The sequence below is a fragment of the Streptomyces sp. NPDC001728 genome, from assembly GCF_040297565.1.
GTDB lineage: Bacteria > Actinomycetota > Actinomycetes > Streptomycetales > Streptomycetaceae > Streptomyces.
Genome location: NZ_JBEOZK010000027.1, coordinates 1 through 99,399, shown reverse-complemented (window position 1 = coordinate 99,399; position 99,399 = coordinate 1). Strand labels below are relative to the sequence as shown.

The 99,399-nt window shown below is 72.2% G+C and carries 94 protein-coding genes, 1 tRNA gene, 4 pseudogenes and 1 riboswitch; of the genes and pseudogenes, 44 read left to right on the top strand and 55 right to left on the bottom strand.

What is annotated here, in order from left to right; genetic code table 11:
* Window positions 1–238: 238 nt before the first annotated feature.
* On the top strand, window positions 239–1,564 hold the full coding sequence (locus ABT154_RS30650; protein ID WP_351861147.1) for a UDP-glucose dehydrogenase family protein: 1,326 nt from the start codon (window positions 239–241) through the stop codon (window positions 1,562–1,564).
* 126 nt (window positions 1,565–1,690) lie between these two features.
* On the opposite strand, the gene ABT154_RS30645 is transcribed toward ABT154_RS30650, so the two are convergent.
* The 3 genes from ABT154_RS30645 to ABT154_RS30635 are packed head-to-tail and all read right to left on the bottom strand — an operon-like array spanning window position 1,691 to window position 4,595.
* The gene (locus tag ABT154_RS30645) at window positions 1,691–2,902 is read right to left on the bottom strand and encodes a dipeptidase (protein ID WP_351861145.1); all 1,212 of its coding nucleotides are present in this window, start codon (window positions 2,900–2,902) and stop codon (window positions 1,691–1,693) included.
* Window positions 2,899–3,396, bottom strand: a complete 498-nt coding sequence (gene purE / locus ABT154_RS30640) for a 5-(carboxyamino)imidazole ribonucleotide mutase (RefSeq protein WP_351861157.1) — start codon at window positions 3,394–3,396, stop codon at window positions 2,899–2,901. Before purE ends, ABT154_RS30645 begins: the two co-directional genes overlap by 4 nt.
* A gap of 59 nt (window positions 3,397–3,455) precedes the next feature.
* Entirely contained in the window at window positions 3,456–4,595 is a 1,140-nt protein-coding gene (locus ABT154_RS30635; RefSeq protein ID WP_351861143.1) for a 5-(carboxyamino)imidazole ribonucleotide synthase, read from the bottom strand.
* 187 nt (window positions 4,596–4,782) lie between these two features.
* Here ABT154_RS30635 and ABT154_RS30630 point away from each other — a divergent pair, with 187 nt between their 5' ends.
* Both ABT154_RS30630 and ABT154_RS30625 read left to right on the top strand, forming a co-directional pair.
* Entirely contained in the window at window positions 4,783–5,298 is a 516-nt protein-coding gene (locus ABT154_RS30630; RefSeq protein ID WP_351861141.1) for a GtrA family protein, read from the top strand.
* Window positions 5,299–5,392: 94 nt separating this feature from the next.
* On the top strand, window positions 5,393–5,938 hold the full coding sequence (locus ABT154_RS30625) for a hypothetical protein (protein ID WP_351861140.1): 546 nt from the start codon (window positions 5,393–5,395) through the stop codon (window positions 5,936–5,938).
* 32 nt (window positions 5,939–5,970) lie between these two features.
* On the opposite strand, the gene ABT154_RS30620 is transcribed toward ABT154_RS30625, so the two are convergent.
* Window positions 5,971–7,242, bottom strand: coding sequence for a sensor histidine kinase (locus ABT154_RS30620; RefSeq protein ID WP_351861138.1), 1,272 nt, complete (start codon window positions 7,240–7,242; stop codon window positions 5,971–5,973).
* A gap of 79 nt (window positions 7,243–7,321) precedes the next feature.
* Window positions 7,322–7,999 (bottom strand): response regulator transcription factor, encoded by a 678-nt coding sequence (locus tag ABT154_RS30615; RefSeq protein WP_132916780.1) that lies wholly within the window; start codon window positions 7,997–7,999, stop codon window positions 7,322–7,324.
* A 439-nt stretch (window positions 8,000–8,438) separates the two neighbouring features.
* On the opposite strand from ABT154_RS30615, the gene ABT154_RS30610 reads away from it, so the two are divergent.
* Complete coding sequence (locus tag ABT154_RS30610; RefSeq protein ID WP_351861136.1) at window positions 8,439–9,959, top strand: peptide MFS transporter; 1,521 nt, start codon at window positions 8,439–8,441, stop codon at window positions 9,957–9,959.
* A gap of 87 nt (window positions 9,960–10,046) precedes the next feature.
* On the opposite strand, the gene ABT154_RS30605 is transcribed toward ABT154_RS30610, so the two are convergent.
* The 6 genes from ABT154_RS30605 to ABT154_RS30580 form a co-directional block, all read right to left on the bottom strand.
* The gene (locus ABT154_RS30605; RefSeq protein ID WP_351861134.1) at window positions 10,047–11,495 is read right to left on the bottom strand and encodes a hypothetical protein; all 1,449 of its coding nucleotides are present in this window, start codon (window positions 11,493–11,495) and stop codon (window positions 10,047–10,049) included.
* A gap of 14 nt (window positions 11,496–11,509) precedes the next feature.
* The gene (locus ABT154_RS30600; protein ID WP_351861132.1) at window positions 11,510–12,583 is read right to left on the bottom strand and encodes a hypothetical protein; all 1,074 of its coding nucleotides are present in this window, start codon (window positions 12,581–12,583) and stop codon (window positions 11,510–11,512) included.
* A complete protein-coding gene (locus ABT154_RS30595) occupies window positions 12,580–13,374 on the bottom strand; it encodes a COG1470 family protein (RefSeq protein WP_351861130.1) in 795 nt (264 codons plus the stop codon). Before ABT154_RS30595 ends, ABT154_RS30600 begins: the two co-directional genes overlap by 4 nt.
* 26 nt (window positions 13,375–13,400) lie before the next feature.
* Window positions 13,401–14,111: a peptidase gene (locus ABT154_RS30590; protein WP_351861128.1), complete on the bottom strand. Its 711-nt coding sequence runs from the start codon at window positions 14,109–14,111 to the stop codon at window positions 13,401–13,403.
* 220 nt (window positions 14,112–14,331) lie between these two features.
* Window positions 14,332–14,751 carry an ATP-binding protein gene (locus tag ABT154_RS30585; RefSeq protein WP_056553975.1) on the bottom strand — a complete coding sequence of 140 codons (420 nt, stop codon included), beginning with the start codon at window positions 14,749–14,751 and terminating at the stop codon, window positions 14,332–14,334.
* A 112-nt stretch (window positions 14,752–14,863) separates the two neighbouring features.
* Window positions 14,864–15,232: an STAS domain-containing protein gene (locus tag ABT154_RS30580; protein ID WP_351861126.1), complete on the bottom strand. Its 369-nt coding sequence runs from the start codon at window positions 15,230–15,232 to the stop codon at window positions 14,864–14,866.
* 222 nt (window positions 15,233–15,454) lie between these two features.
* Between ABT154_RS30580 and ABT154_RS30575 the strand changes: the two genes are divergently transcribed.
* The 3 genes from ABT154_RS30575 (at window position 15,455) to ABT154_RS30565 (ending at window position 19,911) form a co-directional block, all read left to right on the top strand.
* Window positions 15,455–16,366 carry an RNA polymerase sigma factor SigF gene (locus tag ABT154_RS30575; RefSeq protein WP_317875961.1) on the top strand — a complete coding sequence of 304 codons (912 nt, stop codon included), beginning with the start codon at window positions 15,455–15,457 and terminating at the stop codon, window positions 16,364–16,366.
* A 207-nt stretch (window positions 16,367–16,573) separates the two neighbouring features.
* Entirely contained in the window at window positions 16,574–17,773 is a 1,200-nt protein-coding gene (locus ABT154_RS30570; protein ID WP_351861124.1) for a DegT/DnrJ/EryC1/StrS family aminotransferase, read from the top strand.
* Window positions 17,770–19,911, top strand: coding sequence for a lipopolysaccharide biosynthesis protein (locus ABT154_RS30565; protein WP_351861122.1), 2,142 nt, complete (start codon window positions 17,770–17,772; stop codon window positions 19,909–19,911). Before ABT154_RS30570 ends, ABT154_RS30565 begins: the two co-directional genes overlap by 4 nt.
* A gap of 58 nt (window positions 19,912–19,969) precedes the next feature.
* On the opposite strand, the gene ABT154_RS30560 is transcribed toward ABT154_RS30565, so the two are convergent.
* The 5 genes from ABT154_RS30560 to ABT154_RS30540 form a co-directional block, all read right to left on the bottom strand.
* Window positions 19,970–20,428, bottom strand: coding sequence for a hypothetical protein (locus ABT154_RS30560; RefSeq protein WP_351861120.1), 459 nt, complete (start codon window positions 20,426–20,428; stop codon window positions 19,970–19,972).
* A 44-nt stretch (window positions 20,429–20,472) separates the two neighbouring features.
* Window positions 20,473–22,479: a hypothetical protein gene (locus tag ABT154_RS30555; RefSeq protein WP_351861119.1), complete on the bottom strand. Its 2,007-nt coding sequence runs from the start codon at window positions 22,477–22,479 to the stop codon at window positions 20,473–20,475.
* A 94-nt stretch (window positions 22,480–22,573) separates the two neighbouring features.
* On the bottom strand, window positions 22,574–23,401 hold the full coding sequence (locus ABT154_RS30550) for a polysaccharide deacetylase family protein (protein ID WP_351861117.1): 828 nt from the start codon (window positions 23,399–23,401) through the stop codon (window positions 22,574–22,576).
* The gene (locus ABT154_RS30545; RefSeq protein ID WP_351861116.1) at window positions 23,398–24,813 is read right to left on the bottom strand and encodes a glycosyltransferase family 2 protein; all 1,416 of its coding nucleotides are present in this window, start codon (window positions 24,811–24,813) and stop codon (window positions 23,398–23,400) included. The genes ABT154_RS30550 and ABT154_RS30545 overlap by 4 nt, the downstream gene beginning before the upstream one ends.
* 96 nt (window positions 24,814–24,909) lie before the next feature.
* Window positions 24,910–26,001 (bottom strand): GNAT family N-acetyltransferase, encoded by a 1,092-nt coding sequence (locus ABT154_RS30540; protein ID WP_351861114.1) that lies wholly within the window; start codon window positions 25,999–26,001, stop codon window positions 24,910–24,912.
* Between the two features lie 564 nt (window positions 26,002–26,565).
* Here ABT154_RS30540 and ABT154_RS30535 point away from each other — a divergent pair.
* From ABT154_RS30535 to ABT154_RS30520, 4 genes are all read left to right on the top strand, one after another.
* Window positions 26,566–26,922, top strand: coding sequence for a hypothetical protein (locus ABT154_RS30535; protein WP_351861112.1), 357 nt, complete (start codon window positions 26,566–26,568; stop codon window positions 26,920–26,922).
* A 142-nt stretch (window positions 26,923–27,064) separates the two neighbouring features.
* A complete protein-coding gene (locus ABT154_RS30530) occupies window positions 27,065–27,790 on the top strand; it encodes a dienelactone hydrolase family protein (RefSeq protein ID WP_351861110.1) in 726 nt (241 codons plus the stop codon).
* A 67-nt stretch (window positions 27,791–27,857) separates the two neighbouring features.
* Window positions 27,858–28,376: a hypothetical protein gene (locus tag ABT154_RS30525; RefSeq protein ID WP_351861108.1), complete on the top strand. Its 519-nt coding sequence runs from the start codon at window positions 27,858–27,860 to the stop codon at window positions 28,374–28,376.
* Window positions 28,373–28,723: a VOC family protein gene (locus ABT154_RS30520; protein WP_351861106.1), complete on the top strand. Its 351-nt coding sequence runs from the start codon at window positions 28,373–28,375 to the stop codon at window positions 28,721–28,723. The genes ABT154_RS30525 and ABT154_RS30520 overlap by 4 nt, the downstream gene beginning before the upstream one ends.
* A 13-nt stretch (window positions 28,724–28,736) precedes the next feature.
* Here the strand turns inward: ABT154_RS30520 and ABT154_RS30515 are convergent, their stop codons facing one another.
* The 5 genes from ABT154_RS30515 to hutU all read right to left on the bottom strand — a co-directional run bounded on the left by ABT154_RS30515 (window position 28,737) and on the right by hutU (window position 35,141).
* Window positions 28,737–29,375, bottom strand: a complete 639-nt coding sequence (locus ABT154_RS30515; RefSeq protein ID WP_351861104.1) for a LysE family translocator — start codon at window positions 29,373–29,375, stop codon at window positions 28,737–28,739.
* A gap of 263 nt (window positions 29,376–29,638) precedes the next feature.
* On the bottom strand, window positions 29,639–30,808 hold the full coding sequence (gene hutI, locus ABT154_RS30510; protein WP_351861102.1) for an imidazolonepropionase: 1,170 nt from the start codon (window positions 30,806–30,808) through the stop codon (window positions 29,639–29,641).
* Between the two features lie 105 nt (window positions 30,809–30,913).
* Complete coding sequence (locus ABT154_RS30505; RefSeq protein ID WP_351861100.1) at window positions 30,914–32,254, bottom strand: formimidoylglutamate deiminase; 1,341 nt, start codon at window positions 32,252–32,254, stop codon at window positions 30,914–30,916.
* Entirely contained in the window at window positions 32,245–33,447 is a 1,203-nt protein-coding gene (locus ABT154_RS30500) for an allantoate amidohydrolase (protein WP_351861155.1), read from the bottom strand. The genes ABT154_RS30505 and ABT154_RS30500 overlap by 10 nt, the downstream gene beginning before the upstream one ends.
* Window positions 33,448–33,464: 17 nt before the next feature.
* Window positions 33,465–35,141 carry a urocanate hydratase gene (gene hutU, locus ABT154_RS30495; protein ID WP_351861098.1) on the bottom strand — a complete coding sequence of 559 codons (1,677 nt, stop codon included), beginning with the start codon at window positions 35,139–35,141 and terminating at the stop codon, window positions 33,465–33,467.
* A 104-nt stretch (window positions 35,142–35,245) separates the two neighbouring features.
* Here hutU and ABT154_RS30490 point away from each other — a divergent pair, with 104 nt between their 5' ends.
* The 6 genes from ABT154_RS30490 to ABT154_RS30465 all read left to right on the top strand — a co-directional run bounded on the left by ABT154_RS30490 (window position 35,246) and on the right by ABT154_RS30465 (window position 39,340).
* Window positions 35,246–36,571, top strand: coding sequence for a type III PLP-dependent enzyme domain-containing protein (locus ABT154_RS30490; protein ID WP_351861095.1), 1,326 nt, complete (start codon window positions 35,246–35,248; stop codon window positions 36,569–36,571).
* Between the two features lie 103 nt (window positions 36,572–36,674).
* Window positions 36,675–37,151 (top strand): SRPBCC family protein, encoded by a 477-nt coding sequence (locus ABT154_RS30485; RefSeq protein ID WP_351861093.1) that lies wholly within the window; start codon window positions 36,675–36,677, stop codon window positions 37,149–37,151.
* A gap of 188 nt (window positions 37,152–37,339) precedes the next feature.
* The gene (locus ABT154_RS30480; protein ID WP_056554030.1) at window positions 37,340–37,732 is read left to right on the top strand and encodes a roadblock/LC7 domain-containing protein; all 393 of its coding nucleotides are present in this window, start codon (window positions 37,340–37,342) and stop codon (window positions 37,730–37,732) included.
* A complete protein-coding gene (locus tag ABT154_RS30475; RefSeq protein WP_351861091.1) occupies window positions 37,729–38,496 on the top strand; it encodes a transcriptional regulator in 768 nt (255 codons plus the stop codon). The genes ABT154_RS30480 and ABT154_RS30475 overlap by 4 nt, the downstream gene beginning before the upstream one ends.
* A complete protein-coding gene (locus ABT154_RS30470; RefSeq protein ID WP_351861089.1) occupies window positions 38,496–38,930 on the top strand; it encodes a roadblock/LC7 domain-containing protein in 435 nt (144 codons plus the stop codon). Before ABT154_RS30475 ends, ABT154_RS30470 begins: the two co-directional genes overlap by 1 nt.
* 38 nt (window positions 38,931–38,968) lie before the next feature.
* A complete protein-coding gene (locus tag ABT154_RS30465) occupies window positions 38,969–39,340 on the top strand; it encodes a hypothetical protein (protein ID WP_351861088.1) in 372 nt (123 codons plus the stop codon).
* Between the two features lie 13 nt (window positions 39,341–39,353).
* Here the strand turns inward: ABT154_RS30465 and ABT154_RS30460 are convergent, their stop codons facing one another.
* Window positions 39,354–40,199, bottom strand: coding sequence for a MurR/RpiR family transcriptional regulator (locus ABT154_RS30460; protein ID WP_351861086.1), 846 nt, complete (start codon window positions 40,197–40,199; stop codon window positions 39,354–39,356).
* A gap of 377 nt (window positions 40,200–40,576) precedes the next feature.
* Window positions 40,577–41,965 carry a cystathionine beta-synthase gene (locus tag ABT154_RS30455; RefSeq protein ID WP_351861085.1) on the bottom strand — a complete coding sequence of 463 codons (1,389 nt, stop codon included), beginning with the start codon at window positions 41,963–41,965 and terminating at the stop codon, window positions 40,577–40,579.
* 103 nt (window positions 41,966–42,068) lie between these two features.
* On the opposite strand from ABT154_RS30455, the gene ABT154_RS30450 reads away from it, so the two are divergent.
* The 3 genes from ABT154_RS30450 to ABT154_RS30440 all read left to right on the top strand — a co-directional run bounded on the left by ABT154_RS30450 (window position 42,069) and on the right by ABT154_RS30440 (window position 45,582).
* Entirely contained in the window at window positions 42,069–43,070 is a 1,002-nt protein-coding gene (locus tag ABT154_RS30450; RefSeq protein WP_502969620.1) for an SGNH/GDSL hydrolase family protein, read from the top strand.
* A 112-nt stretch (window positions 43,071–43,182) separates the two neighbouring features.
* A complete protein-coding gene (locus tag ABT154_RS30445) occupies window positions 43,183–44,403 on the top strand; it encodes an acetyl-CoA C-acetyltransferase (RefSeq protein ID WP_351861083.1) in 1,221 nt (406 codons plus the stop codon).
* Between the two features lie 354 nt (window positions 44,404–44,757).
* Complete coding sequence (locus tag ABT154_RS30440) at window positions 44,758–45,582, top strand: hypothetical protein (protein WP_502969623.1); 825 nt, start codon at window positions 44,758–44,760, stop codon at window positions 45,580–45,582.
* A gap of 63 nt (window positions 45,583–45,645) precedes the next feature.
* Here ABT154_RS30440 and ABT154_RS30435 read toward each other — a convergent pair whose 3' ends face one another.
* Window positions 45,646–45,975: a hypothetical protein gene (locus ABT154_RS30435; protein WP_351861079.1), complete on the bottom strand. Its 330-nt coding sequence runs from the start codon at window positions 45,973–45,975 to the stop codon at window positions 45,646–45,648.
* Between the two features lie 110 nt (window positions 45,976–46,085).
* Between ABT154_RS30435 and ABT154_RS30430 the strand changes: the two are divergent.
* Window positions 46,086–46,181 (top strand): annotated as a pseudogene (locus ABT154_RS30430) (DUF4287 domain-containing protein); the annotation flags it as partial.
* A gap of 119 nt (window positions 46,182–46,300) precedes the next feature.
* On the opposite strand, the gene ABT154_RS30425 reads toward ABT154_RS30430, so the two are convergent.
* Entirely contained in the window at window positions 46,301–47,203 is a 903-nt protein-coding gene (locus ABT154_RS30425) for a Bax inhibitor-1/YccA family protein (protein ID WP_351861077.1), read from the bottom strand.
* A 196-nt stretch (window positions 47,204–47,399) separates the two neighbouring features.
* Between ABT154_RS30425 and ABT154_RS30420 the strand changes: the two genes are divergently transcribed.
* Window positions 47,400–48,014: a hypothetical protein gene (locus ABT154_RS30420; protein WP_351861075.1), complete on the top strand. Its 615-nt coding sequence runs from the start codon at window positions 47,400–47,402 to the stop codon at window positions 48,012–48,014.
* A gap of 8 nt (window positions 48,015–48,022) precedes the next feature.
* On the opposite strand, the gene ABT154_RS30415 is transcribed toward ABT154_RS30420, so the two are convergent.
* Window positions 48,023–48,107, bottom strand: a tRNA-Leu gene (locus ABT154_RS30415).
* Window positions 48,108–48,492: 385 nt separating this feature from the next.
* On the opposite strand from ABT154_RS30415, the gene ABT154_RS30410 reads away from it, so the two are divergent.
* Both ABT154_RS30410 and ABT154_RS30405 read left to right on the top strand, forming a co-directional pair.
* Window positions 48,493–49,263 (top strand): ABC transporter ATP-binding protein, encoded by a 771-nt coding sequence (locus ABT154_RS30410; protein ID WP_351861074.1) that lies wholly within the window; start codon window positions 48,493–48,495, stop codon window positions 49,261–49,263.
* A gap of 86 nt (window positions 49,264–49,349) precedes the next feature.
* Complete coding sequence (locus ABT154_RS30405; protein ID WP_351861072.1) at window positions 49,350–51,881, top strand: ABC transporter permease; 2,532 nt, start codon at window positions 49,350–49,352, stop codon at window positions 51,879–51,881.
* A 71-nt stretch (window positions 51,882–51,952) separates the two neighbouring features.
* Here ABT154_RS30405 and ABT154_RS30400 read toward each other — a convergent pair whose 3' ends face one another.
* The 9 genes from ABT154_RS30400 to ABT154_RS30360 form a co-directional block, all read right to left on the bottom strand.
* Window positions 51,953–53,263: a class I SAM-dependent methyltransferase gene (locus ABT154_RS30400; RefSeq protein ID WP_351861070.1), complete on the bottom strand. Its 1,311-nt coding sequence runs from the start codon at window positions 53,261–53,263 to the stop codon at window positions 51,953–51,955.
* A gap of 197 nt (window positions 53,264–53,460) precedes the next feature.
* Entirely contained in the window at window positions 53,461–54,840 is a 1,380-nt protein-coding gene (locus ABT154_RS30395) for an NAD(P)/FAD-dependent oxidoreductase (protein WP_351861068.1), read from the bottom strand.
* A 369-nt stretch (window positions 54,841–55,209) separates the two neighbouring features.
* Window positions 55,210–56,124, bottom strand: coding sequence for a Ppx/GppA phosphatase family protein (locus tag ABT154_RS30390; RefSeq protein ID WP_351861066.1), 915 nt, complete (start codon window positions 56,122–56,124; stop codon window positions 55,210–55,212).
* Window positions 56,121–56,660 (bottom strand): DUF501 domain-containing protein, encoded by a 540-nt coding sequence (locus ABT154_RS30385; RefSeq protein ID WP_317873923.1) that lies wholly within the window; start codon window positions 56,658–56,660, stop codon window positions 56,121–56,123. Before ABT154_RS30385 ends, ABT154_RS30390 begins: the two co-directional genes overlap by 4 nt.
* A 29-nt stretch (window positions 56,661–56,689) precedes the next feature.
* Window positions 56,690–57,160 (bottom strand): FtsB family cell division protein, encoded by a 471-nt coding sequence (locus tag ABT154_RS30380; RefSeq protein WP_317873922.1) that lies wholly within the window; start codon window positions 57,158–57,160, stop codon window positions 56,690–56,692.
* Window positions 57,161–57,243: 83 nt separating this feature from the next.
* Window positions 57,244–58,530, bottom strand: coding sequence for a phosphopyruvate hydratase (gene eno, locus ABT154_RS30375; RefSeq protein WP_351861064.1), 1,287 nt, complete (start codon window positions 58,528–58,530; stop codon window positions 57,244–57,246).
* 311 nt (window positions 58,531–58,841) lie between these two features.
* A complete protein-coding gene (locus ABT154_RS30370; RefSeq protein ID WP_351861063.1) occupies window positions 58,842–59,576 on the bottom strand; it encodes a transglycosylase family protein in 735 nt (244 codons plus the stop codon).
* A gap of 3 nt (window positions 59,577–59,579) precedes the next feature.
* Window positions 59,580–59,753: riboswitch (cyclic di-AMP (ydaO/yuaA leader) on the bottom strand.
* A gap of 258 nt (window positions 59,754–60,011) precedes the next feature.
* A complete protein-coding gene (locus ABT154_RS30365) occupies window positions 60,012–61,079 on the bottom strand; it encodes a LysM peptidoglycan-binding domain-containing protein (RefSeq protein WP_351861062.1) in 1,068 nt (355 codons plus the stop codon).
* Window positions 61,080–61,208: 129 nt separating this feature from the next.
* Window positions 61,209–62,609 (bottom strand): cytochrome P450 family protein, encoded by a 1,401-nt coding sequence (locus tag ABT154_RS30360; protein WP_351861061.1) that lies wholly within the window; start codon window positions 62,607–62,609, stop codon window positions 61,209–61,211.
* Window positions 62,610–62,707: 98 nt separating this feature from the next.
* On the opposite strand from ABT154_RS30360, the gene ABT154_RS30355 reads away from it, so the two are divergent.
* On the top strand, window positions 62,708–63,928 hold the full coding sequence (locus ABT154_RS30355; protein WP_351861060.1) for a globin domain-containing protein: 1,221 nt from the start codon (window positions 62,708–62,710) through the stop codon (window positions 63,926–63,928).
* Here ABT154_RS30355 and ABT154_RS30350 read toward each other — a convergent pair.
* From ABT154_RS30350 to ABT154_RS30340, 3 genes are all read right to left on the bottom strand, one after another.
* A complete protein-coding gene (locus ABT154_RS30350; RefSeq protein ID WP_351861059.1) occupies window positions 63,918–64,883 on the bottom strand; it encodes a nucleoside triphosphate pyrophosphohydrolase in 966 nt (321 codons plus the stop codon). The two genes, ABT154_RS30355 and ABT154_RS30350, sit on opposite strands and share 11 nt — an antisense overlap.
* Window positions 64,884–64,902: 19 nt before the next feature.
* A complete protein-coding gene (locus tag ABT154_RS30345; protein WP_351861058.1) occupies window positions 64,903–65,547 on the bottom strand; it encodes a SurA N-terminal domain-containing protein in 645 nt (214 codons plus the stop codon).
* A gap of 79 nt (window positions 65,548–65,626) precedes the next feature.
* Window positions 65,627–66,622, bottom strand: a complete 996-nt coding sequence (locus tag ABT154_RS30340; protein WP_317878092.1) for a glycosyltransferase family 2 protein — start codon at window positions 66,620–66,622, stop codon at window positions 65,627–65,629.
* A 125-nt stretch (window positions 66,623–66,747) separates the two neighbouring features.
* On the opposite strand from ABT154_RS30340, the gene ABT154_RS30335 reads away from it, so the two are divergent.
* Window positions 66,748–69,183, top strand: a complete 2,436-nt coding sequence (locus ABT154_RS30335; protein ID WP_351861056.1) for a YfhO family protein — start codon at window positions 66,748–66,750, stop codon at window positions 69,181–69,183.
* 33 nt (window positions 69,184–69,216) lie between these two features.
* Here the strand turns inward: ABT154_RS30335 and ABT154_RS30330 are convergent, their stop codons facing one another.
* The gene (locus ABT154_RS30330) at window positions 69,217–69,705 is read right to left on the bottom strand and encodes a GNAT family N-acetyltransferase (RefSeq protein ID WP_351861151.1); all 489 of its coding nucleotides are present in this window, start codon (window positions 69,703–69,705) and stop codon (window positions 69,217–69,219) included.
* 215 nt (window positions 69,706–69,920) lie between these two features.
* The gene (locus ABT154_RS30325) at window positions 69,921–70,928 is read right to left on the bottom strand and encodes an AraC family transcriptional regulator (RefSeq protein WP_351861054.1); all 1,008 of its coding nucleotides are present in this window, start codon (window positions 70,926–70,928) and stop codon (window positions 69,921–69,923) included.
* Window positions 70,929–71,104: 176 nt separating this feature from the next.
* Here ABT154_RS30325 and ABT154_RS30320 point away from each other — a divergent pair, with 176 nt between their 5' ends.
* The 7 genes and pseudogenes from ABT154_RS30320 to ABT154_RS30290 all read left to right on the top strand — a co-directional run bounded on the left by ABT154_RS30320 (window position 71,105) and on the right by ABT154_RS30290 (window position 74,731).
* The gene (locus ABT154_RS30320) at window positions 71,105–71,647 is read left to right on the top strand and encodes a GNAT family N-acetyltransferase (RefSeq protein ID WP_351861052.1); all 543 of its coding nucleotides are present in this window, start codon (window positions 71,105–71,107) and stop codon (window positions 71,645–71,647) included.
* A gap of 4 nt (window positions 71,648–71,651) precedes the next feature.
* Complete coding sequence (locus tag ABT154_RS30315; protein WP_351861050.1) at window positions 71,652–72,269, top strand: GNAT family N-acetyltransferase; 618 nt, start codon at window positions 71,652–71,654, stop codon at window positions 72,267–72,269.
* Window positions 72,270–72,366: 97 nt separating this feature from the next.
* Window positions 72,367–72,705, top strand: a pseudogene (locus ABT154_RS30310) (maleylpyruvate isomerase mycothiol-dependent enzyme family protein); the annotation flags it as partial.
* A 118-nt stretch (window positions 72,706–72,823) separates the two neighbouring features.
* Window positions 72,824–73,141, top strand: coding sequence for a hypothetical protein (locus tag ABT154_RS30305; protein WP_351861048.1), 318 nt, complete (start codon window positions 72,824–72,826; stop codon window positions 73,139–73,141).
* Between the two features lie 89 nt (window positions 73,142–73,230).
* A complete protein-coding gene (locus ABT154_RS30300) occupies window positions 73,231–73,908 on the top strand; it encodes an RNA polymerase sigma factor (RefSeq protein WP_351861046.1) in 678 nt (225 codons plus the stop codon).
* A complete protein-coding gene (locus ABT154_RS30295) occupies window positions 73,905–74,330 on the top strand; it encodes a hypothetical protein (protein ID WP_351861044.1) in 426 nt (141 codons plus the stop codon). Before ABT154_RS30300 ends, ABT154_RS30295 begins: the two co-directional genes overlap by 4 nt.
* On the top strand, window positions 74,327–74,731 hold the full coding sequence (locus ABT154_RS30290) for a hypothetical protein (protein ID WP_351861043.1): 405 nt from the start codon (window positions 74,327–74,329) through the stop codon (window positions 74,729–74,731). Before ABT154_RS30295 ends, ABT154_RS30290 begins: the two co-directional genes overlap by 4 nt.
* 43 nt (window positions 74,732–74,774) lie before the next feature.
* Here ABT154_RS30290 and ABT154_RS30285 read toward each other — a convergent pair whose 3' ends face one another.
* The 5 genes from ABT154_RS30285 to ABT154_RS30265 all read right to left on the bottom strand — a co-directional run bounded on the left by ABT154_RS30285 (window position 74,775) and on the right by ABT154_RS30265 (window position 80,242).
* Window positions 74,775–75,251 (bottom strand): hypothetical protein, encoded by a 477-nt coding sequence (locus ABT154_RS30285; RefSeq protein WP_351861041.1) that lies wholly within the window; start codon window positions 75,249–75,251, stop codon window positions 74,775–74,777.
* 118 nt (window positions 75,252–75,369) lie between these two features.
* Window positions 75,370–75,750, bottom strand: coding sequence for an LppU/SCO3897 family protein (locus ABT154_RS30280; RefSeq protein ID WP_351861039.1), 381 nt, complete (start codon window positions 75,748–75,750; stop codon window positions 75,370–75,372).
* A gap of 121 nt (window positions 75,751–75,871) precedes the next feature.
* Entirely contained in the window at window positions 75,872–77,476 is a 1,605-nt protein-coding gene (locus tag ABT154_RS30275; RefSeq protein ID WP_351861037.1) for a serine/threonine-protein kinase, read from the bottom strand.
* Window positions 77,473–78,132, bottom strand: coding sequence for a hypothetical protein (locus tag ABT154_RS30270; RefSeq protein ID WP_351861035.1), 660 nt, complete (start codon window positions 78,130–78,132; stop codon window positions 77,473–77,475). Before ABT154_RS30270 ends, ABT154_RS30275 begins: the two co-directional genes overlap by 4 nt.
* A 61-nt stretch (window positions 78,133–78,193) precedes the next feature.
* Window positions 78,194–80,242: an N-6 DNA methylase gene (locus ABT154_RS30265; protein ID WP_351861033.1), complete on the bottom strand. Its 2,049-nt coding sequence runs from the start codon at window positions 80,240–80,242 to the stop codon at window positions 78,194–78,196.
* Window positions 80,243–80,414: 172 nt separating this feature from the next.
* Between ABT154_RS30265 and ABT154_RS30260 the strand changes: the two genes are divergently transcribed.
* Window positions 80,415–81,122 carry an Rv1352/Rv1906c domain-containing protein gene (locus ABT154_RS30260; protein WP_351861031.1) on the top strand — a complete coding sequence of 236 codons (708 nt, stop codon included), beginning with the start codon at window positions 80,415–80,417 and terminating at the stop codon, window positions 81,120–81,122.
* Between the two features lie 153 nt (window positions 81,123–81,275).
* On the opposite strand, the gene ABT154_RS30255 is transcribed toward ABT154_RS30260, so the two are convergent.
* The 3 genes and pseudogenes from ABT154_RS30255 to ABT154_RS30245 all read right to left on the bottom strand — a co-directional run.
* Window positions 81,276–82,028 (bottom strand): N-acetyltransferase, encoded by a 753-nt coding sequence (locus ABT154_RS30255; RefSeq protein WP_351861029.1) that lies wholly within the window; start codon window positions 82,026–82,028, stop codon window positions 81,276–81,278.
* Window positions 82,029–82,088: 60 nt separating this feature from the next.
* Complete coding sequence (locus ABT154_RS30250; protein ID WP_351861027.1) at window positions 82,089–82,775, bottom strand: HNH endonuclease family protein; 687 nt, start codon at window positions 82,773–82,775, stop codon at window positions 82,089–82,091.
* Window positions 82,776–82,891: 116 nt separating this feature from the next.
* Window positions 82,892–83,371 (bottom strand): annotated as a pseudogene (locus ABT154_RS30245) (SCO6745 family protein); the annotation flags it as partial.
* Between ABT154_RS30245 and ABT154_RS34020 the strand changes: the two are divergent.
* Entirely contained in the window at window positions 83,306–83,683 is a 378-nt protein-coding gene (locus ABT154_RS34020; protein ID WP_502969619.1) for a hypothetical protein, read from the top strand. The pseudogene ABT154_RS30245 and the gene ABT154_RS34020 overlap by 66 nt on opposite strands.
* 24 nt (window positions 83,684–83,707) lie before the next feature.
* Here the strand turns inward: ABT154_RS34020 and mfd are convergent, their stop codons facing one another.
* Entirely contained in the window at window positions 83,708–87,238 is a 3,531-nt protein-coding gene (mfd, locus tag ABT154_RS30235) for a transcription-repair coupling factor (RefSeq protein ID WP_351861025.1), read from the bottom strand.
* Window positions 87,239–87,512: 274 nt separating this feature from the next.
* Between mfd and ABT154_RS30230 the strand changes: the two genes are divergently transcribed.
* A complete protein-coding gene (locus tag ABT154_RS30230; RefSeq protein ID WP_351861023.1) occupies window positions 87,513–87,758 on the top strand; it encodes a type II toxin-antitoxin system Phd/YefM family antitoxin in 246 nt (81 codons plus the stop codon).
* A gap of 167 nt (window positions 87,759–87,925) precedes the next feature.
* Here the strand turns inward: ABT154_RS30230 and ABT154_RS30225 are convergent, their stop codons facing one another.
* Window positions 87,926–90,496 carry an ABC transporter permease gene (locus ABT154_RS30225; protein ID WP_351861021.1) on the bottom strand — a complete coding sequence of 857 codons (2,571 nt, stop codon included), beginning with the start codon at window positions 90,494–90,496 and terminating at the stop codon, window positions 87,926–87,928.
* Window positions 90,493–91,281: an ABC transporter ATP-binding protein gene (locus tag ABT154_RS30220; RefSeq protein WP_351861019.1), complete on the bottom strand. Its 789-nt coding sequence runs from the start codon at window positions 91,279–91,281 to the stop codon at window positions 90,493–90,495. Before ABT154_RS30220 ends, ABT154_RS30225 begins: the two co-directional genes overlap by 4 nt.
* 201 nt (window positions 91,282–91,482) lie before the next feature.
* On the opposite strand from ABT154_RS30220, the gene ABT154_RS30215 reads away from it, so the two are divergent.
* Both ABT154_RS30215 and ABT154_RS30210 read left to right on the top strand, forming a co-directional pair.
* Window positions 91,483–93,066 carry an MFS transporter gene (locus ABT154_RS30215; protein ID WP_351861017.1) on the top strand — a complete coding sequence of 528 codons (1,584 nt, stop codon included), beginning with the start codon at window positions 91,483–91,485 and terminating at the stop codon, window positions 93,064–93,066.
* A gap of 143 nt (window positions 93,067–93,209) precedes the next feature.
* Window positions 93,210–93,680 carry a DIP1984 family protein gene (locus ABT154_RS30210; protein ID WP_351861149.1) on the top strand — a complete coding sequence of 157 codons (471 nt, stop codon included), beginning with the start codon at window positions 93,210–93,212 and terminating at the stop codon, window positions 93,678–93,680.
* 341 nt (window positions 93,681–94,021) lie between these two features.
* On the opposite strand, the gene ABT154_RS30205 is transcribed toward ABT154_RS30210, so the two are convergent.
* Window positions 94,022–94,210, bottom strand: coding sequence for a DUF397 domain-containing protein (locus ABT154_RS30205; protein ID WP_351861016.1), 189 nt, complete (start codon window positions 94,208–94,210; stop codon window positions 94,022–94,024).
* A pseudogene (locus tag ABT154_RS30200) lies at window positions 94,207–94,494 on the bottom strand (Scr1 family TA system antitoxin-like transcriptional regulator); the annotation flags it as partial. The gene ABT154_RS30205 and the pseudogene ABT154_RS30200, both read right to left, overlap by 4 nt.
* Window positions 94,495–94,672: 178 nt before the next feature.
* On the opposite strand from ABT154_RS30200, the gene ABT154_RS30195 reads away from it, so the two are divergent.
* From ABT154_RS30195 to ABT154_RS30175, 5 genes are all read left to right on the top strand, one after another.
* Window positions 94,673–94,867: a hypothetical protein gene (locus tag ABT154_RS30195; protein ID WP_351861014.1), complete on the top strand. Its 195-nt coding sequence runs from the start codon at window positions 94,673–94,675 to the stop codon at window positions 94,865–94,867.
* Window positions 94,860–95,378 carry a DUF6879 family protein gene (locus tag ABT154_RS30190; RefSeq protein WP_351861012.1) on the top strand — a complete coding sequence of 173 codons (519 nt, stop codon included), beginning with the start codon at window positions 94,860–94,862 and terminating at the stop codon, window positions 95,376–95,378. Before ABT154_RS30195 ends, ABT154_RS30190 begins: the two co-directional genes overlap by 8 nt.
* Window positions 95,375–96,208 (top strand): helix-turn-helix domain-containing protein, encoded by an 834-nt coding sequence (locus ABT154_RS30185; RefSeq protein ID WP_351861010.1) that lies wholly within the window; start codon window positions 95,375–95,377, stop codon window positions 96,206–96,208. The genes ABT154_RS30190 and ABT154_RS30185 overlap by 4 nt, the downstream gene beginning before the upstream one ends.
* A 60-nt stretch (window positions 96,209–96,268) precedes the next feature.
* Window positions 96,269–96,481 (top strand): hypothetical protein, encoded by a 213-nt coding sequence (locus tag ABT154_RS30180; protein WP_351861008.1) that lies wholly within the window; start codon window positions 96,269–96,271, stop codon window positions 96,479–96,481.
* 426 nt (window positions 96,482–96,907) lie between these two features.
* A complete protein-coding gene (locus ABT154_RS30175) occupies window positions 96,908–97,117 on the top strand; it encodes a DUF397 domain-containing protein (RefSeq protein WP_351861006.1) in 210 nt (69 codons plus the stop codon).
* 543 nt (window positions 97,118–97,660) lie between these two features.
* Here ABT154_RS30175 and ABT154_RS30170 read toward each other — a convergent pair.
* Together ABT154_RS30170 and ABT154_RS30165 are read right to left on the bottom strand one after the other, a co-directional pair.
* The gene (locus tag ABT154_RS30170) at window positions 97,661–97,849 is read right to left on the bottom strand and encodes a DUF397 domain-containing protein (protein WP_351861004.1); all 189 of its coding nucleotides are present in this window, start codon (window positions 97,847–97,849) and stop codon (window positions 97,661–97,663) included.
* The gene (locus tag ABT154_RS30165; protein WP_351861002.1) at window positions 97,846–98,700 is read right to left on the bottom strand and encodes a helix-turn-helix domain-containing protein; all 855 of its coding nucleotides are present in this window, start codon (window positions 98,698–98,700) and stop codon (window positions 97,846–97,848) included. Before ABT154_RS30165 ends, ABT154_RS30170 begins: the two co-directional genes overlap by 4 nt.
* A gap of 102 nt (window positions 98,701–98,802) precedes the next feature.
* Between ABT154_RS30165 and ABT154_RS30160 the strand changes: the two genes are divergently transcribed.
* A complete protein-coding gene (locus ABT154_RS30160) occupies window positions 98,803–99,303 on the top strand; it encodes an ATP-binding protein (RefSeq protein WP_351861000.1) in 501 nt (166 codons plus the stop codon).
* Window positions 99,304–99,399: the final 96 nt, after the last annotated feature.

Genomic DNA, 99,399 nt, shown 5'->3' with positions numbered 1-99,399 from the left:
ACCGCCGCCGCGAACGGGACGATCTTCGCCTCCGCCAGCGCACGCACCGACTCCCGGAGCATGTCGTGCTCCTCGGAGGGCCGATACAGGTCGAAATCGGCAGAACCCGCCATGCTCATCCACTCCCACGCTTGCTAACTACCGTTAAGTAACCCAAAGGGTAGGCCGTGTCCGGGCCCCGGGCCAGGGCACGACTATGCTCGGGCAGGCATTCCGCCCGACGTCACTGGAGACCCGCATGGCCCTCAAGATCACCGTGATCGGTACCGGCTACCTCGGCGCCACCCACGCCGCGGCCATGGCGGAACTGGGCTTCGAGGTCCTCGGCCTGGACGTCGTCCCCGAGAAGATCGAGCTGCTCTCCTCCGGCCGGGTCCCGATGTACGAGCCCGGTCTCGAGGAACTCCTCGCGAAGCACGTGGCCGGCATCGAGGGATCGAGCGGCCGGCTGCGCTTCACCACCTCCTGGGAGGAGGTCGGCGCCTTCGGCGACGTGCACTTCGTCTGTGTGAACACCCCGCAGAAGCACGGCGAGTACGCCTGCGACATGAGCTACGTGGACGCCGCCTTCACCTCCCTCGCCGGGGTCGTACGCGAAGGGGCCCTGGTCGTCGGCAAGTCGACCGTGCCCGTCGGCTCGGCCGAACGGCTCGCGGGCGTGCTGCCGGAGGGCGTGGAGCTGGCCTGGAACCCCGAGTTCCTGCGCGAGGGCTTCGCCGTGCAGGACACCCTGCGCCCCGACCGGATCGTCGTCGGCGTGCGCGGCGAGCGGGCCGAGAAGACGCTGCGCGAGGTGTACGCGGTCCCCGTCGGCGCGGGCTCGCCGTTCGTGGTGACCGACTTCCCGACGGCCGAACTGGTGAAGACCGCGGCGAACTCCTTCCTCGCCACGAAGATCTCCTTCATCAACGCGATGGCCGAGGTCTGTGAGGCCGCCGGCGGCGACGTCGCCAAGCTGGCCGAGGCCATCGGCCACGACGACCGGATCGGCGCCAAGTTCCTGCGGGCCGGCATCGGCTTCGGCGGCGGCTGCCTGCCCAAGGACATCCGGGCCTTCATGGCCCGCGCGGGCGAACTGGGCGCCGACCAGGCCCTGACCTTCCTCCGCGAGATCGACTCGATCAACATGCGGCGGCGCGGCCAGATGGTGGAGATGACCCGCGAGGTGCTGGGCGGGAACTCCTTCCTGGGCCGCCGGGTCGCCGTCCTCGGCGCCACCTTCAAGCCGGACTCGGACGACGTCCGCGACTCCCCCGCGCTGAACGTGGCCGGTCAGATACACCTCCAGGGCGGCCAGGTCACCGTCTACGACCCGAAGGGCATGGACAACGCCCGGCGCGTCTTCCCGACGCTGGGGTACGCGGACTCGGCCCTGGAGGCCGTACGCGGGGCGGACGTGGTGCTGCACCTGACCGAGTGGCGCGAGTTCCGTGAGCTCGACCCGGCGGAGCTGGCCGGCGCGGCCTCCTCGCGGGTGATCCTGGACGGCCGCAACGCGCTCGACGCGGAGCGCTGGCGGGCGGCGGGCTGGACGTACCGCGCGATGGGCCGCCCGCGCGCCTGAGGCGTACGCACGAGAAGGAGGGGCGCACCCCGGTCGGGTGCGCCCCTCCTTCTCGTCCTGCTTGCCTCGTCCTGCGGTCAGGCCGCCGCGGCCCCGCGCCGGTCCCGACAGGCCCCGTAGGGGTCGTCAGGCCTGCGGGACGGCCGGGGAGTCCAGGGCGTCGAGCGTCGCGTTCGACGGGGCCGTACGGCTCGTCAGATCGCGTGAGACGGCCTCCGCGTCACGGAGCACGCGGACCGCGTTGGACCAGGTCAGCTTGGCGAGGTCCGCGTGCGACCAGCCGCGGTGCAGCAGTTCGGCGACCAGGTTCGGGTAGCCGGCGACGTCGTCGAGCCCGGCCGGGGTGAAGGCCGTCCCGTCGTAGTCGCCGCCGATGCCGATGTGGTCGATGCCGGCGGCCTCGCGCATGTGGTCGAGGTGGTCGGCGACCGTCGCGGCGGTGGCGATCGGGCGGGGGTTCGCCTCCTCGAAGGCGCGGTGCAGCTTCATCGCCTCGGCTGTGGTGTCGAGGTGGTCGAAGCCGTGCGCCCGGAGGTTGTCGTCCGCCCGCGCGGTCCAGGCGACGGCGGCGGGCAGGATGAACTTGGGCACGAAGGTGGCCATCGCGACGCCGCCGTTGGCGGGCAGCCGCTCCAGGACGTCGTCCGGGATGTTCCTCGGGTGGTCGCAGACCGCCAGGGCGGAGGAGTGCGAGAAGATCACCGGCGCCGCCGTGGCGTCGAGCGCGGCCCGCATGGTGGTGGCGGCGACGTGCGAGAGGTCGACGAGCATGCCGGAGCGGTTCATCTCGCGGACGACCGCGCGGCCGAAGGCGGAGAGCCCGCCGACGCCGGGCTCGTCGGTCGCCGAGTCCGCCCAGTCGTTGTTGTCGTTGTGCGTGAGCGTCATGTAGCGCACGCCGAGGGTGTGCAGCGCGCGCAGGGTGGCGAGGGAGTTGTTGATCGAGTGGCCGCCCTCGGCGCCCTTCAGGGAGGCGATACGGCCCTCCGCGCGGGCCGCCTCCATGTCGTCGGCGGTCAGCGCGGGGGCCAGGTCGGCCGCGTACCGCTCCAGGAGCTGGTCGACGATGTCGATCTGCTCCAGGGTGGCGCTGACCGCGTCGTCGCCGGTCAGCCGGCAGGGCACGTACACCGACCAGAACTGGGCGCCGACGCCACCGGCGCGCAGCCGGGCGAGGTCGGTGTGGAGCACACCGGTCTGGTCCGCGCCGACGTCCAGCTTGTCGAGGTCGTAGCGCACGTGCTCGCGCAGCGCCCACGGCAGGTCGTTGTGACCGTCGACCACGGGGTGGCCCGCGAGCAGGGCGCGGGCCTCCTCCAGCCGCTCCGCGGCGCTCACTTGGCGAATCCGAAGGACTCGGCGCCCTCGACCTTGGCCCGCAGCCGCTTGCCCTTCTCGGTCGCCTGGTCGTTCAGCTCCTGCTGGAACTCACGCATCCGGGCGAGCAGTTCGGGGTCGTGCGCGGCGAGGATCCGGGCGGCCAGCAGACCGGCGTTGCGGGCGCCGCCGACGGAGACCGTGGCGACGGGAACGCCGGCCGGCATCTGCACGATGGAGAGCAGCGAGTCCATGCCGTCGAGGTACTTCAGCGGCACCGGAACCCCGATGACGGGCAGCGGGGTGACGGAGGCGAGCATGCCCGGCAGGTGGGCGGCGCCGCCCGCGCCCGCGATGATCGCCTTGAGGCCGCGGCCCGCCGCCTCCTCGCCGTACGCGATCATCTCGCGCGGCATCCGGTGGGCGGAGACGACGTCGACCTCGTACGGGATCCCGAACTCGTCCAGGGCCTGCGCGGCGGCCTCCATGACGGGCCAGTCGGAGTCGGATCCCATGACGATGCCGATCACGGGGGCGGTGTCGGTGGCGGGGCTCGGGGCGGGGCTCGTGCTGCTCACTCGGTGATCGTTCCTCGCAGATAGCCGGCGGCGTGGCGCGCGCGCTCCAGCACGTCGTCCAGATCGTCGCCGTAGGTGTTGACGTGCCCCACCTTGCGGCCGGGCTTCACGTCCTTGCCATACATGTGGATCTTGAGCTGGGGGTCCCTGGCCATGCAGTGCAGATACGCGGAGTACATGTCCGGGTAGTCGCCGCCCAGGACATTGCACATCACGGTCCACGTCGCGCGCGGGCGCGGATCGCCGAGGGGCAGGTCGAGGACCGCGCGGACGTGGTTGGCGAACTGCGAGGTGACCGCCCCGTCCTGGGTCCAGTGACCGGAGTTGTGCGGGCGCATCGCCAGTTCGTTGACGAGGATGCGGCCGTCCGTGGTCTGGAACAGCTCGACGGCCAGATGACCGACGACGCCCAGCTCCTTGGCGATCCGCAGCGCCAGCTCCTGCGCCTGTCCGGCCAGCGCGTCGTCGAGGTCCGGCGCGGGCGCGATCACCGTGTCGCAGACGCCGTCGACCTGACGGGACTCCACGACCGGGTACGCCACGGCCTGGCCGTGCGGGGACCGGACGATGCTCGCCGCGAGCTCGCGGACGAAGTCGACCTTCTCCTCGGCGAGGACCTGGACGCCCGCGAGGAAGGGGTCCCTGGCGTCCTCGGGCGTACGGACGAACCAGACGCCCTTGCCGTCGTAGCCGCCGCGCACGGTCTTGAGGATGATCGGGAAGCCCCCGACCTCGGCGGCGAAGGCCGCCGCGTCCTCGGGGTCCGCCACGAGACGGTGCCGGGGGCTGGGTGCGCCGATCTCGTCGAGCTTCGCGCGCATCACCCCCTTGTCCTGGGCGTGCACCAGCGCGTCGGGACCCGGGCGGACGGGGATGCCGTCCGCTTCGAGGGCCCGCAGGTGCTCGGTGGGGACGTGCTCGTGATCGAAGGTGATCACGTCGCATCCGCGCGCGAAGTCACGCAGCGTGGCCAGGTCGCGGTAGTCGCCGATGACGACCTCGCTCACCACCTGGGCCGCGGAGTCCTGCGGGGTGTCGCTGAGGAGCTTGAACTTGATGCCGAGGGGGATGCCCGCCTCGTGGGTCATACGCGCGAGCTGACCGCCGCCGACCATGCCTACTACGGGGAACGTCACCCTCTTAGGGTATCCGCACCATCGGGGAACACTCGTCCGGCTGTGTCTTGGCACAAGAAGGGCCCAGGTAGGAAAGGGTTCCTCCGTGGATTCCCAGGTACCCGGGCGGGTGACAGGGGGGCTGGATAGCATGGTTGGGTTGACGTCACCCGGACGTCATCCGGACGGACGGGACAGAGCCATCACCATGAGTGAACCCGGTGCGCTTCGCACGCGACTCGACCGGCTCGCCCGGGAGGTCGCCAAGTTCGGTCTGGTGGGCGGCCTCGGCGTCCTCGTCAACCTCGGCGTCTTCAACCTGGTGCGCCACTACACCGACATCCCGATGGTCCGGGCCAGCCTGATCGCCACCGTGGTCGCGATCGTCTTCAACTACATCGGGTTCCGCTACTTCACGTACCGCGACCGTGAGAAGTCGGGGCGGACCAAGGAACTGTCGCTGTTCCTGCTGTTCAGCGTGGTCGGCATGGTCATCGAGAACGGCGTGCTCTACGCGGCGACGTACGGCTTCGGCTGGGACGGCCCGCTGGCGAGCAACTTCTTCAAGTTCTTCGGCATCGGGATCGGGACCCTCTTCCGCTTCTGGTCCTACCGCACCTGGGTGTTCCGCGCACTGCCGGCGAAGGAAGCGGTGCAGACCGCCGAATCCTTCCTGGAGCAGGCACCGCGGCAGGCGAGCCGACGGCAGCCGAACCGGGTCTGAGGGTTCGGGGCGGGCCCCCTACGGGTCGGATTCCCGGGTCGGGTGGGGGCCGTCCCCGATGGGCCGGGGGGCGGGGGGCTGTGAGGCTTCTCGTATGACCTCCCGACGCTTGGGCGTGAAGAGTCCCGCCCTCATCGCTCCGCTCCTGCTGGTGCTGTACGGACTGCTGCGACTCGTCGACGGACTGGACGGCGAGCACGGTCCCGGGCTCGCCTGGAACCTCGGCCACGCCCTGTTCCTCGTCGGCTTCGTGCTCTTCGGCGTGGTGACGGTCGGACTGCGCCGGCTCGTCCCCGTCACCACCGGGCGCGGGCGACTCCTCGCGAACACGGCCACTGCGGCCGGCCTCTTCGGCGCCGCCTGCTTCCTCTGGGTGATACTCGGCGATCTGTTCGCGGACCTGGACAGGGCGGCGCCCCTGCCCGAACCGCTGGAGTCGGTCGGCCCGCTCGCGTTCCAGCTGGGCCTGCTCACCCTGCTGGTCATGTCGGTGGCCGCCAAGCCGCGACTGCTGCCCGCCTGGAGCCCCCTGCTGGTCCTCGTGGGCTTCGTGCTCTTCGCCGCCGACCTCGACCTGCTGCCGATCGGCGCGCTGCTGCTGATGGCCGGCCTGGCGCCGGTGGCCCGCGGGCGAATATAAGAGACCTCGCCCGCCGCCTCAGGTCCGGGTCGTCACCGTACGGGGCGCTCCCGGGGTGTGCCCGAGACGCTTCGGACCTCCCGGCCCAGGAACAGTGCGAAGACCGGGGGGTGCTGCTGGAGCAGTTCCAGACGGCCGCCGTCCGCCTCCGCGAGGTCCCGGGCGACGGCCAGGCCGATCCCCGTGGAGCTGCGGCCACTGACGGCCCGCTCGAAGATCCGCGCGCCGAGGTCGGCGGGGACACCCGGCCCCTCGTCGGTGACCTCGATCACCGACTGGTTGCCGGTGACCCGGGTGCGCAGGGCGACCGTGCCGCCGCCGTGCATGAGCGAGTTCTCGATGAGGGCGGCCAGGACCTGGGCGACCGCGCCCGGGGTGCCCACCGCGCGCATCCCCTGCTTGCCCGAGTGGACGATGGCCCGTCCGGCGCTGCGGTAGGCCGGCCGCCACTCCTCGATCTGCTGCTTGATGACCTCGTCGAGGTCGAAGGCGACGGCGGAGCCCGTACGGGGGTCCCTGGAGTTGGTCAGCAGCCGCTCGACGACGTCGGTGAGCCGCTCGACCTGGGTGAGCGCGATCGTCGCCTCCTCCTTGACCGTGTCCAGGTCGTCGGCGAGGGCGACCTCCTCCAGGCGCATGGAGAGCGCGGTGAGGGGCGTGCGGAGCTGGTGCGAGGCGTCGGCGGCGAGCCGGCGCTCGGCGGTGAGCATCCGGGCGATGCGCTCGGCGGAGGCGTCGAGGACGTCCGCCACCCGGTCGAGCTCGGGGACCCCGTACCGCTTGTGCCGGGGGCGCGGGTCGCCGGAGCCGAGGCGCTCGGCGGTCTCGGCGAGGTCGGTGAGCGGGGAGGTCAGCCGGTTGGCCTGGCGTACGGCGAGGAGGACGGCGGCGACGACGGCGAGCAGTGCGACCGCGCCGATGATCATGAGTGTGCGGCCGACCTCGGCGGTGACGGCGGAGCGGGACTCCTCGACGACGACGCTCTCGCCGCGCTCGCCCTCGGCGAGGCCCCGGATGACGTCGCCGTCCGGGCGGGTGCCGATCTCGATGGTGTCGCGGCCGGGGATGCGGATCTGGGCGTACCGCTTGGCGCCGCTCTGCTCGGCGAGGATGTCCGGGTTGACCGGCTCGCCGCCGATCAGCCGGCTGTCGACGATGGAGACGATCCGCAGCGCCTCCAGGTCCACGCTCTCCTGGGCGCTGCCGGCGATGGTCCGGGTCTCGACGATGACCAGGGAGACGCCGAAGACGGCGACGACGACGAGCACCACGGCGAGCGTGGAGTTGATGAGACGGCGGCGCACGGTGCTCTCCGGGGGCGGGGGGTGTCGGCTCTTCTCGGAGCCTCGGCTCCGTCTCGACGGGTCGCTTCTTCTCGGAGCGTCAGCTCTTCTCGAAGCGGAAGCCGACGCCTCGGACGGTGGCGATGTAGCGGGGGTTCGCCGCGTCGTCGCCGAGCTTCTTGCGCAGCCAGGAGATGTGCATGTCGAGGGTCTTGGTGGAGGACCACCAGGTGGTGTCCCAGACCTCGCGCATCAGCTGGTCGCGGGTGACGACCCGGCCGGCGTCCCGGACCAGGACCCGGAGGAGGTCGAACTCCTTGGCCGTCAGCTGGAGCTCCTCGTCGCCCATCCAGGCCCGGTGCGACTCGACGTCGATCCGCACCCCGTGGGTCGTGGGGGCGGCGGCGGGCTCGGTGGCACCGCGCCGGAGGAGGGCCCGGACGCGGGCGAGGAGCTCGGCGAGCCGGAAGGGCTTGGTGACGTAGTCGTCGGCGCCCGCGTCGAGCCCGACGACGGTGTCGACCTCGTCGGCGCGCGCGGTGAGCACCAGGATCGGGACCGTGTGCCCCTCGGCGCGCAGTCGTCGGGCGACTTCGAGTCCGTCCATGCCGGGGAGGCCCAGGTCGAGCACGACCAGGTCCACTCCGCCCTGGAGTCCGGCGTCGAGGGCGGTGGGGCCGTCCTCGCGGACCTCGACCTCGTACCCCTCTCTCCGCAGGGCGCGGGCCAGCGGTTCCGAGATGGAGGCGTCGTCCTCGGCGAGCAGTACACGGGTCATGGGGTGATGGTAGTCCGCGCGGGTGCCGGGCCGGGGCTGGATAGGCCCGCCCCGGAGGTCCCCCGGAGGTCCCCTGGAGATCTTGTGGGCATCTTGCGTGTGACCTTCGAATGACCTTGTGCGGTTGCGCTATCGCCTGTGATCCATCTCTCAAGTCCTTCCATATCCGGCAGTGTCATGTCGTATGGTGTATCGACGTCAGTAGCGGTATTCAGGGACCTTTGGCCAGCTTCGCGCGCCGAGGTCCTCTTCTGCGTGAGGTCGGCTCCGCCGATCTCGGAGACGGTGAATGACCTGTGGGCCGGGTTCCGGGACGCGTAGACGCGTCTCCCGGGGCGTGGATCCCGGTGGAGTCCTGTGCGGCTCCACCGGTGCCGGCCTCCCCCACCGGGCGCATCACGCCTCACAAGGCGTGCGTCCCGACAGAGCAAGGATCGACATGGCGTCCAGCCTGACGACGGCTTCGAGCGGAACCTCTGGTTCCGAGAAGACGTTCTTCGGCCACCCCCGTGGTCTGGCCACTCTCTTCATGACCGAGATGTGGGAGCGTTTCTCCTACTACGGCATGAGGGCTCTTCTGGTCCTCTACCTGGTCTCCGGCGGCGCGGACGCCGCGACCGGCACCCAGGGCGGCGGCCTTGCGATGACCGCGGCCACGGCCACGGCCATCTACTCGGTCTACGTGTCGATGGTCTACCTGATGGCCATGCCCGGTGGCTGGTTCGGCGACCGCGTCTGGGGTGCCCGCAAGACGGTCGCCATCGCCGGTTTCGTCATCATGGCCGGTCACGCCTCGCTGGCCCTCCCCGGTCAGGCGATGTTCTTCGTCGGCCTGGCGCTGGTCGCCGCGGGCTCGGGTCTGCTCAAGGCCAACATCTCCACGATGGTCGGCCACCTCTACAACGGCCCGGACGACCCGCGCCGTGACGGTGGCTTCACGCTCTTCTACATCGGCATCAACCTGGGTGCCTTCGTGGCGCCGTTCGTGGTCGGTACCGTCGGCGAGAAGGTCAACTGGCACCTGGGCTTCGCCCTCGCCGCGGTCGGCATGGGACTGGGCCTGATCCAGTTCCTCTTCGGCACGAAGCACCTCAGCCCGAGGAGCAACGTCGTCCCGAACCCGCTCTCCACGGAGGAGCGGAAGAGCGTCCTGGTCAAGGTCGCGCTCGTCGTCGTGCTCGCCGCCGCGTTCTACGGCGTCGTCGTCGCACTCGGCGTGTACACCCTGAACTGGGCGCTCGTCCCGATCACCCTCGCCGGCCTGATCATCCCGGTCGCCGTCCTGGTCCGCATCAAGCGCGACAAGGACCTCGACAAGACCGAGCAGTCGAAGATGACCGGCTACATCTGGTTCTTCGTCGCCGCCGCCGTCTTCTGGATGATCTACGACCAGGGTGGCTCCACGCTGTCCCTGTTCGCCGACGGCAAGACCTCGGACACCGTCTTCGGCTTCGGCTTCCCGGCCACCTGGTACCAGTCGCTCAACCCGCTCTTCGTGATGGCGCTGGCCCCGGTCTTCGCGTGGCTGTGGCTGTGGCTGGCCCGTAAGAACCAGGAGCCGAACACCATCGTGAAGTTCACGATGGGCCTGGTCCTGGTCGGCGCGTCCTTCTTCGTCTTCATCGTCCCGATGAACATGGCGGGCGACGGCACCAAGGTCTCCCCGATGTGGCTCGTCTCGATCTACATGATCCAGACCATCGGTGAGCTGTGCCTCTCCCCCGTCGGCCTCTCCGTCACCACGAAGATGGCGCCACAGAAGTACGCCTCCCAGATGATGGGCGTCTGGTTCCTCGCCGTCACCGCCGGTGACTGCACCACGGGTCTGCTCTCGCTCGCGGGCGTCGATCTGAACGGGACGGGGATCATCGCGATGGAAGCCTCATTGGCTGTCCTCGCGGGCTTCGCGATCTACATGTACCGCAAGAAGGTCCAGGGGCTCATGGGCAGCGTCCACTGACGCACCCGTACCCCGTACGGCCGTGAGGGCCGCCGCACCGATCCGGTGCGGCGGCCCTCCGCCGTTCCCGGCGACGTTCCGCCGTCGTCAGCGCCTCAGCCGCGCCCACGGGGTGAAGGCGAACACCGCGCCGCCGAGCAGGATCACCGTGCCGCCGACGAGGGCGAGGGCGCGCAGGGCGCCGTCGTCCTCGGCGCCGGTCTGGGCGAGGTCCCCGCCGGAGGAGCCGCCGGACGCGCTGCTCGTACCGCCGCCGGAGGCACCGCTGCCGGATCCGCCGGACACGCCGCCGGCCTGCTTGCTGGTGTCCAGTTCGAGGGAGGCCTTCACGGCGCCCTTGAGCTGGCAGGGGATCTGCATCTTCGAGCTGCCGAGCGTGACGTCGATGGTCAGCGGACCGGGGCTCAGCGTGGCCTTGCCGGTCGCGCCGGGCCGGTACGTGCCCTTCATGTCGGCCAGGTTCACCGGGTCGCCGATCTTGAGGGCGGTGGCGTTGGCGGGGCCGGTGACCTTCACCGTGCCGCTGTCCGCACCGCCGATCTTGATCGCCATGGAGGACTTGAGCGCACCCGCGGGCAGCGGGGCGGGGCTGTCCATGACGCCCTTGGCCGTCTTCACGGTGAGGTCGTAGGCGCCGCCCTTCTTCTTGGCGCTGATGGTGACCTTGGACTTGATGTCGGCCGGGCCGGGGGCCTGGCAGGTGAAGCCGACGGAGACCTCCGTGCCGGGGAAGTCGGTCTGCCCGCCACCGCCGCCACTGGAGGATCCGCCGGAGGAGCTGGTGGAACCCCCGGAGGTCGAGCCACCCGAGGTCGAGCCGCCGGAGGTCGTACCGCCCGACGTCGTCGTCGAACCGCCCGACGCCGTACCGCCCGACGTCGTACCGCCGGAGGTCGTACCGCCCGACGTCGTCGTCGAGCCGCCCGACGCCGTACCGCCCGACGTCGTACCGCCGGAGGTCGTACCGCCCGACGTCGTCGTCGAGCCGCCCGAGGTCGTCGAGCCCCCGCCGGCCGTGACCTTGATGGTCGCGGCGGCCTGCACCGCCTCCTTCGGCGTGCACTTCGTGTCCGTGGACAGCGGCTTGGACACGTTGATCGTGTACTTGTCGGGCGTGAGCGTGATCTCGCCCGCCTTGGTCAGCTTCAGCTTCCCCTTCATCTCGGACAGCGGCATCGGGCTGTTCTTGGGGACCGGCGGGTTCGTCCGGGTCCCCTCCATCGCGACGGTTCCGCTCGCCGCGCCGCCCACGGTGAGGACACCGGTCGGCTTGACCGTGTCCTGACCGAGGTCGAGCATGTCGGGGTTCTTCGAAGCGGCCTGGACCGTCTTCCAGACGATCTCGACCTCGTCGCCGACCTTGGCCTCCGCCGGCGCCGTGATGAGCACCTTGGTGGTGCCCTGCACGGGCGGAAGCCCGGAGATGGCCGGCGGGATGCACTCCGTCTTGTACGAGACCTCGGCGGCCTGCGCGGGACCGGCGGAAATCAGGATCCCCGCGCCGCCGAGCATCAGCGCGACTCCGGCCGCGCTCATCCTCCGTTGCGTGTTCACGCATTTCCCTTCGTCGTCGTCGGGCTGCTCTCTGGGGCTGACGGTGCGGAGTCAGGACTGAACCACGGCAGGACCGCGGTGGGTTCTCCGTCCCCCGGGTCCGGTCGTACGGACTCGGGGGTACGTGTGCGGCGGCGGCCCGCGGCCCGGGAGCGGGTCCGGGCGGTCCGGCCGGGGCCGGTGGTGGCGTGGGCGGGGCGGGCGGGGCGGGCGGGCCGGTTGCGGTCCACCACCGCCATCCCGATCCGGAACAGGGCGGCCGGTACGACGACGGCGAGCAGCAGCCAGAAGAGCGTCACACCCCACGGCCGCCCGACGCCCCACGGCTGCTCGACGAGGACCTTCTCCCCGTACTTCACGGACACCTGGTAGTCGCCGTGCGCGCCCGCCGGGAGTTCGACGGGGAGCCGTACGAGGGCCTTCTTGCCGGGGGCGACGGTGCCGCGCCACTGGCGTTCCTCGTACTGCGGGGTGAAGACGCCGTGGCTGGTGCCGACCTGGAAGACGGGATCCTTGACGGGCGCGGAGCCGAGGTTGCCGACGGTGAAGACGATCTCCCGGGACGGCGGCGCCCCGAACCAGACGAGGAGGCCGCTGGAGCCGTCGAGGCGCACGGCGGCGAGGACGGCGAGCCGCCCGTCGCCCGAGGGTTCGGGGAGCGGGGCGGTGGGGTGCCCGGCGACCGTGAACGCCCGGTCGACGGCGTCCTGCCGGCCGGTGACCCCGGCCACGTGCACGACGCACGGGCAGGGCTTGGGCGGTTCGGTGACGGGGAGCTTCGCGCTGAACGCGCCCCTGGCGTCGACCGTGGCGGCCCTGCCCTCGGTGTTGGCGCAGGAGTTGGTGCCGCCGACGACGCCGGTGCCGGGCGAGCCCTGGCCGCAGATCAGGAGCATGAGCAGCGAGCCCGGCTGCCAGCCGCTGCCGCTGACGGTGATCTCGCCGCCCTTGCCGCCCTCCGCCCGGGAGAGCTCGACGACGGGGGTGGGGGGCGCCGCCGCGGGTGCGACGGGCAGCAGCGCGAGGGCAAGGGCCGCGAGGAGGGCGGCTGCCGTACGGATGGTCCTCATGGTGTCGCTCCCGCCGAGGCTCGTGGGGTACGGGACCCGACGCGTCGCCGTACCGCGTATCCGCCGCCGCCCGCCGCGAGGAGCAGGCCGGCCGCGCCGGTGAGCGCCGGGCCCGAGGCGAAGGAGGCCTCGGCACGGGCGGTGGCGGACGCGGCGCCCGGGGCGGCGGCGGTCAGCCGGACGGTGACGGAGTCGAGGGCGGGCGGGTCGGGCCAGGTTTCGGTGCGGGTGGCGCGCTCGCCGGGGCGGAGGGTGAGCGGCAGGGCGCGCTCCGGCCGGTCGAGGACGGTACCGAGGAGGCCGTCGGCGCGGACGGCGAGGCGCGGGGCGAGGACCGTGCTGCCCCGGTTGACCAGGGTGTAGCGGAGGGCGCCGGTGCCGGTGTCGACGCTGACGTCCTCGACGGTGAGCGCGGCGAGGTGGGGGCCGCTGACCCGGATCCGCAGGTCGACGCGGACCTCACGGCCGGCCGCGGAGGCCCGTACCGTGCCCCGGTGTTCACCGGGCGGGAGGTCGGCGGTGACGGTCACGGCGAAGGGCACGTCCGCCCGGGTCCTCGCGGGCACGGTGACGGTCCGGGCGGCGAAGGAGACGGGTGCGCCCCGGCCGCTGAGCCGTACGGTGAGGGGCCGGGCGCCCGGGTTGGTCACCGACAGGGTGTCCTGGAGGACGCTCCCCGCCGGGCCCTCCAGATAGGCGTACGGCCGTCCGGCGGCGGGCGCCGCCGTCCAGGCCTGGGCTCCGGGGGGAGCCGCCGCGACCACGCCGCAGAGGGCGGTCGCGGCGGCCACGAGCCCGGAGCGTGCCGCCGTCCGCATCAACGTGCCGTGCGCCGGCTGAGCCAGAGGACTCCGGCGGCGCCGGTCAGCAGGACGGTGCCGCCGAGGGTGCCGAGGGCCATGGCGGAGTCGAGGGGGCCGGTCTTGGGCAGCTGGCCGCCGGTGTCGCCGGTCGCCGCGTTGTCCCCGGAGTCGGCGGGCGGCGGCGTGTCGGAGCCGCCGGAGACGCCGGTGACGTCGAGTTCCAGCGACGGCTTCGGGCTGTTCTTGGCGGTGCAGACGGCGGCGTCCATGCCGAGGGCGTGCACGGTGAGCGTCCCGGCCGTGAAGGTGACCTTGCCGTTCTTCTTCGGCGTGTACGTGCCGGTCAGGGTGCCGATGCTGATGGGGGTGTCGGGCGGGATGGCGGCCGTGTTCGGCGTTCCCTTGACCTTGACGGTGCCGGAGTCGGCGCCGCCGAGGACGAGTTCGGCGCGCGGGGTCATGACGCCCTTGGGGAGTTCGACGGGGCTGTCGGAGACGCCCTTCTCGAAGGACATGGTGATCGTGTACGCGCTGCCGCTCTTGACGGCCTTGATGTCGACGGGCGAGACGGCGCTCTTGGGCCCGATCTTGGTCTCGCAGGCGTAGCTGACATCGACGACGGCCGCGTGGGCCGCCGGGGCGGCGGCCAGCACGGCCGCGCCCGTCACCGCTGCCGCAGCCGTGAGCGCGGCGGCCGTTCTCCTCCGGTTCGTCACCTTGGACACCCCGAACACCCCTCACCGCAACGGAACCTGACGGTCTTTCAGATTGGGCGTCAAGGTACGCCTGAGGCCATGAGGAGGGAAGGCAGGGGAACGTGCGGAGTTGTGAAAGTCCCCAGGAGACGCCCCGAGGGCGGGGCGGGAGGCGCGCGCGGAGGGTGCCGCTCGCGGGAGAACCCCGGACGGGAGGCGCGCGCGGAGGGTGCCGCTCGCGGGGAAAGTCCTAGGCGGGAGCCGCGAGTTCGGCCCAGACCGTCTTCCCCGGGGCGCCCGGGGTGCGCTCGATGCCCCAGTCGAGGCAGAGGCGCTGCACGATGAACATCCCATGGCCGCCGGGCCGCCCCGACCGGTGCGGGGTGCGGGGCGCGGGCTGTCCGGCGCCCCGGTCGGTGACTTCGAGGCGCAGCACCTTGGGCAGGCGCAGGACGCGCAGCCGCTCGGGGCCCTCGGCGTGCAGACAGGCGTTGGTGACCAGCTCGGAGACGACGAGCAGGACGTCCTCGGCGGCGGCCCTGCGGTCGGCGGTGGCGGCCGGCAGCCAGCCCCACTCGTGGAGCGCGGTCCGCGTGAAGTCGCGGGCGAGCGGCACGGTGCCGCTGGTCTCGCCGAGGGCGAGCGTACGGACGTCGGAAGCTTGGTCCATCAGCGCTTCACCTCACCGATCGACGGGACAGGGACGGAACAGAGGGGCGGACGTGCGGGGCGTCCTGAGCGGACCGGGGAGGGGGCGGGCCCCAGCGCCGGGCGTGCGGGGCTCAGCCGGGAAGGGCCGTGGCGAGTGTCTCGTGCACGGTGAAGACGGCCTCCGCGCCCGTGATGTGGAACACCCGGGCCACCGGGGGTCGCATCGCCACCAGATGGACCCCGCCACCGGCGGCCTCCGCCCGCAGCCGGGCGCCGAGCAGCACGTTGAGTCCGGTGGAGTCGCAGAAGTCCAGACCCGAGCAGTCCAGGACGAGCCGTGCCCGGCCCGCGTCGAGCGCGTCGTCCAGGGGGCCGCGCAGCAGCTCGGCGGTGTGGTGATCGAGCTCACCCGCCGGCGCGAGGACTTCGCTCGCACCCACGGTCCGGACCTCGACCCGCAACCGCGCGGGCGGCGCGCTCCCGATGTGCTGGCGGTCCATGGCCGTGCCTCTTCTCGCTCTCGCGGATGCCGACTGACGTGCCTCGAACCCTACAAGCGGGCCGCCCTCCCGCGCACACAAGGCCCACCACAAACCAGGACAAAGCGAATTGTCGATACTTGCGACCTTCCCCGCCGAGCAGGTAGGGCTAGTAGAGAACACCCGACACGACCGGCCTCGGAGGCGCCGCAAACCGCAGCAGAAGACCCCAGAAGGAGACTCATGTCACCCCGGCTCGACGCCCCGCGTACCCCCGACGCGCCGTCGGCAGCAGTTCCGCTCGGCCGCCTGCCCACCCACTCCCCCGATCATGCGTTCCAACTCCCGGAACAGCTCGTCGATCAGCCCCTCGACCGCATCGGACCGGTCGACGCGCGCGCTCTGTCGAAGCAGCTGTTCGCCCGGCTCGCCGAGCTGGAGGAGGGCACCCACGACCACGCGTACGTCCGCAACACCCTCGTCGAACTCAACCTGGCCCTGGTGAAGTTCGCCGCCGCCCGGTTCGGCACCCGCAGCGAGCCGATGGAGGACATCGTCCAGGTCGGCACCATCGGCCTGATCAAGGCGATCGACCGCTTCGAGCTGACCCGCGGCGTCGAGTTCCCCACCTTCGCGATGCCGACCATCATCGGCGAGATCAAGCGCTTCTTCCGCGACACCTCCTGGTCCGTGCACGTACCCCGCCGGCTCCAGGAGCTCCGGCTCGACCTCGCCAGGGCGGGCGACGCCCTCTCCCAGCGCCTCGACCGGTCCCCGACCGTGGCCGAACTGGCCGAGGAACTCGGCATCTCGCCCGAGGAGGTCGTCGAGGGCATGGCCGCGAGCAACGCGTACACCGCCAGCTCGCTCGACGCCCAGCCCGACGAGGAGGACGGCGGCGGCGGTGAGGCCACGCTCGCCGACCGGCTCGGCTACGAGGACCACGGGCTCACCGGGATCGAGTACATCGCCTCCCTCAAGCCGATGATCGCCTCGCTGCCCGCCCGCGAGCGGCACATCCTCTCCCTCCGCTTCGTCTCGGGCATGACCCAGTCGGAGATCGGCACGGAGCTGGGCATCTCGCAGATGCACGTGTCCCGGCTGCTCGCCCGCACCCTCGCCAGGCTGCGCCGGGGACTCACTCTGGAGGAATGACCTCCATCGCCTCGCCCGAGCCGCCAAAATGGCGGTGGAAAGGGCCCGTTCACGGTCTTCCGACCCGGGACGGGCCCTTCCGCGTGATCGGAGGGCCGTGTCGACGGGCCGTGCCCACGGGCCGGTCGACGGGGCCGGATCGACGGGATCGGTTGACGGGCCGTCCGGACCGGACCGGACCGAGCCCGGGGTTCAGGGGGGAATCACATGGTTTCTGCGTACGCGGAACTGGAAGACCGCATGCGCCGCCGGCTGGGGGGCCGGGAGTGCCTCTACGTGCCGTCCTGCCGCTTCGGCCTCTATCTCGCGCTGCGCCACTGGTGCCGGCCCGGCGGCCGGGTCCTGATGTCCCCGGTCAACGACGACGTCATCCTCTTCGTCGTCCTCGCCGCCGGGCTCCGCCCCGTGCAGGCACCGCTCGACCCGCGCGACGGCTCCGTCGACCCGTCCGCCGTTCCCGGGACGGTCTGGCGGGACCTCTCCGCGGTCCTCACCACCAATCTGTACGGGAACCCCGACCCGGCGCCCGAGCTGCGCGAGCGGTGCGACCGGCTCGGCATCCCGCTGATCGAGGACGCCGCCCACGCCATCGGCTCCACCGCCGGCGGGCGCCCGGTCGGCACGTACGGCGAGGCCTCCGTGTTCAGCCTCTCCAAGCACACCGCCGCCAAGACCGGCGGCTTCCTCACCCTCGCCGACCCGGACCTGCGCGGGGAACTCGCCGCCGCCCGGGACGCGTTGCTGCACCCGACCCGTACCACCGCCGAACTCGCCCACCTGGTACGGCCCTACGCCGAGGCCACCGTGCGCGGGCTGCGCCTGGTCGGGGCGGCCCGCGCGACGCTGCGACGGCTCGGCCTGGAGGAGCGGCCGGAGATCCGGATGCCGCTCCGCGCCGACGCGCTGAAGCAGGCCCTGCCGGCCGCGCCCGCCCTCGACCCCTTCCACTCCTGGGTCCGGGTCGACATGCACGACTACCGGCTCCGGCCGGGCCCCGGCCGCCTGCGCCGCACCGCCCGCAGACTGGCCGGCCTCGACGGCGTGCTCGACGCCCACCGGGCGGGCACGGAGCGCCTCCTCGCCACCGAGTACGGCGGGGGCCACGGAGGAAGCCACGAGGAGGTCCAGCCGCTGTTCCGGGTGCCGCTGCTCGTCGACGACCGGGACGCGGCCGTCGCCGCGCTCGCCCGGCGCCGGATCACCACCGGCTACCTCTACGACCCGCCGCTCGACCACTACGCGGGCGAGGTCTTCACCGAGCCGTCCCCCGCACCGGAACCGGCCGCCTGGTTCGCCCGGCACGCCCTGCCCGTGGACCCGCGCCGCGCCGACGAGTCCCTCGCCGCGCTGCGCGCCGCGGGCATCCGCCCGGCCGGGCCCTCGGCGGCCCCCGGAGGCGCGAGGTGACCGACTCGGTACGGCTGCGGGACGGGGAGCGGGGGGCGGACGCGGATCCGGGCGGCCACGGCCCCGACCGCAGCGGCACGGACGGTCACGGCCCGGGCCCTTCCGACGAGAGCTCCATGTTCCGCAACGCCTACGCCCTCATGCTCTCCACCGGCGTCTCCGCCGCCCTCGGCCTCGGCTTCTGGCTGGTCGCCGCCCGCTACTACTCGGAGGAGGCCGTCGGCCAGGGCTCCGCCGCCATCGCCGCGCAGCGACTCCTCGCCTCCCTCACCGCGACCACGATGATCGGCGCCGTCGTCCGGTACGTGCCCCGCGCCGGCCGCGCCACCGGACCGCTCGTCCTGCGCGTGTACCTGGTCAGCACGGTGGTCGTCGCCGTCGCCTGCGGGGTCTTCCTGCTCACCCTGGACTGGTGGGGGCCCACGTACGCCCCCCTCGGCACCCTCTCCGCCGGCCTGTTCTTCACCGCCTCCTGCGTCGGCTGGGCCCTGCTCACCCTCCAGGACGGCGTCCTCACCGGGCTGAGACGGGCGGTCTGGGTCCCCGTCGGCAACGCCGTCTTCTCGCTCGGCAAGCTCGTCCTGCTCGTCGTCCTCGCCGCCGCCCTGCCGGTGCTCGGCGTCTTCGTGTCCTGGTCGGCGGCGATCGCCCTGTCCGTCGTACCGCTCGCCTGGCTCGTCTTCCGGCGGCTCATCCCCCGGCAGGCGCGCGCCGACCGGGACCGCGAACCGCCCGGCCTGCGCGAGATCGGCCGGTTCATGGCCGGGGACTCCGTCGGCGCGCTCTTCAGCCTCGCGATGATCAACCTGCTGCCGGTGATGGTCGCCGTCCGTTTCGACGCCGCCCACAACGCCTTCTTCTACACGGCCTACACCGTCGGCGGCACGATGGAGTTCATGGCCGTCAACATGGCCTCCTCGCTCACCGCGCACGCCTCCCACAGCCCCGAGTCCCTCGCCGAGGGCGTCAGGGGCGCGCTGCGCCGCATGGCACTCCTCCTCGTCCCGGTCGTCCTGCTCCTCCTCGTCCTCGCGCCGGTGATCCTCGCGCCGTTCGGCCCGGACTACGCCGAGCACGGCACGACCGTGCTCCGGCTGCTGGCCGCCGCCGCGCTCCCCCGGGTCGCGGTCGAGCTGTACATAGGGGTGCTGCGCGTCCAGGGCCGTACGGGCGTGCTCGCCCTCCTCCAGGGCGCCATGTGCGTCCTGGTGCTCGGCAGCGCGGCGCTGCTCCTCGGCCGGGTGGGCATCGCGGGCGCGGGCGTCGCCGTCCTGGCGTCCATGACGCTGATGGCGGCGGTCTCGGCCCCGGGCCTGCGGGCCGCGCTCCAGGGCCGGGCACCCGCACCCCGCGCCCCGGAGGCCGTACGGGCGAAGCCGCGCGCCGAGGACGGCTACGGCACCAACTGGGCGCGGGAGAGCGCCTATCTGCGGGGCGCGCACGACTCGGTGACGCCTGCGTTCGGCATCCCGGTGTTCGTACCCCGGCAGGAGGGGGGCGAGGCGGCGGTGGCGTCCCCGCGCCGGGCGCAGGACGGGGTGCTCGGTTCGGACCGGATGCCCACCGAGCGAGCTCCGGGCCCGGTGCTCTGGCTGTGGACCGTGCTCACACTGGCCGCCGGGCTGTTCTGGTTCCCCCTGGTCCGCTCCGGCGAGCTGAGCGTGGAGCGGCTCTCCGGCACCGGTCTGCTGACCGCGCTGCCGCCGGTCACCCTCGCCGCCGGGCTGCTGCTCGTCGCCCTCCAGGGCGCGGCCGTCGCGCTGCGGGTCTTCCGGCCGGTGTTCGCGGGGACGGTCCTGCTCGCCACCTTCCTGGCACTGCACACCGCGCCGCCGCTGCTCGGTCTGCGCCCGGCCGAGGCGGGCGGGCCCGGCGCCGTACTCCTGGGCGAGGGCCTGGAGCGGGCGGTGGCGCCGGTGGCCCTCCAGGCCTTGAGCCTGCTCCTGGTGGCGCTGCTGCTGCGGGTGGCCGGGGTGGGCTCCCGGGTCACGGCCGGGGTGGTGTGGGTGCTCGTCTGGGCGGGCTGGGCGGGTCAGCAGGCCTTCGCCGCCGCACCGCTGCCGCTCTTCCTGGGCCTGGCCGGGGGCACGATGGCGGTGTGCGCCTTCCGCGGTCTGACGTCGGGCGGTCGCGGCTGAGGCGGTTGACGCGTGGCCCGGCGCCCGGCGAGCCGGCCGCCGTGCCCGGCCCTCGCGGTCACCCGGTCCCGCCACCGGCTCCTCGCGCGCGGAACCGGGACCTACGCGCGTGCGTACGGGAGGACTTGGCGCCCTCGCGTTCGACGGCGCCGCGCGTGGCTGCCGGGAGCGGCACTCCCGGCAGGACGGCGGCGACGCTCGCGAAGAGGGCGAGGACCCCCATGAAGACGATGAGCGAGAAGGACCTGCTGAGGAACAGCGTGGTCGCGACGAGGGTGGCCACGGACAGGCTGACGGGCGCGGCGAGCGCCAGCGCCTCCAGACGGGCGCCGGGGCGCAGTCCGGTCGGCTGCGGGAACAGCAGCGCGAGGCCGGGCCCGAGCGCGACGAACGCGAGGACGGGGATCCAGCGCAGCGGGGAGCCGCCGGGGAGGGCGGTCGCCGCGAGCGCGACCCATCCGGAGGCCGCGAGGGCGGCCCTGCGCTGGACTCGCGGGGTCGGGCGGGGGAGAGCCATGGCGTACCTGCTCCTCGTACGTGGGGTCCGGGGGGGATGGACGTTCAGCCGCCGGTGGTGGGCCGGTAGCGGAGGACGACGCCGTAGGTGTTCTCCTCGACGACCTGGAAGAGCGGGGAGCGCTTGAGCGCCGCCTCGATGCTGTCGAAGCCGCCCTCGGGGAGGTAGCCCTCGCCGATGACGGCCTCGCCCTGGGTGCGGGTGAGGATCACGTACGCCGGGCAGTCCTGCGGGATGCCGCCGGCCAGGTAGCCCGCCGGGTCCTTCAGCATCCGGAGGTTCTCGTCGACCTCCTGCTCGGTGAAGAACCAGCGCACGTACCGGTCGTAGCGGTAGTACGAGTCGGGGAACGCGCCGGTCGCCGCCAGGATGAGGGAGCCCTCGGGCGCCCGGTCGAAGGCGCGGCGGGTGAGCGCGGTCTCGGCGGGCGGCGCGTAGTGCATGCCCTCCTTGCCGTAGTACGAGGGCAGGAAGCCGGCGAGCATGGCGACGAGGGTGACGGGCAGCGCGACGAGCATCGCCCGGCGGGCGGTCACGGCGGCGCGGCTCGCGGCCCCGGCGGCGGGGACGAGCGCGGCGGCGGCGAAGAAGGCGGCGCCGGGGAGCCCGAAGAGGTAGACCCGGAAGATCATCTCTCCGCCGTAGTCGTTGACCGCGAACATCGGCAGGGGCGCGGCGGCGGCGAGCAGCAGCGGCAGGGCGCTGCGGACGAGTCCGCGGCGGAGCAGGACAGCGGCGACGGCGAGCCCGCCGAGGGCCAGGACCATCAGTATGTTGGCGTCGCCGACGAGTTCGGGCCCGGGTCCCGTGGGGTCGCCCGCGAAGCCGGGGCGGGAGTTGCCGAGCAGGTCGCCGGCCTTCTCGCGGAGGGTTCCGAGGGTGGTGAGGAACAGCTCGCGGCCCATCGTGAGGTTCCAGGCGAGCATGACGAGGCCGGTGGTGACGAGCAGCCCGATGTTGCGGTAGCGGCGGGTGAGGCAGAGGGCGAAGAGGGTGGCGCACAGCATGATCGGGGTCAGCTGGTGGCTGGCGTTGATGGTGGCGATCAGCGGCAGCAGGATCACCACGGCGACGGCCCGCTGCCGGGTCGTCGTGGGCGGCGGGACGGCGGAGGCCGCCGGGTCGAGGGTGCCCCGGTCGCGCAGCGTGCCCGCCGAGCCGGGCAGCACGAAGTGCCGGACGACGACGGCGAAGACGGTGAGGTAGAGCAGGTACGAGAAGCCCTGCGGGGACAGGTAGTCCTGGCCGACCCAGTTCGCCAGCTGGAAGATCCACACCCCGGTCCACACGAGCCGCCAGTCGTCGCTGAACGTGCGGTAGATCAGGATGAGGACGGGCACCAGCAGCAGGCCGAGCGCGACCGGCGCCCAGTTGATGAAGGAGGCGGCGGCGTCCACGCCGAAGGCGCGTACGAGGGCCGCGTCGAGGGAGAAGAAGCCGGGCCACTGGTCGTACGCGGACATGCCGCCCGTCAGCTCGGCCCCGGGGTGGATGCCGCCCTCGGCGAGCATCCTGCTGATGATCGCGTCGTGCTTGGACGCCCAGGCGTAGCGGACGGTGTCGTAGAGGATCGCGGGCGGCGCCTTGAGGGCGAACAGCATGGCCGCGCAGTAGGTGGCGGGCCAGAGCGGGGCGGTGCCGGCCCGGCGCAGGGTGAGGACGAAGCCGCCGGTCAGGACGGCGAGAGCGGCGTAGAAGGTCAGCGGGAAGCGGTCCAGGAGGCCGAACTCCGCGATGTGCCGGAAGTCGATCCGGGGCAGCGCCCAGAGCCAGAGCGCGGCGGCGAGGAGCAGAGGGAGGAGGTTGAGGGCACCGGGCGAGCGGAGGACGGAGGCGGCTCGGCCGCGCGTGCGGGGCGGGCGGGGCGGGCGGGCGGACGGCTCCGAGCCTGCCGACTCGGGGGCGGTGGGCTTACGGCGGGTCCGCTCGCGGCCGGTCGCCCCGCCGCTGATGGGCTCGCCGCCTGTGGGCTGCGACGGTACGCCCTTCCCGGTCTCCGGTGCGGGCCCCTGACGCCGCACGGCCTCTTCCCCCACGGCCTCTTCCCCCACGGACTGTCCCCTTCGGCGAAGTACCGGAAGGCACTTCGGTTCTGTTCGGACTTTCAACTCACGGATGGATCACCGGAGTTGCCCTGCTTCTCGCTCAGCCGGCGAACTCGGGCCCCTTGAGCAGGGCGCGGGCCCTGCGGTACATCCGCCAGCCGACCGTGGGCAGCGAGTCCGGGTACGGCGCCGCCTTCGCGCCCCGCCCCTCCATCCACCGCTCGACGTCCGCGACCGTGTGGCTCCGGCGCAGGATGAGCCGGGCGATGCGGTAGATCTCGTCGGTACCGGAACTGAGGGCGTGCCGGACGGCGACCGCCGAGGTGTACCCGGCCGCCGCCGCGGCCCGCCGTACCGCCGGACTGTTGTAGCCGTGCGGATAGGCCAGATGCAGCACCTCGTGCCCGAGGACGTCCTCCAACACCGCCTTCGAGTCCCTGAGTTCACGGCGGAGCGCCCCCGGGGCGAGGGTGTCGAGCTGCGGATGCGTGACCGTGTGGCCGCCGACCTCCATCCCGTACCCCTCAAGGCGCGGCGCCTGCGCGAGCGTCATCATCGGCGCGGGCGGCAGCAGACAGGGCCGGCCGGGGGTGATGGCCCCGGTGGTCAGGTACGCGGTGGCCGGCAGCCCCCGGGAGGCGAGCGCCTCGGCGGTCGGCCCGACGAGGTCGGCGAAGCCGTCGTCGAAGGTGAGGACGACGGGCCGGGGCGGCAGCGGGGCGCCGGTGGCGAAGTGCGCGGCGAGCGCGCCGACGGTGACGGCGGTACGTCCGCCGGCGACGATCGCGTCGAGCTGGGAGGCGAACTCCCTCGGCGTGACGGTGAATTCGGCGATCCAGTCCGGGGGGTCCTCCATCACGGCGTGGTAGAGGAGGACGGGTATCCGGGTGTGGAGGGGAATCCGGGTGCGGCCGGGTGCGTGCGTCATGGGGTCGCCTTCCCGCGCCGGGTCCGTATGCGGGCCTTCGCGTATCCGATCGGGCCGTAGAGCATGCCGCGCCGCTCCAGCCGGGAGAGGGCGGCGGGCCAGGGGTGGTGGTGGGCGCGGTGCTCGCCGGGGACGCTGCCGCTGGCCGCTTCCTCCGTTCCGCCGCGCCGGGCGGTCATCGTCCGCGCGTACGCGAGGCCGCGTGGCAGCCGGGCGAGCAGCGCGGGCAGCAGGCGGGGGCTGCGGACCAGGGTCGCGGTGAGGTACGCGGTGAGCCCGGCCCCGTATCCGTACGCCTGGTTCCGCAGGTCCTGCCAGGTGTCGCGGTGGTGGTGCCAGACGAGGGCGTCGGCGGTGTAGCGGAGCCGGAAGCCGGCGGTGAGGACGGCGACGAAGGCGTACAGGTCGTCGCCGCCCTTCGCCGGGGTCCCGGTGCCGGTCGCCGGATCGAAGCCGCCGGCCCGCCGGAGCGCCTCGGCACGGAAGGCCATGTTGGCTCCGGACCCGAAACCGCCCGCGGTGAACGGGAAGAGCGGTTCGTCGGCGGGCGGCCGGGCGGGGTCGTACAGCCGGGGGGCGAAGCCCTTGGCGAAGCCGCCGTGGGACTCCAGGAGGATCTGGGCGGGGGTCCGCAGCCGGGCGGGCAGGATCAGGCCGGTGACGCAGCCGAGCCCGGGGTCGGCGGCGAAGGGCTCGGCGAGGGCGGTCAGCCAGTGCGGGTCGGCGATGACGTCGTCGTCGGTGAAGGCGACGACGGCGCCCCGGGCGGCGGCGAGACCGGTGTTGTGGGCGACGGCGAGCCCGGGGGTGTCCTCACGGACGTACCGGACGCGGCCGGCGTACTGCCGGGTGACGAGGTCGTGGGTGCCGGAGGTGCGGGGCGCGTTGTCGACGACGATCAGCTCGTGGTCGGGATGGTCCTGGACGAGCAGCGAGTCGAGCGCACGGGCGAGGGAGCGGGGGCGCTCACGGGTGGCGAGGACGACGGAGAGGTGGGGGGCGGGGTCCGTGGGGCCGGGAGCGGTCGCGGCGGGGTGACCGTCCGGGCCCGGGGTGCGGCGCGGAGCGGTCGCCGTGCGTCCGTCCGCACGGGAGACGGTGCGGGGAACGGGCTCCGTGGGGTGGCGGTCCTGGCGGGAGGCGGCGAGGCGTTCGGCGTCGGTGCGGGGTGGTCCGGCGTCCGCGAGGCGCCGCCGGGCGAGGGCGGCGAGTACCTCGGCGGGGTCGTCGCCGGCGGCGTAGGCACCGACGACGGTGGCGACGGGCCGCCCCCGGAGCCGTACGAGCGCGTAGACGTCACCGGGCACGACGGGCGGCCCGCCGGGAGCGGGCCGGAGGGCGGGGCCGCCGCCGTCGGGTGCGTCGAGGTCGAGCTCGGCGACGGAGATCGGCCGGGGGGCGGGGAGGCTCATCGGGGGTCTCTCGACGGACGGACGGCGACGGGGATGGGGATCGGGATGGGGATCGGGATGGGGATGGCGACGGGGACGGCGACCCCCGCCCCGCCGTTAACGGCTGCCCCGCAGCCGGGCGACATGGTTCAGGGTGGCGCGGCCCCGGGCCGCGAGTTCCGGGCGGTTGCGGACGAAGCCGTGGGCCCGGCGGGAGGGCTCGCGTGCCACCCAGTGGAGCGCGGCGCGTACGCCGGGGCGGACGACGGCACCCTCGTACACGGTCAGCTCCCCCGTCTTGAGCGCGTTCTTGTACTCGGCGTCGCCACGCCCGAGGTCCAGCATGCCGATCCCGGCCGCGGCGGCGGCCTCGGCCATCCGCAGATGGAGGACGAGGCCGGGCGAGTACTTGGCGAACTCGGGGTCGTAGGAGGGGAACCAGCAGGACAGGACGGTCGCGGACCGCAGTCCGAAGTGGGCGGCGACGGGCCGCGGGCCCGCGTAGAGCACGGAGAGGACGCCGGAGCAGCCGGGCGTGCGGAGTTCGTGGAGGCGGCGGACGAGGGTGCTGATCCATGCCTTGGCGAAGCGGTCGCGGCGGCCGGTCCTGCGGTACTGGGCGGACTTCCAGTCCATGAGGGTGCGCAGGGCCGCGGGGTCGCGCTCGTCGAAGACGAACCGGACGTCTCCGTCGGCCCGGCGGCCGAGGCGGCGTTCCTTGGCGAGGGTGGTCCGGAGGAACTTGGGGGACTGGACGCGCAGCAGGGCCTCGTACGCGGCGTAGCCCTCGCCGACGTCGATCACGGGCGAGGCGAACTCCTCGACGGCGGCGCCCTCGAAGACGGGCTGGCCGGACTCCAGGTTGTCGAACTCCCAGCCGACGAGGCCGCAGTGGCGGAGCAGGGGCCGGACGGCGGGCCGCAGACCGGCCCGGAGGACGGCGCCCTGGGCGTCGGAGACGCCGAAGCCGATGGCGCGGCCCTGGCCCAGGGGCCCCTTCTCGTAGGGGAAGAAGCCGACGGGTTCGTCGTCCGCCGACCAGACGGCGACGCGGGAACGGGGCCGGACGGTGGCGACGGCCCGGGTGAACTCGGGTTCCATGAAGGGGTTCGCGGGCGCCCCGGAATTGGCGCGCAGCTCGCGCCAGGCGTCGATCTCGCGGGCGCTCAGCTCCTCCGGCCTCACGACCCGCACGCGGACAGCGCTCACCTTGCCGACCCCCCGGTCTCCCCCTGAGTCCTGCCAGGACAGGACGCTACCCGTCCGCAACGCTCCGGGGCAGGGATACTCGGTCATTCCGTGGCCGATCCGTGAAGGAACGGACACGGCGGAGAGCGGTTGACCAAGGGGGCGGAGGCGTGGGCGAGTTGGAGATCGCCGGGCGGGGCAGGACGGCGGACGTGTACGCGCTGGACGGGGCGCGGGTGCTGCGGCGGTACCGGGAGGGCGGGGACGCGACGCGGGAGGCCGAGGTGATGACCCGGCTGGCCCGTTGCGGCTATCCGGTCCCGGAGGTGCTGGGCGCGGAGGGCTCGGACCTGGTGATGGAGCGCCTCGCGGGCCCCTCACTGCTCGACGCGCTGCTGGCCGGCACGTACGCGCCGGAACCGGCGGCCGAACTGATCGCACAACTCCTCACCCGGCTGCACGCGCTGCCGGGCGGTGCGCTGCCCGCGCACGGGCAAAAGCACTGGCCGCAGCAAGGGCCGAAGGTTGCGTTCGAGGCCCCCGGCCGCCGCACCGACATCCGCCCGCAAGGAGAGCGAAGCCCCCGTGACCAGCCGAGACACGCCCACGACGACGCTGTGGCGCCCCACCGGCCCGATCGAGCTGGACCTCGTACGGAAGCTGGCCTGCCGCGCCTGGCCGGCGCGACTGCCGGAGCAGCCGATCTTCTACCCGGTGCTCAACGAGGAGTACGCGGTCAGGATCGCCCGCGACTGGAACGTGAAGCACGACGGCGCGGGCTTCGTGACACGCTTCGAGGTGGAGACGGAGTTCCTGCGCAGGTACCCGGTCCAGCAGGCCGGCGGCCGGACGATCCTCGAACTGTGGGTGCCGGCGGAGGAGTTGGACGAGTTCAACGCGCACATCGTGGGCGAGATCGAGGTCGTCCACGAGTTCCGCTGACCTAGTGGTCGGCTCTGTAGATCCTTCGGGGGTTGTGACGGATCCTGTGAGCCACCGCCACATTTCAGAGGGGCACCCACGCTGTTCTGCCAGCGGTGAACCCCGGCCCGACCGGACTCGACGCTCACTACGGTTCAGTCTCATGACGACGATGACGACGCGTACGGTCCGGTACCCGGCCGACGGTTTGACGATGATCGGGCACCTCGCGCTCCCGGCCGGTGTCGACCGCCGGCCCGCGGTGCTGCTGGGACCGGAGGGGCCGGGGCTCAGCGATGTCGAGCGCCGCCGGGCCGATGCGCTCGCCGAGCTGGGCTATGTAGCGCTGGCCTTCGACCTTCACGGCGGGCGCTACTTGGGTGACCCCGAGGAGATGCTGGCCCGTTGCATGCCGCTGCTCGCTGATCCCGACCGGATGCGAGGCATCGGCCACGCGGCGCTGGACGTGTTGCGCGCCGAACCGCGGACCGACCCCGACCGGATCGCCGCCGTCGGCTACGGCACCGGGGGCGCCATCGGGCTGGAACTCGGGCGCGACGGCGTCGACCTGCGCGTGATCGGGACAGTCAACGCACTGACCACGGGCCGACCGGGCGAGGCGGCGCGCATTCGCTGCCCGGTGTGGGCCGGGGTCGGGTCGGAAGACCCGATCATGGCGCCCGCGCAGCGGGACGCGTTCACCGCTGAGATGCAGGCCGCGGGCGTCGACTGGCGCCTCGTGGTCTATGGCGGCGCCTTGCACGCCTTCCACCACCCGCCGGTCGACCAGCCCGTGGTCCCCGGCGTCGGCCACCACCCACGGCACGCGCAGCGAGCCTGGCGCGATGTCGTCGGCCTGCTCGCCGAGTGCCTGCCCGTGACGGAGTGATCCGGTCAGTCCGAACTCGGGCGCCCGCCCCGAAGGATTTACGGAGCCGACCACTTAGGGTGCCGCCATGGGATCACTGCTGAGGGCCGTCGGCGAGAACGCCGACGCCTCCGACTTCCTCGCCTGGCCGGGCGACTTCGAGCTCGACCGGGGCGGCCATGGTGAGGAGGTCCACCTGGTGTCGGGCGCGGCCCTGGAGGGCTTCGCGAAGGACGGGTCGGGCGGGACGTACTTCTTCTGCGGGGACGGCGGCGAGGAGCGCCCCGTCCTCTACGCGGACCCCGAGGGCCACGCGGCACTCGTCGCGATCGGCCTGCCGGAACTCCTCCGCCTCGTCCTGGCCGCCCCGTGGTGGCAGGACGCCGAGCGGGAGGACCCCGGGGCCGACCACCTGGCCGACATGCCGGACCTGCGGGACCTGGCCGCCCGCGCCGCGACGGCACTGGGCCTGGACCTGCCGTCGGAGACGGAGGCTCTGGCGCGGCTCAGCGAGGTCGTGACGACGGCGGGGCCGGGGTACGTCCTCGTCCTCACCCCGGAGAACCAGCCCTGTGCACCGCTGCTGACCTACGGGAGCGCCCGGTGACCGTTCGGCGGGTCGTGCCCGATCTTCGCACTTCGGCGGCGGAGGAGAACCGGGGGTTCTACGGTCTGCTCGGGTTCGAGGTGGTGATGGACCACGGGTGGATCACGACCCTCGCCTCACCGTCCTTCCCCGCGGCCCAGATCAGTCTGATGACCCACGACCTGACGGCCCCCGTCGTTCCCGAGCTGAGTGTGGAGGTCGACGACGTGGACGCGGCCTACGCGGCGGTCCTCGCCGCGGGCGCCGAGATCGTGCATCCCCTGACCGACGAACCCTGGGGCGTCCGCCGCTTCTTCACCCGCGATCCGGACGGGCGTGTGATCAACGTCCTGAGCCACCGGTCCTGACCGGTTCGCGCGGTCAGTTCGAGAGGGCCAGGCGGATACCGAAGGCCGCGATGACCGTGCCCGTCAGGCGGTCCAGGTAGCGGCGGGCCCGGGGTTTGCGGAGTTGGTCGCGGAGGAGGCGGGCGAAGGCGATCAGGACCGTGGACCAGAGGAGGCCCAGGACGATGTGTTCGCCGGTGAGGAGGAGGCCCATCGTGAAGTGGTCGCCGCCCGCCGGGAGGAACTGCGGCAGGACCGCCACGTAGAACGCGCCGACCTTCGGGTTCAGGAGGTTCGTCAGCGTCCCCTGGCGCCAGCCGGCCGCCAGCGAGTCGCGCTCCGCCGGCCCGTCGTCCTCCGCGCCGCCGGTCGCCGGGAGGCCCCGGAAGGTGTTGCGGAGCATCTGGACGCCGATCCACACCAGGTACGCGGCGCCCGCCCAGCGCAGGATGTCGTACGCCAGCTGGGAGGCGGTGAGGAGCGCCGTCACGCCCAGGGACGTGAGCGCACCCCACAGCAGCGTGCCGGTCTGGATGCCGAGGACGACCCCCCAGGCCCGCGCGCGGTGGCCCACGGCCGATGTGCGGAGGACCAGCGCCGTGTCGAGGCCGGGGGTGAGGGTGAGGAGCCCTACGACGAGGGCGAAGGACCATAGAGCTGTGGTGGCTTCCATGGATTGTCAGGATATCCCGGCCCGGTCCGCGTGCGGCGGGGCGTCGTCCCTCACTTCCCCCCGCGCTCCACATCCGTGCAGCGGACCTCCGGGGGGGCGAGCTCGGCGGCTCCAGCTCCGGCGGCAGCGGTGGCGGCGGCTCGGCCGGACCACGACACCGCCGACTCCCGTGCACGTCATACGAGTTGACTTCGCGTCCGAAGTCTCGGCGCCCCCGGCCGGCCGCACATGGGTACCCGTACCCGGCCTCCCGGCCCGATCACTCAGACCACACGCGCACCCGCCCGCCAGACCTCGGTCACCAGCGGGACCCCCGGCCGGTACGCCAGGTGGACGTGCGACGGGGCGTCCAGGAACGTGAGGTCCGCGCGGGCGCCGGGCGTCAGGCGGCCCACGTCCGTGCGGCGCAGGGCCGCCGCGCCGCCCGCCGTGGCCGACCAGACCGCCTCGTCCGGCGTCATGCCCATGTCCCGTACCGCCAGGGCGACGCAGAACGGGACCGAGGACGTGAACGACGAGCCCGGGTTGCAGTCCGTGGACAGCGCGACCGTCACTCCCGCGTCCAGGAGCCGCCGGGCGTCCGGCCAGTCCGCGCGGGTGGAGAACTCCGCCCCCGGGAGGAGCGTCGCGACCGTCGAACCGTTCGCCAGCGCGTCCACGTCCGCGTCCGTCAGGTGCGTGCAGTGGTCCGCGCTCGCCGCGTCCAGCTCCACCGCCAGCTGGACACCGGGGCCGTACGTCAGCTGGTTGGCGTGCACCCGGGGGTGGAGGCCCTTCGCCTTGCCGGCCGTCAGGATCGCGCGGGCCTGGTCGCCGTCGAACGCGCCCTTCTCACAGAAGACGTCCACCCAGCGGGCGTACGGTGCGCAGGCCTCCAGCATCTCGCCCGTCACCAGCTCCACGTACGCGGCCGGGTCGTCCGCGTAGTCCGGGGAGACGATGTGCGCGCCGAGGTACGTCACCTCGTCGGTGTGCTCGGCGGCGATACGGAGAGCGCGGGCCTCGTCCTCGACCGTCAGGCCGTAGCCGGACTTGGTCTCGAAGGTGGTCGTGCCCTGGCGGAGGGCTTCGCGGAGGTAGCGGGCGACGTTCTCCGACAGGGCCTCGTCGGAAGCCGCGCGCGTCGCCGCGACCGTCGTACGGATGCCGCCCGCGGCGTAGGCCTGGCCGGACATGCGGGCGTTGAACTCGGCGGTGCGGTCGCCCGCGAAGACGAGGTGGGAGTGGGAGTCGACGAAGCCGGGGATGACGGCTCGGCCGGACGCGTCCACGGACTCGTCGGCGGCGGGGGCGTTCGCCGCCGGGCCCGCCCAGGCGATGTGGTCGCCTTCCAGGACGACGGCCGCGTCCTTGACCAGGCCGAGGGGGCCGTCGCCGATGGCGGGGTCGTTGGTGACGAGGCTGCCGATGTTCGTGATGAGCGTGGTCGTCATGGTTGCTCTCCGTGGGGGGGCGGATGATTCGGGTGCGGGCCGGTGGCCCGGGTTGTGCCCACCCGTTCCGCCCCGCAGAACGATTGCCCACAACCCGGGGACGACTCAGCTCCTCAACGTGGCGATCGTCCTCGCCAACTCCTCGCCCGCGTTCGGTACGTGCACGTGGGTGCCGTTTGCGACCACGACCCGGCCGGCCACCACCACGTGGTGGACGTCCGCCGCCGTCGCCGCGAAGACCGCTGTCTCCGCCGCCAGGCGCGGTACCGGGCCCGCCGTTCGCACGGTGTCCAGCGCGATCGTCGTGAAGTCGGCCAGGGCTCCCTGCTCCAGGATGCCCGCGTCCGTCCAGCCGAGGGCCGCGTGGCCGTCCGCCGTCGCCGCGCGGAGGAGTGCCGCCGCCGGCCAGTGGCCCCGGGTGCGGGTGCGCAGGCGCTCGTTGAGCTCCATCGCCCGCGCCTCTTCGAACAGGTCGATGACCGCGTGGCTGTCGCTGCCGAGGGAGAGCGGGGAGCCGGCCCGCTGGAGGGCGACCGCCGGGCCGATGCCGTCCGCGAGGTCGCGTTCGGTCGTGGGGCACATGCAGGTGCCGGTGGCCGTCGAGCCGATCAGGGCGATGTCGGCGTCCGTCATGTGGGTGTTGTGGACGCCCGTCGTGCGCGCGCCGAGCACCCCGTGGTCCGCGAGGAGCTGCGTCGGGGTGCGGCCGTGGGCGGCGAGGCAGGCGTCGTTCTCGGCGGTCTGCTCCGAGAGGTGGACATGGAGGGGGGCCCCGCGGTCCGCCGCCCAGCGGGCCACCGTGGACAGCTGGTCCGCCGGGACCGCCCGTACGGAGTGGATCGCCGCTCCGACGCGTACACCGTCCCGGTCCTTGAGGGCCGAGACCCGCTCCGCCCACTTCTCCGCCGTGCCGTCGGTGAAGCGGAGCTGGTGCCGCTCGGGGGCGGCGCCGAAACCGGAGGAGAGGTACACGGTGTCGAGGAGGGTGATGCGGATGCCCGCCTCCCCGGCCGCCGCGATCAACGCCTCGCCCATGGCGTTGGGGTCGGCGTAGGGGGTACCGCCGGGCGCGTGGTGGAGGTAGTGGAACTCGCCGACGGCGGTGATGCCGGCGAGCGCCATCTCCGCGTACACCGCGCGGGCGAGCGCGAAGTAGCTGTCGGGGGTGAGGCGCTGGGCGACGCTGTACATGACCTCGCGCCAGGTCCAGAAGGTGCCGGAGCCGACCTGGACGGTGCCGCGCAGGGCGCGGTGGAAGGCGTGCGAGTGGGCGTTGGCGAGGCCGGGGATCGTCAGGCCGCGGAGGGCGACGGCGCCCGGCGGGGGCGCCTCCACCCCCGTGCGTACGGCCTCGATCCGGCCCTCGGAGGAAACGTCCAGGACCACGCCCGGCTCGACGTTCGTGTCGAGCCAGGCGTGTTCCAGCCAGTACGTCGTCAGCGGCACGCCAGCTCCTCCAGTACGTCGGCGAGTGCGAGGACCCCGGCCACGCAGTCGTCCTCGGCCGCGGACTCGGCCGGGGAGTGCGAGACGCCGGTGGGGTTCCGTACGAACAGCATGGCGGTCGGGATCGACTCGGACAAAATACCCGCGTCATGGCCCGCGCCCGTGCCGAGGACGGGGACCTTGCCCGCAGCCCTGTCGCCCAGGATCCGGGACAGCTCGTCGCGCAGGGCGTGCGAGAACTCCACGACGGGCGTGAAGGACTCCCGTACGACGGTGAGGTCGACGCCCTGCCGGCTGGCGTGCTCCTGGGCGGCCTTCTCGATGCCCGCGATCACGGTGTCCAGGGAGTCCTGGTCGGCGGCGCGGGCGTCGAGCCAGCCGCGGACCAGGGAGGGGATGGCGTTGACGCCGTTGGGCTCGACGGCGATCTTGCCGAAGGTGGCGACGGCGCCGGCCAGCTCGGCCTCGCGGCGGGCGGTGAGGACGGTCTCCGCGTAGGTGAGCATCGGGTCGCGGCGGTCGACCAGACGGGTGGTGCCGGCGTGGTTGGCCTCGCCCGCGAAGTCGTACCGCCAGCGGCCGTGCGGCCAGATGGAGGAGGCGATGCCGACGGGGTCGCCGGACAGGTCGAGGGCGCGGCCCTGCTCGACGTGGAGTTCGACGAAGGCGCCGATCCGGGCGAGCCGTTCGGGGTCCGGACCGATCCCCGAGGGGTCGTACCCGGCCGCCTCCATGGCCTGCGGGAGGCTGGTGCCGGTGGCGTCGCGGAGCTCGTACGCCTGCTCCTTCGTCAGCCGTCCTGCGGTGAGGCGGGAGCCGACGCAGGCGAGGCCGAAGCGGGCGCCCTCCTCGTCGCCGAAGTTGACGATGGCGAGGGGGCGCTTGAACGAGACGCCGCGGGAGCGGAGTTCGTCGAGCGCGGCGAAGGAGGAGACGACGCCGAGGGGACCGTCGTAGGCGCCGCCGTCGGGGACGGAGTCCAGGTGGGAGCCGGTGACGACGGCGTCGCCCGCGGTGGGGTCGCCGAGCCAGGCCCACTGGTTGCCGTTGCGGTCGGTCTCGACGTCCAGGCGGCGGGCCTCGGCCTGCATCCGGAACCAGAGCCGGCAGTCGGCGTCGGCCTCGGTCCAGGCGTAGCGGCGGTAGCCGCCCGAGGCGGCGCTGCGGCCGATGGGCCGCAGCGACCGCCACATGGCGTGGAAGCTGTCGCTCACGCCGAGGCCTCTTCGTCGGAGCCCTCGCGCATCGGGACGCGGACGCCCTTCTCGCCGGCGACCCGCTCGGCGATGTCGTAGCCCGCGTCGACGTGACGGATGACGCCCATGCCGGGGTCGTTCGTCAGCACGCGGCGGATCTTCTCGCCGGCGAGCTCGGTGCCGTCGGCGACCGAGACCTGGCCGGCGTGGATGGAACGGCCCATGCCGACGCCGCCGCCGTGGTGGATGGAGACCCAGGAGGCGCCGGAGGCGACGTTCACCATGGCGTTGAGCAGCGGCCAGTCCGCGATGGCGTCGGAGCCGTCGAGCATGGCCTCGGTCTCGCGGTACGGGGAGGCGACGGAGCCGCAGTCGAGGTGGTCGCGGCCGATGGCGAGGGGCGCGGCGAGGGTGCCGTCGCCGACCATGTCGTTGAACATGTCGCCGGCCTTGTCGCGCTCGCCCTGGCCGAGCCAGCAGATGCGGGCGGGGAGGCCCTGGAAGTGGACGCGCTCGCCGGCCATCTTGATCCAGCGGTGCAGGGACTCGTTCTCCGGGAAGAGGTCGAGGAGCGCCTTGTCCGTCTTGTGGATGTCCGAGGCCTCGCCGGAGAGGGCGGCCCAGCGGAACGGGCCCTTGCCCTCGCAGAACAGCGGGCGGATGTAGGCGGGGACGAAGCCGGGGAAGGCGAACGCGCGGTCGTAGCCCGCGAGCTGGGCCTCACCGCGGATCGAGTTGCCGTAGTCGAAGACCTCGGCGCCCGCGTCCATGAAGCCGACCATGGCCTCGACGTGCCTGGCCATCGACTCGCGCGAGCGCTGGGTGAACCCGGCCGGGTCCTTCACCGCCGCGTCGGCCATGTCGTCGAAGGCGACGCCGACCGGGAGGTAGGCGAGCGGGTCGTGGGCCGAGGTCTGGTCGGTCACGATGTCGATCGGAGCGCCCTCGGCGAGCATCCGCGGGAGCAGCTCGGCGGCATTGCCGAGGAGGCCGATGGAGAGCGGGCGGCGGGCGTCGCGGGCCTCGGTGGCGAGCTGGAGCGCGTGGGCCAGGTTGTCGGCCCTGACGTCCAGGTAGCGGTGCTCGATGCGGCGCTCGATGGCGCGCGGGTCGACGTCGATGCAGATCGCGACGCCGTCGTTCATCGTCACGGCGAGGGGCTGGGCGCCGCCCATGCCGCCGAGGCCGGCGGTGAGGGTGATCGTCCCGGCCAGGGTGCCGCCGAACTTCTTGGCGGCGACGGCGGCGAAGGTCTCGTAGGTGCCCTGGAGGATGCCCTGGGTGCCGATGTAGATCCAGGAGCCGGCGGTCATCTGGCCGTACATGGTGAGGCCGAGGTGCTCCAGGCGGCGGAACTCCTCCCAGTTGGCCCAGTCGCCGACCAGGTTGGAGTTGGCGAGGAGGACGCGCGGGGCCCACTCGTGGGTCCGCATGACGCCGACCGGGCGGCCGGACTGGACGAGCATCGTCTCGTCCTGCTTGAGGGTGCGCAGGGTACGGACCATGGCGTCGAAGGAACGCCAGTCGCGGGCGGCCTTGCCGGTGCCGCCGTAGACGACGAGCTTGTCGGGGTGCTCGGCGACCTCGGGGTCGAGGTTGTTCTGGAGCATCCGGAGGGCGGCTTCCTGCTGCCATCCCAGGGCGCTCAGTTCCGTACCGCGGGCGGCTCGTACGGGGCGGGGTCCTGACATGGGGGTGCCTCCTCGGATGTCGTTCAGATATTCACATCCTGGCGCTATGAATAGTTGTAGTCAACAGGGCGATGCCCCACACCCCCGCGAGTCGGGGTGATGGGATGGGTCCCATGGCCTCCTCCCGTCGCGATCTCGCCGTCCGAGCCACCGTCGATCAAGGACTCCTCTCCCCCGCCGAACCGGTCGTCGCGCTGCTCGACACCGCCGGCATCCGCGCCTCCGCCGCCGCCCTGACCAGCGCCTTCGCCGCCGTCACCGACGCCCACGTCCTGCACGCCTTCGCCGTCAAGGCCTGCCCCCTCGTCCCCGTCCTGCGCCTGCTGCACGAGACCGGGCTCGGCGTCGAGGTCGCCAGCCCCGGCGAACTCGCCCTCGCGCGCGCCGCCGGGATCCCGCCCGGCCACACCGTGCTCGACTCCCCCGCGAAGACCCCGGCCGAGCTGCGCCAGGCCCTCGCCCTCGGCATCGCCGTCAACGCCGACAACCTCCAGGAGCTGGCCAGGCTGGACGCGCTCGTCGCCTCCGCGCCCACCGCCTCACCCCTCGGGCTCCGGGTGAACCCGCAGGTCGGAGCCGGTTCCATCGGAGCACTCTCGACCGCGACCGCCACCTCCAAGTTCGGTGTGGCGCTCCGCGACGAGGGCACCCGCAAGACCGTCGTCCAGGCATATCTGGAGCGCCCCTGGCTGACCCGGCTGCACACCCACACCGGCTCCCAGGGCGTACCGCTCGCCCTGATGGCCGAGGGGGTCGGAGAGGCGTACGCGCTGGCCGAGGAGATCAACCGAGCGGCCGGCCGGCCGCAGATCGACACCCTCGACATCGGCGGCGGGCTGCCGGTGAACTTCACCTCCGACGAGGAGACCCCGACGTACGCGGAGTACGCCCGGCTGCTCGCCGACACCGTCCCCGGGCTCCTCGACGGCCGCTACCGGCTCGTCACCGAGTTCGGGCGCTCGCTGCTCGCCAAGCACGGCACCGTCCTCGCCCGGGTGGAGTACACCAAGACCTCCGGGGGCCGGCCGATCGCCGTCACCCACGCGGGCGTCCAGCTGGCCACCCGTACGGTCTACGCCCCCGAGGCCTGGCCGCTGCGCGTCCTCGCGTACGACTCCGAGGGCCGGCCCCGCACCGGGGAGGAGGTCGTCCAGGACGTGGCGGGCCCCGCCTGCTTCGCCGGGGACCTGCTCGCCACCGGCCGGGCCCTGCCCCCGCTGCGGCCCGGCGACGTGGTGGCCGTCCCGGACACCGGCGCGTACTACTTCGCCCACCACTACGCGTACAACAGCCTGCCCCGGCCCGGCGTGCACGGCTTCACGGTGGCGGAGGACGGGGCGGTCACCTTCGCGACCGTACGGAAGCCGCAGACGCTCACGGAGATCGTCGCCGAGTCGGGCGGCGGGGAGGCGGACGCGCTGGTGCGGTAGCGGGGGCCGGGGGCGGGGCGGGCGCCTCCGGATCGGGTCGGTCCGGACCCGGATCCCGCCGGTCCGGTAGCGCCCCGCCCCCGCCCCGGTTTGCATGGGAACCATGACTGGAACCGCTACCGGCACCACCTCCGTCGTCGTCGAGCGCCGGGTCGCCGCCTCCCCCGGGCGGGTCTGGGAGTCGATCACCGACCTGCCGGAGATGCCCCGCGTCCTCTCCGGCGTCGAGAGGGTCGAGGTCCTCACCGAGGGCGGCTTCGGGGTGGGCACGCGCTGGCGCGAGACCCGGCGGATGCTGGGCAAGGAGGCCACGGAGGAGATGACCGTGACCGAGTCCGAGCCGCCCGACCGGTACGTCACGGTCGCCGACTCGCACGGCATGCACTATGTCTCCGAGCTGACCCTCACACCGGACGGGACCGGCGCCACCACCCTGCGGATGGCCTTCTCCGCCACGCCCGCCGGCCGCACCCCCGGCGTCCTCGGCCGACTGGTGGCCCGCTTCGGCGCGAAGGCCGTGGCCAGGGCGCTCGCCAAGGACCTGTCCGAGATCGCCAGGGCGGTGGAGTCCCGGGGCTGACGGGCCTGCTCGCGGGCCTGCTCGCGGGCGGTGGAGTCCCGGGGCTGACGGGCCGGCTCCGGGGCATTCTCGCCGACGACTGGCATGTTCCGATGGAAAATGCCAGAACGCCTCCCCAGGGCCGCTGCGTTCAGTAACGTCACCGTCACTGCCGCACGTTCGCACGCCGCATCGGGAGGGGAATCCGCGTGCCCGGAATCGACGAGTGCCTGACGGAGGCCATGACCCTGCCGGGTGCCCGTGGTGCCTCCCTGGTCGACTGGACCAGCGGACTCGCTCTCGGGACGGCCGGCGACTCGCCCGTCGGGGACCATGAGACGACGGCCGCCGAGACCGCCGAACTCGCCCGGTCCGCCGCCGAGTTCGACTCCTTCGTCGCCGAGGGCGAGACCCCTTCCGACGGGCCGCCCGTCGAGGACCTGATCGTCACCACCCGGGCCGGCTACCACGTGCTCCGCTTCGTCGAGACCTCCTTCGACAGCAGCGTCTTCCTCCACCTCTGGCTCGACCGCGACACCGGCAACCTCGCCCTCGCCCGCATCCGGCTCCGCGACATCGCCGAGAGGCTGGTCCTCGGATGAGCGCGGTCGCCACCCCCGTCTCCCCCATGCTGGTCCGGCTCGCCGCCGAGAAGGCCACCGGCGCGCTGCTCCGCGACCACGGCACGCTCTACCTCGTCGACGGCCGGGTGGTGCACGCCGAGAGCCCCGCGTCCCCCGGCGTCGACGTGCTCCTGACCACCGGTGGCCGGCTGCCCCGCGAGGGCTGGGACGAGGCCGTCGACCGGGCCGGGGCGCACCGCGCGGTCGGCCGGTTCCTCGTCGACAGCGGCCGGCTGCACAACGGCGAGCTGGAGATCTGCCACCTCGGGGCCGTCTTCGACGCCGCCTTCTTCGCGCTCTCCCCGACCAGCGGACCGACCCGCTTCCGGTACGGGGTGGGGCACTGGTTCGGCACGGTGCGGCCGGTGTCCGCCGAGGCCGTCGAGCGCGAGACGGTACGCCGCCGCGAACTCCTCGACGCCGTCTGGCCGTACGCCGCCGTGGACACCGCCCCGGTCGTGCCGCGCCCCGCCGCCCCCGGGCAGACGGTGGGGGCCCGCCAGCGCGCCCTTCTCGCCGCCGCCGACGGGGAGCGCACCCCGGCGGAGCTGGCCCGGCTGCTCGGCCGGCCCGCCTTCCACACCCTCCTCGACGTACGGCGGCTGGCCGCCGCCGGGCTCGTCGAGACCCCGCTCGACACCGGCCCCGAGCCCCCGCCGGCCCTCTTACCGGTCCTGCCGGTGGCCGACCCCGACATCGCCCTGCTGCGCCGGCTCCGTGACGCCTTGGAGGCACACCTGTGATGAGGCGTGCCCTGCGCCTGCGCGCCGAAAGGAAACAGCTCATGACGGCAGAAGCCGAGGTACTCGGCGAGCTCAGACGGCTGCGGGCCCGGCTGCCCCAGCTGACCGGGGCGCTCGCGGCCAGCGCCGACGGACTCGTCCTGGCCCACGACACCGTGGACGGCGAGGCGGAGAGCGTGGCCGCGCTGACGGCCGCCGCGCTGGGCGTCGGTCAGCGGCTGACCGACTGCACGGGCCAGGGCCGCTTCCGTGAGCTGCTCGTACGGGGGGACAGCGGTTACGTCGCCACGTACGCGGCGGGCGGCTCGGCCGTCCTGACGCTGCTGGCGGAGCCCCGGATCAATGTGGGCCGGCTCCATCTGGAGGCCCGGAGGTCCAGCGTCCGGATAGGCGAACTCGTCGACGGCGCGCTGGAACGCAGAGACCTGAACTGAACCGGCAAGGAAATCGATCCCGTAAAGGAAGTACGACCATGGCGAACACCGAGACCTCCCTCAAGGAAGCGGCCTCCATCGACGGCGCGATCGGCGCGGCCCTCGTCGACTACACGAGCGGCATGGCGCTCGGCACGATCGGCGGCGGCAAGGAGCTCGACCTGAACGTCGCCGCGGCCGGCAACACCGACGTCGTCCGGGCCAAGGTCCGGGCGATGGAACTGCTCGGCCTCAACGACGAGATCGAGGACATCCTGATCACCCTCGGCGGCCAGTACCACCTGATCCGGCTGCTCAAGGGGCGTGGCACCAACGGCCTGTTCCTCTACCTGGCCCTGTCGAAGGATCGTGCCAACCTGGCGATGGCCCGCCACCAGCTCAAGAAGATCGAGGCCGAACTGGAGCTGTGACGGCCCCCGTTCGTCACTCGACGAACAGGCCCCGCGCCGCCGCCTTGGTGTCGAACTCCTCCAGGCGCGCCTGCGCGTCCGGGAGTTCGTCGGCCATGGTCTCCAGGAGGACCCGGCCGAGCAGCATCGGCGCGCAGGCGGTGTCGAAGGCGAGCCCGGTGCCGACGGCGGCCGGGATGAGCAGGTCACTGTGGGCGGCGACCGGCGCGAACGCCGACTCGGCGACGGTCACGACCGTGAGCCCGGCCGCCCGCGCGTACTCCAGGGCCTCGACGACCTCCCGGGGGTGCCGGGGCAGCGCGAAGCACAGCAGGGCCGTGGCCCCGGCCCGTACGGCCGCGTCGACGCGGTCCGTGAGCATCGATCCGCCCTCGTCGAGGAGCCGGACGTCGGGGTGCACCTTCGCGGCGAAGTAGGCGAAGCCGCGCGCTTGCGAGGAGGCGGCCCGCAGTCCGAGGACGGGCAGCGGGCGGGAGCGGGCCAGCAGCCGGCCGGCCCGTTCGACGGGGGCGGGGTCGGCGAGCAGTCCGGCGAGGTGCCGGAGGTTCTCGATCTCGGCGAGGACGGCCTGCTGGTACTCGTTGAGCGTCTCGTCCCGGCCCTCGCCGGCGTCCGGCTCGGGGGGCGCGACCTCGCGCAGATGGCGGCGGAGCGCCGGGTAGCCGTCGAAGCCGAGGGCGACGGCGAAGCGGGTGACGGAGGGCTGGCTGACCCCGGCGAGTTCGGCGAGTTCGACGCTGGACAGGAAGGGCACGTCGCCGGCGCGGCGCACCATGCTGTGCGCGATCCGCCGTTGGGTCGGCGTCAGCCGGTGCCCCTCGAAGAGCGCCTGCAGCCGCCCGGCCGGGCTGTCGCTCATGCCGCCCCCTCCACCTATTCACCCACTGATGACTCTGCATAAGGATATGCAGGCAGGTGGACCCGGGGCCAGCCCGCTCACAGGGGCGGGTGGACCCGGGCCTTCGGTCTCACCGGGGAAGTGTCGCGCGGGGACCGCCGCACCCCCGGAACCGGGGGGCGGGACGACGGCGGTCCCCGCGATGGACGCGGGCCCGGGTCAGGGCCGGTCTCCGCGTCCGCGGCGTCGATGGAGACCCGGGAGCCGCTCCGGAAGTCCTTGACGCCGACAGGGACCAATGTGCCGGACGCGTGTTAAGCGGGTGCTGCGGGTACGTGTCGCGCCCGTACCAGTTGTACGAACGGCTCCGCGCCGCCCGCGGCACCCCGCTCCACGTCCTACTTCCCGCCGCCGTTGGCCAGGAAGGCCAGCAGGTCCTGACGGCTGACGACACCGGTCGGCTTGCCCTCGACCAGGACGATCGCCGCGTCGGCGGACTCGCCGAGGACGGCCATCAGGTCGGCGACGGGCTCGCCGGAGCCGACCTGCGGCAGCGGCGCGCTCATGTGGCGCTCCAGCGGGTCCTCCAGGGAGGCCTGCTTGGTGAAGAGGTGGTCGAGCAGCTCGCGCTCGACGACGGAGCCGACGACCTCGGCGGCCATGACGTCGGGGTGGCCGGCGCCGGGCTTCACGATGGGCATCTGGGAGACGCCGTACTCGCGCAGCACCTCGATGGCCTGGCCGACGGTCTCGTCCGGGTGCATGTGGACGAGGGAGGGCATGACGCCCTCCTTGTGGCGCAGGACGTCCGCGACGGTGGCGGAGGTGGTGTCCTCCAGGAAGCCGTAGTCGGCCATCCACTCGTCGTTGAAGATCTTGGACATGTAGCCGCGGCCGGAGTCCGGCAGCAGCACGACCACGACGTCGTCGGGGCCGAGGTCCTTGGCGACCTCCAGGGCGGCCACGACGGCCATGCCGCAGGAGCCGCCGACGAGCAGGCCCTCCTCCTTGGCGAGGCGGCGGGTCATCTGGAAGGAGTCCTTGTCGGATACGGCGACGATCCGGTCCGTCACGTTCCGGTCGTACGCGGTGGGCCAGAAGTCCTCGCCGACGCCCTCGACGAGGTACGGGCGCCCGGAGCCGCCGGAGTAGACCGAGCCCTCCGGGTCGGCACCGACGACCTGCACGGAACCGCCGCTGGCCTCCTTGAGGTAGTTGCCGGTGCCGGAGATGGTGCCGCCGGTGCCGACGCCCGCCACGAAGTGGGTGATCTTCCCCTCCGTCTGCTCCCACAGCTCGGGACCGGTGGTCTCGTAGTGGGAGCGCGGGTTGTTCGGGTTGGAGTACTGGTCGGGCTTCCAGGCTCCGGGCGTCTCACGGACGAGGCGGTCCGAGACGTTGTAGTAGGAGTCCGGGTGCTCCGGGTCGACCGCGGTGGGGCAGACGACGACCTCCGCGCCGTACGCGCGCAGCACGTTGATCTTGTCGAGCGACACCTTGTCCGGGCAGACGAAGATGCACTTGTAACCCTTCTGCTGGGCCACGATCGCCAGGCCGACGCCGGTGTTGCCGGACGTGGGCTCGACGATGGTGCCGCCGGGCTTGAGCTCACCGCTCTGCTCGGCCGCCTCGATCATGCGCAGGGCGATCCGGTCCTTGACCGAACCTCCGGGGTTGAAGTACTCGACCTTGGCCAGGACGGTCGCCTGGATGCCCTCTGTCACGTTGTTGAGCTTCACCAGCGGGGTGTTGCCGACGAGGCTGATCATCGAGTCGTGGAATTGCACCGTAATCTCCGGGGTCTCCGTAATGGTGTGGTCAGCGTATGCGTAGTCGGAGCGGGTTACGGGGCAGTTAGACCCTGAACGGCTTGAAGGAGGTGACGGCCCCATGTCGAGGGCGAGGGTGGCGCGGCGGATCGCGGCGGGTGCGGCGTACGGGGGCGGGAGCATCGGGCTGCTGGGAGTGGCCGCGATGGGGGTCCTCGTCGCCGAGGTGCAGCTCGCGAAGCGGACGGTGGGCGGCGGGGCGGCCCCGCTGCCACCGGGGGCGGACGGTCTGTACGGCAGCGCGTTCGGCACGGACGACCCGCTGCGGCTGGCCCTTCTGGGTGATTCCACGGCGGCGGGCCAGGGGGTGCGCCGCTCGGGCCAGACGCCCGGCGCGCTGCTCGCCTCGGGGCTCGCGGCGGTGGCGGAGCGGCCGGTGGTCCTGCGGAACGTGGCGCTCTCCGGCGCCCGCTCGGACGACCTGGAGCGGCAGGTGTCGCTGCTGCTCGCACAGCCGCTGGGCCCGCCGGACGTGTGCGTGATCATGATCGGCGCGAACGACGTGACGCACCGGATGCCGCCGACCCAGTCGGTACGGCTCCTGGCGTCGGCGGTGCGGCGGCTGCGGACGGCCGGCGCGGAGGTCGTGGTCGGGACCTGTCCCGACCTGGGGACGATCGAGCCGGTCTACCAGCCGCTGCGCTGGCTGGCCCGGCGGGCCTCCCGGCAGCTGGCGGCGGCGCAGACGATCGTGGTGGTCGAGCAGGGCGGGCGGACGGTGTCGCTCGGGGACCTCCTCGGACCCGAGTTCGCGGCGAATCCGCGCGAGATGTTCGGCGTGGACAACTTCCATCCCTCGGCCGAGGGGTACGCGACGGCGGCGATGGCCGTCCTGCCGACGATGTGCGCGGTGCTCGGCGTATGGCCGGAGACCGACCGGATCGAGCCGGAGCGCCGGGAGAACGTGCTGCCGGTGGCGAAGGCGGCGGCCGAGGCGGTCCGGGAGGCGGGCACCGAGGTGACGGGCGCCCGGGCGCCGTGGGCGCTGCTCAAGCACCGCCGCAGGCGCCGTCTGCCGGTCCCGGCGGAGGACCCCGCGTCCACCGACGCCCCCCGCGCCTGAGCGAGCGCTTAGAAAAGAGGCCCGCATCACATGCCCGTCCCGGTGACCCCATGCGGTACGTACGGGTAACTTCCCTTTCAGTCCGCTCACTCCGCACCCTCATGGAGCCGTGATGCCCGAAGCCGTGATCGTCTCGACCGCCCGTTCGCCCATCGGCCGGGCCTTCAAGGGCTCTCTCAAGGACCTGCGGCCGGACGACCTCACCGCGACCATCGTCCAGGCCGCGCTGGCGAAGGTGCCGGAGCTGGACCCGCGCGACATCGACGACCTGATGCTGGGCTGCGGCCTGCCCGGCGGCGAGCAGGGCAACAACCTGGGCCGGATCGTGGCCGTCGAGATGGGCATGGACCACCTCCCGGGCTGCACGATCACCCGCTACTGCTCCTCCTCGCTCCAGACCTCGCGGATGGCGCTGCACGCGATCAAGGCGGGCGAGGGCGACGTCTTCATCTCGGCCGGTGTCGAGATGGTGTCCCGCTTCGTGAAGGGCAACTCGGACTCCCTGCCCGACACGCACAACCCGTTCTTCGCCGAGGCCGAGGCCCGCACCGCCGCGGTCGCCGCCTCCGAGGGCGCGACGTGGCACGACCCGCGCGAGGACGGCATCGTGCCGGACGCGTACATCTCCATGGGTCAGACCGCGGAGAACCTGGCCCGCCTCAAGGGGATCGGCCGCCGGGAGATGGACGAGTTCGGCGTACGGTCGCAGAACCTCGCCGAGCAGGCCATCAAGAACGGCTTCTGGGCCCGCGAGATCACTCCCGTGACGCTGCCGGACGGCACGGTCGTCTCCACCGACGACGGCCCGCGCGCGGGCGTCACCCTGGAGGGCGTGGAGGGCCTGAAGCCCGTCTTCCGCCCCGACGGCCTGGTCACCGCCGCCAACTGCTGCCCGCTGAACGACGGCGCCGCCGCGCTCGTGATCATGTCGGACACCAAGGCCGCCGAGCTGGGCCTGACCCCGCTGGCCCGGATCGTCTCCACCGGCGTCTCCGGCCTCTCCCCCGAGATCATGGGCCTCGGCCCGGTCGAGGCGTCGAAGCAGGCCCTCGAGCGCGCCGGCCTGACCATCGGCGACATCGACCTGGCCGAGATCAACGAGGCCTTCGCCGCCCAGGTCATCCCCTCCTACCAGGAGCTGGGTCTGGATCTGGACAAGGTGAACGTCAACGGCGGCGCCATCGCCGTCGGCCACCCCTTCGGCATGACGGGCGCCCGGATCACCGGCACGCTCATCAACAGCCTGCAGTTCCACGACAAGCAGTTCGGCCTGGAGACCATGTGCGTCGGCGGCGGCCAGGGCATGGCGATGGTGATCGAGCGACTGAGCTGAGCCGCAGCGGAGGGTAGGGGTCGCCCGAGGAACGAGGGCGGCACCTGCCCGCAGCGAAGGCGAAGCTCAGTGCGACCCAAGGGGCGAGCGACTGAGCTGACCGGGCCGGGGTATCCGACGGGCGACCCCGTCAACCGCCTCGCGTCCGAGCCGTGACCGAATCTCCCCCAGGATGTGACCTACGTCCCGGGGGAGTTCGTTTTCCCAGGTCAGAGCGGTTTCGGGACTAAACACCCGGCACAAATACCTGTCCAATTCGTGACGTAATGCACTGACAGCGGGCCACACCTCAGGACAAGCTGATGTAGGAAGTCGGGGGATCGACTCGGAATCGGGAGTACGTCAGTGAGCGCCATGCCTCTTGCCCTGCTGCTGACCACGGCCGCTGCCACGGCCGTGGGCGCTGCCGCCCTGCACGCCGTCCACGGTCTCCGCAAGCAGGTCACCGCCCTGCGGAGCGAACTGGCGGCCGGGCGCGGCATCACCGTTCCCGCCGCCCGCGCCACGCCTGCCGCCGAGATACGGGCCGCCGTCGCGGAGGCGCTGGCCGAGGAGCGCGAGCGCGAGCTCGCCGAGGCGCGGGCCTTCTGGGCCGCGCAGGAGGCCAGGGACGCGGCCGACGCCCCGTCCCTGCTGGGCGGTCTCGGCGGCCCGGGCGACGACGGCGCCTTCTTCGTGCCGCGCCAGGCCGACTTCGTCGGGCTGGAGGCGATGGCCCTGGAGGCCATGGAGGCGGAGGCCGCCGCGCTCGACGGCGCCGACCCGCTCGACGCCTTCGACGAGTACCCCGAGGACTCCGCGGAGCTGGCCGCGGCCCGCCGCCGCCACCCCTCGCACCCGGACTTCGTACCGGTGCAGACACCCGTCGTCACCGACCACGAGCGGACCGTGTCCCGCCTCGAGGAGCTGGCGGACACCCGCACGGCGCTGACCGACGTGCGCCCCGGCCCGCTCGGCACGCTCGACGTGTACGTCTTCGCGGACGGCACGACGCTCTGTATGACCCCGGGCCACCGCGAGACCGCGGAGCGCCTGGCGGAGGCCCTGCGCGCCGGCCGTACGCCGGTGCTGCTCGGTGGTTCGGGCGTCTCGGGCGCCTTCGCGCTGACCTTCTCGTACGGCGAGACGGACGAGGAGAACGTCTACATCCTGGCGGACCGCGTCATCGCGTCCCTGTAGGACCCCGACGAGGACGGACCGGCAACGGCACGGGACCGTCCCCGCACGCTCCTCCGCGGGCGGCTAGAGCCCCGAGCGCTCGGCCGCCTCACGTACCCATTCCACGGCCTCCGCCAGTTCCCCCTCACGGGAGTCGGCAGGGGCCGTTCGCAGGATCTCGGCCAGATCGTTGCCGGCGACGGCGAGCTGGTCGGCCACGGTGAACACGCCCGCGTCCGGCATGGTCCTCGGCTCCCGCTCCGGGTCCTCGACGCGCTGCGCGCGCTCCGCGAGCTTCCGGGCCAGGGCAAGTCCTTCGGCCGCCGCGCCCTGCTGGAGACGGCTCTGCGGGGCGGCCCGCAGCCGGTCGGCGAAGCGCTCGACGGCGGCGGTCAGTTCACTCGTATCACGCACCCCGCGACCCTACGCGCCGTCCCGGGCCCCTTGCCAACGGGCGCGGTCTTCGGCACGGTGCCGGGAAGGAGCACGAGGAGCGACCGGTACGAACGCGTCCGGAGGCGCCGATGTCCCCCACATTCTCCGAAGAGACCCACCGTCAGAGGCCGGCCCGGATCCCGCGCCGCACCGGTCGTGAGATCGCCGACTGGATGCGCACCGTCTGCTGCGGGCGGCCCGCGGACTGCTCTGACCCGCCGCCCGCCCGAGGGGTCGTGAACACGCGGAAGGGCCCGCCCGGCACGAAGCCGGACGGGCCCTTCCCCCCGGGTCTGGGGGTGCGTCAGTCGTCGCCCTGAAGGATCGACAGCAGACGCAGCATCTCCAGGTAGATCCACACCAGGGTCATGGTGAGACCGAAGGCGGCCAGCCAGGCCTCCTCGCGCGGCGCGCCGTAGGTCACGCCCTCCTCGACCTGCTTGAAGTCGAGGGCGAGGAAGCAGGCGCCCAGGATGATGCCGATGACACCGAAGAGGATGCCGAGGCCACCGCTGCGGAAGCCGAGGCCGTCACCGCCGGCGAAGACGGCGAACAGCAGGTTGGTCACCATGAGGAGCATGAAGCCCATCGCGGCGGCCATCACGAAGCCGTAGAAGCGGCGGTTGACCCGGATCCAGCCCATCTTGTAGGCGATCAGGACACCGGCGAAGACCGCCATGGTGCCCAGGACCGCCTGGATGACCACGCCGTCGGCGATGTACGTCGAGACGGCGGCCGAGATCACTCCGAGGAAGACGCCCTCGAAGGCCGCGTAGCCCAGGATCAGCGCCGGCGACGGCTTGCGCTTGAAGGACTGCACGAGCGACAGCACGAGCGCGACCAGAGCGGCGCCGATCGCGATGCCGTAGGACTTGCCCAGGTTCGCCGGGTCGACCGGCAGCAGCAGCCAGGACAGCACGGCGGTGAGCACGACCGTTCCGAGCGTCATGGCCGTACGGCTCACGACGTCGTCGATCGTCATCACATTGCCGCGGGCCTGCTGCGGGGCGCCGAGCTGTGTGTCCTGCGGGGCGTACGGGTTGGTCGCGTACGGGTTCGTCGCGCCCTCGGCATACGGGTTGCCGGTGGCGTACGGGTTGGTTCCTACGGCGGGGCCCCCGGCCTGCGGCTGCTGGCCGTTGAAGCCCGCGGTGCCGTTGTCGCGGCTGAACCCCCGTCGCGAGAAGACCGGGTTGCTGCTCCTCATCTCACTCCTTCATGGTGTGCCGCACGTGGCGCGGCCTCCCGTCAAGAGTAATGCGTAGGCAAAAGAAACTCTCTAGTGCTCGGGGAGGATCTTTTCCCGTAAGTTTTCGATCTTCGTCGGCGCCGGAGGACCCCGCTCCGCGAGGCTCTCCCGGACAGCACTCCCGTCCCGCACCCCCCTTCCCGCAGGAGAGCCGATGGCCACCGCACCGAACGAGACCTGGCAGCTGCGCAACGGGACCGCGTGGGTGTTCGCGGCAGGTGAGCGCCTCAGCGGGCCCGTCGTCCTGGCCGGGGACGCCGGTACGGACCTGGAGGCGTTGACGGAGAGTCTGGAGGACGGCCCGTGCGCGTTCCTGAGCGAGCTGCGGGCGCGCGGCCGTGACCTGGTCCTGGTCGGCCTGCCCGCCGACGCCGGCATCTCCGGCGACGGCGGAACCGTCCAGGAGGCCGTCCAGCGCGTGATCGGCGAGACCTCGGGCGACACCCCGCTGACCGTCGGCGGCACCGGCCGCGGCGCGCTCGCCGCCCGTTACGCCCTGGCGAGCATGGAGTACATGCGGCTGGACCACCGGACCGGGACGCACTTCTCGCACAACGGCGCGGTGCCGGACCTGGACGAGGAGGCCGAGCTCATGCGTCTGGGCGGCAGGCCGCGGACTCCGGTCTTCCTGCGCATGCTCGACGGCGGCGCCGCCGACGGCCTGGGCGAGGACGAGGCGGACCTGACGATGGCCGGCGAGGCGGCCCCCGCCGGCTCACTGTTCTCCAAGGAGTACGGCTCCTGGCTGCTGGACAACCTGCCGCGCTAGCGAAACCGTGGTGCCCGGAACCGGACTCGAACCGGTACGGCCCGAAGGCCAGCGAGGTTTAAGCTCGCCGTGTCTGCGTTCCACCATCCGGGCGTCGCGAAGCTCCGCGTTGGCACATGAGCCTATCGGGACGCATCCCCCGTTCAGCGGAACATCGGCCCGATGTTGTCTTATTTTATTGACGTCTGAGGGTGCGTCAGTGCAGGTGGGGACGTTTTCGCCGAACTGTGACAGGGGTCGCAGGCGCAAAGCCGCACCCCCTGGAATGACCAAATGTCGTCGCACGTCTGTCACGTCGGCCGAAGCCCGCCGTTCCCGCCCGTCTCAGGGACGCCGTCATACCTCAGGAGGAGGATCCGGCCCCCCGGTCCGACTCCAGGCTGCCCCGGGAACGGGCACAGGGGCGGACGTTCCGGACTCGAACGAACGACACGATGGAGGGGTTCCCGCAACAGCCCCGCAGTGACAGGAGTCCCTCGTGACCACCACCCCCACCGTGTCCCGTGCCACCGCGGTGGCCGCCCGCGCCACGGATCTCTCGAAGGTCTACGGACAGGGCGAGACCCAGGTGGTCGCCCTCGACCATGTCACCGTGGACTTCCGCCAGGGCGAGTTCACCGCGATCATGGGCCCCTCGGGCTCCGGCAAGTCGACGCTGATGCACTGCGTCGCCGGCCTGGACTCCTTCTCCTCCGGCTCCGTCCGGATCGGTGAGACGGAGCTCTCCACCCTCAAGGACAAGCAGCTCACCCAGCTCCGCCGGGACAAGATCGGCTTCATCTTCCAGGCCTTCAACCTGCTGCCGACCCTGACCGCCCTGGAGAACATCACGCTGCCGATGGACATCGCGGGCCGCAAACCCGACAAGCAGTGGGTCCAGCAGGTCATCGACATGCTCGGCCTCTCCGCCCGGCTCAGCCACCGCCCCACCGAACTCTCCGGCGGCCAGCAGCAGCGCGTGGCCGTGGCCCGCGCCCTCGCCTCCCGCCCCGAGATCATCTTCGGCGACGAGCCCACCGGAAACCTGGACTCGCGCTCCGGCGCCGAGGTCCTCGGCTTCCTCCGCAACTCGGTGCGGGAACTGGGCCAGACCGTCGTCATGGTCACCCACGACCCGGTCGCCGCCTCCTACGCGGACCGCGTGATCTTCCTCGCGGACGGCCGGATCGTCGACGAGATGCTGCACCCCACCGCGGACGGCGTGCTGGACCGCATGAAGGCCTTCGACGCCAAGGGCCGCACGAGCTGACCGACGGCGCCCGGACCGGACCCGAACCGGTACGGCCCCGCAACAGCCCGCCCCGCCCGCCGTCCCTCTTTCCTCAGGACACACCCATGTTCCGTACCGCCCTGCGCAACGTGCTCGCGCACAAGGCGAGACTGCTGATGACCGTCCTCGCCGTGATGCTCGGCGTGGCCTTCGTCTCCGGCACCCTCGTCTTCACCGACACCCTCTCCAGCGCCTTCCGCAGCCAGTCGGCGAAGAGCTACGACGACGTCGCCGTCGCCGTCGAGATGTACCCGGACGCCTCGGAGGCCCGTAAGGCTCCCGGCCTCTCCCAGCAGGACGTCGACAAGGTCGCGAAGCTCGACGGGGTCGCCTCCGTCACCCCGCGCGTCGACGGCTTCGCGGGTGTGCCCGACAAGAACGGCAAGCTGATCGGCAGCGGCTGGTCCAACAAGGGCACCAACTTCGCCCCCGGCAAGGACGGCAAGGACCGCGCGTACGCCTTCACCACGGGTACGGGTCCGGCCGACGCCGGACAGATCGCGCTCGACAAGGACACCGCCGACAAGGGCGGCTACAAGGTCGGCGACACCGTCCGCGTCGCCACCAACGGCCCGGTGAAGGAGTACACCCTCTCCGGTGTCTTCACCACCGAGGACGGCGCCGTCAACGCCGGTGGCAGCCTGGTCGTCTTCGACACCTCCGTCGCGCAGAAGCTCTACCTGAAGCCCGGCTACTTCCAGAACCTGACCGTCACCGCCGCCCCCGGCGCCGACGACGCCAAGCTCCTCGACGAGGTCGTGAAGGTCGTCCCGAAGGCCGCCTCCGCGCAGACCGGCCAGGCCCTCGCCGAGGAGCAGGCCAAGAACATCGAGTCCGGCCTCGGCGCGCTCAACCAGGTCCTCCTGGGCTTCGCGGGCATCGCGCTCTTCGTCGGGATCTTCCTGATCTCCAACACCTTCACCATGCTGGTCGCCCAGCGCACCAAGGAACTGGCCCTGATGCGCGCGGTCGGTGCCTCGCGCAAGCAGATCACCCGCTCCGTCCTCGCCGAGGCCGGACTGGTCGGCCTGCTCGCCTCCGCCGTCGGCTACGTCCTCGGCATCGGCCTGGCCGTCGGGCTCCGCTCGGCCATGAGCGCCTTCGACATGAAGGTCCCGGGCGGTGACCTGGTCCTCGGCACCACCCCGGCCGTCTCCGCCTTCGCCGTCGGTGTCCTGATCACGATGCTCGCCGCCTGGCTGCCCGGCCGCCGCGCCGCGAAGATCCCGCCGGTCGCCGCCATGAACAGCGTCCACGCCTCCGCGAGCACCAAGTCGCTCGTCGTACGGAACTCCATCGGTGCCGGGCTCACCGCCATCGGCGCCGTGCTGATCGTGCTCGGCGCGGGCCAGGGCGGCGACAGCGGCCGGATGCTCATCGCGGGCGGCGCGTTCGTCACCCTCATCGGTGTGATCGTGCTGATCCCGTTCCTGTCGCGGCCCGTGATCGCCGTGATCCGCCCGCTCTTCGTGAACCTCTTCGGCGTCTCCGGCAAGCTCGCCGGCCTCAACGCGGTCCGCAACCCGCGCCGCACCGGCGCCACCGCCTCCGCGCTCGCCATCGGCCTGACCCTGGTCACCGGCCTCTCGGTGCTGGGCGCCACCGTCGGCTCGTCCCTGGACAAGGCGACGACCGACCAGATCAAGGCCGACTACATGGTCTCCATGGCCAGCGGTGACAGCCTCAGCAAGGAGGCGCTGGCCGCCCTGGAGAAGGCCCCCGGCGTCACCGCGGTCTCCCCGCAGCAGGCCGGCGCCCTGGAGATCAAGGGCTCGTACGTCTCGGCCTCCGGCGTCACCCCCGGCGACATCGAGAAGGTCCTCAAGGTCCCGGTCGTGAACGGCTCGCTGTCCACCCTCGGCAAGGGCGGCATCGCCGTCGACGAGGAGGTCGCGAAGCAGCGCGGTCTGAAGGTCGGCGACACCGTCCCGGTCGAGTACCTCGACAAGCAGAAGGCCCAGCTGACCGTCGGCGCGGTGTTCCAGGGCAACGAGTTCGTCTCGCCGGTCCTGATCGACCACAAGCTGCTCACCGCGCACGAGGAGCGGGCGGAGATCCGTCAGATCTTCGTCTCGGCGGAAGGCGGCGCGAGCGCGGCCCACGCGCAGGCCCTGTCGAAGGCGATGGGCGACAACCCCGCCATCCAGGTCATGGACCACAAGGAGATCCGTGACACCTTCGGCGGCCCGATCAACCTGATGCTCAACATCATGTACGGCCTGCTGGGCATGGCCCTGATCATCGCGGTCCTCGGTGTCGTCAACACCCTCGCGATGTCGGTCTTCGAGCGCCAGCAGGAGATCGGCATGCTGCGGGCGATCGGTCTCGACCGGCGCCGGGTGAAGCGGATGGTCCGTCTGGAGGCCGTGGTCATCTCGGTGTTCGGCGCGGTCGTGGGCATCGGCCTCGGCACCTTCCTCGGCTGGGCCATCGGCGAGACCCTGAAGAACAGCCTGCCGGACTACGCGCTGGTCCTGCCCTGGGACCGGATCGGGCTCTTCCTGCTCCTGGCCGCCCTGGTCGGCGTCCTCGCCTCCCTGTGGCCGGCCCGGAGCGCGGCGAAGCTGAACATGCTCTCCGCGATCAAGGCCGAGTAGTCGGTAGCCCCCGTACGACGAGGAAGGGCCGGTCTCCCCGCTCGGGAGGCCGGCCCTTCTGCTGTCCTTCGTCAGCCGGTCTTCTCGTTCCAGACGCGCGGGCGCAGCGCCGTGCCGCTCTTCCCCGAGACCGGGGTCTTCACGGCGAGGAACTGGTTCACGCCGATCCGGTTGCGCTCGAAGGAGACGGCGGAGGCCGCCATGTAGAGCCGCCAGATCCTCGCCCGGCCCGGCGAGGTGAACCGGACCGCCCGGTCCCACTCCCGCTCCAGGTTCGCCACCCAGTGGCGCAGGGTGAGCGCGTAGTGCTCGCGGATCGCCTCCACGTCCCTGACCTCGAAGCCGGCGTCCTCCAGGGTGGCCAGCGTGCGGCCCATCGGGGCCAGCTCGCCGTCGGGGAAGACATACGCGTCGATGAACTCGTCGACCTCGTAGGCCTCCTCGTCGGGCTCGGGGCGCCGCGAGATCTGGTGGTTCAGGAGCCGGCCGCCGGGCCTGAGGAGCCCGTGGAGGATGTCGGCGTACTCCCGGTACTTCACGGCGCCGACGTGCTCGGCCATGCCGATCGAGGAGATCGCGTCGTACGGGCCGTCGGTGACGTCCCGGTAGTCCTGGACGCGGATCTCGATCAGGTCGGTCAGGCCCTCGTCGGCGATCCGCTTGCGGGCGTACGCGGCCTGCTCGCGGGAGAGGGTGATGCCGACGACCCGGGCGCCGTACTCGCGGGCGGCGTGGAGGGCCATGGAGCCCCAGCCGCAGCCCACGTCGAGCAGCCGGTCGCCCTCCTTGAGGTTGAGCTTGCGGGCGATGAGGTCCAGCTTGTCCCGCTGGGCGTCCTCCAGGGTCGCGTCGGGGCCCTCGGATGCCCAGTACGCGCACGAGTAGACCATCGACGGGCCGAGGACCAGCTCGTAGAAGTCGTTGCCCACGTCGTAGTGGTGACTGATCGCCTGCTTGTCCCTGCGCCTGCTGTGACGGCCGCCGCTGCGGCCCCGCATCTCCTCGGCCGGCGGCTGCGGCGGCGGCAGCGGCCCGGCGAGGCGCAGCAGGCTGCGGGCGGCGGCGCGGAGCCTGGGGTCGCGCGCGGACGCGAGCAGGCTCCTGCTGTCGGCCTCCCGCTCCCAGAGCAGGCCCGAGAGCCCGTCCAGGAGGGCGTACAGGTCTCCCTCGACGTCGAGTTCCCCGGCCACCCAGGCGCGGGCCAGGCCCAGTTCGCCGGGCTTCCAGATCATCCTCCGCAGGGCTCGGCGGTCGCGGACGATCAGGACGGGGCCTCCTGCGGGACCGGCCTCACTGCCGTCCCAGGCTCGCAGTCGCACCGGGAGCGGTCCTCCCAGCAGCTCCTCGGCGAGAGTCGTCAGCCGCGACGCGGCGTCGGCCATGGTGCACACCTCCGTGATCTCGTGCCCCAGAAATGCTCGTCACCAAGGGAACACCGTCGGTAGGCGTTTGCAGTCCCGCCGCAGCGCAACAAGTCGGCAAAACACACGAAGGGCCGTCCGCACCACGGATGGCGGACGGCCCTTTCGGGTACTGCGGGTACTGCGGGTACTGCGGTGCTACGCGTACTGCGGGTGCGCTAGGAGGCCTTGGCCTTCTCCTGCGCCGGGGCGGCCGGCGCGGGGGCGGGCTTGGCGGCCTCGTAGAACTCCTCGCGCGGCGTCTCCATGGCGCCGAGCGAGACGACCTCGCGCTTGAGGAACATCGCGAGGGTCCAGTCGGCGAAGACGCGGATCTTGCGGTTCCAGGTCGGCATCGCCATGCCGTGGTACCCACGGTGCATGTACCAGGCGAGACGGCCCTTGACCTTGATCTTCATCTTGCCCATGACGATCATCGCGACGCCCTTGTGCAGGCCGAGGCCGGCGACGGCGCCCTTGTTCGCGTGGCTGTACTCGGCCTGCGGGAAGCCGCGCATGCCGGCCACCACGTTGTCGCCGAGGACCTTGGCCTGGCGCAGCGCGTGCTGGGCGTTCGGCGGGCACCAGGCGTTCGGGTTGCCCGCCCTGCGGCCGACCATGTCCGGGACCTGGGCGTTGTCGCCCGCGGCCCAGGCGTAGTCGAGGCCGTTGACCTGGAGCTTCTCGTTGCAGTCCACATGGCCGCGGGGGCCGAGCGGCAGACCGAAGCGGGAGAGCGCCGGGTTCGGCTTCACACCGGCGGTCCACACGATCGTGTTGGAGTCGACCTCGAGGCCGTTCTTCAGCACGACGTGGCCGTCGACGCAGGAGTCCATGGAGGTCTCGAGGTAGATCTCGATCCCGCGGGACTCCAGGTGCTCCTTGCCGTACTGGCCGAGCTTGGGGCCCACCTCGGGGAGGATCTTGTCGGCCGCGTCGACCAGGACGAAGCGCATGTCCTCGCGCGACACGTTCTGGTAGTACTTCGCGGCGTCGCGGGCCATGTCCTCGACCTCGCCGATCGTCTCGGCGCCGGCGAAGCCACCGCCGACGAAGACGAAGGTCAGCGCCTTGCGGCGGACCTCCTCGTCGGTGGTCGAGTCGGCCTTGTCGAGCTGCTCGAGGACGTGGTTGCGCAGGCCGATGGCCTCCTCGATGCCCTTCATGCCGATGCCCTGCTCGGCGAGGCCGGGGATCGGGAAGGTGCGGGAGACCGCGCCCATCGCGATGACCAGGTAGTCGAAGGGCAGCTCGTACGCCTCGCCGACGAGCGGCGCGATCGTGGCGACCTTGCGGTCCTGGTCGATGGTGGTGACCCGACCGGTGAGCACCTCGGCTCCGCGCACGACGCGTCGCAGCGGGACGACGACGTGGCGCGGCGAGATGCTGCCGGCGGCGGCTTCGGGCAGGAAGGGCTGGTAGGTCATGTACGACCGCGGGTCGACGACCGTGACGGTCGCCTCCGCGTAGCGCATCTTCTTGAGGATGCGCCGAGCTGCGTACAGGCCTACGTACCCGCCGCCTACTACGAGGATCCTGGGACGCTCCGTGGTGCTCATGGCATCGAGTATCCACCCCGTACCAGGGGGGAGCTCGTGCGCCCCTTCACAAGGTCTCCGGGTACCTCTGCTACACTCCGCCGCCCACGTGATCCATGTCATGGTGCTGCAAAGGAACCGGAGTGCAGGGGCGAACGTTGTTCACCCCTTGTGAACTGGCCAGGAGAGCCTCCGTCAAGCCTGAATCAGGGCACCCGTTCACACGATGGAAACAACGAGCGATTCGGCCTCCGCGCCTGCGAAAGGGCCCTGAGGCGCCCCTCGAAGGGCCTAATGACCCCCCTCGGGCGCCATCAGGGCCCTTTTCCTTGTGAAGAACTTCACGAACTTTCCCGACGGGAGGCCGCCGGCAGGCTCGATAGACGCCCGCTATGCCACGGATAGGGCGATCCCATCGAGGATGTCGTGCTCGCTGACGACGACCTCACGGGCTCCCACGCGTTCGACGATCTCCCTCAGGACCAGCGCGCCCGCGATGATCACGTCGACCCGGCCGGGGTGGATGACCGGGATCGCTGCCCGCTCGGCGTGGGTGGAGATGAGCAGCCGGTCGGTCACCTCGGCGATCCGCTCGGCGGAGATCCGGGAGTGGTGGACCTTCTCGGAGTCGTACTCCGGCAGGCCCAGGGCGATGGCGGCGACCGTGGTGACCGAGCCGGCGAGGCCGACGAGGGTTTCCGCGCTGTCGATCGGCACGGTCTCGGCGGCCAGGTCGAGCGCGGCCCGGACGTCGACGCGGATCGCTTCGGCCTCCTCGGTGGTCGGCGGGTCGTGCCGGACGTGCCGCTCGGTGAGCCGGACGCAGCCGATGTCGACGGAGCGGGCGGCCTCGACGTGCTTGTTGCCGGTGACGAACTCGGTGGAGCCGCCGCCGATGTCCACGACGAGGTAGGTCTCGGTGCCGTGGAGTTCGCCGGTGGCGCCGGTGAAGGAGAAGGCGGCCTCCTGGTCGCCGGTGATGACCTCGGGCTCGACGCCGAGGATCTCCACGACCCCGTTCACGAAGTCCGCGCGGTTCTCGGCGTCGCGGGAGGCGGAGGTGGCGACGAAGCGGATCCGCTCCGCCCCCAGTTCCTTGATGACCTCGGCGTACGCGCGGCAGGCCGCGAAGGTCCGCTCCAGGGCCTCGGGGGCCAGCCGGCCGGTCCGGTCGACGTCCTGCCCGAGCCGGACGATCGTCATCCGCCGGTCCAGCTCGATCAGCTCACCCGTCTCCGGGTGGACGTCGGCCACGAGGAGGCGGATGGAGTTCGTACCGCAGTCGATTCCGGCGACCCGGGTCACTTCTCCCCTTCTTCCTTGTCGGCGCAGGGGGTGACGCAGGCGCCCTTGGCCCACCACTCCGGCAGCATCGCGAGGGCCTCGTCGCCGAACGGGTTCACGCCGGGACCCGCCGCCAGCGAGTGGCCGACGAGGACGTGCAGGCACTTGACCCGGTCCGGCATGCCGCCGGCGCTCGGGAAGCCCTCAAGCACCTCGATGGCGTCACGGCGGGCGATGTAGTCCTCGTGCGCGGCCCGGTAGGCGGCGGCGAGCTCCGGGTCGGTGGCGAGCCGGGCCTGCATCTCCTTCATGACCCCGTTGGCCTCCAGCGTCCCGATGGCCGAGGCCGCCCGGGGGCAGGTCAGGTAGTACGTGGTCGGGAAGGGCGTGCCGTCGGGGAGCCGGGGCGCGGTCTCGACGACGTCCGGGTTGCCGCACGGGCAGCGGTGCGCGATGGCGCGCAGGCCGCGGGGCGGCCGGCCGAGCTGGAGCTCGAAGGCGGCGATGTCCTTCTCGGTGGGCTCGGTGCGTTCGGTCTGCGGAGGGGGCGTGTCCATGTCTGCCTTGCTGTGTCGCGGAGGAGGGGTCAGGGACGGTCGGCGTGGTCGACGCCGTCCCAGAGGTTGTCGTACCAGGGGCGGTCCGCCGCGCCCTGGTCGGTGCGGGGCCGTTGCTCCGCGCCGGGGTCGTTCACGGTGAAGCCGGTCTCGCCGGGCATCAGGTAGTGCAGGTGCTCGCGGGCGAGGCGGCGGACGTAGGCCGGGTCCTGGAGGCGGGCCTTCTCGTCCCTGAGTTCCTCGACCCGCCGGGCGGCCTCGGCGGCCTTGCGCTCCTGGTCGGCGATCTCGCCCTGCTGGGAGACGTAGCTCCGCATGGGGTAGGCGAGCGCCACGACGAGGGAGCAGACGACCAGCGCGAGGAAGGCCGCGCGGCCGGTGAGCCGGGAGCGGCGGGCCTGACGGCGGGTCTGGGAGCGGTAGACACGGGCGGCGGTCTGCTCGCCGAGCAGTCTGATCCGGGTCGCGGTCGAGAACCGGTCCCGGTCCTTCGCGGCCATGTCGTGTCGCCTCCCCTGTTCACGCGGACGTCCCCGCACACGGTACGGGACCGAGTGCGGGGACGTAGGGATGAGACCTGGTGTCAGCCCTTGAAACGCGGGAAGGCGCTGCGGCCGGCGTAGACCGCGGCGTCGTCGAGGATCTCCTCGATGCGCAGCAGCTGGTTGTACTTGGCGACGCGGTCCGAGCGGGCCGGGGCGCCGGTCTTGATCTGGCCGCAGTTCACCGCGACGGCGAGGTCGGCGATGGTGACGTCCTCGGTCTCGCCGGAGCGGTGGGACATCATGCACTTGAAGCCGTTGCGCTGGGCCATCTCGACGGCGTCCAGCGTCTCGGTCAGCGAGCCGATCTGGTTGACCTTGACCAGGAGGGCGTTCGCGGTGCCCTCCTCGATGCCGCGGGCCAGACGCTCCGGGTTGGTGACGAAGAGGTCGTCGCCGACGATCTGGACCTTGGCGCCCAGCTTGTCGGTGAGGACCTTCCAGCCCGCCCAGTCGTCCTCGAACAGCGGGTCCTCGATGGAGACCATCGGGTACGCGGAGACGAGCTCCTCGTAGTACTCGGTCATCTCGGCGGCCGAGCGGGACTTGCCCTCGAACTCGTACTTGCCGTCCTTGTAGAACTCGGACGCGGCGACGTCGAGCGCGAGCGCGACGTCGGAGCCCGGGGTGTAGCCGGCCTCCTTGATGGCCTCGACGATGAGGTCGAGTGCGGCGCGGTTCGACTCGAGGTTCGGGGCGAAGCCGCCCTCGTCGCCGAGGCCGGTGGAGAGGCCCTTGCGCTTCAGCACGCCCTTGAGCGTGTGGTAGATCTCGGCGCCCCAGCGGAGGGCCTCGGAGAAGGACTCCGCGCCGATCGGGGCGATCATGAACTCCTGGATGTCGACGTTGGAGTCGGCGTGCGACCCACCGTTCAGGATGTTCATCATCGGAACGGGCAGCAGGTGCGCGTTCGGGCCGCCGAGGTAGCGGAAGAGGGGGAGGTCCGAGGCCTCGGAGGCGGCGTGCGCGACGGCGAGGGAGACGCCGAGGATGGCGTTGGCGCCGAGCGAGCCCTTGTTCTCCGTGGCGTCCAGGTCGAACATGGCCTGGTCGATCAGGCGCTGCTCGGTGGCGTCGTAGCCGACGAGCTCCGGGCCGATCTGCTCGATGACGGCGAGGACGGCCTTCTCGACACCCTTGCCCATGTAGCGGTTCGGGTCACCGTCGCGAAGCTCGATGGCCTCGAACGCACCGGTGGAGGCGCCGGACGGAACGGCAGCACGGCCGGTGCTGCCGTCGTCGAGGCCGACCTCGACCTCGACCGTGGGGTTGCCTCGGGAGTCCAGGATTTCCCGGGCTACGACGACGTCGATGGACGGCACGAGCATCTCCTTTTTGGGATGTGACGCTGGATGTGACGCATGGCCGGCGCAGGGTCGACCGGCCTTGCGACAAGAGCCTAACCGGCGCGGAGCCTCCGGCCAGCCGGGCGCCCGCCCCCTGGGACGAAAAAGGACCCAAGGGCATGCATCCCGGGACGAAGGACCCCGTATCTACTGGACAGTAACCGCAAAGCGCCCCTGGAACGGGGGAACCCCGGCCCGACGCGCACGGGGGAGGGCGCGTCGGGCCGGGGTGGTCACCGCGGGCGGGTCGTGGGGTCCGTGCGAGCCGCCGGACTCACAGGGACCGCCGGGCCCTACTTCAGGTGGAGCTGCTGGCCCGGGTAGATGAGGTCGGCGTTCTCGACGACGTCCTTGTTCAGCTCGAAGAGCTTGGCCCAGCCGCCCTTGACGCCGTGCGCCTGGGCGATCTTGCTGAGGGTGTCGCCGGCCACGACCTTGTACTCGCCGTCACCCTTCTTGACCGTCTTGCCGGCCGGGGTGGTGACGGTCTGCTTGGCGGCCTTCGGCGCGGCCTGCTGCTGCGCGGCCTTCTTCGGGGCCTGGCGCTGCTCGCTGCGGGTGGTCGGCTGCTCGGCCTTCCGCTCCGGCTTCGGCTGCTGGCTCGGCTGCTGGGTGGCGCTCTTCGGGGTGCTCTCGGCGGCGCCGCCGTCGTAGGAGGCACCGGAGAGGCCCACACCGCAGCTCGGCCAGGCACCCTTGCCCTGGCCCGCGAGGACCTTCTCGCCGATGGCGATCTGCTGGGACTTCGACGCCTGGTTGGCGGTCGAGGCGTAGGCGGTGCCGCCGTACGCGGCCCAGGTGGAGGCCGAGAACTGGAGGCCGCCGTAGTAGCCGTTGCCCGTGTTGATGGACCAGTTGCCGCCGGACTCGCACTGGGCGACGCGGTCCCACTCGGAGACCGTGGCGGCCGAGGCGGTGCCCGCGGTCATCAGCGGGGCGGCGACGGCGACACCGGTGACGCCGACGAGCGTGGCGACCTGGGTGGCCTTGGAGGGACGACGGTGTTTGCCCTTACCGGAAAACAGCATGGAAGTACTCCTCACCGACGCCTGTGAGGTGAGCTGTCGGGTTCGGGCCGGAAAGTTGCCCGGCCGCGTGTCCTTGCACGCGGCTTCACCCCAAGCCCGTCGTCGGCCGTCTTTCTCAACGGCCGGGACCGGCACTTACCTTGGGTCCCCCACTCCTGCCTTCGGCGCTGACGCGACGACTGTTCCCATCGGCCGACGGCAGGATTCGGCGTTTCGGTCGACGGGGCCCGCGGTGGCGAGCGGTGACGACCGTAGACACAGACCCACTGGAAGTTCAAAGAGGCGCATTGCGGAAATATCGCCCCTGCTTGCCTTCCGGTTGGGAGTGTTTGCGCAGGTGAGAGGTGACGGGAGCGGATTTCTCGGACGGGACACGCCAGTTGGGGCGAAGAGACCCATGTCTCACTTACCCAGATCCGGACATTTGATCCCGAATCACTCCTTCTTCGCGAGCGAACCGTTCGTCAGGTCAAGGCTCTGACCAGGAAGGATGAGGTCCGGATCGACACCGACGGTCCGGCGGTTGGCGTCATAGAGCGCCGTCCAGCCTCCGGGGAGTTCGTTCTGCTGTGCGATGTCGGACAGGCTGTCACCCGGCCGCACGGTGTACGCGCCCGAAGTGCCGGAAGTGTCCGTTGCGCCCGAATCCTTCGCGGCGTCAGGCGCGGGCGTCGCCGCGGTGTCCCCCGCCAGCTCGACGCCGGTCGAGGCGTGTCGGCCCGATTCGGGCGAAGTGCCCGGCTTCGCACCACCCTCCGGAGCGGCCCCGCCCCGGTGCTTCCCGGTCCCGGGAGTGGCCGACGACACGTCATCACCCGGCATGCCGGGCATGGCGGACGAGTCCGGCGTAGCGGACGTATCGGGCGCAGCGGGAGCGGTCGGGGTGCCCGGAGTGGTGGACGTTCCCGGCGTCGTGGCCGCCGGAGGCGTCGTCGGCGCGGTGGGGGTCACAGGAGTGGTCGGGGTGCCGGGAGCGGCGGGCGTGGCCGTACGGGCGTCCCGCTCGGCCGTCCGCGCCGCACCGGCGGTGTCGGAGGACGGCAGGCCCGAGGTCCGGTTCGACTCGGCGACCGGTCCCGCGGGCGCCTTCGGCAGCGCGGCCGGGCCCGGGTTCACGCCGGGGGCCGTGCCGTCGTTCTTCAGGCCGGCGATCGGTGCGCAGGTGGCCCATTCCAGGGAGCCCTTCGCGAGCGCCTTCTCGGCCACCGCGATCTGCTGGGCGCGGCTGGCCAGGTCGGGGCTGGGCGCGTACGCCAGGCCGCCGTGGCGCTCCCAGCTGCCCTGGGTGAACTGGAGGCCGCCGTACATGCCGTTGCCGAAGTTGGCGTTCCACTGACCGCCGGACTCGCACTCGGCGACCCGGTCCCAGGTGGCGGCGTCGGCGGCGGAGGCGGATCCGGTGGCGAGCAGCGGCAGCGCCATGGCGGATCCGGTCACGCCCGCGGCGACGACGAGGGCGGGGGCCTGACGGGGGCGACGGTGTCGTCCGTTCCCGGAACGCATAGGAGCGCCTTTCGCGTGACGGCTGAGACTGCGGCGAAACGTAGCCGCATTCGAACGCTCATCACAAGTCGATGGCCGCACGATCACGCGAAGATCACATTCTTGACACTCCGTCAGTTCACCGTGGGATCACGGGAGACGTACGGATGGGGAGAACTCCACCGGAAGCGTGCGCAATCCACGCATGATGAGCCCGCCGCGCCACCGCAGTTCGTCCGGATCGGCGGCAAGTCGCAGGTCCGGAAGGCGAGTCAGCAGGGTGGCCAGCGCCGTCTGCCCTTCGAGGCGGGCGAGCGGCGCACCCAGGCAGTAGTGGATGCCGTGGCCGTACCCGAGGTGCTGGTTGTCGCGCCGGGCGAGGTCGAGGACGTCCGGCCCCTCGAACCGCTCCGGGTCCCGGTCGGCGGCGGCGAGCACCACGAGCACGGGGTCGCCCGCCGGGATCTCCTGGCCGCCGACGGTCAGGTTCTGGGTGGCGTACCGCCAGGTGGCCATCTCCACGGGCCCGTCGTACCGCAGCAGCTCCTCGATGCCGGTCTCCAGGAGTCCGGTCTCACCGGCGGCGATCGAGGCCTGGAGGCGCTCGCGCTGCTCGGGGTGACGGAGAAGCGCGTAAAGTCCGTTTCCGACCAGATTTACGGTGGTTTCGAAGCCGGCGAAGAGCAGGATGAAGGCCATCGCGGCGGCCTCGTTCTCGGTGAGGTGCTCACCGTGGTCGGAGGCCTTGATGAGCCCCGAGATGAGGTCGTCCCCGGGCTCCTCGCGCTTGCGGTGGATCAGCTCGGCGAGGTAGCCGCGCATCTTCTTGACCGACCGGGCGACCCCGCCGCGCGGCCCGCCGCCGTGCCGGATCATCATCCCGGCCCAGTCGCGGAAGTCGTCCTGGTCCTCCTCGGGCACCCCGAGCAGGTCGCAGATCGCGTAGATGGGGAGCGGGAAGGCGAACTCGTGGATGAGGTCCGCGCTCCCCTTCTCCACGAAGGAGTCGATGAGCCGGTCGGTCAGCTCCTGCACGCGCGGTGCGAACTCGGCGACCCGGCGCGGGGTGAAGGCCTTCGAGACGAGCCGCCTCAGCCGGGTGTGGTCCGGCGGGTCGATGTTGAGCAGATGGGTCATCAGCTCGGCCTTGCGCTCGCCGGGGATGCCGGTCTTGCCCTTGGCGTGCGGGGACTCGTCGTGGTGCGCGGGATTCTTGGACAGCCGCTGGTCGGCGAGGGCCTGCCGGGCGTCGGCGTACCGGGTCACGAGCCAGGCGTCGACCCCGCTGGGGAGCGTCGTGCGGTGCACGGGCGCGTGCGCCCGGAGCCAGGCGTACGCGGGGTACGGATCGCTCGCGAACTCCCAGGTGAAGAGCTCGGGCGCGGGGGGCCGCGCCCCGGCCGCGGTACCGCCGACAGGGCAGGAGGCGGGCGCTGAGGCAGACGCGGAGGCGGGCGCGGAAGCGGGCGCGGAAGCGGGCGCGGAAGGAGGCTCGGAAGCGGGCGCGGAAGGAGGCTCGGAAGCGGGGCCGGTGCCGGGGGTGGTGCTCACCCCCCGACCGTACAGGCAGCCCCGGAGGGCGGGAGATGTGGAGATCCTGTGATCACGGAGGGGGGTGGTGCCCTAGATTCGTGTCAGTGGATCCCCAGATGCTCAGAAGCACGTTCGCGGTCGTCGAGAGACGGGCCGAGCACGCCGTCACCTTCTTCTACGCGCATCTCTTCTGGCACAACCCGGCGGTCCGCTCGCTGTTCCCCGCGGACATGCGGCCCCAGCGCGACCGGCTGTTCGCCGCGCTGACCCATGTGGTGGACCATCTGGAGGACCCGGCCCTCGCCGGGTACCTGGGCCGTCTCGGCCGCGACCACCGCAAGTTCCTCGCCTCCCCCTCCCTGTACGCGGCGGTCGGGACGAGCCTGCTGGCCGCGTTCGCGCACGCGGCGGGACCCGCCTGGACCCCGGAGGCCGAGAAGGCCTGGACCGAGGCGTACGGGCAGGTGACCGATCTGATGCTGGCGGGCGCGGAGGAGGCCTCCGGGTCCGGGGAGCCGGCCTGGTGGGACGCGGACATCGTCCGGCACGAGCGGTTCGGCGAGGACCTGGCCGTCCTCACCCTGCGGCCCCGGCGGCCCCTGCCGTTCCTGCCCGGCCAGTACGTCAGCGTCAGCTCGCTGCGGGTGCCGCGCGTCTGGCGCACCTACTCCCTCGCGGACGCCCCCCGCGCGGACGGCACGGTGGAGCTGCATGTGAGCCGTATCCGGGGCGGCGCGATGAGCACGGCGCTCGTCGAGGCGACGGGACCGGGCGAGACGCTGCGGCTGAGCGCGCCCGACGGCGGTCTGGTCGCGCGGACGGAGCCGGGCGGACTGCGCACGTATATCTGCGCGGGTACGGGCTGGGCGCCGGTGCGGGCCCTCCTGTCGGAGGCGGCGGAGGCCGAGCCGGAGCTGAAGGGCCGGCTGTTCGTGGTGGCGCGCGCGAAGGAGTACCTGTACGGGCGGCGGGAAGCGGAACGTCTCAAGGAACGTCTCGGCGGGCTCAGCGTCACCTACATCACCTCGGCCCCCGGCCACCGCAAGGACCAGGCGACCGAGCGTCTCCTCCAGGCGCTGCGGGCCTGCGTCCACTGGCCGGCCCACGACGTCTACCTGGCCGGTCCGCCCGGCTTCCTGACGGAGGTCGTCGAGGCCCTGGTCGAGCTGGGCACCGACCCGGACCGCATCCACCACGACACGCTGTCCCCGGTGGGCCCCTTCGGCATCCGCCCGAACACCGCCGCCGAACGGCTCCTCGGCCCGCCCCCGCCGCTCTGGCACAACCCGGAGGCCCGTGCGCCGCGCGCGCGTGGAGAGGCTCTTCCTACGGCTTGACGCCCTCGGCGGCGCGGATCGCGTCCCGGTACGTGCGGGCCGCCGCGCGCAGGGCGGCCTCCGGGTCCACTCCGCCGGCCTCCGCCCGTACGGCGAGGGCGAGGAGCTCGTAGCCGATGCCCTCGCCTTCCGGCACGGCCACGTCGAGCTCCGCCGTCCGGGCCCGGCTGCCGAGCTTCGCCGCGAGGGCCAGTCCCGGCTGACCGAGCGGCACTCCGTCGGTGACGGACTCCCGCTGCTTCTCGACGGCCTTGGTGCGCAGCCAGTGCTCCCGCACCTCCTCCGGCGTCTCGGCGGTCGCGTCGCCGAAGACGTGCGGGTGGCGGAGGATCAGCTTCTCGACGAGGGTGCCGGCGACGTCGTCCACGGAGAACGGCTCCTCCGGGTCCTCCTCGGCGATCCGGGCGTGGAAGACGACCTGGAGGAGGACGTCCCCCAGCTCCTCGCGCAGCTCGTGCCGGTCGCCGTCCTCGATCGCCTCGACGAGTTCGTACGACTCCTCGATGGCGTACTTGGCGAGCCCCCGGTGCGTCTGCCGCGAGGACCAGGGGCATTCGCGGCGGATGCGGTCCATGATCTGCACGAGGTCGAGCAGCCGGGCGCCGGGCAGGTCGTACGAGCCGGGCAGCAGTTCCAGGTCCGGCATGGTGAGCCGGCCGGAGCCGGCGAGCCGGGCGAGGCCGTCGGTGAGGGCCCGGTCGCCCTCGCCGGAGGGCAGGACGAGGACCGTACGGCCTCCGGCGCAGGCGGCGACGAGCTCCTCGGCGGTGGGCCGCAGGTGCTCCACGGCGACCCCGGCCTCCCGCAGGTACGGCAGCTGCGGGTGGTGCTCGTCGGGGCAGAGCACCCGGTCCGCGGTGCGCAGCGCCTGCCAGGCGGGCCAGGACAGCAGTCCGGGCGCCACACGGTGGCTGGCGGTGAGCAGGACGATGCGGCCGGGGCTCTCAGTTGTCACCCCTCGAACCTACAACGGCTCAGGTACCGGCCGGGACGGCGCCGGGGTCCTGGCTGAGCTGCCGCAGCCAGGGCGCGGTGGTGTCGGTGAGCCGGACCTGTGCGTCGTCCCAGGCGCCGTAGCGCGGGTTCACGTCGATGCCGAGGGACTTGGAGGCGGCCGAGAAGACCTCGGTCAGCTTCTTCTGGCCGTCGGGGCTGTCGGTGACGCCAAGCTTGGCGGCGATCTTGTTCATGAGGACGTTGCGGCGGACGAGGTCGTCGATCTGGCCGGGGGCCACGCCCTGCTCCTGGAGGAGGACGGCGGCGAGCCGCTCCTCGCCGCCGCTCTGGCGGACGAAGGCGGTCCGGGTCTCCTGGAGGTCGGCGCGGGTGGCGGTGACGCCGTTGTCCGCGGCGACCTTGTCGACGACCTTGTCGAAGATCATGACGTTGAGCTTGCGGCGGGGCAGGTCGCCGGTGGCCTGCACCAGCTGGGCGGCCTCCGGGGAGCGGTCCTGCGCGGTGCGGACGTCCTCCACCTGTGCCTGGAGGCTGGAGACGTCGATCCGGTCGCCGCCGACGACGGCCGCCGCTCCTGGGTGGGCGTCACTGCCGCAGGCGGTGAGCAGCGGGGCCGCGGCGAGGAGCGCGGCGGTGACGGTGAGCGCGGTGCGGCGGTGCAAAGGAGCCTCCCGGGCGGTCGTGCGTCAGTGGAACGACCTTGCGGTGATCGATGGTAGGGAGTCGCCGGGGCCGGAGCCACTACTTCGGTGCGACTGTTTCCCACAACGACTCACCCGTACGCCGGGTGTCGGCCCGCATCACGTCCGTCTCGTACCCCTCGTGGGTCTCCTTCACCAGGTAGTGGGGGCGGCGCTTCACCTCGTAGTAGATGCGACCGACGTATTCGCCGATCAGCCCGACCATCACCATCTGCACGCCGGCGAGGGCGGTGACGGCGACGAGGAGGGTGACGTAGCCGGGTGTGTCGACGCCGTTGACCAGCGCGTCCCCGACGATCCAGGCCGCGTAGCCGAGGGCGACGAGGACGAGCAGGAAGCCGAGGTGGACGGCGGCCCGGAGCGGCTTGTTGTTGAAGGAGAGGAGGCCGTCGAGGCCGTAGTTGAGGAGTTTGCCGAAGGTCCACTTGGAGCGGCCCTCCTCGCGGACGGCGTTCTCGTACGAGAACGTCGTCGTCCGGAAGCCGACCCAGGAGAACAGGCCCTTGGAGAAGCGGTTGTACTCGCCGAGGCCGAGGACCGCGTCGACGGTGCGGCGGGAGAGGAGACGGAAGTCGCCGACGCCGTCGACCAGCTCGACGTCGACGAGCCGGTTGATCGCCCAGTAGTAGAGCCGGGCGGTGAGGGTACGGGTGACGCGGTCGCCCTCGCGGGTGCGGCGGGCCACGACCTGGTCGTATCCCTCGGCGTGCAGGGCGACCATGCGGTGGACGAGTTCGGGCGGGTGCTGGAGGTCGGCGTCCATGATGACGACGGCGTCGCCGGCGGCGTCGCGGAGACCGGCCAGCATCGCCGCCTCCTTGCCGAAGTTACGGCTGAAGGAGACGTACCGGACGTGTCGGGGGTCGCGCGCGGCGAGCTCCTGGAGGAGGGGGAGCGTCCCGTCCCGGCTTCCGTCGTCCACGTAGACGATCTCGAACTCACCGTCGAGCCTGGCGAGTTCGTCGGTCACGTGGTCGTGGAAACGGGCGAGGACGTCTTCCTCGTTGAAGCACGGGACGACGATCGAGAGCAGCACGTCGACCACGACAACGGAGTGCGGTGACCCGGCCGGTCCACGGGAGTGGCGCTGAGGCGACCATTGCGTGAACGGGGCCGCCGGGGGCGGATTTCCGTGCGGGACCGAGGCATATTCGGCGTGTCATGCCGAACGCACAGCACTCTCAGCGCACTGCTCCTGGCCGCCCGGCGCCGGACGGGCCCGGCCTCGCTCCGGACGCTTCCGGTCCGGCCCCGGACCGGCCCGGCGCCGCTCCGGATGTTCCCGGCCGCGTCCCGGACGCCGTCCGTCTCCTCGCCCCCGTCCTCGCCGCCCTGCTCTCCGTGGCCGCCGTCTGCGGTGGGGACGCCGTCGCCCGGGTCTTCCCCTTCGGGCCGCGCCACCGGGCCGTCAACGACCTCGCCAACCAGTTCGTGCCGTTCCACGCGCACCTGTGGGACCTGCTGCACGGCCGGGCGGACGGCGGGCCGCTGCTCGACTGGCAGGCCGGCTGGGGGACGAGCTTCCTCCCCGACTACGGCACCTATCTGTCGAGCCCCCTCGCCCCGCTGGTCGCGCTCTTCCCGCGGGGGGACATCGAGTACGCCGTCTACGCGATCACCGTCCTCAAGACGGCGCTCGCGGCGGCGGCGATGACCTTCCTGCTGCGCCGCCTCGGCCCCGGGGCCTGGTGGTGGGCTTCGGTGCTCGGCGCCTCGTACGCGCTGTGCGGCTGGTCGCTCGCGGAGGGCACGTACAACCCGATGTGGCTGGACGGCCTGATCGCCTTCCCGCTGCTCTGTCTGGTGGGCGAGTGGGTGCGGGAGGGCCGCCGCCCGCTCCTCGGACCTCTGCTGGTGGCGGTCTGCTGGACGGCGAACTTCTACACCGGGTACATGGCGACCCTCGGCGCGGCCCTGGTCCTCCTCGTCCGCCTGGCGCTGACGGACTCCTTCCGCGTCCGCACGGTCCTGCGGGCGGCGGTGACCACGGGCCTCGGGGTCGGGCTGGCCGCGCCCGTCCTGATCCCGGTGTTCCTCGGTTCGCGCCACGCCTACCCGGGCCTGGTCAGGGAGTTCGACCCGGCGCCCGCCACGGACGTGCTGGCCCGGCTGCTCCCGGTGACGTACAGCTTCTCGACGCCCGCGGCCTTCGTCAGCACGGCGGTGCTGCTGCTCGTGGGGGCGCTGCTGTTCCGGCGGGACGTGCCCGGCCGGGAGCGGTGGCTGTGGGCGGGGCTGTGCGTGGCGGTGACGGCCTCGATGCAGTGGGGGCCGACGCATCTGGTGTGGCACGCGTTCGCCACGCCGAACGGCAGCCCGTACCGGCAGACCTTCGTCCTCTCCGGCGTCCTCGTCGTCGCCGCCTGGACGGGCCTCGGCCACGGCCGCCCGGACCGGCGGGCGCTGCTCGGCGGGGCGGCGGTCGTCACGGCGCTGGCGGCGGGGGCGCTCGCGAGCCCCTTCGTCACGTCCTGGGCGCTGCTGCTGACGGGGGTGGGCCTGGCGGCGGTGGTGGGCGCGCTGCTGCTGCCGGTCCGGGGGAGGTACGGGGTGCTCGCCGCGCTCCTGGTCGCCGGCACGGTGCTGGGGCAGGCGGCGGCGACGACGGCGTACGCGGACCGGGAGCGGCTCGCCCGGCTCGACGACTACCCGCCGTGGGGCGCGGAGCAGGACCGGCGGGCGGCGGCGCTTGCGGCGGCCGACGGCTGGCCCGCGTACCGCACGGACGCGGGGCTGCCCCGGGTCGCGGGCAACGATCCGCTGCTGCTCGGCGGCCAGGGCGCCGCGTACTACAGCAGCCACACCCCGGCGGTCCTGACGGAGACGCTGAGCGCGCTGGGCGGCGGGTGGACGTCACGGGGCCGGAACCTGCTGAGCCTGGACAACCCGGTGACGGACGCGCTGTTCGGGGTGGGGGCGCGGTGGCGGGACGGCGCGGTCGCCCGCACGGACCTGTACCTGCCGCTGGTGACGGTACGGCCGCCGGGCCCGGCCCCGGTGTACGGCCCGTCCCCGTTCCGCAACCAGGAACTCCTGCTCGGGGCGCGGGTCTACGGGCCCCCGCGCGCGGGCGCGTGCCCGGTCGGTACGGAGGTCTTCCTGTGGGCCCCGGAGGCGACGGGCACGGCCCGCCTGGGCGACCACGAGACGCGCCTGCTCGGCGGCGGTCCGAAACGCCGGGCGGCACTGACGTCCCTGGGCGTCCAGCGCGTCCCCGGCCTGAAGCCGGTGCTGCCGGGCCCGGGCGAACTCGGCTGCCTGGACCACGACCGGCTGCGAGCGGCGGTGACGACCCTCCGAGCCCGCCCGGTGACGTCGATCAGCATCACCTCGGACGGCATCAGGGCCACGCTCCCCCCGGGCGAGGGCACGGCGGTCGTAGCGACCCCCCGCATCGCGGGCTGGCACTGCGAGGACACGACGGCGGGTTCGTACGGCGGACTGCTGGCGATCCCCCTCACCGAAACCGAAACGGAACTGACCTGCACGTTCCGCCCCCCGGGACTACGGGCGGGACTGGGAACGGGAGCGCTGTCGGCACTGCTCCTGGTGGGGGTGGCCGTGGCCGGACGCCGGAGCGGGCGGGCGTCTCGCTGACCGTCACGCCGGCGGCAGGTGGCGCCGCCGTCCCTACCGCGAGAGGCGGAAGCGGATCTCGCCGTCCTGTTTCTCGTCCGTCGGCGTCAGGCCCGCCGCTCGGGCCACCGCGGCGGAGGCCTCGTGGTCCGGGTGGACGTGGGCCAGGACCGTCCTTACGCCCCGTTCCGTCAGTGCCGTCACCAGGCCCTCGGCCGCCTCCCGGGCGATCCCCCGGCCCTGCCACTCCGTGCCGGTCACCCACGCCACCTCCGCGGTCCGGCCGCCGTCCGTGAGCGTGGCCTGGACCGTGCCGGTCAGCCGGTCCTCGTCGCGGAGGCGGACCACCCAGTTGCACCAGACCGTCGCCGGGTCCGGCGAGCCCGCGGTCAGCCGCTCGTAGCGGGACCGCAGTTCGGGCGCCGTGAGCGGCGCTCCGCCGATGAAGGTGTGCAGGGCGGGGTCGGCGAGGACCCCGGCCATCTCGTCCGCGTGCGCTACGGCGAGCGGTACGAGGTCGAGGCGATCGGTCCGTACCGGCATCGCGGCCACCTCGGCCAGGCCGGTCTCACGAGCAGGGTCCACGGTGCCTCCGGCAGTCGGTCGGGCCCCGGTGGGCCACGGCAGCAGTGGACCACAGCCTCACGCGCGGAGGTCCCAGACCCCCTGGTTGGTGCGCTTCCCGCCCATCGTGACCTCCCCCGTCGCTCCCCTGCTCGGCCCTGTCGGCTCCCGGCCAGGGAGCCCGCGGCCCCAGCCTAGGAACCCGCCGTCCCGCCCGGTGTGCGTGGAGCGCGGCCCTCCTTGATCTTCCGCGCACGGAACTCGCTGGGGCTGACCCCGTACGCCTCGCGGAACGCCCTGCTGAAGACGGCGGGACCGCTGAACCCCCGCCGCGCGGCGATCGCCTGCACCGGGTGCGTGAGGAGTTCGGGCCGGGCGAGGTCGTCGCGGCACCGCTCCAGGCGGCGGCGCCGGATACGGGCCTGGACGGTCTCCCCCTCGCCCTTGAAGAGCTGGTGGAGCGTGCGGACGGACAGGTTGTGGTGGGCGGCCACGACGACGGGCGTCAGTTCGGGGTCGCCGAGGTCGTACTCGATGAAGGCGTGGATCCGGCGGAGCAGCGCCCGCGCCCGTACCTCGGCGGGAAGCTTCTCCACGGTGTCGGAGTGCTGCGCGAGACAGGCCGCCGCGAGGTCGGTCGCGGTGGCCCCGAGCCGGCTCAGCTCCTCGGGCGCGCACTCCCCGCCGTGGGTGACGAGCGACCGCAGGAAGTCGACGAGCACGGCCCCGATCCCGCTCCGTCCCGATATGCGCCGGGCGAGGACGCCGTCGAGCCGGTTGGTACGCAACGGCAGTGCTTCACGCGGGAGTTGCAGGATGACCAGCTGCCCGGGCTCGCCGTCGGAGACGTACCGCGCGTCGGAGGGCCGCGAGGTGTCCCAGAAGAGGAGGTCCCCGGCCTCGGCCTCGCAGTCGTTGCCGTGCTGGGAGAGGGTCATCGCCCCTTTGGTCACCAGTCCGAGCTGGTACTGCTCGGGGTCGCCGCGACGGATGAGCGCGGGGGTGCGCCGCGAACGCAGCGGCGAGTAGGCGACCTTGGACACCTGGAGCCCGCCGAGGTCGAGGAGGGCGACATCGGCGGTGAACTCGGCGGGCCGCTCACTGGTGAGCGCCGTGGGCATGACCTCCCGGGAGATCATGTCCGCGAACCATTCGAACCGTTCCCCGTCGGGCAGGTCACCCGACGACACCACTGACCACATCGCGCGCTCCCCGGGGCCTGTCTTGTTCTCGGTGGCCAGAATGCAGTGACCGGTTCTCGATCGCGGCAGCTTTCCCACACCCAGCGTGGCGCCCGTACAAGCCCCGGAGCCACGGCCCGCATTCCCCGCCCGAAATCCGATTGCCGCCGACCGGCGGAGTCGGATAGGAAACCAGCATGCTGAGGGGCGAGAGGGTCGGGCTGCGGGCCCGCCACGACGACGACATCCCGGTCCTGCGGACCGAGCTCTACGACGACGTGGTCAACTCCGCGCGGGCCGAGGGCGGCCCGTGGCGGCCGATCACGCCCGGCTCGCAGGACCGGCGGCTCGTGGTGGACGAGACGAATCAGGAGAACGTCGCGTTCTCCGTGGTCGACCTGGAGAGCGGCTCGCTGGTCGGCAGCGCGAACCTGTGGGGCATCGACACCCACAACCGCTCCGCGCACATCGGCCTCGGGCTGCTGCCGGCCGCACGCGGCAGGGGGTACGGCACCGACGTGGTGGCGACCCTGTGCCACTACGGCTTCGTCGTACGCGGCCTGCACCGGCTGCAGATCGAGACGCTGGCGGACAACCACGCGATGCTGCGCTCCGCCGAGCGCAACGGCTTCGTCCGCGAGGGTGTGCTGCGGTCCTCGGCGTGGGTGCTGGGCGAGTTCCTGGACGAGGTGCTGCTCGGGCTCCTGGCCGGGGACTGGAATCCGGACGCGAAGGCCTAGCCGGATGCCGCCCGAACCCACCGCCGAACCGCCCGCCACCCCCGTGACCGCCGTGTCGCCCGAACCGCCCACCGCCCCCGCGCCGCCGTCCCGGGTCGAGCTGAGCCCGCTCACCCTCGCCGACCAGGACGAGTTCTGCTCGCTCGTGCGGGCCAGTGCCGAGCTGTTCGGGCCGTGGATTCAACTGCCCACGACGGCCGAGGAGTTCCGGAGCTGGGCGGAACGGTTCCGCGACGGCACGACCCTGGGCTTCCTGGTCCGCGTCCGGGAGACCGGCGTGGCCGCGGGCATGGTCAACATCAACTCGATCATCAGGGGCCGCTACCAGGGCGCGTCCATCGGCTACGCGGCCTTCGCCCCGTCTGCGGGGCGGGGCTACATGACGGAAGGCGTCGCCGCGGTCCTGGACCACGCGTTCACGGACCTCCGGCTCCACCGCCTGGAAGCGAACATCCAGCCCGGGAACAAGGCGTCCCTGTCCCTGGTCCAGCGCCTGGGCTTCCGCCACGAGGGCCTGTCGCCCGCCTACCTCTTCATCGACGGCGCCTGGCGCGACCACGAACGCTGGGCCGTCACCGCGCCCCTTCCCTGGACACCGGACCCCTCCCTTCCCGAGGTGTAGACGGCCACAGCCGCCCGGGCGGCCACGCGAACCGGGCATCGGCCCCGGGCCTTCACCGCCACCGAAGAGGACCTGGCCGAAGGGCAGGCGGGAGTGTGACGCCCACCACCCCTGGACGCCACCGGTCGGCGGCCGGGTGGCGGCCCTCGGGCACGACGTCGTCCACGGTCTCGACATCTCGGTCGCCCTGGGGCTGGGCCGCGTGGTCCCGGAGGACCGGATCCGGGTGCTCCTCGACGCGGTCGACCGGCGCACGGTCCGCTTCTTCGGCGCCGACCTGGACGGCGTCCGGCTCGACGCGACCGACACCGACTGGTCCTTCGGCACCGGGTCCCCGGTCACGGGCACCGGCCAGGACCTGCTGCTCCTCGCGTACGGCAGGAGGCTGCCGGCGGGCCGGCTGGGCGGGGAGCGGGCGGGGCGGTTCAGCGGCTGAGGAAAAGATCTCCGGAGTCGGTCGCAACCTCCGGGGGTGACGCACGTCTGGTGGGTTGAAGGCGCCCTTCAGCTGATCCACCAGACCGTGTTTCCGTCCCACTTCCTCGGGAGATCTCATGTCCGTCCACTCCAAGCGGAACCTCCGCCGCCCCCGGGTCCTGGGTGTCGTCGCCGGTGTCGCGCTGCTCCTCGGCGGCGGTTTCGCCGCGCAGGCCTTCGCCGACTCCGGTGTGAAGCCCGCCCCGGCCCCGGTGCCGGCCACCGCCCCCGAGGCCGCCGCCCCGGCCGTGACGAAGCCCGGTGCCGCCGCACCCGCCCCGAAGGTCGTCGCCCCGGTCAAGGGGACCGGCACGACCGCCTCCACCGCCTCCACCCCCGCCCCCGCCGGGACCGCGCCCCGGGTCATCTCGCCCGGCACCGGCGCCGGTAAGTAACGGCGAGCGGTAACACCACAGGGTGGCAGGGCCGGGCCCGGTCCTGCCACCCCTCCCGCGACGGATCGACCGAGGACCGTACAGAGGACGTGCAGTTGTCGTACGCCATATCCAGCCCCCGCCCCCGCCCCGGCCCCGCGCCGTCGGCCTGGTGGTCACGGCTGCTCGCCCGCGTGTCCCGGGCAGCCGACGAGGCGCCGGTACGGGGACGGGAGCGCGGCCGTCACCTCCGGGCGGTCGGACCGTCGTACGAGGACGAGCCGGCGTACGGCCACGAACCGCCGCCCACCCTCACCGAGCTGTACCGGGCGCGGCGGCTCGACATGGTGCGGCTCGCACTGTTCCTGGTGGACGACCTGCACACCGCCGAGGACGTGGTCCAGGACGCGTTCACCGCGCTGTGCCGCACCCATGGGACCTCGCTCGGCGGACTCCAGGACCCGGGGGCGTATCTGCACACCGCCGTGGTCAACGCCGCCCGCTCCGTACTGCGCAGGCGCCGCACCGCGCGCGCGTACACCCCGCCGCACCCGGGGGCGGGGGCGCCGGTCGACGAGGGGCTGCTGCTCGCCGAGGAACACCGGCATGTGCTCGACGCCCTCGCGCAGCTGACCCGGCGCCAGCGCGAGGTGCTCGTGCTGCGCTACTGGTCGGAGCTGACGGAGGCGCAGATCGCGCGGACGCTGGGGCTTTCGCGCGGGACGGTCAAGTCCACCGCGAGCCGGGCGCTCGACGCGCTGGAGAAGAAGCTGGAGGCGGGCCGATGAGACCGCAGAGACCGTCCGCCGGGGACCACGGGTCCCCCGTCGAGGAGCGCCTGCGCGCCGCGCTGACCGCGCGCGCGGCGCTGGTCACGTACCGCGAACTGCGCCGCGACGAGCCGCCGCGCGGGCGTGCCTGGGGGACGCGCCGGGTGCGCGGGGTGGCCTTCGCGGGGCTGGGGGCGGCGGCGGCCGTGGCAGCCGCGTACCTGCTCGGGGCGGGGCCCGGCGGTGCGCTGAGCCCGCCCCCGGAACCGCCCGCACGCCCGCCGGGCATCGTCATACGCCCGAAGCCCGCGACGACCCCCCTGCCGAGCGCGGGCCCGGTCACCCCGTCCGTGGAGAGCGACGGTCCCCAGCCTCGCCGGTCGTCCCGGAACCCGGCGGGCGGCCGGTTGTCGTACCCCCTCCGTACGCTCGGCCCATGAGCGTCTCCCTGTACTACTCCGCAGACCGGGCGTTGCCGCTTACGGCCGCCGAGAAGGCCGCCGTCGAGAGCATCGTCGCCGCGCACATGTCGTCGTTCCCGTACGAGGACACGGAAAGCCTCGACCTGTACGAGGACGACGGCGACGAGCCGCACCGGATCGTGGCCGGTTCGACGAAGATGCCACTGGACCCCGGGCAGTTGATGCCGGTGGTGATCCACGTACTGGACTCCGTCACCGACCTGCGCCGCGTACTGCCGGACGCGGACTGGCACGTCCACCTGGACGACCTCGACGTCCCCTGGGACGAGACCGACGGCTACGCCTTCCCGGGCATGCGCGACCCGTCCCTCGCGGCGGAACTGGACCGAGTGTCGGAGTGGGACCCGGCGTCGGAGTGACCCGGTCCGGCGGGACCGGGTGATGTCACCCGTTCGTTCGGGATCAGGTGTCGTACTCGCCGTCCCAGGGGGCGGAGAAGCCCAGGCCGTCGGGGTAGAACTCGGCCCACACGCCACGTGCTTCCCCGTCCTCCTCGGCCCCATCGTCCTCCAGGACCAGGCCGAACCGCACTCCCTCGCACTGCACGGTGAACGGCGCGATCGCGATGTCCTGGTACTGCCGCTCGGGCAGCGCGTCCAGCCACTCGTCGAGCAGCCCGGACGCGGCATCGATCACCCTTCTCTCGCCGTCCGCCGACGTGCCGGTGAACTCGATGCGCGAGTCCAGGTGCCGGCCCGCCCCGTCGAACCGGTGGAGCACCGCGCACCAGCGTCTCCGCTTCTCCCAGTCGCCACCGATCCAGCCCTCGGAGAAGGCTCCGGTGACCGAGGCGAAGAACTGGCCACCACGCCACCGCCCGATGGTGCGCGTGCGGTAGTCGGGCTCGTACCTGATCGGAATGATCTCGGGAACGCTCATGGCCGAACCGTAGGCGTCACCTCTGACAACGGCCCTTCGTCGGCCCGAGCGCCCTCGGACGCGAGGAAGGGCCGGAACCCTGGGTTCCGGCCCTTCCTCGACTGGTCTTCGCGCGCGCTTACTTCGCGGGGACCTCTTCCAGGCAGAGGACGAACTTGTCCGACTTCAGCTGCTGCGCCAGCGCGGAGAGCTGGTCGCCGCACTGGTTCACGTCGAAGGTGTCGTCGATGACCTTGACGACCTTGAACAGGTCTGCCTTCCCGGAGGAGCAGTCCGTCGTGTCGACCTTCGGGTCGTTGTCGGGACCGGTCACGGTCACGCACTCGCCGGCCTCGGCGTGCACCGGGGCGTCGCCGGTCAGGTAGGGCAGTCCCAGCTTCACACCCACGGCCACGATGATCGCGAGGACGACTCCGCCGACCTTCTTCAGGAGGGCGCTGCCCTTCTTCGCGGGAGCGGCGGGCTGCTCGGGAGTGAAGGGCGCGGACGGCGTCGTCATGAGGGGTTCCTTGGGGACGCGGACATGATCAGACGCGAACGCTACATGCACCAAAAGCGGCAAAAAGGATCAGGAAGATCCACTCCTCGATCAGATGCCGAGTCGTGACCCTGGCATCACGTCAGGAACGCGGCCCCAGCTGCCTCTGGTGCTCCAGAACCCGCCTCAACTCCACCGGAAGCGGGTGATACGGACCGTACGCACGCTCCGCGTCGAACAGGAGCCTCTGGAGCTGGTCCTGTCCCTCCCCGTGCTCACCCGTCGCCACGAGCAGCAGCCCGGTCCGCTGCCGGATGTCGAACGCCCGGACCTGGTCACCCTCGTGCTCGAAGTGCGGCAGCACCGCGCGGAACTCCGCCAGCGCCTCCGCCGTCTCCCCCAGCTGCTCCAGACACAACGCCGCGTCATAACGGAATTGAAGAACCTGCGGATCCGCCGGGCCCGCCTCCGTCTCGCGGTCCGCCGCCAGACGCCGCAGCTCCGGCAGCGCACGCCCGTACCGGCCGTCGTCCATCAGTGTCGACGCGTACTGCTTGCGCAGGATGCGGACGACCGGCGACCGCTCCCCGTGCTCGGCCTCGGCCGTGGGCAGGATGCCTCCGAGGATGTCCACGGCCTGGGTGAGCGAGCCCTCGCCCAGCAGCCGCTTCACCTCGTCGACGGCGGCGGCCACATCGGCGGTGCGCGGCGGGTGGGCCGGTGGCGTCACGGCCGCCGCCGGCACGTACGCCCTCGGATCCGCCGGAGCCGGCACCCCGGCCGGTGCCACCGGCGTCGCCGGGGCCGAGGTCCGGGCCGCCGCCGCCTGCCCCGGCGCCCGGTCCGGCCACGGCGCGTGCGGGCGGAGGAACGGCCGGGTCGGGTCCATCGGCCCCACCGGCGCCCCCCGCGCGGGCAGCAGCGGCGCCAGGTGCTCGTACACCTCGTGCGCGCCGGACGGCCGTTCCCTCGGGTCCTTGGCGAGCAGGCGCAGGACCAGCGCTTCGAGGGCCTCCGGGACCTCGGGCCGCAGCTGGCGGAGCGGCAGCGGCGGCTCGTACAGATGGCGATGGAGGACGCCGAGCGCGGTGGACCCGGCGAACGGCACGTTCCCGCTGAGGAGTTCGTGGAGGAGCACACCGAGCGCGTACAGGTCGGTGGACGGGCCCACGGCGCCGCCCATGGCCTGCTCGGGCGCCATGTAGGCCGGGCTGCCGATGGGGGAACCGGTGTGCGTGAGGCGGGTGGTGTCGGCGTCGAGGACGGAGGCGACGCCGAGGTCGAGGACGACGACCGCGCCGTCGTGGCGGACCACCACGTTCCGCGGCTTGAGGTCCCGGTGCACGATCGGCACCGCGTGCACGGCGGCCAGCACCCCGCACAGCTGGGCGGCGACGCAGACCGCCCACTCCCAGGGGTACGGGTCGTGCTCGGCGAGGTGGTCGGCGAGGTCCGCGCCCTCCACGTACTGCATGACGAGGTACAGGTCCTCGCCCTCGCTGCCCGCGTCGTGCACGGTGACCAGACCGGGATGGCCGACCTGCGCGGTCACCCGGCACTCCCGCACGAAGCGGCGCCGCAGCTCGTCGGCGGCGGTCTCCGGGCCCGACAGGGTGGCCGGGCGGAGCAGCTTCACCGCGACCCTGCGGTCCAGCCGTCCGTCGTACGCCGTCCAGACCTGTCCCATGCCGCCCTGCCCGATGACGGTGGCCAGCTCGTAACGGCCGCCGATGACACGTCCGTTCACTTCTCCCCCTCCTTGCGGAGGAGATCGCTCAGCTCGTCGAGCTCGGCCCGGACCTGGTCGATGCGGGGCGGGTGCGGGGGCAGGGGCCCGTGGTTCGCGGGGAGCGGCCCGTGGTTCGCGGGGAGCGGCCCGTGGTTCGCGGGCGGCGGCGGGGCGAAGGTGTACGGGTTCGGGGCGCCGGTCGGGTCGGGTCGCGTGACGACGGCGGGCGGGGCGGACGGGGTACCCGGGGCGTAGCCGTGCCCCATCGGGAGGTACGGCGGCGGGGGCGGCGCCAGGACCACGATCGGCGCGGGCTGGTGGTGGCGGATGTCGACGACCAGGAAGTAGAAGGTCACGATCGCCATCTGGACGAGCAGGACCACCATGCCGGCGGTGTTCATCCAGGTGTCCGCGAACCGCTGCTCCAGCGGCACCACGCAGCCGATGTTCAGGCCCAGTTGGGCCCAGAAGAGCGCCCAGTCCCGCCCCGAGCGCCGCATGATCGCGATCCGGAGCATGGCGACCCACGCGAGGAAGCCAAGGGACAGCAGGACCAGGACCGTGATCAGCACTCGGACCGTGATCGTGGCCGCCGAAGGGCCGCCCGCACGCGCGCGCGTGGGGGCGGGCGCCCCGGTGGGCGTGGGTGCGGGTGTGGGCACCTGACCGTACATGCGAACGCTCCCCCAGAACGGATGATCACCCGATGATCCGGCTATGAGGGTATGCCGGTCTTCACCCCGGCTCCACAGTTCCGTCGGCGAGACCGTCGTACAGCCCCTGCACCAGCTGCTCGCCGAGCCGCGAGGCCAGTCGCAGCGCCTCCTCGAACTCGGCGAGCGACTTGAAGTGGGCGCCGTGGCGGCGCTGGTCCGCGAGGGGCAGCCGGGGCAGCTGGAGGCGGCGCACGTCGAGCCGGGTCGCGGTCGAGGCGAAGCTGCTCGCCTGCCGGTTGTTGGCGGTGCCGCGCAGGAATCCGGCGAGGAACCAGGGGTCGAGGGCGGCCGGGGCGGGGCGCAGCAGCTGGAGGTTCCGGCCGAGGGCGGCGCCCGCCGTGGCGGCGTCCACCACCCGTGCGACGGAGCCGCCGCCGAGCACGGGGACGACGACGTCGCCCTCGGCGACGAGGACCGGTTCCTCGGCGGGGGCGCCGGCGGGCAGGGTGCCGGAGGGCGCGCCGCCGGACAGCACGTCGTGCTCGGTGAGCACCGGGACGACGGCGTCCCCGGCCGGTGCGGTGCCCGGGCCGCCGGTGCGGAGCTGGAGGGCGCCGGTACGGGCGAGTTCGCCGACGGTCGTGAGGGGGCGGGGCCCGGGGCGCGCGGGGACCGGGGTCGGCGCGAGGCCCTGGGTGCGGCGCAGGGACTCGTCCAGGCGGTCCCGTACGGCGGCGAGTTCGGGCGCGGTGCCCCCGGCGGCGGGGGCAGTGAGGTAGCGGGCGGGCGCGAGGTCGACCTCGTCGTCGAGGAGTTCGACGACGGGGACGGCGCGGGCCACGGACTCGTCGCCGCCGCGTCCCGCCCAGGCGTCGAGCACGGCGTTGCGCAGGGCGGTCCAGGGGAGCTTGTCGCGGCCGGCGTCGGGGACGAGCCCGGCCGTGTCCACGAACAGGGTCTCCGCCGGGGGCCGCTGGTCGGCGCCCGGCCGGACGAGGACCCAGAGGTGGAGCGGGATGCCGTACGGGGGCGCGGCCCCGGCGGGCAGGGCCACGACCGCGCGGAGCGCGCCGCGGCGCAGCAGGTCGGCGCGGACGCGGCGGCCGGAGCGGCGGGAGGCGACGGCGGGCGGCATGAGGAGGACGGCGGTGCCGCCGTCGCGGAGCCGCGCGAGGGCGTGCTGCACCCAGGCCAGCTCGGATTCCGTACGGGCCGGGAAGCCGTACTCCCAGCGGGGGTCGTAGGCGAGTTCGTCATGGCCCCAGGTCCGCTCGTTGAACGGGGGGTGGCAGAGGACCGCGTCGGCGGCCAGGCCCGGGAAGGCGTCGGCGCGGAGGGTGTCGGCGGCGGCGGCACGAATGTCGGCGTCGCCGTGGAGGGCGAGCCGGAGGGCGGAGAGCGCGGCCAGGTCGGGGTCGGCGTCCTGGGCGTAGAGCGCGGTGGGGTGCGGGACGGCGCGCAGCAGGCCGCCGGTGCCGGAGGCGGGGTCCAGGACGGCGGCGGGGGGCCGGCCCTCGGGCGCGGCGGCGACGGCGAGGGCCGCCATCAGCTCGGCGAGCGGGGGCGGGGTCAGCGTGTACTGGCGCGGGTTGGCGTCCAGGTGGCGGCCGAGCAGGAACTCGAACGCCTGGCGGGCGCCGCCCAGCTCGGCGGCCAGCTCGACGGCCGCGCGGAGCAGGGGGACGGCGGGGACGGTCTCGGCCGGGGTGGGGGTGCGCACGGCTCTCGGCGCGCCGAAGCGGACGGTGAGCACCTCTTCGAAGACGCCGGGCAGCAGCTCGGCGAGCCGGGCGTCGGACAGGGCGGCCAGCTCGGTCCACGCGCCGGGGCGCGCACGGAGGAGGAGCAGGACGCAGCCGGTCTGTACGAGGCCGGCGACGGTGCCGGAGGGGTGGCCGGCGAGCTGCTGCCAGACGCGCTCGCGGAGCGGGACTTCGGCGAGTTTTCCCTGGTCGCGCAGCCACTGCTCGATGTCGGCGAGGGAGAAGGACGGGCTGGTCTCGGTGCCGCCGACGGGCTTGGGGAAGTCGGCGTGGCGGCGGCGCCAGTTGCTGACGGCGGCCCTGCCGACGCCCGCGAGCCGGGCGATGCCGGCGGCGGTGACCTCTGTCGTGCTCTCTTCGGGCACCTGTCCGTCTCCCCTCGTACGTGTGTGAACACAGCGAGCATAGCGCTCACACCCGTTCACGGCGTGAGCCAATCCATTCCCCGTGAACCCTGTTGACTCGGTTCACAGGTTCTGCTGTGATTACTCCATCGGAACACGAAGTCCCCACAGCGCCACGGAAGGTGCCACAGCCATGTCTCAGCAGCAGCAGCGCAACTGGTTCGCCCGCCACAAGGTCCTCACCGCCGCCGGTGCGGTCGTCGCGGTCATCGCGATCGGCGCGGCGATGGGCGGGGGCGGCGACGGCGGCTCCCCCAAGGCCGACGGCCGGCAGGAGCAGCCCGCGAAGCAGGGCGGCGACAAGAAGGCCCCCGAGTCCGAGGCACCGGCCGAGAAGAAGGTCGTCACGATCGACGGCGACGGCGACTTCGAGGTGGGCGCGGACGCGAAGCCCGGCCTCTACCGCTCCACGGGCAACAAGGACGCCGGGTGCTACTGGGAGCGCGCCAAGAACGCCTCCGGGGACACGGACTCGATCCTGGCCAACGACAACGTGACGGGCACCGGCTACGTCGAGATCAAGGCCACGGACAAGCTCTTCAAGTCCTCAGGCTGCGGCAAGTGGGAGGCCGTCGACGCCAAGGCGACCGGCACCCCCAAGAGCACGCTCAAGGGCGACGGGGGCATGTTCAAGGTGGGTGTCGACATCGCCCCCGGCACGTACAAGTCGACGGGGAACAAGGACGCGGAGTGCTACTGGGAGCGGTCGAAGGACGCGAGCCACAGCACGGACGCGATCCTCGCCAACGACAACGTGACGGGCACGGCCATCGTGAAGGTCACCGCCTCGGACGGCTTCTTCAAGACCTCGGGCTGCGGCGACTGGACGAAGACGGCCTGACCCGAGGACACGGCGAGGCCCGACGGCGCGACCCTGCTCGGAAAGCCCGGCCCGGAAAGCCCGGCCCGGTAAAAGTCCCGGCCCGGAAACGGCCGGAGGCCGCCGCCCCGGAGGGCAGCGGCCTCGGCGGTGGGCGCCCGGCTTCCGGTTCCGCTACGGAACCAGGCGGTGGCGGACCCAGACGTTGGGCTCGACGTAGACCGCGTAGCCGCGCGCGGCCTCGCAGTGGACGGGGACGAGGGCGCCCTCGACCTCGACCGGGCCGTCCGTGTCGAAGGGGAGGCCGGTCCACTTGCGCCACTGCTCGACGGAGCCCGCGACCGTCATCGACGCCGGGGCCACCGCCTCGACCACACCGCCCGCGCGGACATGGACACGGAGCCACGCGTCGTGCGGCAGGCCGTCGGACTCGCGGGTACGGAAGGCGTACTCGTGGATGGAGGCCTCGGCCTCCAGGTGCTTGCCGTTGGGGCGGACCGGGGCGACCAGTTCGGAGAAGCCGCGCGCGGCGACGTTCTCCCGCATCGCGGCCAGCATCCGGTGCGAGATGCCCCGGCCGAGGGCGCTCGTGTCGACGGTGATCTCGATGGCGCTGACCGTGTCGGCCTCCCGGCCGTGCTTCAGGTCCGAGAACGCCCAGAGCAGGACCTCGTCCCAGCCACGGGCCGGCAGCTCGCGGCGGCCGTCCACATCCAGCCTGAACGGCACGCTGAATCCACGCGCGACGACCTTGCCCTCGCCGTCGGTGGCGACGAGGACGTACTCCGGCAGCTGCCGGACGATCTGCCCGATGTTCGCCCAGCCCACCGGGTCGTACATCATGAACTCGGGCCAGAGGTCGCGCATCCCCCACATCGGCCCCTCGAGTTCGGGGCGTTCGGCAAGGGTCGTGATGTTCAGGTCCATGCGAGCAGACTAAAGATCATCTTCCGGGTGCTCAAACGTCTTTTCCGATACTTCGGAGTCCTACGGGAGTTTCTGCTGCGGGCAGCCCGCGAGGACCCGCTTCATCGCGTCCCGCTCCCCGTCCGTCACCCACACGCCGTACTTCTTCTTCACCGCGACCTGCCGGGCCACATAGGTGCAGCGGTACGCCGTGTTCGGCGGCAGCCAGGTCGCCGCGTCCCCGTCGGACTTGCGGCGGTTCGTGGCCGAGTCCACCGCGAGCAGGTTGAGCGGGTCGTTGGCGAAGCGGCGCCGGGTCTCCCCGTCCCACTTCTGCGCACCCTTCTGCCAGGCGTCGGAGAGGGCCACGACATGGTCGATGTCGACCTTGCTGCGCCCCCGGACGTAGGTGACGGTGGTCCCGGTGTACGGGTCGTCGGTGAGGGTCCCGGAGGCGACCTTGCAGTGGCCGTCCGTGAAGCGGACGCCGGTCAGATCGCGCTTGAGGACGTCGTCGCGGGTGCCGCAGCCGTTGCCGTCGACGTCGGCCCAGGCACGGCCGAACTTGTCCCGCTCGTAACCCGTCTTCGGCGCGCGGCCCTTGACGGTGAGGGTGTCCACGGCGGCGAGGGCGGTACCGCGCGCGGCGGGCTTCCCGGCGGAGCCGCCACCGGAATCCGGGGTGTCAGCTCCGGGTGAGCAGGCGGTGGTTATGAGGGCGGCGACAGCAAGTGTCGAGGCGGCCAGGGTCCTTCGGTACGTCAGCACCCTGGAATCCTAGGCCGGACGGTGACGGACCCTTCGTACCGTTGGTCCCGAATCGGACGGGCCCAAGGCCCCGCTGGAGGAGGCACGGGGAACACCGGGCCCCCTCCCCCGCCTCGCACCTTGCCGATGCCGAGGGTGTTCTCGGAGGGCAGCAGGCCGGAGCCGATCGCGGCCGGCCAGGGGCCGCCGAGCAGTTCGGCGAGCCGGGCGGTGCCGTCGGACCCGAGGGCGTCCCAGGGGGCGGCGGCCAGTTCGTCCGTACGCCGCTCGACCTCGGCGCGCAGGGCGCGGCCGTCCTCGGTGGCGGCCCCCGAGGCGCCCAGGAGTCCACGGACGGTCAGCCGCGCGCGGGCGTCGGACCACGCGGCGGCGCTCCAGCCCCGGCTCTCGAAGACGGGCTCGGGCGCGGCGCCGATCGCCGCGAACGAGACGAGCGCCTCGACCGGGTCGAGCCCGGCGGCCAGCAGGGCGGCGAGATGGCCGTCGCCCCGGTGTTCACGGAGGACCGTCGCGGCCCGCCAGAGGACCAGGTGCGGGGCCTCGGGCCAGGGCAGCTCGGCGTTGGCGGCGGCGAGCGGTCGGCCGGCGGCACCGGCCCCGACTCCCACACCCCCGACTCCCGCACCACCGGCACCACCGGCACCACCGGCCCCGACTCCCACACCACCGGCCCCGGCTCCCGCACCCCCGGCCCCCGTACGGCCGGCATCGCCGCCTGGTCCCTGGCCCACGGCTTCGTGACGCTGCTCCTCGGCCACGACCTGGACGACGCGCTCGGGGACCGGGACCCGGGCGAGCTGTTCCGCCCGCTGACGGGCCTGATGTTCGACACGGAGGCCGGGGACCCCGCAGACGCGAGGTCCGCCGGCGAGGAAGCCCCCGGCCGGGGACGCGGCCTCACGGCCTGAGCGTCACCGGCCGGGGACCTCGCCTCACGACCCCAGGATCGTCGTCAGGAACTCCCCGGTCCACCCGAGCAGTTCACGCCCCACCACCGGCTTCCCGCCGATCTTGCCCGCCGTCGGGCGCGGCACCAGGATCTGGTGGACCGCCGGCTTGATGACCGTGCGCGGGTAGAGCCGCTTGAGGCGCAGCTCCTGCGACTCCCTGAGCTCCACCGGGGCGAAACGGATGTTGGGCCCCTGGAGGACGATCTCGCCGACACCGCAGGCGCGCGCCAGCATCCGCAGGCCCGCCACGAGCAGCAGGTTCTCGACGGGCTCGGGCAGTTTGCCGTAGCGGTCGGTGAGCTCCTCGCGTACGGCCCTGATGTCCTCCTCCGAGTTCGCGGAGGCGATCGAACGGTAGGCCTGGAGCCGCAGCCGCTCGCCCGGCGCGTAGTCGTGCGGCATATGGGCGTCGACCGGCAGCTCGATCTTCACCTCAAGGGGCACCTCTTCCTCCACGCCGCCCTCCATCTGCGCCCGGTAGTCCGCTACCGCCTCGCCGACCATCCGTACGTACAGGTCGAAGCCGACGCCCGCGATGTGACCGGACTGCTCGCCGCCGAGCAGGTTGCCCGCGCCCCGGATCTCCAGGTCCTTCATGGCGACGTACATACCGGCGCCCATCTCGGTGTGCTGGGCGATCGTCGCGAGCCGCTCGTGCGCGGTCTCCGTCAGCGGCTTCTCCGGCGGGTACAGGAAGTACGCGTAACCCCGCTCGCGGCCACGGCCGACACGGCCGCGCAGCTGGTGGAGCTGCGAGAGGCCGAAGTTGTCGCCGCGCTCGACGATCAGCGTGTTGGCGTTGGAGATGTCGATGCCGGACTCGACGATCGTCGTCGAGACGAGCACGTCGAACTTCTTCTCCCAGAAGTCGACGACGACCTGTTCGAGGGCGCTCTCGGTCATCTGGCCGTGCGCCGTCGCGATCCGCGCCTCGGGGACGATCTCGCGGAGCCGCGCCGCCGCCCGGTCGATCGAGTCGACCCGGTTGTGGATGTAGAAGACCTGGCCCTCGCGCAGGAGTTCACGCCGGATCGCGGCGCCGATCTGCTTCTCCTCGTACGGTCCGACGAAGGTGAGGACCGGGTGCCGCTCCTCCGGCGGGGTGGTGATCGTCGACATCTCGCGGATGCCGGTGACGGCCATTTCGAGCGTACGGGGAATGGGGGTGGCCGACATGGTCAGCACGTCGACGTTGGCGCGGAGCTTCTTCAGCTGCTCCTTGTGCTCGACGCCGAACCGCTGCTCCTCGTCGACGACGACCAGGCCCAGGTCCTTGAACTTCGTCTCCGACGAGAACAGCCGGTGGGTGCCGATGACGACGTCGACGGAGCCCTCCCGCAGGCCCTCCAGGGTCGCCTTCGACTCGGTGTCCGTCTGGAAGCGGGACAGCGCCCGCACCTTCACCGGGAACTGCGAGTACCGCTCGCTGAACGTGCCGAAGTGCTGCTGCACCAGCAGCGTCGTGGGCACCAGGACCGCGACCTGCTTGCCGTCCTGGACCGCCTTGAAGGCGGCGCGCACGGCGATCTCCGTCTTGCCGTATCCGACGTCGCCGCAGATCAGACGGTCCATGGGGACCGTCTTCTCCATGTCCTCCTTGACCTCCGCGATCGTCGAGAGCTGGTCGGGCGTCTCCGCGTACGGGAAGGCGTCCTCCAGCTCCCGCTGCCACGGGGTGTCCTGGCCGAAGGCGTGGCCGGGGGCCGCCATCCGCGCCGAGTACAGCTTGATCAGGTCCGCCGCGATCTCCTTGACGGCCTTCTTCGCGCGCGCCTTCGTCTTCGTCCAGTCGGCGCCGCCGAGCCGGTGCAGGGTCGGCGCCTCGCCGCCCACGTACTTGGTGACCTGCTCCAGCTGGTCGGTCGGGATGTACAGCCGGTCGCCGGGCTGGCCGCGCTTCGCGGGGGCGTACTCGACGAGGAGGTACTCGCGGGTCGCGCCCTGCACGGTCCGCTGGACCATCTCCACGTACCGGCCGACGCCGTGCTGCTCGTGCACGATGTAGTCGCCGACCTCCAGGGTCAGCGGGTCGATCGTCTTGCGGCGCTTGGCCGGCATCCGCTGGCCGTCCTTGCCGGCCGCCTTCTGGCCGGACAGGTCGGTCTCGGTGAGCACGGCCAGCTTGAGCGCCGGGTCGACGAAGCCGTAGTCGATGGAGCCGGTCGACACGTGCACCAGGGACGGCGAGATCTCCGCGAGGTCCGTGTCGAGGCGGGCGGCGATGCCCTCGCCGCCGAGGACCTCGACCGTACGGGAGGCGGGGCCGTGCGCCTCCGTCACGTAGACCGTGCGCCAGCCCTCGGCCAGCCAGCCCTTGGTGTCGGCGAGCGCGCGGGCGGTGTCGCCGCGGTAGGACTCGGGGGCGTGCATGCCGAGAACGAGGGTGTCCCCCGACACGGTCTCGTCCGCGGCGAACGGCGACACCGACCACCAGGCGATGTCCAGCTCGCGGGCCCGGTCCCGGACGTCCGCGATCCCCCGCAGGGAGGCCGCGCCGACGTCGATCGGGGCCTCGCCGCCGCCCGCCGTGGCCGCCCAGGAGGCCTGCAGGAACTCCTGGCTCGTGGCGACCAGGTCGGCCGCGCGGGTCCTGACCCGCTCGGGGTCGCAGACCACCGCCATCGCACCCTCGGGCAGCACGTCGAGCAGCAGCTCCATGTCGTCGACGAGGACCGGCGCGAGGGACTCCATGCCCTCGACGGCGATGCCCTCGGCGATCTTGTCGAGGAGTTCGCCCAGCTCCGGGTGGGCCTCGGCGAGCGCCGCCGCCCGCTGCCGCACGTCCGGCGTCAGCAGCAGCTCACGGCAGGGCGGCGCCCACAGACCGTGCTCGGCCACTTCCAGGGACCGCTGGTCGGCGACCTTGAAGTAGCGGATCTCCTCGACGTCGTCACCCCAGAACTCGATCCGGAGCGGGTGCTCCTCGGTCGGCGGGAAGACGTCCAGGATTCCGCCGCGCACCGCGAACTCGCCGCGCTTCTCGACCAGCTCCACGCGCGCGTACGCGGCGGCGGCGAGGCCTTCGACGATCTCGTTCAGGTCGGCGCTCTGCCCGCTCCTGAGGGCCACCGGCTCCAGGTCGCCCAGGCCCTTGACCTGCGGCTGGAGTACGGAGCGGATGGGCGCCACGACCACGCTGACGGGACCGGCGGCCGGGTCGTCGTCGCGGGGGTGGGCGAGGCGGCGCAGTACGGCGAGACGGCGGCCGACGGTGTCGGAGCGGGGCGAGAGCCGCTCGTGCGGGAGCGTCTCCCAGGAGGGGTACTCGACGACCCGGTCCGGGTCCAGCAGGGACCGCAGGGCGGCGGCCAGGTCCTCGGCCTCCCGCCCGGTCGCGGTCACCGCGAGCACCGGCCGCCCCGAGTCCCTGGCGAGCGCGGCGACGGCGAAGGGCCGTGCCGCCGCGGGCCCGACCAGATCGACGTGCGGGCGGTTCCCGTCGGCGGCGGCCTTGACCGCCTCGGCGAGGGCCGCGTCCTTGACGACGACATCGAGCAGACCGTGCAGGCTCATGGAGCTTCCATCCCGGGTTCGGACGACGGGGGCGGGCAACGCGAACAGCCCGACACGTCGAACGGGCCGGGTGGTCCCGGGCGCGCACGGCCCGGTCGCCCCCACCCTACGACGTACGCCCGCCACCCGCCCGAAGGAAAGGGGCCGCCCGGGAGGGTGCCGGAACGGGCCGCAGGCCGGCTTGTCGCACTACGCTTTAGTTCAGTACTCGGTCCACCCGGCACACCCCCAGCACACACCCGGCTCTGAGCCCTCCCCACTGTGAGAGGCCGCTATGGAAGCAGCCCGGCAGTACAGCGCCCAAGACGCGCAGATCCACTTCTCCAAGATCCTGGAAGCGGTCGCCACCGGCGAGGAGGTGATCATCAGCAGGTCCGGCGAACCGGTCGCGAAGGTGGTCCCGCCGGCCGGCAGGCCCCGCCGGGGCGATCACGGCACGCTCAAGGGCCGTATCCCCGCGTCCGACGACTTCGACGATCTCCCCGAGGGCTTCGACGAGGCCTTCGGGGACGACGAGTGACCTTCCGGAGCGGCACGACGGGCTCCGGAGCGGCACGACGCCCCGGAGCAGCACGACGGGCTCCGGAGCGGCACGACGGCCCCGGTGGACCTGGCAGGGTCCACCGGGGCCGTGCTCCCCCGTTCCGTCCCGCGACCGTCACCCGCTCACGATCGCGTTCTGGACGCCTACTCGCTGGCGATCGCGTTCAGTACGTTCATCCGGCCCGCCCGGAACGCCGGGACGAGGGCGGCGAAGAGGCCCACGAAGGCCGAGCCGATGAAGACCACCAGGATCGTCGGCCAGGGGATCTCCAGGACGCCGAGGCCCTGCAGCGCCAGGAGCTTCTGGGCGGACGTGCCCCAGCCCATGCCCAGGCCGAGGCCGAGCAGCGCGCCGAAGAGGGCGATGACCACCGACTCCAGGCGGATCATGCGGCGCAGCTGGCGGCGGGAGAGGCCGATGGCCCGCATGAGGCCGATCTCGCGGGTCCGCTCGACCACGGAGAGCGCCAGGGTGTTCACGACGCCGAGCACCGCGACGACGATCGCCAGGGCGAGGAGCCCGTACACGATGTTGAGCAGCTGGCCGACCTGGTCCTGGAGTTCCTTCTTGTAGTCCGCCTGGTTGCTGACCTTGTACTGCGGGTACGGCGCGAGCGCGTCCTTGAGCGCCTGGTAGGCCTGGGTCTCCTGGCCGTCCTTCGCGCTGGCGAGGATCAGCAGGCTCTGCGGCATCCGCTCGGCGGGGACGTTCTCGGCGAGGGTGGAGACGTTGATGTACATCGCCCCCTTGTCGACCTGCCCGGTGTCCGCGGTGATCGCCGCGACCTTCAGCTTCGCCTTCTCGCCGCCCTTGAAGGCGAGGGTCAGCACGTCGCCGACCTTCACCCCGTGCTGGGTGGCGTAGTCGCTGCCGACGGACATCGCGCCCTTGCCGTACGCGTCGGCGAGGGTGCCGGCCGTGGTCTCGCGGCGCAGGTCCTTCGTGTACGACGGTTCGGTGGCGGCCAGATCGGCGGTCGTGGTCCTCCCGCGCGGGTCGGTGACGGTGGCGTCGACCCGCCGGTACTCGGTGACGTGGTCCAGGCCCGGCGCCTTCTCCATCGCGGCGGCGGCCTGCGGCACGATCGGCTGCCCCGTACCGGACTGCACGATGAAGTCGGCGCCGACGGACCGGTCCAGTTCGTCCGTGGCCGAGGCGACCATCGAGGAGCCGACCACCGACAGGCCGGCGACGAGCGCGAGGCCGATCATCAGGGCGGCGGCGGTGGCGCCGGTGCGGCGCGGGTTGCGCAGCGCGTTCCGCTCGGCCATCCGGCCGACCGGGCCGAAGATCCGCAGGACGACGACGCCCAGGGCGCGGACGACGGCGCCCGCGAGGAGCGGGCCGACGACGACGAAGCCGAGCAGGGTGAGGACGACGCCGAGGCCGAGCCAGAGAGAGCCGGGACCGGCCTCGTCGGCGCGGGCCGCGGCGAACAGCGCCGCCGCTCCGGCGGCCGTCATGGCCAGGCCGATGCCGCCCCGCACCCGGCCCGCCCTGCCGTCGGCGGGGGTGCCCGCGTCGCGGAGGGCGGCCATCGGGGAGACCTTCCCGGCGCGGCGGGCCGGGATGTACGCGGCGAGGACGGTGACGACGATGCCGAGCAGGAGGCCGACGGCCGGGGTCGTCCACTTGACGGTGAGGTCGCGGGTGGAGAGTTCCATGCCCATCGAGGACATGAGGTTCATGAGGCCGACGGCGAGGCCGACGCCGGCGGCGACACCGGCGACCGAGCCGACGAGGCCGAGGAGCAGCGCCTCGACGAGGACGGAACGGTTCACCTGCTTGCGGCTGGAGCCGATCGCCCGCATGAGGCCGATCTCGCGGGTGCGCTGGGCGACCAGCATGGAGAAGGTGTTGACGATGAGGAAGATGCCGACGAGGAAGGCGATCCCGGCGAAGCCGAGCATCGCGTACTTCATGACGTCGAGGAAGCCGGCGACGTCCTCGCGGCCCGCGTCGGCGGCCTCGGCGGCGGTCTGGAGCTTGTAGCCGCCGCCGATCGCGGCGGCGATGTCCCGCTTCAGGACGTCGTCGCTGACACCGGGCTTCGCGTCGGCCGCGATCTGGGTGAACAGGCCTTTCTTGCCGAGGAGTTCGCGCTGAGCGGTGGCGGTGTCGAAGTAGACGACGGTGGCGCCCGGGTTGGTGACCTTGAACTCGGCGATGCCGGAGATCTTCGCGGTGAAGTCACCGGTGACGGAGATCGTGCGCAGCGTGTCGCCGAGCTTGAGGCCGTGCTTCTCGGCGGCGGCGCTGTCGACGACGACCTCGGTGGGGCCGCGCGGCTCGTGGCCGGAGGCGATCTCCACCGAACGCAGCTCGTTGGGGCTCCAGTTGACGGCGATGGTCGGGGCGCCGCCGGTGGGCCCGACGTTCTTGTTCTTCGCGTCGACGACGGTGACGCCGGTCGAGACGACCGCGCCCTGCACGGACTGGACGCCGTCGACCTTCCTGACCTGCTCGACGAGCGAGGCGGGGAGGGACTCGGGGCGGCCGGTCCGCGGGGTGTCGCCGTCGGAGGAGGCCTTGGGGCTGACGGTGACGTCGGACGCCGTCGACGCGAAGAGCTTGTCGAACGTCGTGTTCATGGTGTCGGTGAAGACCAGGGTCCCACTGACGAAGGCGACGGAGAGGAGGACGGCGACGGCGGACAGCGCCATCCTGCCCTTGTGCGCGAAGAAGTTGCGCAGCGAGGTCTTCATGACGCTCATGAGGTCCGCCCGCGTGCGTCGAAGTCCTTCATGCGGTCGAGGACGGCGTCGGCGGTGGGCCGCAGCATCTCGTCCACGATCCGGCCGTCGGCGAGGTAGAGGACCCGGTCCGCGTAGGAGGCGGCGACCGGGTCGTGGGTGACCATGACGATCGTCTGGCCCAGCTCGTCCACGGACGTACGGAGGAAGCCGAGGACCTCGGCGCCGGCCCGGGAGTCGAGGTTTCCGGTCGGCTCGTCACCGAAGATGATCTCGGGCCGGGCGGCGAGCGCGCGGGCCACGGCGACGCGCTGCTGCTGGCCGCCGGAGAGCTCGTTCGGGCGGTGCTTGAGCCGCTCGGAGAGGCCGACGGTGTCGACGACCCGGCGCAGCCACTCGGCGTCCGGCTTCCGCCCGGCGATGTCCATCGGGAGCGTGATGTTCTCGATCGCGCTCAGGGTCGGCAACAGGTTGAACGCCTGGAAGATGAAGCCGATCCGGTCCCGGCGCAGCTGTGTCAGCTTCTTGTCCTTGAGGCCGGTGATCTCGGTCTCGTCGAGGAAGATCTGCCCGCTGGTGACGGTGTCGAGCCCGGCGAGGCAGTGCATCAGGGTCGACTTGCCGGAGCCGGAGGGCCCCATGATCGCGGTGAACCGGCCGCGGGCGATGTCGACGTCGACGGAGTCCAGTGCGACGACCCGGGTCTCCCCGGAGCCGTACGACTTGACGACCTGACGCGCCCGCGCGGCGACGGCCGTGCTCCCTTCAGTACCCCCGTGCCTGGGGATGGTCACAGCCGTGGTCACGATTTTCTCCTAGCGATGGCGTGAAGCAGCGGGTGGCTTTGTAAGTTCAAGTTAAGAAGCCGGTACGGCACTTCACCTCCTCCGCCGGGACGAACGGCCCCTGGCCCGTATGGGGGAGATGCCCCTAGGGGTTCCTCCGCCTGTGGTCCTGGTGGGACCCTGACCCCGCACATTTAGGTGTACGAAGAAAGGAATGCCGCGGTGACGGAGCCGTACGTGAAGGGGGTCGCGACAGCGGGCCCGACCACCCCAGCCCCCCGCCGCGGACCCGTAGTGGTCGCCCTGATGCTCGGCATGGGGCTCGCCGCCATCGACGGCACGATCGTCTCCACCGCCGTCCCCCAGATCGTGGGCGACCTCGGCGGACTCTCCGTCTTCTCCTGGCTGTTCTCCGGCTATCTGCTCGCCGTGACCGTCACCCTCCCCGTGTACGGGAAGCTCAGCGACACCTTCGGCCGCAAGCCGGTCCTCATCACCGGCGTCGTCCTCTTCCTCATCGGCTCCCTGCTGTGCGCGGGCGCCTGGAACATGGCTTCGCTCATCGCCTTCCGCGTCGTCCAGGGCCTCGGCGGCGGCGCGCTCCAGGGCACCATCCAGACGATCGCCGCCGACCTCTACCCGCTCAAGGAGCGCCCCAAGATCCAGGCCAAGCTGTCCTCCGTGTGGGCCGCTTCCTCGGTGGCGGGCCCCGCCGCCGGCGGCCTCCTCGCGGGTTACGCCGACTGGCGCTGGATCTTCCTGATCAACCTGCCGGTCGGGTTCGTCGCCCTGTGGATGATCGTCCGGCACCTGCACGAACCGGAGCGGTCGGCCCCCCGCGCCCCCGGCACCCCCGGCACCCCCGGCACCCCCGGCACCCGCGTACGGATCGACTGGGCCGGAGCCCTCGCGATCTTCGCGACCGGGGCACTGCTGCTCACCGCGCTCGTCCAGGGCGGCGTCGCCTGGCCCTGGCTCTCGGCGCCCTCCCTCGGCCTCCTGGCCGGAGCGGCCGTCCTCGGCGCGGTCACGGTGTACGTCGAGCGGCGCGCCGCCGAACCGATCATCCCCGGCTGGGTCTGGCGCCGCCGCACGATATCCGCCGTCAACCTCGCCCTCGGCGCGCTCGGCCTGCTCATGGTCGCGCCGACGGTCTTCCTGCCGACGTACGCCCAGTCCGTCCTGGGCCTCGGCCCGATAGCCGCCGGGTTCGTCCTCTCGGTGATGACCCTGAGCTGGCCCATCAGCGCGGCGTTCTCGAACCGGATCTACGGCCGGATCGGCTTCCGCCTCACCGCCGTCATCGGCATCTCACTCGCCCTGCTCCTGCTGCTCGCCTTCCCGTTCCTGCCGTTCCCCGGGGAACCCTGGCAGCCGGCACTGATCATGCTGCTCCTGGGCGCGGCCCTGGGCCTCTTCCAACTGCCGCTGATCGTGGGCGTCCAGTCGACGGTCCCGTACGAGGAGAGGGGCACGACCACCGCGTCGGTGCTGTTCTGCCGGCAGGTCGGCCAGAGCGTGGGCGCGGCCGTCTTCGGCGCCGTCGCCAACGGTGTCCTCGCCGCCCGCCTCGGCGGCGGCGACCTGGACACCCTGGCCCGCGCGCTCGACGACCCCGGCTCCCTGACGGCCGGGGCGCTGGACGGCCTGCGGCACGCGGTCGACGCGGCGGTCGACTACGTCTTCATCGGCGCGGCGGGCGCGGCGGCCCTCGCCCTCGTGGTCCTGCTGACCCTGGCACCCCGCCGCTTCCCGGTCCTCAAGGAGGCGGCGGGGGCCGACCGCAGCGAAGAAGCCAACGCCTGAGGCAGGCTTTGGTGGCACTCCGAGCAGCCGTCCGCTCTCACTCCAGCCGCTGGTCAGGGCTCCGGTGGAGCAAAATCCAATTGCGTATGAGCTGGTTCACACCCATACAATCGCGCGAGCTCATGGAGACGGAGGTGGCGACAGTGAAGCTTGCTGAGGCATTGGCAGAACGTGCGGAAGCGACGCGCCGTGTGGAACAACTACGAGCGCGCGTCGTCAGCAGTGCGCGGTACCAGGAAGGGGAGACACCCGCCGAGGACGCGGCTCAGCTGTTGGCTGAGGCCGGCGAGGTGCTGGACGCTCTGGAATCGTTGATCCGGCGGATCAACCGGACCAACGCCACCGTGGAGATGAGTCCGGACGGCACCCTCACCGATGCCCTCGCACGCCGGGACGTCCTGCGGTTGCGTCACTCCGTGGTCACCGCGGCGGCGGACGCGGCGGCGGGTAACGGCGAGCGCGGATACGGCCGGCAGCTTCGGTCCGAGCTGATGATGCTCTCCGCGCTTCCGGTCGCGGAACTGCGCGGTCGGGCGGATGTACTCGCCCGGGAGATCCGCGAGGTCGATGTGCGGATCCAGCGCACGAACTGGGAGGTCGATCTGCTGGACTGAGCAGTCCAGCAGATCGCGACGATGTGGAGCAGGTAGCGGCTTCGGAGGCGTGCACACACCGAGGGCTGGCGGTTTCCAGCCCACTCCTGGCGCGTGAAGAGCAACGCTGGGGTTCGACTCCCCATCAACAGTGCAGCTCAGCACCGCGTACAGGTGAAGGTGCACATCGCACAGCACATCACCACGTGCAGATCCGAAGCGGCGAGGGCGGGTTCGGGGCTTTCCACATCACAGCATGACCACCTTGATGCTGCGGCATGCCGCAGCAGGGTGAAACGAGAGCCCTGCCCGTCGTCCGGCTTGGACGGGCAGGGCTCACACGCGTACAGACGGCGGCTGTACTACTCCGCCGAGGCGAGCCCGACGAACCCGGCCCACGCGTCACGCGAGAGCCGGAGGGCCGGACGGGACACGTCCTTGGAGTCCCGGACGTGCACGGCTCCCGCGCCGGTCGCGACCTCGACGCACTGGCCGCCCTCAGTTCCGCTGTAGCTGCTCTTGAACCAGGCGAGGGGCTCGGCGGTGTTCATAGCTCTCCCAGCAACTTCTCGATGAACGCAAGCGACTCTCGCGGACTGAGAGCCTGTGACCGGATGATCCCATAGCGCGCGGCGGCGAGAACGGTCTGCTCCGGGTCGGTCACCAACGAGCTGGTGTTCTGCGCCTCGACATACAGGAACTTCTTGCCGTCCTTGCGCGTGACGACCGTGAACGGGCCGTTCACGCCCACGTTGTCGTCGCAGTCGGTGGGCATGACCTGGAGCTCGACGTTCCGCCGCTGGCCGATCAGGAGCAGGCGCTCCAACTGCCCGCGGGGACCCCCGCCCCGTCCGCCAACTGAGCGGCAGGGAGGAAACTCGCATGGCTGATCGGAGCTTTCGCGCGGGGCGTGTCGCCCGGTTTCCCGTCTTGGAAACTGGAACCCCTTGCTGCGCACAGCAGTGCAGCGTAACGATCAGACAGGACAAGGAACTCCGGGAAGGGGAACGTGCATGAAGGTGACCAGGCTCGCCACGACGTGCGATATGTCCGACTGTCCCACCCTCTACAAGACGGACAGGGGAACGATCCTCGTACAGGGCGAGACGCCCAAGGATCACGGGCTCTCGATTCCCGATCACGAAACCCTGGTGGAGATCCCCATGGAGCTGATCCGAGAGGCGTTCGGAGACCAGCTCAGTGACTAAGACCCTCGGGGACCTCTTCGGCTCGTTCCAGCGGGAGGCGTTCCGGCTGGAGACCCTCGCCGACTACAGCCGCTCCGGCAGTGTGGACGCGTACCGGCTGTTCCTGGACGGGCAGCCCACGCCCGTCGACTACAACGCCGACTGGCTCGCCGACGTCCGGGCGCACACCTCCGCCGGGCGGAGGATGTACCGGGTGCATGTTCTGGCCCGGCCCCTCACCCCGTATCTGCGCTTCGAACTCGGATGGGGCTACGTCACGAACGCCACGGCCGGCGAGGAGTTCTACATCCTGGACGTGACCGAGCAGCCGAGCCCGCTGCCGCCGAGCATCGGGGACTTCTGGCTGTTCGACTCCACCACCGCCGCCCCCATGCGGTACGACGGCGAGGGCGGGTTCCTCGGGGCCGACGTGCTGTCCGACGACCGGTGCCCCGAGTACGTCACGTACCGGGATACGGCTCTGGCACACGCCGTTCCGTTCGCCGACTGGTGGGCGAAGCACGAGGCGTGAACCGTTCGGAGCTCGGCGCGGCACTGCGGGCACTACGTGACGCCTCTGGCAAGGAGGCGAAGGTGGTCGCCCGTGGTGCTGTCATGTCGCAGAGCAAGTTCAGCAAGATCGAGACGGGGAAGCTGAGTCCCAGCGCCGACGACGTCGAACGCATCCTTACCGCGATCGGCGTTTCCGGCCAGGTCAAGGCCGAGTACATGGACGCGGCCCGTGCCGTCGCCACCGATGCCAAGGCGTGGCGGCTGATCCAGCGCGCGGGGCTGCACAAGGCACAGCGGAAGCTCAAGGCCGTCGACGCTGACATGCGCACACTGCGACTGTTCCAGCCCGCGCTGGTGCCCGGCCTCTTCCAGACCCCGGAGTACATGCGGGCGATCCTGTCCCGCCACAAGGGCCTGACGGAGGCCACGGTGAGGGAGACCGTGAGCGCAAGGATCGAGCGGCAGGAAGTCCTCTACGACGACAGCAAGACTCTGCGCTTCGTGATCACGGAACCGGTGCTGTCGTGGCTCATCGTGCCCCCGCTGGTCATGGCGGGACAGTTGGACCGGCTCGTCTCCGTGTCGCGCATCCCTCACGTGGATCTGCGGGTGGTGCCGTTGGCCGGCCCGAAGCACGACATCCCCAATCACGCCTTCGTCATCCGGGACGACAGGGCCGTGACCGTGGAGACCGTCCACGCCGAGGTGATCGTCACGGACCCGCGGGACGTCGCTCTGTACGTCGCGAAGTTCGACGGATTCGCCGCTCATGCCCTTGATGGCGACGACATGCGTGCCCTGATCACCCGTACCCGGGACGAGCTTTTGCGGCAACGGGAAACCGGCTAGAAGCTCACCCCCTGGACGGCGACGCTCTACCCATCACAGGCTGAGCGAGGGAGCGGCGTCATGGCGGCGAAGACTGCGGTCGACACCAACAGGGACGAGTACACGACGTACGTGCCGAGCGGTCACCGCTGCGTCAGGTGCGAGCAGCCGATCACCTTGTCGGAGCCGTGCCGCCGGGCCACCCTCGGCGCGGGGTCCGGCTCGCAGACCGTCACCTACCGGCACCTGGACTGCGAGGACCTTAACGGCACAGAGCGCGGGGCCTCGCGGTGACCACCCCGAAGCCGATCAGTCCAATCGGCCCGATCAGCGACCCCGACGGGCCGTATGCGGCTTCATCCGAGGGCTGGTGGACTCGGTACGGAGGAGCTGTCGACACCCGCTCCGGGGTCGTCCGCATCCCGTCCGGTCCGGATACGGCAGCGCTGCGTACCCATCCGTACCCGTGCCGTTGCGGGGGCCAGTGATCGGCAGCGTGATCACCGAGCAGGACTGTCAGCGATGCAGGTGCCGTGTTCGCGGCGTGAACGGCCTCTACGCGTGCCCCAGGTACGAGCACGGCAATCACTGGTCGGAGGCACGTGTGCCGCACAGACTCCCGTCCCTTGCGTGCTGACGCCGATGCGTACGGAAGGGACGGGCACGCAGGACCGGTCCGGGGACCGATTCCCCACTCGTTCCGCCGAAAGGACACGCACCATGACGCGACAGCCGGAATTCTCCTTCGTCAAGACGGCCGTTTGCCGTGACGCCCGCGTGAACAACTGCCCCGAGGTCGCGACCAACGTTCCGGGAATCGTCACCTTGCGCGACAGCGACCGGCCGGACACCGTCGTCACGATGACGGCGGCGCAGTGGGCGGACCTGACGGCCGCTGTGAAGGCCGGCGAGTACGACGTGAATGCCTGAGAGCAGGCCCCGTGCCGAAGTGCCCCCGTTGTGAATCCGAGTGCTCCACCGATCCGGAGAACGAGTTGCCGTGGTGTGCCTGGTGCGGGGCGTTCTTCGGGCTCTCTGCGCCTGCCTGCCGGGGCTTGTCGTCGTGGCGCACCGCTGCCACCCGGACCCCTGTCCAGCCACGCGAACACTGAGCGGGACCCGACCGCCATCACGCCGTTCGCACGCTCTTCCTCATGGGCGCGCGGGCGGGGTTACGCGTCGTCCTGGCCCTCGTCCTTGCCGCTGCGGTCTCGCACGTACGTTCCCCGCTGCGACACCGTGTAGACGTACCCAAGCTCACGCAGGTGCCGGACCGCCCGTCATGCGGTGTCCCACGCCACGCCCCACCGCTGGATAAGCGCGGACTCCGAAGGAAGCTGCCCGCCGTGAACGTCGCGCTCTGAGTCAAGTGCCGCACGCTCACAGACACCCCGATCCCCGCCGCTTCCCGGTCCTCAAGGAGGCGGCGGGGGCCGACGACTGACCGCGCGGCGTGTACAGACGGCGGCTGTACTACTCCGCCGAGGCGAGCCCGACGAACCCGGCCCACGCGTCACGCGAGAGCCGGAGGGCCGGACGGGACACGTCCTTGGAGTCCCGGACGTGCACGGCTCCCGCGCCGGTCGCGACCTCGACGCACTGGCCGCCCTCGCCACCGCTGTAGCTGCTCTTGAACCAGGCGAGGGATTCCGTGTTGTTCATAGCTCTCCCAGCAATTTTTCGATGTACGCCAACGACTCTCGCGGGGTGAGAGCCTGTGCCCGGATGATCCCATAGCGGGCGGCGGCCAGGACGGCCTGCTTGGGATCGGTCTCCAGGGCGCTGGCACCCTGGGCTTCGGAGTAGACGAACCTCTTTCCGTCCTCACGAGTGATGACGGAAAACGGTCCGTCCACACCGGAGTTGTCCTCGCAGTCGAGCGGCATGACCTGGAGTTCGACATTCCTCCGTCGACCGACCAGGAGGAACTGTTCCAGCTGTCCGCGCAGCACCTCGCTGCCGCCGAACTTCCGCCTCAGGACCGACTCGCACATGACGAAGCTCAGCAGCGGCTCGGGGCGCCGGTCGAAGATGTCCTGCCTGGCCAGTCGGGCGGTCACGCGCTGCTCAAGCGCCTCCGCGTCGAACAGCGGACGCCTGTTGCCGAAGAGCGCCCGCATGTACTCCTCGGTCTGGAGCAGGCCGTTGCCCACCAAGGTGTCGTAAGCCAGCAGTTCCACGGCCCGCTTCTCCAACAGCGCCATCCCCTGGAAGAACGCCGGGTACTGCGCCCGCTCCAGCTGGTCCTTCCACACCATCAGCAGTCCGCCCGCGTCCAGCACCTCATCGGACCGGTCGATCGCGCGCGGCGGCGGGATCCTCCTGCCCTGCTCGCACGAGGCGATGGTCGACGCCGAGTAGCCCAGCCTCTTGCCGAACTCCTCCCGCTCCATCCCCGCCCGCACCCTCAGTGTCTTCAGGCTCTGCCCGAACGCCGCCACCACGCCCTGTCCGGACTTGTCCGCCGAATGACCGGCGTCCGCCACCTCGGCCTCAGGCCCTTCCTCCGCCACGCGCCCCGCCTCTCGTACCGGCACCGACACCCCACGTACAAGGCCTTCGCGTCGGTGCGTCACCACTGGTCACGCTACGCCACCAAGAGGAGCGTGGGAGCCATGACGAGCAACAACCTCAGCCCCACCGCCACCACCCAACTCTCCGGTGCCTCGCCTTACTTGGAGAGCAGGCTTTTCAGCATGCGGTTCACCTCGACGCCCCGGGGTGCCCGGCTGGCCCGGCGGCTCGTGGCCGTACGACTGGACGAGTGGGGTGTCCCGTACGGGACCGGGGCGCACGAGACGGTCGTGCTGGTCGCCGCCGAGCTGGCGACGAACGCGGTGCGGCACGGGCACGTGCCGGGGCGGGACTTCCGCGTCTCGCTGCGCGTCACGGAGGGGAGCGCGCCGGTCGCGCGGATCGAGGTGAGCGACACCCGGGCGGAGCGCGTACCGCCCCGGCCCGGGACGCTCCCCGGCCCCGGTCCGGAACTGACGGACGGGGGGCGGGGGTTGCTGCTCGTCGACGCGCTCGCCGACCGCTGGGGCTGGTGCCCGAGGGCCGGGGCGCCGGGGAAGACGGTGTGGGCGGAGTGCGCCCTCACCCGAGAGGCGGGCTAGAACCAACGCCGTTCAGTTAAGGGCGGGGCCGGGGCGTCAAGGGTCGGTCGTGAGCATGCTGATGCTGATGGTGGCCTTGTAGGTAGCCCGGTCGAT

Coding starts and splice junctions, on each gene's coding strand:
- ABT154_RS30255 (WP_351861029.1), bottom strand. CDS start 82,028: ATGGACCTGAACATCACGACCCTTGCCGAACGCCCCGAACTCGAGGGG.
- ABT154_RS30420 (WP_351861075.1), top strand. CDS start 47,400: ATGGCCACCGCACCGAACGAGACCTGGCAGCTGCGCAACGGGACCGCG.
- ABT154_RS30335 (WP_351861056.1), top strand. CDS start 66,748: ATGCCGAACGCACAGCACTCTCAGCGCACTGCTCCTGGCCGCCCGGCG.
- ABT154_RS30395 (WP_351861068.1), bottom strand. CDS start 54,840: ATGAGCACCACGGAGCGTCCCAGGATCCTCGTAGTAGGCGGCGGGTAC.
- ABT154_RS30630 (WP_351861141.1), top strand. CDS start 4,783: ATGAGTGAACCCGGTGCGCTTCGCACGCGACTCGACCGGCTCGCCCGG.
- ABT154_RS30425 (WP_351861077.1), bottom strand. CDS start 47,203: ATGAGGAGCAGCAACCCGGTCTTCTCGCGACGGGGGTTCAGCCGCGAC.
- ABT154_RS30195 (WP_351861014.1), top strand. CDS start 94,673: ATGAAGGTGACCAGGCTCGCCACGACGTGCGATATGTCCGACTGTCCC.
- ABT154_RS30445 (WP_351861083.1), top strand. CDS start 43,183: ATGCCCGAAGCCGTGATCGTCTCGACCGCCCGTTCGCCCATCGGCCGG.
- ABT154_RS30365 (WP_351861062.1), bottom strand. CDS start 61,079: ATGCGTTCCGGGAACGGACGACACCGTCGCCCCCGTCAGGCCCCCGCC.
- ABT154_RS30370 (WP_351861063.1), bottom strand. CDS start 59,576: ATGCTGTTTTCCGGTAAGGGCAAACACCGTCGTCCCTCCAAGGCCACC.
- ABT154_RS30355 (WP_351861060.1), top strand. CDS start 62,708: ATGCTCAGAAGCACGTTCGCGGTCGTCGAGAGACGGGCCGAGCACGCC.
- ABT154_RS30315 (WP_351861050.1), top strand. CDS start 71,652: ATGCCGCCCGAACCCACCGCCGAACCGCCCGCCACCCCCGTGACCGCC.
- hutI (WP_351861102.1), bottom strand. CDS start 30,808: ATGACGACCACGCTCATCACGAACATCGGCAGCCTCGTCACCAACGAC.
- ABT154_RS30305 (WP_351861048.1), top strand. CDS start 72,824: ATGTCCGTCCACTCCAAGCGGAACCTCCGCCGCCCCCGGGTCCTGGGT.
- ABT154_RS30610 (WP_351861136.1), top strand. CDS start 8,439: ATGGCGTCCAGCCTGACGACGGCTTCGAGCGGAACCTCTGGTTCCGAG.
- ABT154_RS30320 (WP_351861052.1), top strand. CDS start 71,105: ATGCTGAGGGGCGAGAGGGTCGGGCTGCGGGCCCGCCACGACGACGAC.
- ABT154_RS30285 (WP_351861041.1), bottom strand. CDS start 75,251: ATGAGCGTTCCCGAGATCATTCCGATCAGGTACGAGCCCGACTACCGC.
- ABT154_RS30295 (WP_351861044.1), top strand. CDS start 73,905: ATGAGACCGCAGAGACCGTCCGCCGGGGACCACGGGTCCCCCGTCGAG.
- ABT154_RS30525 (WP_351861108.1), top strand. CDS start 27,858: ATGGGATCACTGCTGAGGGCCGTCGGCGAGAACGCCGACGCCTCCGAC.
- ABT154_RS30650 (WP_351861147.1), top strand. CDS start 239: ATGGCCCTCAAGATCACCGTGATCGGTACCGGCTACCTCGGCGCCACC.
- ABT154_RS30470 (WP_351861089.1), top strand. CDS start 38,496: ATGAGGCGTGCCCTGCGCCTGCGCGCCGAAAGGAAACAGCTCATGACG.
- ABT154_RS30615 (WP_132916780.1), bottom strand. CDS start 7,999: ATGACCCGTGTACTGCTCGCCGAGGACGACGCCTCCATCTCGGAACCG.
- purE (WP_351861157.1), bottom strand. CDS start 3,396: ATGGGATCCGACTCCGACTGGCCCGTCATGGAGGCCGCCGCGCAGGCC.
- ABT154_RS30160 (WP_351861000.1), top strand. CDS start 98,803: ATGACGAGCAACAACCTCAGCCCCACCGCCACCACCCAACTCTCCGGT.
- ABT154_RS30625 (WP_351861140.1), top strand. CDS start 5,393: ATGACCTCCCGACGCTTGGGCGTGAAGAGTCCCGCCCTCATCGCTCCG.
- ABT154_RS30380 (WP_317873922.1), bottom strand. CDS start 57,160: ATGGCCGCGAAGGACCGGGACCGGTTCTCGACCGCGACCCGGATCAGA.
- ABT154_RS30330 (WP_351861151.1), bottom strand. CDS start 69,705: ATGCCGGTACGGACCGATCGCCTCGACCTCGTACCGCTCGCCGTAGCG.
- ABT154_RS30225 (WP_351861021.1), bottom strand. CDS start 90,496: ATGAGCGTCATGAAGACCTCGCTGCGCAACTTCTTCGCGCACAAGGGC.
- hutU (WP_351861098.1), bottom strand. CDS start 35,141: ATGTCAGGACCCCGCCCCGTACGAGCCGCCCGCGGTACGGAACTGAGC.
- ABT154_RS30405 (WP_351861072.1), top strand. CDS start 49,350: ATGTTCCGTACCGCCCTGCGCAACGTGCTCGCGCACAAGGCGAGACTG.
- ABT154_RS30180 (WP_351861008.1), top strand. CDS start 96,269: ATGGCGGCGAAGACTGCGGTCGACACCAACAGGGACGAGTACACGACG.
- ABT154_RS30270 (WP_351861035.1), bottom strand. CDS start 78,132: ATGTACGGTCAGGTGCCCACACCCGCACCCACGCCCACCGGGGCGCCC.
- ABT154_RS30230 (WP_351861023.1), top strand. CDS start 87,513: ATGGAAGCAGCCCGGCAGTACAGCGCCCAAGACGCGCAGATCCACTTC.
- ABT154_RS30570 (WP_351861124.1), top strand. CDS start 16,574: ATGGTTTCTGCGTACGCGGAACTGGAAGACCGCATGCGCCGCCGGCTG.
- mfd (WP_351861025.1), bottom strand. CDS start 87,238: ATGAGCCTGCACGGTCTGCTCGATGTCGTCGTCAAGGACGCGGCCCTC.
- ABT154_RS30325 (WP_351861054.1), bottom strand. CDS start 70,928: ATGTGGTCAGTGGTGTCGTCGGGTGACCTGCCCGACGGGGAACGGTTC.
- ABT154_RS30205 (WP_351861016.1), bottom strand. CDS start 94,210: ATGAACACCGCCGAGCCCCTCGCCTGGTTCAAGAGCAGCTACAGCGGA.
- ABT154_RS30475 (WP_351861091.1), top strand. CDS start 37,729: ATGAGCGCGGTCGCCACCCCCGTCTCCCCCATGCTGGTCCGGCTCGCC.
- eno (WP_351861064.1), bottom strand. CDS start 58,530: ATGCTCGTGCCGTCCATCGACGTCGTCGTAGCCCGGGAAATCCTGGAC.
- ABT154_RS30560 (WP_351861120.1), bottom strand. CDS start 20,428: ATGGCTCTCCCCCGCCCGACCCCGCGAGTCCAGCGCAGGGCCGCCCTC.
- ABT154_RS30515 (WP_351861104.1), bottom strand. CDS start 29,375: ATGGAAGCCACCACAGCTCTATGGTCCTTCGCCCTCGTCGTAGGGCTC.
- ABT154_RS30490 (WP_351861095.1), top strand. CDS start 35,246: ATGGGTCCCATGGCCTCCTCCCGTCGCGATCTCGCCGTCCGAGCCACC.
- ABT154_RS30385 (WP_317873923.1), bottom strand. CDS start 56,660: ATGGACACGCCCCCTCCGCAGACCGAACGCACCGAGCCCACCGAGAAG.
- ABT154_RS30260 (WP_351861031.1), top strand. CDS start 80,415: ATGTCTCAGCAGCAGCAGCGCAACTGGTTCGCCCGCCACAAGGTCCTC.
- ABT154_RS30600 (WP_351861132.1), bottom strand. CDS start 12,583: ATGAGGACCATCCGTACGGCAGCCGCCCTCCTCGCGGCCCTTGCCCTC.
- ABT154_RS30280 (WP_351861039.1), bottom strand. CDS start 75,750: ATGACGACGCCGTCCGCGCCCTTCACTCCCGAGCAGCCCGCCGCTCCC.
- ABT154_RS30500 (WP_351861155.1), bottom strand. CDS start 33,447: ATGTGGCGGTCGCTGCGGCCCATCGGCCGCAGCGCCGCCTCGGGCGGC.
- ABT154_RS30530 (WP_351861110.1), top strand. CDS start 27,065: ATGACGACGATGACGACGCGTACGGTCCGGTACCCGGCCGACGGTTTG.
- ABT154_RS30605 (WP_351861134.1), bottom strand. CDS start 11,495: ATGAGCGCGGCCGGAGTCGCGCTGATGCTCGGCGGCGCGGGGATCCTG.
- ABT154_RS30580 (WP_351861126.1), bottom strand. CDS start 15,232: ATGGACCGCCAGCACATCGGGAGCGCGCCGCCCGCGCGGTTGCGGGTC.
- ABT154_RS30550 (WP_351861117.1), bottom strand. CDS start 23,401: ATGACGCACGCACCCGGCCGCACCCGGATTCCCCTCCACACCCGGATA.
- ABT154_RS30460 (WP_351861086.1), bottom strand. CDS start 40,199: ATGAGCGACAGCCCGGCCGGGCGGCTGCAGGCGCTCTTCGAGGGGCAC.
- ABT154_RS30170 (WP_351861004.1), bottom strand. CDS start 97,849: ATGAACAACACGGAATCCCTCGCCTGGTTCAAGAGCAGCTACAGCGGT.
- ABT154_RS30545 (WP_351861116.1), bottom strand. CDS start 24,813: ATGAGCCTCCCCGCCCCCCGGCCGATCTCCGTCGCCGAGCTCGACCTC.
- ABT154_RS30485 (WP_351861093.1), top strand. CDS start 36,675: ATGACTGGAACCGCTACCGGCACCACCTCCGTCGTCGTCGAGCGCCGG.
- ABT154_RS30440 (WP_502969623.1), top strand. CDS start 44,758: ATGCCTCTTGCCCTGCTGCTGACCACGGCCGCTGCCACGGCCGTGGGC.
- ABT154_RS30575 (WP_317875961.1), top strand. CDS start 15,455: ATGTCACCCCGGCTCGACGCCCCGCGTACCCCCGACGCGCCGTCGGCA.
- ABT154_RS30585 (WP_056553975.1), bottom strand. CDS start 14,751: ATGGACCAAGCTTCCGACGTCCGTACGCTCGCCCTCGGCGAGACCAGC.
- ABT154_RS30465 (WP_351861088.1), top strand. CDS start 38,969: ATGGCGAACACCGAGACCTCCCTCAAGGAAGCGGCCTCCATCGACGGC.
- ABT154_RS30450 (WP_502969620.1), top strand. CDS start 42,069: ATGTCGAGGGCGAGGGTGGCGCGGCGGATCGCGGCGGGTGCGGCGTAC.
- ABT154_RS30175 (WP_351861006.1), top strand. CDS start 96,908: ATGACGCGACAGCCGGAATTCTCCTTCGTCAAGACGGCCGTTTGCCGT.
- ABT154_RS30400 (WP_351861070.1), bottom strand. CDS start 53,263: ATGGCCGACGCCGCGTCGCGGCTGACGACTCTCGCCGAGGAGCTGCTG.
- ABT154_RS30290 (WP_351861043.1), top strand. CDS start 74,327: ATGAGCGTCTCCCTGTACTACTCCGCAGACCGGGCGTTGCCGCTTACG.